This window comes from Pyrococcus sp. ST04, from assembly GCF_000263735.1.
Lineage (GTDB): Archaea > Methanobacteriota_B > Thermococci > Thermococcales > Thermococcaceae > Pyrococcus.
The window spans coordinates 1-113933 of record NC_017946.1; the positions used below are offsets into that span (position 1 = coordinate 1).

Consider the following 113933-nt stretch of genomic DNA (forward strand, 5'->3'; position numbering starts at 1 on the left):
AGGAAATATGGATTGGACATAATAAGCTTCGAAAAATTCTTAGAAGAAATAAACAGTCTCGCAAAAGAAGAGGCAAAGAAAGAGAGAATAATACTATAGACAATTCAACATGACAATGCCAGATTAGAAAATATTTTAAATTCTTCCAAAAACCTCCTAAGGGGTTTCACCATGAGGGGGGATCGACTTTGCTAAACTTCCTAGATCCGCAATTCTAGTTCTACAAGCACTAGACAGGCCTAAATCTTCTCGAGAATTGGCAAAAGCGACAAACCTTTCTGAAAGAACCGTTAGATACGCATTAAAAATCCTGAAAGAGAATGGTATTGTGAGGGAGATCTTTCTCCTCGAAGATGCCAGAAAGAGAGTGTACACCATAAACAATACAACGAACCTAGAGCAACTCAAGGAGTCCATCGAGGTCAGTGCGCTCTAGCTCCTCCTCAAACTTTATACCCAACTCCAATATCTCTTCGGGGGTTATAACGTCCTCTGCCCCCTCGGCATTTATCCCAGGACAGCTTTCATCATAATATAACCAAAACTTCTCCCCATTTACCTCAATTGGCTTCTCTCCTTCAATTCCAAGAGGCTTTCTGGATACCATAAACGGGTATATCCTGCATATTAGAGGCCTATACGGGTGAACTTTACACATTCCAGTTTCCGGATCATGAAATACACACCCCAAATCCCACTCCCTAATCGAAAGAACAAACCTAATCTTTCCATTCTCTATGGAAAACGTAAGAAAATCTTGAGGATCATAACCAGCATCGACTAACCTCTTTATATCCCCCAAAGTTAAGTAAACATGCCTTCCCCTGCAACAGTCTAAACAAAATAAACATTTAAACCGAACAGGCTCAACGAATGGTTTTGGTTTGAACCTCATCCTCCTTAACCTCGCTCACGATTCTCAAACCCTGGCCTAGAAGGAACATTGCATAACCAAACTCTGCTCTGTCCTTATATTCAGAGTCTATAGCTTCCATAATTCTACTCACACTATCAAGCTTTCCATCAACTAAAAGCATTATCTGCTTAGTAACAAACATTGCAATCTCCTTCGCCTTCCACTCTGGAATTCCAAGGGCTTCGTTTATTGTTTCACTATCGTGCCTAAACTCCATGCCCGACACCTAAGTATTTAGGTGAGCGTCAAATTTATCACTCTTTCCATAATCAGCGTATCTCCTGTCGAGCCTCTTACTGACATATGGACCATCCTTCCTGTACCCAAACTTCCTATAGTACTCCCTCACACCAACCCCACTTATGACGAGCATCTTCTTAGCATCAAACTCCTCCCTTGCAATTCTTTCTGCCTCAGCCAGTAACTCTCTTCCATATCCGCGATGTTGCCACTCATATTTGGGCTTCTCCCCTATTGGAACCAAAGGTCCATACACATGAAGCTCCCTAACTATAGCTGAGGGGCAACAATTTATCTCCTTCCTATGAGCTCTCTCACTGGGAATCCTCAGCCTTAGAAATCCTATCAGAATGTCATTCTTAACATCTTCAAAACTGAGGAATATTTCCATCCCGCCAGCGGCTTCATAATCTTCCCTAAGCAACTTTATGTGCTCAACCTCAGGCACTTTTCCAAACTTTTGCATCTGATGCCCAACTTCCCTAAAGCGAATTTCTCTTGGCCTGATCCCTCTCTTTATTAATTCTTCAAAGACTAGCTGACCCAGGTTTGAGTGCTTAACACCGGCAACTATCAGATGAGCAGGTATGTCTCTCTGAATCCTCATTACCCTAACCCACTTTGGAAATATTTTATATGCCTCAACCAGAAGCTCCAACGCCTCCTCAGTTGTATATGGCTTATAGAGACCGGCCTTGTACCAAGCATATAGGGGAGCATCCCTCGTAACGAGGGTGGGATATATCTTTAGCATGTCCGGTCTAAATCGTGGGTCTTCAAAAATAGTCTTAAATGTGTATAGATCCCTCTCAAAGTTGCTCCCAGGAAGACCAGGCATTATATGGTAGTTTATCTTAAGTCCAGCATCCCTAAGAAGTTGTGTGGCCTTCACGATTTCCTCAACGCCGTGACCCCTCTTGGTTCTCTCATGGATGAAATTGAATATAGTCTGAACTCCCAGCTCAACCCTTGTCGTTCCAAAGGAGAGCATCCTATCTATCTGCCTCTCAAAGGCCCAGTCAGGTCTTGTTTCGATTGTCAAACCCACCATTCTAACTTTAGCCTTCTCGTTCTTCCTCTGTTCGTCTTCAAGGTAGTAGTACTTTTTCCTGTGTGTCCTTTCCCAGGCTTTCTTAAACTCTGGGTCTTCTTCAAGAACAGACTCGTCTCCTTGAAGAATAAATCTAACTAACTTTTCTTCGAGGTTGTCTATATCTTTGAAGTAGGGGAAGTCATTCATAGCCTTGAATGCACACTTTATAAACCACTCTTGATAATCAAGGTCAACGGCTGGAAAAGTTCCCCCTTGAATTATAACTTCAACTTTATCTATTGGATGACCAATATCGTAGAGTTGCTTCAATCTCGCCATCATTATTATGTACGGATGATAGCCATATTGAGCAGCCCTAAGTGCAGAGGGCTCCTTTCCAGTATAGCTTTGAGGTGATCCAACGGAAGGACCCCCAGGACAGTAAATGCATCTCCCATGAGGGCATGGAAAAGGCTTTGTCATCATCGCAACTACAGCAACGCCACTAATAGTCCTCGTCGGCTTCTTCTTAAGGAGATCCCTAAACTCTTCCCTTCTTTCCTTAGGAAGAGCTCTCCAGATCTCAGAGTTCCTCGGAAGTCTAGAGAGATGATATTTCCTAGCAACCTCTATCTTTATCTTGTTAAGTTCCTCCCTATCTCTAATCCTCCCTTCAAGTAGAAGGTCAACAATTTCTTTAATTGCTTCCTCCTTCATTGCTGGCAACTCTGTCTAGGGGGCTCTTAAAGGTTGAGGAAAGATTTTAAAAATATAAAATTACTACTTTTGTATGGTGTTATTGATATGAAAGGCAAGTTAATCTTAATTATACTTATAATAGTGGCCACTCTTGGATGTATTTGGAGTAGTGAGAAAACTGCAACAATCAATGAAAATTTAAAAGCAACATTGTCAATAACCAACTCCCCCACCCCTTCAAAGGAGTCAGCAGAGGCTAGCTATCCAGGTTTGACATTAGAAGTTCCAAAAGAAATAGCTGACGACGTGGTAGGATACATCAAGAAACTTGATGTGCAAAGAGTAAGTATAAGAGTAGAGCTTAAAGAAAACAGAGAGCTCCTCGTAAGTGGAGGCTTCGACCTCTATGTAATAAAGCCAACTGTTCAACCAAAAAACTTTAGGATAAAAATTGAGGGAAGCCCCGGAATCGTGGTAACTCCCTCAGCTATACTTAATATCCTGGTAGAGCATGAAGGAAAGCTGTACTTTGGAGAACTCAGAGTGAAAAACGTCACCAATGAATCGACATTTGAATTTTCAGTGGATGTTAAAGAATTGCGGAGCATTCAAGACGAGAAACTTCTGGGAACCCTCAACATCAATGGCGTTATGATAGACGTTTACATAAAACCGCTAGAAAACAATACTGCCCAAGTATATGCCGTGTATAATGGAGAAGACGTTGGAAGAATGTTATTCAAGTATTCGAGCTGATAACATTAGTTACTCTCCAAGGAGATTTCTCAATTTATATGTCCACGCTTACAGTACCAGTACTTTCACTTCCTTAGAAGCAAGGTTAAGTAATGCTTGAATAAATCAATGATTAACAAAATCTTAGGGATTACAACCCCAAGTTTACTAGTTGTATCCCTAAGGAGCAATGTATTCATCAGCTTACTGTGTTACTTTCCTTTCTTTTGACTTGTTCTCTTCGCGAAACTTGATTCTGAAAAAATTTATACTCGAAAAAAAGAAAGAGAATTTACTCATAGTAAAAGGAAAAAGTTTATATAGTAAAATGTTCAAATTTGTTATGAAACTCACTGGGGGCAAGACATATGAGATGGAAGCCTCTGTTGGACGTTCTAAGTGCCAAGGTTGGATTTGATGTAACTAGAGGTTTTACCCAAGTAGCTGAATACCAAGCAATTGTTCAATATGATGGGCAATACGTCGAGATTTTCTATGCAAGTGTCTACGATAAATACAAGGTTATCCAACGACACTATGTTCACATTGATGGTAGGACTTATGCGGGAGAGACAGCCACAGTATATGCCTTAAAGTGGAAACGCTTTTATTTCCCAGTAATAAGAAGGGATGGTAATATACAATGAAAGGCAGAACTGTCATTGTGATAAGTGGAATACTTTTAACTGCGTTATTTATATATTACACCACAAATGCCCATGAATCCTGGGAACTCCAAAGAAAAGAGCTTTTTATATCCAACATCACCGGCTACGTCGCTGGATACTTAAACGAAACAATTAGCCTAAATGTTTACTGGATAAAGGTCGGAGATACAGACTTCAATGCCACAATTGGGGTTAGAGGGCTTCCCTCCTGTCTCGGCGCGGATGGAGTAAGTCTTACTGGAGATTATGATTACGCTAACTCGGAGATAAAGGAGATAGTCGTGAGCGTAAAGGTAACCCTCAAGGAGTCTGGCCACTGTATTATGAAAGATGCATATCTAGAGATAAAGGAGGGCAACCAGACCAAAAAAGTATCACTAGGAAATGTAGAGTTTGAGATATTGGAGCCTACAAATAAGAAAAGCCTAAAGATAAAGTCTTACATAGGCGGCTCTGTTGGCCCAGAACCCTCAATTCCAACTCTCATGTATACTCTCTTCAACCCGTTTAATGAGTCTGTTGAGATACTAAACGTGACGTTTGACATCCCAGGCCTTCAGATTTCCAATTTTAAACCCAGGGAGATCCCTCCTGGAAAGACAGTTAATCTCACGATAACCCTCGTGAACACGACAGAGCTGGGTAACTTGTATGTAATCAAGCCCCTCATCGTCTACAGGGTAGGAGAAGAAATCCAAGTAATACCAGCTGAAACTTACTACTATGCAACGATTCCAGGTGAGAATACGCTACTCAAGATGTTTAAAGACTAAAAAGGGCACATTATCTTTTATAATCTTTAGTCTTTTTCATTTCCCAAGTTTATTATCATTAGCAACGGTTTTTGACCTTCCAAAAATTAGAGCCAGCTCCTCTCCCCATCTTTGAGCGTCAATAATGGTTTTCTTGTTCTCATTAATTAGCCATCCTCTAAAAATCTTCTCATCAATTACATCTCCCTTTATTTTTTCCTTTAAGAGTCCAAGATACTTTCTCTCAGCGTACCTCCTTCCAACAACTCCAAAAATATCAGCCATACAAACAATAAACACGGCAACCACTTTATCCTTTAGCCCATTGTTTTCCTCTATGAACCTTAGAACTTCCGGGAGGGGTCTCTCGTAATATATCGGGGATCCGATAACTATGAAGTCGTCAAGCTCTTCAGGGAGTTTTCTTTTCAAGTTTACGATATTTTCCTCTCCCATCCCCCTAGCTATGGCAATTGCAATCTTTTCTGTAGATCCCCTTCTGGTTGAATAGATTATCATGTCTCCTCGGAAACCTTAAAGGTAAATCTCTTTATCAATGATGTGGTGGTGGCTAATGTTTTACATTGCCAGTGAGAAGGATATAAAAGAAGGTAGGACTACCGACGTTTACTTTATAAGAACCAAGAAAATCCTTGAAGCTAAAGGAATAAAAAAGAAGGTCTTCGCTGACGTTACAACGACATCTCTTCCAGAAAACTGGAAGTGGGGGGTTCTTGTTGGAGTTGAGGAAGTTGCAAAGCTCCTCGAGGGGCTGCCAGTAAATGTCTATGCAATGCCTGAAGGGACAATCTTCCACCCCTACGAGCCTGTTCTTCAAATTGAAGGAGACTATAGGGATTTTGGGATTTATGAGACGGCCCTGCTAGGAATGCTGAGTCAGGCAAGTGGAATAGCAACCGCCGCCCTTAGGATAAAAATAGCTGCAAAGTTTAAGCCCGTGTACTCCTTTGGTATAAGACATATGCACCCAGCTATAGCGCCAATGATAGATAGAGCTGCATTTATTGGAGGATGTGATGGTGTATCTGGAGTCCTCGGAGCAGAAATGATAGGGGAAAAGGCCGTTGGAACAATGCCTCATGCCTTGATAATAACTGTCGGAGATCAAGTCAAAGCCTGGAAGTATTTCGATGAAGTTATAGAGGAGGAAGTTCCACGAATAGCACTAGTTGATACATTCTATGATGAAAAGATCGAGGCTGTTATGGCCGCAGAAGCATTAGGGAAAAAACTATTTGCCGTTAGACTAGACACACCCAGCTCAAGAAGGGGGAACTTTAGGAAGATAATCGAGGAAGTTAAATGGGAGCTGAAGGTTAGAGGATACGATTGGGTCAAAATATTCATTTCAGGAGGGCTAGATGAAGAGAAAATTAAGGAAATCGTTGATGTTGCAGATGCGTTTGGAGTTGGAGGAGCTATTGCAAGCGCCAAACCAATAGACTTCGCTTTAGACATAGTAGAAGTTGAAGGAAAACCAATAGCGAAGAGAGGGAAGCTCAGTGGAAGAAAGCAGGTGTATAGATGTGAAAATGGCCACTACCATGTCGTTCCTGCAGATAAAAGGCTTGAGAGATGTCCAATATGCAACTCCAAGGTTGAGCCTCTCTTAAAGCCCATAATAAAGAACGGAGAAATCGTTACAGAATTTCCAAAGGCAAGAGAGATCAGAGAATACGTCCTTGAACAGGCAGAGAAATTTAACCTACAATTAGAATGAATGAAAAGGAAAAGAAATCAGGCCTCCTCGATGCTAATAGCGCTAACTGGACAGGCTTCCATTGCTTCCTTGGCACAGTTGTAGAGTTCCTCGTCCTCTATTACTTCTACCTTTGGCTGAGCCTTACCCTCGTCGTTCATCTCAAAGACGTCTGGACAGAGGCTTGCACAGATGGCATCTCCAATACAGGTGTCTTGGTCAACGGTTACCTTCCACGCCATCGGCCATCACCGTCTTTACCTAAGCCAGAGTAAATATAAACCTTTCGTATTGCTTTCGAATTTTGAATCCCCTTTTTCTCAAAAACAAAAAGTTTAAATCCCAAAGTTGAAAATTAGGGAAGCCTAAGTTGATTTTCTTGTTAGGTATTCGTGGATTGCTTTTGCTGCTTTTCTTCCGTCTCCCATTGCTAGGATTACTGTTGCTTCTCCCCTGATTGCGTCGCCACCAGCAAAAACCCCAGGAATAGAAGTCATCAAATTCTCATCAACAACTATCGTCCCTTTCTCAGTAACCTTGAGTCCTGGTGTAGTCTTCCATAAAATCTTATTAGGCACCTGGCCAATCGCTATTATTACTGTGTCTGCTTCTACGGTTATGTATTCTCCCGTGCCCACTATCTTTCTCTTCCCCCTAGCATCCCTCTCCTCAAGAGGCTTCATCTTCTCAAACTTCACAGCCTTGACCCTACCCTCCTCATCACCAATAAACTCCACAGGATTCACAAAAAACATGAACTTAACACCCTCTTCCTTCGCATGTTGAACTTCCTCAATCCTCGCAGTCATATCTTCTTCTCCACGACGATACGCTATCGTAACTTCTGCACCCAGTCTTAGAGCAGATCTGGCAGCGTCCATTGCCGTATTACCCGCTCCAATGACAACAACTTTCTTTCCAACTATTATGGGAGTGTCATATTCCGGGAACTTGTAAGCCTTCATGAGATTAATTCTAGTCAAAAACTCATTAGCCGAGTATATACCGTTAAGGTTTATTCCCGGAATATTGAGGAGCTTTGGAGTTCCTGCCCCAGTCCCAATAAAGACGGCATCATACTCCTGAAGAAGCTCGGGGATTGTGACAGTTCTACCAACTATATGGTCAGTCTTAATTTCCACACCAAGTATTTGAAGCTTTTTCAGCTCTTTTCTCAAAATCTCCTTTGGCAACCTAAACTCTGGAATGCCGTAAGCAAGAACTCCTCCAGGCTCGTGAAGGGCTTCGAAGATTGTTACTTCGTAGCCCATTTTTGCTAGTTCTGCTGCACAGGTTAAGCCTGCAGGCCCAGCACCAATAACAGCAACCTTCTTCCCATTTTTCTGGATTTTAGGAACCTCCTCCATCAACAACTCATCATCTATTCCCCTCTCCCTAGCGTAGTCTGCTACGAATCTTTCGAGTTTTCCAATGTTTACTGGATCCCCAACCTTACCCACAACACAAACACCCTCACACTGATCCTCCTGAGGACAAACCCTACCAGTAATTGCGGGTAAAGAATTACAAGCCCAAATAACTCTCAAGGCCTCCTTAACAGCCAGGTAAGGATTATCCTTATGCTCTCTGAGCTTCGCTATAAACCCGGGAATGTCAATATGAACTGGGCATCCTTTGATGCAGGGTGCGTATTCTTTGGGGCATTGTAAGCATCTCTCAGCCTCCTTCAAAGCCAACTCCCAAGTATAACCAAGATTAACCTCACCAAAATCCCTAACCCTCTCCTCAACAGGCCTCTCAGGAGTAGGAACCCTCTCCTTGATAAGCTTAGGCACTCACATCACCCCCTTAGTCTTGAGCTCTTCAAGATATTTCTCTAAGGCAATTCTCTCAAGTTTCGAGTAGAATCCAACTCTGTGAATTAGTTCATCCCAATCAACTTGATAGGCATCAAATTCTGGCCCATCAACACATGCAAACTTCACTTCCCCGTTAACTCTAACTCTACAAGCACCACACATTCCCGTTCCATCCACCATAATTGGGTGAAGATCGACTCTCATTGGAATTCCAAATTCCTTTACAACTTCGAAAACTGCTTTCTGATCTCCTGGAGGACCAACCATAAAGACTAAGTCCCAATCTTCCTTCTCCAGAAGTTCCCTAACTTTCTCAACAAGCCTTTTCGTTACGTACCTCATGTTAACCTTGAAGTCAAATCTTGGGTTTAATTTAACTGGCTCAACTATGTGCCTTGAGACAGCTTTCTCCAAGTATTCCTTTAGGAGAACCATCGGCTCAAATGTTACATGGAGTGTTGTTACGTCGTTGCCTATTTCTTGCCATGCCTTAGCTATTGGATAAACTTCCACTATTCCTGTATAGGCTCCAATTGCAAGAACTTTGCCAAATTTCTCCATTGGAGCAGGATTGCCTAAAGGACCCGCAACGTTCAATATATAATCCCCCTCGCTCAGCTCAAGGGCCATTTTCATCGTTGTTTTACCTCTAGTAAAGGCTATCAGTACTATCCAGCCCTCTTCCCTGTCCCACATTACTGGAGTCAAAGGAATTCTCTCACCGTTTGGAAACGCCCTAATGATGACAAACTGTCCTGGTTGCACCTTTCTGGCTACATGAGGTGCGTGAATCTTATACCAAGTGTTTCTCATAGCAATCTCTCTCTTTTCAAGGATCTTATACACTATGAACACCTCCGTTCAAATGAACATCTTTGAACATTACATAAGGTTTTGAACATTTTGTGCTTATAAAATTATTGTAAACTAAAGGTTGACATCTCTACTTAATGCTGGAGATACTCAAAACAAATTAATGAAAATTTAGGATAGATGTTAAGTTATTGTGTTTAACAAAAAGAGACTTAAAGCAAGACAATTTCCTTCGAGTGATGGTGAGAATTTACATAGAGAATTACGGATGTGCGAGAAATAGAGCAGATGGGGAGATGATGGCTGCCCTGCTTTACTTAGCGGGGCATGAACTTGTTAGTGACGAGAATGATGCTGAAGTAGTTGTCGTAAATAGTTGTGCTGTTAAAGACCCAACGGAGAGAAAAATTGCAAGGAGGATAAAGGAACTCCTAGATGAAGGAAAAAAAGTTATAGTCACGGGATGCCTACCTCACGTCAATCCAGACGTTATAGATGAGAGAGTTTCCGCGATTTTGGGCGTTAAAAGTATAGATAGAATTGTGCAAGCAGTTGAATATGCCTTAAGAGGGGAGAAATTAATAAGTGTACCCGACTGGAAAAAGAGGAATCTTGACAAGCTTGACTTACCTAGACTTTCACCCAGGGGAGTTCATTTCATTGTTCCAATAGCCGAAGGCTGTCTAAACGCATGCACATACTGTGCAACGAGACTCGCAAGAGGCGTTCTCAAGAGTTATTCTCCAGAAAAAGTCGTTGAGTGGGTGAAGTGGGCTATAAGACAAGGATACAAGGAGATATGGCTCTCCGCAGAAGATACTGGATGTTATGGGTTTGACATAGGGACTAACCTTGCAAAGCTTCTTGACGAAATAACCTCGATAGAAGGGGAGTTCAGAGTTAGGGTTGGCATGATGAATCCAAATCATGTAATGAAATTCCTTGACGAACTAATTGAAGCTTACAAGGACGAAAAGATATACAAGTTTCTCCATCTCCCAGTCCAGAGCGGAGATAATGAAATTCTAAGGAAGATGGGAAGGACTTACACAGTTGAAGAGTTTGAAGAAATTGTGAACGCATTCAGGAGAGAGTTTCCAGACCTTAATCTCCATACCGATATAATAGTGGGCTTTCCTGGGGAGAGCGAGGAGGCATTTCAAAAAAGCGTTGAGTTGATAAAGAGGATAAGACCCGATAAGGTCAATGTGTCACGTTATTCCCCAAGACCTGGAACCATAGCAGCAAAGTGGAAACAACTTCCAGGGTGGATTGTAAAGGAGAGATCTAGAATAATGCATAGAATAAGGCTACAGATAAGCTATGAGATTAATCAAAGATACATTGGAAAGAAGGTAGATGTCCTAGTTCATGGAGAGGGTAAGAAGGGAAACATAGATGCAGTAACAATGAACTACAAGCATATAATCCTTCCCCATGGAGAAAAAGGGGAGTTTGCAACTGCAAAAGTTAAAGGAGCTACATCAACATATCTTTTAGGTGAGATAGTTAGCTAAGGTTTTTAATAACTTATTCCAAAATTATTCTGGTGAGGTAAATGGGGAAAAGGTTGCAGGCTCACAATATCAGGATAAGAACGTTCATTCATGCTACAGAAGACCCTGAAAAAGTTTTGGAGGCCTTGGAAACATTATTCCCCGAAGATATTTCGGCAAAGGATGTCGAGTTTGAAGTCATAGAAACAGAGGGCTACTTTGGAAACCCAATTCTTGTCGTGGATGCTGAACTTAGGCACTCAAGAAATGTAAGAAAATTCCTTGAGAATCTCAGAAATCTCCTAAGTGAAGAAGATAGAAAATACCTCTGGGAGCATGCGGAGGAAAAAGTTGATGAAACAGGAACTTTTTACATAAGATTTGATAAGCAAAAGGCATATTTGGGAGAGGTAAAGGTGAGTGAAGGCGAGGATGTAATACACGTAAGGATAAAGGTAAAAGCATTCCCAATGAAAAAAGAGAGTGTAGTTAAAGCCGTAAGAGAGTGGTTGGAGGGTGAGGAGTGAAGTTCATTGAGATGGATATTAGGGGTGAGGATGCATATAATTTTGCTAGAGAATTCTTCGACGATGTTGTATTCTCGTATGAAGTCCCTCCCGGAAAGCTCGAGAAGGAAGAGCTAAAAAAAGTAAAGGATGTATATGGTAAAGTTGCAATAGTCCTTGTAAATCCTCAACCTTCAACAGTAAAAGAAGCCCTAAGGTTCAAGCAGAATTACCTGATTTACGTCGAATCTAAGGATCTTAGGGTTGTAAGGTATTCAATTGAAAGAGGCGTCGATGCAATAATATCCCCCTGGGTCGGAAGGAAGGATCCCGGACTTGATCACGTTCTGGCAAGGATGATGAGTAGAAAAAACATTGCCCTTGGGTTTTCTCTGAGACACCTGTTAGGAGTAAACTCATATGAAAGGGCAAACATGCTTAAGTTCATGATAAAGGCGTGGAAACTCGTGGAGAAATACAAAGTTCCAAGGTTTATAACGAGCTCGGCAAAAGAGAAATGGGAAGTGAGAGGGCCCAGGGACTTAGCAAGTTTGGGAATAGCACTTGGCATGGAGATCCAACAAGCAAAAGCATCACTTTCTACATATCCGGAGATCATCCTGAAAAGGCTTAAATAATATCATCTCACAATTTTAGTGATACAGTATCTGGACACAATTACCCAAAATGAGAACAGGCTAAAAGTTAGGGAGGGTGGAGGGTTGGACATAGATCTTCTCTTGTCAACTCCTGAAGAACTCGAAAGGGAGGGATACAAGAAAATAAAGGAAGGTAAAATTAAAGACGGTGTTAAAATGCTTGTGAGAGCAGCAAAACTCTACGAAGACAAAGGAGAGATCCAAAAAGCTGCAAGCTTGTATAAAGAGGCTGGGGTAATACTAAAGGAGAGGCTCAATCTTTATGAACAGGCGAAACCTCTAATGCTCAGAGCAGCTTATCTATACATAAGGATTATCGAGAGGGAGATAGACAAGAATGAAGTAAACCTAGAAAGACTAACATCTTCTTGTCTTAATGTAATTGAAGCGTTTACGTTTTTAGGAGACTCAAGAAATCTAAAGAAATATGCTAGAGAGTTCGCAAAGATGTATGAGGATCTGGGAGCTAATTATGAGGAGGCTGGTGAGATAGAATCTGCCATAGTCGCATATGAGTCAGCATATAGGTATTATGACCTATTAAACGACAAGGAAAGCCTTGAGAAGATAGCAGGTAGACTTGTTGAGATATTTGGAAACATAGCAGAGGAAGCAATAGCAGAAGAAAGATATGAGGACAGCGGAGAAGCTTTTGAGAAAGTTGCAAACTATATAAAGACTATCTTTGGCTACGAGGAGAGGTACAGAGAACTAATGGAAAATGCCGGGAAACATTATGAAAAGGCTAGCAAACTAGCATATGCAGAGGGAGATCTTGAAACAATGACAAGACTACTTCTAAAAGCTCAGTATGCATACCTCCTCGCTAGGAATTTTAACAGGGCAAACCTCATTGGTGTTAATCTAATAAAGATGCTCAATCAAGTTATTGAAAACTATAGGAGGTCTGGAAGGTTTGAAGTTGTCGGAGACAAGTTGCTTGAACTTGCAGAGGCCTTAATTGGTCTAGGAAAGTTTGAGAATGCTATGAAAGCCTACACAGAAGCTCTTGAGGAAACTGAAGGGAGAGTAGATTTGAGGGCCAGAATAAGAGTCGCAATAATTAAGTACCTTGCGGCAAAAGACATGAGTCTAGAGCTCTTAAGGGTGCTCGATGCTGTAGATTTCCTGATAAAGCATGCAAAATTCTTAGATGCAATTGAACTGGCAGAAAATGCTATTAGGGAGTACGAAGAAGGGGAGGAAATAATAAAGGCACTCTACAAAGCCGAGGGAATATCCCTCAAGTAAACCATCTCTCGATCAGATAACCCTTCTCCCTGAGAAATACTCTAGCCCTTTCCCTGATAAGCTTTTCAGCCTCCATCGTACTCATATCCATGGTTCTCATTACGAAGTCCGCAGTTTTTGCGAAGTATAATGGTATCAACGGTTCTGCATTTGATATCACACCATTCTTGTAAGCTACTGCACCATCAAAGAGAACATGAGCCCAGAGATCATCCGGGAACTCAAATGTCCTTATTGCCTCTTCCACATGCTTGAACGTTTCGTCGGATAGAACTCTCTTTAAAACTTCTTTCTCTTTCTCCCATAATTCCCTTGCCCTCTGCTTAAGCAACTCCAAGGTTACCTTAACTGCCTCAGGCTCTCCTTTAACTTCTTCTCCCCAGGTTTCAACTGGCTTTATATCTCTCACATCCTTCCAAGCATTCTCGTACCTTTTCATTAGCATGAAGAGGGTTCCTACGACCTGGTTGAACATTGGACCTAATGAAGCCGCTGGATCCTTCGGATTGTGAATCTTCATACCGAGACTAACTTGAATGACCTTCCTCCTGTTCGCTATTGCTGTAGTTGTGAGGAATATGTCCACACCAAACCTTGCAACATCCGTCTTCCAGACTTCCTCGTTTTCCAAGTATATATCAAGCATCTTTGAGCTTATCCCAAAGTCCCCTCCAATCGGTTGCCTAATGTCAACCCCGTAAAGAGAAGCTGTCATAGGGTAGGCTATGTTGTTTGTAATCGTCCCGTCCCACTTATGTCTTAAATACAGGGGAGCGACAAAGTCATAGCCATCTTCTATAGGCTTGGCAAACTTGTAAATCCATTCTGGGGTTATGCTTCTCAAGTCACTATCAACAAACACAACAGCATCAGCATCCCTCTCCCTGGCAAACTCCATGATCTCCTTCATAGCACTTCCTTTCCCCGGAATCGGCCACTTGTAGACAAAACTATGAACTTCAACTCCCTCTGGAACCTTGGTTGATAGTACTACATCCCTAGTACCATCAGTACTCCCACCGTCTGCATTGACTATAATCCCTCCCCCAAAATACTTCTTTAAGCCCTCAGCGGCTTGCTTCACTACATACCCTATAGTATCGGCATTGTTATAGCTAGGTATTCCGACTACTACTTTCATCTTCACCACCTCCACATATAGCCTCCCGAAATATCTTTTTAAAACTTTCAGTAACTAAATCCTCCGTTAAGGGAACCTAAAAGAGTTTGAACTTTTTATGATCAACGAAGTCATTTAGATGTCTATTTTTGACATTGAAAAGTGACCGTCACTTTTTTTAACCTTAACTAATTCTAAGTAGTAATAGGTGGGTCACCATGCCAGAGAGACTAAAGGTAGGCGTGGTAGGCTGTGGTAACATCTTCAATCTCGCACATAAACCCGCATTAAAGGCCATGAGGAAAACCGTGAAAGTAGTTGCCGTTATGGACATAGATGAGGAGGCAGCAAAAAAAGCTGGAAAGGAGCTGAATGCAAAAGTGTACACGAATCTTGACGAATTTTTAGAGGAGGATATGGACGTTGTAGAAGTGCTAACGCCAACATACACTCACAAGGATATCACAATAAAAGCTCTAAAGGCTGGAAAGCATGTGATCGTTGAAAAGCCAATTGCTCGGACTATAGAAGAGGCAAAAGAAATGATAAAAGAAGCCGAGCAACAGGGATTAAAGTTATTCGTAGGTCATGTAAGGAGGTTTGACAAGAGATGGATACAGATAAAGGACGTCATAAAATCAAGGAACATCCTGCCGATGCAGATCAGAAAAACTGAAGTACAACACCTTCCATTTCCAGCGGATTACTGGTATTGGGATGAGAGTAAGAGCGGAGGCGTCGCCGTCGATTTAGGAGTCCACGTGACAGATTTCCTCAGATGGTTCTTTGAAAGCGAGCCCATAGAAGTTTTTGCCGCTGGAAAGGCAATTAGAGGGGAGGCAAGAGTAAACAAGACGTATGACCACGTTATAATGTTCATAAAATTCGAAGGAGACAAAACTGGAATAGCCGAGGTTAGCTGGAGCTATCCACTCCCAGCTAAGTACGGAGTGTTCTACCACCACTTAGATATAATAGGTAAGAACGGAAGGATAAGGTACACTCCCCTTGATACTCCAGTAGTTGGAGTTGTAAAGAGCACCTTCGAAATGCCAAGGTTCTCTCCAATGCTATCAACCTTCCCAGAGGCATTTGAAGCTGAGCTCAGACACTTCTTCGAATGCATCAGGAGCGACTGTGAGCCAGTAGTTACAGCAAAAGACGCTTTGATAGCCCTTTACATAGCCGAAAAGGCCAGAGAGAGTATCAGGAAGGGAGAACCTGTAAAACTCGACATCAGCGAGGTGATGTGAAATGGTTAGGTTCGGTGTAATTAGCTATGCTCACCCCCATGCAATTAGATATGCATCCACAATAAGAGCGAGTAGGAGGGCAAAGCTTGTTGCAATTTCGGGAGATGGAGCAAACTCAAACGTTGCAAAAGTAGATGCAAGAAAATTCGGAGCAAAATTCTACCAAACTTATGAGGAGCTACTAAAGGACAAAACCGTAGAAGCAGTTTACATAGCAATCGAAACTTACAGGCACAAAGAAGTCGCAATTAGAGCTGCCGAGGAAGGAAAGCATATACTGTTAGAGAAACCAATAGCACTAACAATAGAAGATGCAAAGGAAATAATCAAAGCAGCAAAAAAGGCTGGGGTCAAGCTCATGGTACCCTTCAACCCAAGATTCACCCAGCCACTAAAGAAAGCCAAGGAAATGATAGTTAATGGGGAAATTGGAAAGCTAGAATACATCTATGCAATATCAGAGTACGTGAAACCACCGATGTTTCTGGAAGGGCTCGACACAAGCTGGTTCTTCGATGAAAGGAAGAGCGGTGGGGGAGGGTTCATGGACACAGCACCTCATGGGATTGACTCATTATTCTGGCTAACAGAGAGTGAACCAACAAGAGTATATGCAGACATAGGATCAAAGATATGGGGATTTAAGGTAGATGATATAGGAACGGCCCTCATAGAGTTCAAAAACAACGTTGTTGCACTGCTAACAGCAGGGTGGGCAAATCCCAAGGGCTATCCCTACGGACTTGAGATGAAGTACTACATCGTTGGAGATGACGGCTTCCTCGACATAAGAACTGCATACCCAGACTTTACAGTCTACCAAGAAAGAACAGAGAAAATCTACTGGGAGAGGCCAGATGTTGAAGGTATAATAAACGCATTCATTGATGCAATAATCCAAGACAAAGAGCCACCCATAACTGGAGAAGATGCTCTTAAGAATCTAGCAGTAGTTCTAGCCGCCTACGAGTCATCAAAAACAGGAAAAGCAGTAAAAATAAAGCTCTAATTCTAATCTTTCTTTATTATTCCAGAGACTAGATCCCAAATGGCCTTCTCTGGATCCTTAGCCTTAGTGACCCCACTTGCTAGCAAAACACCAACCGTTCCAAGTTCTATAGCCTTCTTAACATCCTCGCCAGTTGAAATACCTGCCCCACAGAGAACCTTAACGTCCGGGTTCACCTTCTTAACGAGCTCAACGGTATCAGTAATTACCTCCGGCTTCGCCTTGCTAACAGGTATCCCGGTTCCTATAAGCTCTGGAGGCTCAACAGCCACATAATCTGGATTTAAGGCAGCAACTGCCGCACTTACTGCTGGATTGTTAGAGCAGACCATTGTCATGAGGCCAACCTCTTCAGCCCTCCTTATTGCAGCTTCAAGATCAGCAAGAATCATCCTGTTCTCTGAGTGGTTTAAGAGCGTTCCGACGGCTCCGGCCTCTTTAACTGCCTCTGGGAGCACATGACCAGTATGGCTCCCAGGCTTTATCGGGTCAATGTGCTGAGCAAAAACTGGGATCTCAACGCTCTCTGCAATCATTCTAAGGTCAGCAAGCTGAGGAGCAACTACTATTGTTACCCCTGTTTCTTTGTATACTTTCTCAGCGGCTTTGGCTATTTCAAGAGCTCTCTTCCCAGTCGCTTCAATATATGTCTTAAAGTTTATAGCAATAATTGGCTCCTTAAGCTTAGCCATGGTTATCACCAAAGGTGAATAGCTAGTAATGTTATTAAATGTTTTTCACAACAGGACTAACAATGGGTAAAATACCTTCGAAGAAGTTGAATTACGTAGAGGTATTTTCAGAGTCCAATGCTGATAAGATTTCCTGAACCTCTCTGAGGTTTCTAGCCTTGAAGTCCGCATCAACTTTATCTCCTAAAGCTATTGATACGTCAGCTTCCCTAAACATTGAGATATCATTCTCCCAATCCCCTACTGCAACAGTTAAAGAGGGGTTAACTTCTCTCTTTATCCTCCCTAAAACCTCTCCCTTATTGTCAAAAGTTACCCTGACTATGACTTCTCCCGTTATTTCCCCCCTCTCATTGAACACGAGTTCATTGGCAACTACATAGTCAGCACCAAGAACTTGACCAATCTTCTTTGCCAAGCACATAAGTCCGCCACTTATTATGGCCGTCCTGTAATCATTCTTCTTAAGCCACTCAAAGAGCTCAACAGCATATGGCCTCAGCTCTATCTTAGAAAACGCCTCTTCAACCTCCTCCCTCTTCCTCCCCTTCCATAGAGATGCATCAAGCTTAGCCCATTCATAGTACGTTATCTCACCCGAAAAGAAGAGCTTCATATTTTTCTCAGCTTCTCTGCATGTTCCAAACTTCTTGTGCAGTATTTCCCAACTTATCATATCGGTTAATGTTCCCTCGAGGTCAAAAGCTATAAGCTTCATTCTTTCCACCCATATTCTCCTATTAGAGGGACAAAAGCTACTCCCCCTCTCTTTTTAATTTCAACACTCCCATCCTTACCCTTTACTACCTCGAGAAGCTCCTGCCACATATGATAGCTCCCCACGGGGATTATAAGCTTACCCCCGGGCTTAAGTTGCTCGACAAGTGGTTCCGGAACTTTAGGTGCTCCCGCGGTAACTATTATGACATCATAAGGTGCCTTTGGGGGAAATCCCTTGGTACCATCCCCAAGGATTACATGAACATTCTTTACTCCAGCCCTTTCAAGATTTTTCTTTGCGAATTCGACAAGTTCGGGGATTCTCTCAATTGTGTAAACATCGTTTTTAACGAGGTAAGAAATGAGAGCCGCATTCCATCCACTTCCAGTTCCGACTTCAAGAACGTTCATTCCAGGCTTTAACTTGGCGAGTTCAAGCATTATAGCAACCATATGGGGAGCAGATACAGTTTGACCAGCAGGAATTGGAAGAGGTTCATCGAGATGAGCATACCTCTTGAACCTATCCTCAACAAAAAGGTACCTCGGATACTTTAGAAAAGCTTCTTTAACCTCCTTACTTTTAATTATTCCCTCCCACTCAAGCATTTCGACAGTTCTCTTCCATTTTTCGTATAGCTCTTCCTCCCTCATCAAGCCCCCGTTGGTTGAACATTTTATTAAACCTTTGTTGTACAAAACCCGAAAATGTTATACAGAATGTACCTCTCTATTATTCTAGAACCCCTTCAGGAGGTACTAAAAATGAGAATAGCCCTTGTCCGAGTGAATCCTGGAAAAAGTGGGTATACATCAGCCTATGGATATATTGCGCCGCCTTTAGGTCTTTTATCTCTCGCGGGAGCAGTTAAAGACATTGCAAAGGTCAGAATAATTGATGGAGAAGGGAGAGGGTTATCAAACCAAGAAACCATTGAGGAAATTGAAGAATTTAATCCTGATATAGTCGGGTTTACCACAATCGCCTCAACCTATATAAACACATCCCTCAAGATTGCAAAAAGTCTAAGAAGAGAAAAGTTGGACAGTCTCATAGTATTTGGAGGTCATCATGCCACCTTCACTTATCCACTGATTTTAAAAGAAGGAATAGACGCCGTCGTTATTGGGGAAGGAGAAGCTACTTTTAGGGAGTTAGTAGAAAAGTTAGAAGAGGAAGGGGACATAAAGGAGGTTAGGGGAATAGCCTATGCGGAGGATGGGAGAATAAGAGTTTCATACAGAGAACCAATAGTCAATCTTGATGATTTGCCCATGCCAGCTTATGATCTTGTTGATCCAAAAACATATACGGCTACTATCCTTGGAGAGAACGTCAAGATAGCTTCAATAGAGACGTCTAGAGGATGTCCATACAATTGTGAATTTTGTAGTGCTTCTGCAATGTGGGGACATGCATGGAGGTGGAAAAGTAACGATCGTGTTATTAGAGAGCTAGAATACGTGAAAAATCTAGGCTACAACTGGGTCTTTTTTGTGGATGATAACTTTGTAGTTCCCCTCAAATATCAAGAAAGGCTAAAACTGCTAGATGCAATCATAGAAAACGGCCTCAACGACCTTAATTTTATAATACAAATTAGAGCGGATATAATAGCAAAACACCCTGAGCTTGCTAAAAAGCTGGCAAATGCAGGTGTTAAAATTGCGTTTATAGGGATAGAGTCAGGAAGTGAAGAAGTCCTTAGAGGCATGAGGAAAGGGCTTAAAAAAGAGGACACAGTAAATGCGGTTCAACTATTAAGCGAGCATGGAATCGTTGTCTATGGAGGAATAATAATTGGTGCACCTTATGAATCCAGGAAAGACAGAAAAGCTACATACAAATTTGTTCAAATGCTTGGAGACAATGGCCTTGATGCAATACAGATCTCGATATATACTCCACTTCCTGGAAGCGATTCCTTTTACAAGGCTCTCAAAGATAAAGCTCTTTTAACTCTTAATTGGGACTTTTACGATGCCCTCCATCCTGTAATGAGAGTGAAGGAGAAACTTTGGAGGCTATACTTTGAAAGCAGAGAAAAGACGTATATGTTTTACCTAAAGAAGTGGTGGCATGGCGTTACTAAAAAAGCTAAAAGGTACTCAAAGCCAATTTTAAGCAATGCAAAGCGTTATGTGATGCTCAGGCTCCCACGCTATATAAAGAACTTCCTCAAGCTTCCAATTGAGAGCATCCTAGTTCAAAGGGAAATTTTAAGATCAGGAAAAAATATCGATGAACTCACGGCCAAAATCCTCGAAGAAGTCTACATTGAGCATATAACGTCTTATTTAAAGCTGTTCCACGAAACAATATTAAAACAACAGAAGCAATTAAGGTATGCAAAAAGAAGCTAAAGCATTTACCTTTTGAAAGCCTCACCCTTTATAGGGAGAGTTAAAATACCTTGATTTCCGGGATCTTCATAAGCTTTAGTGTTCCATGGCAGGATTTTAAAGTTTTTAATCAGGCATCTTCAAGATTAGCCCTCTACATTTGCCTGGTTTTGGGTTTTAAATTATCTCATCGAATTTTTATCCTCAATCTACGAAAACTTTATAAATCTCATCCAAAAGCACACGAATGGGAGTGGCCGGGGTGGTGTAGCCTGGTTAGCACAGGGGACTGTGGATCCCCTAGCCCGGGTTCAAATCCCGGCCCCGGCCCCAGAAAAGAACTATTCTGAAGATAAATATTTAGAAGGGCCTCTTCAAGCAATTGAGACATGTTAATCCCGCTGTTCTTTGCAAACTCAACTAAATTAGCCTGACTGAAAGTGTTACATTTTCTTTTTTCAGGCCTCATCCCTTGGGGCGGGGAGTAGGTAACCTCACAATGTTGTTCAGTCGCATAAAGAAGTCGAGGAATTAAATGTTCGACAGGGAATATGAATTCAACAAAATTATCTCAGCAATAAACGATGGGGTGCCGCTTATAGTAGTTACGGGCATTCACCGTGTAGGTAAAACGACGCTCGTAAAAGTCCTGCTCAACGAAATAAACATACCCATTATTCATACAGATGCAAGAACTCAAGTAAGAAAATTTAGATGAAGTATCCTTAGCTCTATAAAGCAGTTTTAGGAAAGTTGGGAAAAGTTTACAGTACTAGTCTGCACAGCCTTAATGAGGCATTGTTTATAAGACCTCTCAACAAAATTGTAGAAGGTAGGGTGAAAATAGTATGAAAGCTAAGCGTGAGGCACTAATAAGCTTGTTCCAGGCAATAGAAAGAGGAGAAGTTGACAATGACATAATAGATCTTCTACTTCTCATTAATTCTATAAAGGGGATATACACAACGTCATCCTGCTCTGGAAGAATAGGGATTCTTGAGGAACCAGCTTTAGGAGCAAAACCGCTTTCCAGATGGCTAATTAAAGTTCACAGACCATTAAAGTTTGAAGAGGCGAAAGAAGCATTAAAAAGAGCAGAATCTGGGATAATCTTCCTTAAAAGCCAGCCACCGATTTTTCATGTTGTTGCAGAAGATCTTGAAAAGGCGATAGCAGTTCATGAAATAGGACTAGCGAGTGGGTTTAAATACACGACATTTAAGGCGATATCATCACGATATCTCGTGGAGATAAACGGAACAGAATACTTAACGACTCCACTCGGCAGAGATGGTAAGATTCTTGTTGATGATGAATACCTCGAGTTCGCTATAGATATAGGAAATAAAATGCTCGAGAGAGGCAAATCAAGACTCCCTAGACTCTACAAGAACTTTGAAAAATTAAAAGATGAGCTTGGGGAGGATCCCCTTTTCAAAAATCTGAGTAAGGCGAAGTTTTAGATATAAGAAGCTGCCAGTCCAGAAGGGCATTCTCTACAATGTACCTCCACTTCTCGTAACAGTCAGTGGGCAGGCTCTCTAGGTGTGAAATGTCCTGAGTTAAGGAAAATTTTCTTATTGCTCGGTCAAAGGGCTTATCATTTCCACAGTTGTGAGGGCCTCTGGGCGAACCCGCACCGACGGGATCTGAGAGAAATCTCTTCCCTGGAAACTTCCTCTTAGCCCATTTAAGAATTTCAACAACGCTCCACAGCCAGGGTGTCCTATACTCCCCTCTCTCCCATATTTTTTCATAAAGTGTCCCCTTCTGAATGTTGGTGATGTTTATCGAAAAGGTGTCTGTGTAAGGTTCTGCCTTTTCAATGCTATACTTGGCATCTTCTATTGCATCCCTCTCCGATAGGAAAATTGGCTTAAAGAGTAGGTAAGTTTTGACTCTTGCCCCTGCCTCGTGGATAATCTCACTAGCTCTAATAAACTGAGAGAAAGTGTTGCCCTTATTTATGGATACATCTGCTATGTCGTCATTTGCCGTCTCAAGTCCTAAGGCTACTTCAAACCACTTTCCTTCGATTATTTCAACAAGCTCCTTTACCCAATCTTTTCTGATTATCTCACTCCTGGTCTCAACGACAACCTCATAAACATTATCAAGCTTCGCAATTTCTTCAAATATCCTTCTCCTAGTTTCTCTTCTAACTTCAGCAGAATCAAAGAACGATCCAGATGTGAATATTCTTATTCCAAATCTACCCTCCTTCCCCTTTATCTTTTCTAGTGCCTTGAGAAAATAAGATAGAATCTCCTCCTGAGAAGTTTTCTTAGGTGATTGGGCAGGATATGAGCACATATAACAAGGATTTCCAATTCTATACCTATAACACCCGATTGTTGGGAGAATAACATAAAGCACTTTCCCAGGTTTTCCAGCAACGTTATCTTCACTAACCCAATACATGGATTTGTCATCAGCCCTATTACTTAAAAGCATTATTAACATGGAAAGGGCCAGCAAACGTTTTAAATAAAAAACAACAAAGAACTTTTTTGATGATTGACGGACAAGTAAGAACTTTTAGCAGGACAGTAAAAGCAACGATGCCTTTACATTTTTTGAGTAACCTACCTATACCTCCCGATGAAACGTTGAATTCAATAGATTACACTCTGAAAAATTTTCAGGAGGTGAACGGTGATGAGTGATTTTGGTGTGTTATCCCTGTTGCCACCTCTAGTTGCTATAGTACTTGCAATATGGACTAAAAGGGTTGTCTTTGCTCTATTTGCAGGTGTTTGGACTGGAGGAGTCATGGCAGCAGGATGGAACCCAATAACTGGAACTATCAAAACGTTCGAATGGGTTATAAACAACGTTACCGACAGTTGGAATGCAACAATACTCGTATTCGACTTCCTCATCGGTGCTGGCGTTGGGCTGATTTATAAGTCAGGAGGAGTTCACGCAGTTGCTAACGCAATAACAAAGAGAATAAAAACAAGTAGGGATGCTTCATTGCTAGGATGGCTTCTTGGAGTGCTCGTGTTCTTTGATGACTATACGAACACGATTATAGTGGGTAACACGATGAGGCCTATAACGGACAAGATGAGGGTTTCCAGAGAGATGCTCGCCTATATAGACGACTCAACAGCAGCCCCAGTAGCGGGTATAGCTATAGTATCAACGTGGATTGGATACGAGCTCGGTCTTATTAAGGAGGCCTTCTCAAAGCTCAACATTACGATGGGAGAGTACTATGCCTGGCTCCACAGTGTTCCCTATAGGTTCTACTCAATATTCGCAATAATTCTCGTGTTCATAGTAGCATACACACACAGGCACTATGGTGCAATGCTGAAGGCCGAGATGAGAGCAAGAACTACAGGAAAAGTCGTGAGAGATGGAGCAAAACCACTCATGGCAACGGAGAGCGATCTTGGAACTCCAAAAATCGAGAAAGGTAGCATTCACTTCTTCGTATGGCCAATACTCGCCCTAGTTTTCGTGACCCTATATGGTCTCTACTACACTGGTAAATCAGCATGTGAAGGAACATGTGGCATGATGGACATTTTGGGTAATGCAGATTCAGCTACATCTCTGCTCTGGGGTTCATTTGCAATGGTGATAGTTGCCCTGGCACTAGTACTCTTCACAAAGACAATGACAGTAGAAGAAGCCGAGAATGCAATAATTCAGGGAATGAAGCAGATGATGATGGCAACTGTTATTTTAGTTCTAGCATGGAGCATTAAGAGTGCAACCGAGGCAGTTGGAACTGCCGACTATGTTGTAAGGCTTGCGGAGAGTGCAAAGGTCCCAGCGGGGGTTATTCCAATAATAATATTCCTAACAGCAATGTTCATCTCATTCACGACGGGAACAAGCTGGGGAACCTTCGGAATTTTAATGCCGATAGCAATACCACTTGCCTATAAACTCGCTCCTCACGACCCACACGTTCTCTTCGCCAGCATAGGCGCTGTCTTCGCTGGAGGTATCTTCGGAGACCACTGCTCTCCAATTAGCGATACAACGATAATGAGTTCGATGTTCTCAGGTTCTGACCACATAGACCACGTCACAACCCAGATACCATACGCCGTAACGGCGGCAAGTGTTGGTATAGTTCTATACATCCTCTTCGCAGTCGGAATAAGAAGTCCAGTGGTGCTTCTCCCAATAGGCCTAGTTCTCTTAGTCTTAGCATGGTACTTCCTCAGCGAATGGTATGGGAAGAAGTACGGCATACCCCACGGAAGAGTTCCAATTTACCCAACTGAAATTTCTGAGTGAACTTTTAATTTTCCTTTTCTATTTATCTCTTAGGTGTGACTCATGGGATTGATAGAGGATAAAGCTCTAGTCGAAGCAGCACTTTTCGTGGCGGGAAGACCGCTTAGCGTCAAAGAGTTATCAAAAGCGTTGGGGATAAAATCCCTGGACTATCTAGAGAAGCTTATAGAACTGATAGCAAGTGAATACGCAGAAAGAAAAAGTGCAATAGAAGTGGTAAAAGTCGCCGGAGATAAGTGGGTAATGCAGGTAAAGCAGGAGTACTCACAGAGGGTCATTCATCTCATGCCAAAGCCCGAGCTAAGACCTGGAGAGCTGAAGACGCTTGCTCTGATAGCGTATCTTCAACCAGTTGAGCAGAGCAAGATAATAAAACTCAGAGGAAGCCAGGCGTATGAGCATATAAAGAGGCTCATAGAAATGGGCCTAATTTATGCTGAGCCCTATGAAAGAACTAAGCTTCTAGGAACAACCCAGAAGTTTGCAGAGCTTTACGGCTTTCCAGAGAACGATCCAAATATAATAAAAGAGGCCTTCAAGAAAGTTATACATGCGGAATACTCAGACCTTATGGAGAAAATAGAAAAGGGAGAAAAAAAGGGTAAGAGAGAGGAAGAAGGAGAAGAGAGTTAAAATAAGTCCTTTTAACCCCTTAACATTTTTCTACCAAAAAGAGAAAAGGTGTTTCTTGGAAATCTTAGTAGAAATCAGAGAGAAAGCCAAATACAGCCACCAAAGGCTTTTCTTCCAAAAGGTTTAAATACCAAAACCACAAGATTACTACTTAGGTGAGTGGTGTGGCGATGATCACGAAGGAAGAGATAGTCGAGAAAATTAGAAGAGAAACAGGGATGAGTATAGAAGAAATTGAAGATAGAATCCGAGAACTCATGAGGATACATGATATCTCAGAACATGCAGCAGCTCTATTGCTTGCAGAAGAACTTGGAGTTATAACAACAGAGGAAACCAGCGCCATGAAGATCTCCGATTTAAGGCCCGGAATGACAGATGTTAACATCGTAGGGAGAGTTCTCAAGAAATATCCGCCCAGGGAGTATACAAAGAAAGACGGCTCACTCGGCAGGGTGGCCAGCTTGATAATCTATGATGACACAGGAAGAGCGAGGGTTGTGCTTTGGGACTCAAAAGTTCTAGAGTACTATGACAAAATAGAAGTTGGGGACGTTGTGAAGGTTCTCGACGCTCAGGTTAGGGAAAGTCTTTCTGGACTACCAGAGTTGCATGTGAACTTTAGGGCGAGGATCGTTCTCAACCCAGAGGATCCAAGGGTTGAGGATATCCCCCCAATAGAAGAAGTCAGAATAACAACATACACTAGAAAGAAGATAAAGGACATTGAAGCTGGTGACAGGTTTGTTGAAGTTAGGGGTACAATAGCAAAAGTTTACAGAGTCCTCGTTTACGATGCTTGTCCAGAGTGTAAGAAGAAAGTTGACTACGACCCAGGAATGGGTGTGTGGATTTGCCCAGAGCATGGTGAAGTCGAACCGATCAAAATTACAATACTAGATTTTGGCCTCGATGACGGAACTGGCTACATAAGGGTCACGTTATTTGGAGACGACGCCGAGGAACTGCTCGGTGTTAGCCCGAACGAGATCTCGGAAAAGATACGAGAAATGGAAAGCATGGGAATGAGCATGAAAGAAGCTGCCAGGAAACTTGCAGAAGAGGACTTTTACAAGATAGTTGGGAAAGAGATAGTTGTGAGAGGAAACGTCATAGAGGACAGGTTCTTAGGGCTAATACTGAGGGCATCTTCCTGGGAGGAAGTCAATTACAGGGAAGAGATTGAGAGAATAAAGAGAGAACTTGAGGAAATGGGGGTGATGTGAAATGGAACAGCAAATTCGAAGAAGAAAACCAGCTATTGAGAGAAAAATAAGTGAGATTAGGGAAGATGACACGAGGATATCAATAATAGGTAAGGTAATCAAGGTCGACAAGATGGAGTACATGTTCTGGGTGGATGACAAGACTGGAGTAGCGATGGTAGAGGCGGAAAGCGACCTGCCAAGAGTCGGTCAGGTTGTTAGGGTAATAGGGAGAATCATAAGGAATGAAGAAGGAATGCACATATACGCTGAGGTTATTCAGGACTTCAGCGACGCAGATTTGGAGGCCCTTGAGGAAATTATGGAGCTTGAAAGAAAGATACTACCCCAGCTTGATAGAGAAGTTATGATGTGGTGGTCAGAATGAAGAAGAGGATGCCCGCGACTAGAGTTTATATTAAAGATATCCTCGAGGGGTACTTCGTCAAAAGTGAGGGAGATTTTGAGCCCAATTACCTGATAACGAGGTACGGGAGGAAGATATACAGGGCAAAGATAGTTGGAACAGTAGTTAGGGAACCCCTAATAGCTGAGGATGAAACTTACGGAAAGTTCCAGATAGATGATGGAACGGGTGTTATATGGGTTCTTGGATTTAGAGACGACACAAAGTTCGCAAAGCTAGTTAAAAAAGGAGACTTAGTTCAAGTTATAGGAAAGATAGCTGAATGGAGAGATGACAAGCAAATACTTGTCGAGGGTGTTGCAAGAGTTCATCCCAATATGTGGATACTGCACCGCTATGAGGCCTTAAAGGAGAAGATAGAGCACATAAGGAAGGCCAGGATAGCACTAGAGATATACAACCAGTACGGAATTACAGCAAAATCCAAGGTCATAGCCAAAAATAAGGGAATAGATGAGGAACTCCTCGAAACAATCGATGAGCTCTACGGGATAATGATGGAGCAGAGGGCCGTTGAAGAGCCTGTTGAAGAACTCTTAGAAGAGGAAATTGGAGAAGAGACTGAAAAAGAAGAGAACGAACTCTTAGAAAAGGCAAAGAAAGATATTCTGGAGATATTGAAGCAAAAGAAAGTTGCTGTTTCGAGGAAATACATAATAAAGAAGCTAGGGGACAAATATGACGAAGAGACAATTGAAGATGCCTTAGCAGAGCTACTAATCGATGGAGAAATCTATGAGCCAGAAACTGGGTACTATAAGTTGCTCTAGAAAATGTTAAGTATTTGAAGGAAGGAATCCTAGAAGGTGGGCATTAATGGAGGAGAGCTCGGGGATGCAACTTGTTAATAAGTTTGTAGTTTCACTGCCCGAAGGAAGGATCCTAGGATACGTTACCGACATTAATGTTGAAGTCTCTGGGGATCAGTATGTATTTATTTTCAAAATGAAGGCAATAGAAAACGTCTCAAGAGGAGAATTCCACTCAGGTATGTTTTCATCCGAAAAGAAAGTAAAAGTAAAGCCCTCGGATATTGTAAATGTAGGGCCTGACGTTATAGTTCTTGGAGATGGAAAAGTTCCCCCACTAAGGGAGATAGAGAGACTAGCCCAAATATCAGAGGAGTATAACAATCTTGTTAGGGAGCTAGAGAAAAAAGAAGAAGAGATAAAGAAGCTAAGGGAGGAAAAAGAAAAACTCGAAAGAGAACTAGAAGAGCTTAAGAGAAAATTAAGAAGACTTGAAGTTCTAGAAGATGACTTCGATCATCTGAAAGAACAACTTCTCAAACAAGAAGGTCAACTTGAGATGGCAAGGGAGTATATTAAACTATTAGAAGGCATAAGGCATGACATTGACTCAATTAAAGCAAATATAGAGAATCTGATTTCAGGATACATAGAAGACATTATGAGGAAGGTGGTTAATGACGAACTAAATGCCAGAGGACTAAAAAGAACACCTATTTAACCAAATATCTTTGGCCCGACAACATGGAGCAGTATTTCAACCATTATGAATATCAAAACTAATGCTATTGCTCCCTTTGGACTTATTTTTACTGCCCTTGTGTCTTCGTCAAAGAATCTCATCAAACCGGCTCCTGTAGGAGGTAGTGTTGTCTTCTCCTTTGCCATTTCACTCTCACCTTGCTACATTGATACAAAACTTATTTATAAAAATTCCCCCTAATTTAACAATGCCCCCGGGAAACCGCGGCGGGGGAGCGAGGCGGCGAGCTGTGATCCCGCTTCGCTCCCCGGGGGCACAGTTATTCATCCTCAATGTAAGGGGCTGTTATAACTTTTCTAATTTCTTTGGCTATTTTTTCACCAATTCCCTCAACTTTCATAAGTTCCGGAACACTAGCGGTGAATACCCTCTCAACGCTACCAAAATGCCTCAATAATCTCTTAGCTAAGGTTGCAGAGACATGCGGAAGACCCTCAACTATTAACCTCTGCCTTTCAGCTAGAGTTAATGCTTTTTTCTCGCTTCTTATCCTTACATCTTTCTCTTTCTCCTCCTGCTCTCTCTTGGCAATCAAATAAATATACTGGGCTGTCTCTTCAGGTGTTGAGGAGAATATTACGGGGACCCCAAAATCAACGGTAACGGCGGCTATCGCACCCCTTATTGCATTTGGATGAACGTTCCTAATTCCGTATAATTGCCCCTCTATTATGATTATTGGCCGAGAATACGCATCTTTAAGTCTCTTTACCTGATCAAATAACCTCCCATCGATTATAGATTGAATGAAGTCATTTGCAGATTTTCTTTCTATCGCGACATCCTCACTAACTATATAATCCCCCACGTCGAGAGTCTTGAATTCTAAAGACACACCAAGCATTTTCAACCTCTTCACAACTTCACTCCTTAACTCCCTCGTATCCACCACTATCCTAACTCCCCTCTTTTCTATCTTTTCTGTTATACTCTTCTCCTCGCTTCTCTTCTCAAGCCAAGCTTCCAATGTCCTCTTTTCTTCCTGCTTTTTAACAAAGCTCTCCAATGAAGTTTGCCTTTGCTTTTTGACCATCTGGCTTACTTTCCTTATTGTTTCTTGCATAACCTTCTCCTTCTGTCTTGAACTCCAGTAATAGGCCTCATCCCTAGTGCCCTTCGCCATTAATATTACAACCCTTCCTGGCCTATGCCTTCCAGTTCTTCCTCTCCTTTGAATACTCCTAATTGCAGAGGGCACGGGTTCGTAAAATACCACTAGATCCACCTCAGGGACATCCAAACCCTCTTCACCAACGCTAGTTGCCACCAAAACGTTGAATTCACCCCTAGAAAATTCATCCAAAACCAGCTTCTGTTCCCTCTGACTCATTCCTTTATCGTTCTCCTTAGTAGCCTGGCCAACAAATCTCTTAGATTTTATTCCTTCCCTGGAGAGCTCCTCAACTATCTTTTTCGACGTCTCCCTATAGTTAGTAAACACGATTATCTTCGAAGATGGCTTCTTTTTTAGCTGATCCTTTATTAAATCTTTCAGCTTGTCAAGCTTTGGATGATCCAAACCTATTTCTCTCGCCTGAACAAGGAGAGAAATAGCTTTTTTCATTCTCTTGTCAGCGAATAGTTCCTTACTCGCCTTTGTCGATCCAGATTTAGCCTCTTCATAAAGTTTCTTTAAATAGACCCTAAGAGCCGAAAGTCCCTGGGTCTCCAGAAGCTCTATGGCATGATGTAACTTAAGCGCCATTGCATGGAAGAGAAGTAACTTTCTTAGATCATGGTTTCCCTTGGCCATCTCCTCGTTTATTATCTGGCCAGCCTTCAGGACTTCTTTTTTTGGGATATCGGGGGATGCGGAATCTATGAGGCCGGCTTCAGCAAGAGGTCTTAGAGCGTCTTTAAGCATCTCCCTCAGAAGCTTCCTAACCTCCTTATATAGCTCGGGCAATTCAACTTTAATCCACTCAAATTTTATCCCTTGAACGTAAGGTTTGACGTCAGGAGAATTTTCAGATCTATATTCTATGTGCTCTATCCCTAAGTTGTCCAGAACCTCCATTATCTTCTCAGGGGTGCTACCAGGTGAAGCCGTTAAACCAATAACTAGGGGATTCTTAGCCTGAGTTCTATACTCTTTAGCTATATAAACATAGGCATAGTTACCAACCGCTCTGTGGGCCTCATCAAATATTAGGAGGACAACGTCCTCAAGGCTTATTCTTCCAACGAGAATGTCATTTTCTATTGTTTGAGGAGTAGCAATAATTACTTTAGCCTTGGCCCATGCCTTTGCCCTTTCATTTGGGCTTGTCTCTCCAGTCAAAGCAACTATCTTATCGGATGGAAGTGCAAAGAACTTTCTGAAAGTTTCTGCATGTTGTAGAACTAATGGCTTCGTGGGGGCGAGCATGAGAACTTTTCCTCCGTACTTTCTAAGCCTGTAATCAGCTATCATCATTGCAATTATAGTTTTTCCTAACCCCGTTGGCAGTACTATTAAGCAGTTCCTGTCCTTACACTTTGCATATATTACCTCCTGATACACCCTTGGCTGTAGCAGATCCCTTCGTAGATACATCCTAGTCTTGCCCTCCTAAAATTAACACAATTACATTTAAGCCTGTTTGGAATGGGAAAAGTGGAGGATATTATCTTTTTATTGAGGATAATATCGTCTGAAGGAGTTCTTGGCTATTGACGGCTATTATATCAAGCTTTTCAGTTGCACTAAACGAAACCACGATATCATTTCCATTTGAGTCTTTAACTAAAGCTCCAGCTTCCCTAGCTATTATCACCCCAGCTGCTATATCCGTTGGCCTTACGTATCTCCTAATGTCAACAACACCATCGAGAGCACCCATGGCTAGGTAAGCCAGCTCAAGTGCTATTGCACCTAAAGTTCTGGTTCTCTTAACGTGATTAAGTATCTCAATTCCTTCTCCTCGGGTGTAGAAGCTTATTGCTGGCTTTTCTATAGGTTCTCTAACCCTAATTTTTTCCCCATTTAGGTAAGCACCTTTTCCCGGTATACCCTCGAACAATCTGTCTGTTATGGGTTCATATATAAAGGCATAAATAGGCTGGTTTTCTTCAAATATCGCAACACTAATTGCAAAAAAGGGTATTCCGGATATGAAGTTATAAGAACCATCTAAAGGATCAACCAGGGCAGTATATTTGCTTCCTTGGTTTATTGATCCAATTTCTTCGCTTACTATATTTATCCCCAACTTTCTGAGCTTCGCTAATATTGAATCTTCTGCAATTTTATCAATTAATTTAGTCTCATCTCCACTCGGGCTTATTGCTATGGTTTTTGAAGCCCTTGGATCTCCAAATAGTGGCATCACATTACTCTCAACTTCGTGGACAATATCTAAAGCTACCCTTCTCCACCATTTCACACTCATGTTCATGCCCCCATAAGCATTCTGAGAAGGTTTCTAGTTCCCGGAGCAAAGCCTAATATGAATATTACCATCTTTATGAAATTTAAAAGTTCTTTTTCCTCTCCCTCCTCCTCAAGCTTTTTCATTATCCAAAGGGCTGCGTATAGGACTATGAATTTTAATAGGTACATTACACCAGCAGTTCCCGTCAATCCAATCAACAACCTCGGTAAAACGTGCTGTTCCCAGTACCCCATGAAATCAACGCCAACAAAAGTTGTCGTGGCATCGTAGAAGTGAACATAGAATAGGTAAGAATTCTCACGGACTATTGCTAATTTTTTTGTCATAAGAAAAACGGTAGCTTCGGCCAAGGCTACAAATGGGATGAAATACTTTAGTACCTCCAAGTTAAAGTGTATCTTATTAAGATTAGCTCCCATGGCGGCGAAATCTACCATAACAAGACCCCAGCCAAACCAGAGAAAGACACCACGCCAGTCTTTGAAGAATTTTTTACAGATTATCAAGGCTGGAAATGCTATTGAAAACACTAAAAAGTATATCCCTGGCGAAACCGTTATATATGTTCTCGGAAATACGCCAGCGTCAGTTAGTGCCCTGGTAAAAGCCCCAAAAACCATGTAAGGGATTAAAGCTCTAAAAAACGCATTGTCAATCTCTATTTTTAATTTCTTCAGAACCTTATAAACTACTAAAGTTGCCACGCCGAGAATTATCGCATACACAAGCGTATTTACAGGGTTGTATCCCGTGTTATATTTTATCGGGTTGATGAAGTACTTCTCAAAGAACTCCTTCAGCATTCAATCACCAAACTAGAGAAGGGGGATAGAAAATAAAAATATATTGTAGGAGATCAGAACATTGGACAAATATCCTTCTCAGTCGGTGGTTCTGGGTTGAGACCTTTCCTCTGTCTAATCTGCCTGATTATCTGCATTGCAAGCTCATTTGGAACTCTCTTGAATCCTGCATGTTCGGTGCTCCATAGTGCTCTACCGCTTGTTGCACTTCTTATGGCACCTGCGAATCCGAACATCTCAGCTACTGGGGCCTCAGCAATTATTGTCATGACCTCTCCTTCTTGCTTCATGTCAACAAGCTGTCCTCTCCTCTGGCTTATCTCTCTGCTAACGGCACCCATGTATTCGTAAGGTATGTTGATGATAACCTTCTGGTAGGGTTCATAGAGAACTGGGCCTGCCTTCATCATTGCACAGTGAATTGCAGTTCTAATTGCTGGATAAATTTGGGCTGGACCTCTGTGGACGTTGTCCTCGTGAACCTGAGCATCTAGGAGTCTAACTATAACCTTCATTACTGGTTCCCTTGCAAGTGGTCCCTCATCCATTGCTTGGTGGAATCCATCGATTAGCAAATCCATAACCTCGTTGAGGTACTGGATACCCTTGGTGTTGTCAAGGAACATGTTACCGTTGTAAACGTCCACTATACCTCTAGCGATGTCATAATCCATTCCAAGTTCTGCAAGCTTCTTTGCAACTTCCTTTGGATTCCTAACCCTACCCTCCGGAATTATTCCCTCTTTGATTGCATTGTAGATCTCATCTGGCATTGGCTCAACTACAATGTAGAACCTGTTGTGCCTGTTTGGTGACTTACCTTCAACCATTGGACTTGGCTTGGTTATGCTCTCTCTATAGACAACTATTGGCTCCGATACCTCTATGTCAATTCCCCAGTCTCTCTTCAGCTTGTGAAGCTTAACTTCTAGGTGGAGCTCTCCCATACCGCTCAAGAGGTGCTGGCCAGTCTCTTCATCTATCTTAACGTGAAGTGTTGGATCTTCCTTAGCCAACTGTCTGAGAGCCTCAATAAGCCTTGGAAGGTCTTTAACATTCTTTGCCTCAATGGCAACTGTAACTACTGGCTCGCTGACGTAGTGGAGAGCTTCGAATGGCTCAATTGGCTCCTGTGCAACAGTTTCACCAGCCATTGCATCCCTGAGACCAGTGACAGCAACTATATTTCCAGCTGGAACTGCATCCATGTTGATTCTCTCTGGACCCATGTAAATACCGACCTGCTGGATTCTAGCCTTCCTCTTGGTGTTGATGAGGTACACTTCCATACCGCTCTTTACAGTACCGCTCCAAACTCTTCCAGTTGCAACTTCTCCAGCGTGCTTGTCAATGATTATCTTGGTGACAACCATTACCATTTTACCCTTTGGATCACAGTTGAGCATTGCCTGTCCAATGTCGCTGTTTATGTCTCCCTGCCAGAGGTGTGGAATTCTGTATTTCTGGGCCTCAATTGGGTTTGGAAGGTGCCTAACTACCATATCAAGAACAACCACGTGGAGCGGAGCCTTCTGTCTTAGGGTCTTGTTGTCTCCCTTCAGGGTCAGGTCGATTATCTCATTGAACTTAACTCCCGTCCTCTGCATGAATGGAACGCTTAGAGCCCAGTTGTAGTAGGCTGAACCAAACGCAACGCTACCGTCTTCAACCCTCACCATCCACTTCTTCTTGTACTCTTCTGGGGCGTACCTCTGAATTAACCTGTTAACATCCATGATTATCTTGGAGAACCTTTCCATCATCTGCTGGGGTGTGAGCTTGAGCTCTCTGATTAATCTATCAACCTTGTTAATGAACAATACCGGCTTAACGTATTCCCTAAGAGCCTGCCTTACAACGGTCTCTGTCTGTGGCATTACTCCCTCTACAGCATCAACCACAATGATAACACCGTCAATTGCTCTCATAGCCCTCGTAACGTCACCACCAAAATCAACGTGTCCAGGAGTGTCAATGAGGTTAATCAGGTAATCCTTACCTTCGTAGTTGTGAACCATAGAAACGTTTGCTGCGTTAATTGTGATACCTCTTGCCTGCTCTTGTTCGTCGAAATCCAAGACAAGCTGCTTTCCAGCCAGCTCTTCGCTGATCATTCCAGCCCCAGCCAGCAGATTATCACTCAGTGTTGTTTTACCGTGGTCAATGTGAGCAGCTATTCCTATATTTCTTATTCTTTCAGGCTGGAGCATGAGTTCCTTAATCTTTGCAATCATTTCCTCTCTCCTACCCATTTCCACCACCCTTGATGAGCTTGCTCGGGTTTACTTAAAAGGTAGGGTTATAAAGCTTTTCCCAGCCACAAAAACCTTTGGAATCTTAACGATATAAACAGAGTTCTTTGAAAAATCAGAAGAAGAGCTCTGCCTTATAAGCAAATCATCTAAAATGAGATCACTCAACCTCAACTGCATCCATAGCAACTTTAATCCATCTTAGGTAAGAGTTAACAGTTCCCCTCATTGCAGATGAATCAGTTGCTTTTATTTCAAGAATTATCCTATTATCGTCCAATAAGAACTCAATTTCGCTCCTTCTATAAGGAACACTTAGGTGCTCGTATAAAACAGCCTTGTAAACGACCTCAGCAACTTCCTTAGAAGGAAACTCAATCACTATTCTCCCCATTACTCTCTTCGGTTTCACGTCTGCCCCTCCTCCGTACTTTAAGACCCAAAATAGCCTCCTTATAATCCCATCTTCTGCCGTCCTCCATTATCCATATCTTAACGTTAATTAGGGGACCAACTGGCCTATCTTTCGTGACATCAAGTCTGTAAAAGTTTATGGACATTCCTCTCGGATGTCTCTCTATTACTGCCAAAACATCAGTGTTATACCTATCAGCTATTGACATCAGACTTTTATCCCCTCTAGGAACGAACTTACCCGTGGTTAGTTCAGCAAAAACTTGTGCAAACGCTATGTGATCCCATCCAACTCTCTTTGCCGTAGTTACAATAAGAGGCATGTCCTCCCTAATGGGATTTAGACCCTTAAATCCAATCTCTCTCTGAAGCTTTATGCCGTGAAGGTAGAGATAGCCAAGGTAGCCCCAATCTTCAGGATCAACCTTTATGAATGTCATTTTCAGAGGGTTACCCTTCCAGACGTTAAGTATAAGCAACCTCTCGTAACCCCTATCATAGGCCTCCATGAGAAGCTCTTGGATTGTCTTTTTCCCCCTAGTTATGTAGAGAGAATTAGGGAACACCCTTTCTAAATCGTGTCCAAAACTTCTAGTCCTCCTAGTCGGTCTGTGGGAAGTTGTTATTAACATCATGACTATCCCTTCGAAGATTAAAGAGAAGGAGTTAAAAAGCTTAGCTAAATTGCCTTAACCCTTCTTGGAACTCTTGGCCTAGGTTTATAGAGAATCTTGCTTCCGCAGTAAGGGCAACGGAGATCCCTTGTGGTGGAAAGATCTAACCTTACCTCCCTTCCACACTTAGCACATCTATATATGGCTTCAACCATGACCCATCACTCTACAACTCTCTTGGCAACCTTACCAGCAGGGGTAACTGGAAGGTATGCTCCACCTGCAAATACAGCACCGCACTTCTGGCACTGCCATATTCCTGTACTTATCCTCTTAACTGCCCTCCTTCCACACACTGGACAAACGTGCTTCTGTCTCATCTTAGCCTCTACTGCTGCAACCCTTCTCCTAATCTTGAGACCATACCTAGGGCCAAATCTTCCAGCTGATCCTACCTTTTTAGTGCCGCTCATGAGCATCACCCCAATTATCGTGAGCTGAAGGGTTTAGGGGGGATATGCTTTATAAAGTTTAAGCTTCTCTTGTGGCTATTATCTTCACACCCTCGAACTCTGCAATTACATCTCCAATTTTTACCGGCGCCTTCACTTTTATTTTTGCCAACATACTCATGAGTTCTGGAATCTTATCCTTTGGTATTGGACGTTCGGTTTTTACGCTAACGGTTGGAAGCTTTCCTCCTTCCACCGGAACAACGCTCATAACAACCCTCTTTGGATTAATAACCTCTTCAATTGCCCATTCCTTGCCCCTGGGGCACGTATAGCCTTTAATGTCTTTAATCTTTCCTCCTTCCATTTCCACCTCAATTGTACAGCTAAGAGGACAGACTATACACGTAAAACGATAAACCTTAGTCATTTTCTATCACCCGTATCGTTATCTTATTTTCTGCTTCTCTGATTTCTTTGGCACGCAGTTTTATTCTCAACATTTCCGCTGGCTTGACAACCGGAAGTCTAATCCTCTTTCCTATTTCAGGGAACTCTAAGACTACATTTTCCATTGGCCTTCTAACTCTAGCGTACAGCCAGACATCTCTCTCACCACTTACATAATGAGGAGCCACCAATCTAATGTTCTCTCCTTTCTCAATCTTTATCCAATGCTTGCTCAATATACCCCCATTGTCTATGAACTCTTTAGCTCCCTCAGCAGCCAACTCTCCCTGTTCAGCAACGTAGTCAACGAGATCATTTATCAATAGAGCATTCCCCGCAACAAAGATCCCCGGAATAGACGTCTCAAGCCTATCATTAACTACAGGTCCTCCAGTTGAAGGATCAATGACGACACCTATGTCAGAAAGAAGTCTCACATTAGGGATTAAGCCGGCAGAAATTACTAAGGTATCTGCCTTTATCCAGAACTCACTCCCGGGGATTTCTCTTAGATTTTCATCAACCTTCACAACCTTAACCCTTTCAACTCTTCCCCTTCCTCTTACCTCCACGACCTTGTGACTGAGGTAAAGTGGTATATTGAAATCTCTTAGTATCATTATGTTCCTAGCCAGACCACCAGGGTATGGCATCAGTTCAATTACAGCCTTAACCCTCGCCCCCTCTAACGAAAATCTTCTTGCCATAATTAGTCCAACGTCTCCAGATCCAACTATAACTATCTCCTTTCCGGGCATTATTCCATAGATGTCCATCAAAGTTTGTGCTTCTCCAGCGGTATATATCCCAGAAACCCTATCTCCAACTATTCCAATTTCGAAAGCATGCCTTTCTCTGGCCCCAGCTGCGTAGATTATGGTTCTTGTTGGTACTTTCTTAACTCCCTCCGGGGATGTGTAAACAACGAATTTTTCGATGTCAGAGTAGTTTATTATCTCAAGAACTCTCGCTGAAGTCTTGACTTCTACCCCCTCTAAATTACTCATTAATTTATAAGCAAATTCTGGACCAGTCAGCTCTTCTTTGAAATAGTGAATTCCAAAGCCAGGGTGGATACACTGAGGAAGTATCCCACCTAAGTAATCGTTATCATCAAGTAGGAGAACTCTAAGGCCCAAATCTCTTGCCCTTATCGCTGCTGCCATCCCTGCAGGGCCACCACCAATGACAACAACATCGTACATTATCACTCACCCCTTATTAGGGATTTAACATCACCAACCCCAATCTCACTTCCTCTACCCTTCAATGTCACTTTCCATGGTGGAATTCCGTATTCTCTGGCAAGTATCTGGATTATTCTAGGCCTACAGAACGATCCCTGACATGTTCCTGTAGTAGCTTTTGTTCTGAACTTTACAGAATCAACACTGGGAGTTTTTACACCTATGAACTTCATCCGTTCGATTGCCTCAAGAATGTCCCCTTCGCTAACTCTGTTACATCTACAGATAATTTTTCCATAGGCGGGATTCTTCCTCACTAGCTTATTTATCTCATCGTATGTTAAGGCGAAGAAGTGTGTTATCTCCTTCCTATATGGATTCCACTTACTTTTTTCAACAAGCTTTATTCCAAGATCATTTTTTATAATCTCCACAACCTCATAGGCAATAGCCGGAGCACTTGTAAGGCCAGGGGATCTTATTCCTGCTACATTAATAAAGCCCCACACCTCTTTTTCTGCCCTTATTATGAAATCTCCACCAGTTGGTTCAGGTCTGAGTCCGGCAAACGTTCTTATGACCTTATTTCTCGGTGGCAAGTTTGGCCAAAGCCTCTTAGCCCCTTCCCAAACCTCTTCTAGGCCTTCTCTTGTAGTGGCAAGATTCTCCTTTTCTTCAGGGGGCAAATCCTGCGCATTTGGGCCTATCATAAGATGGCCGGAAATTTCCGTTGTAACAACGATTCCCTTACTGATTGGGGTAGGGGTTGGAAAGAGAACTCTCCGAGGTCCAGGAACCCCTTCATCAAATATCCAGTACTCTCCCTTTCTTGGGTGTATTTGGAAGTAATCTATACCAACCATCCGAGATATGTCATCTGCATATAGGCCGGCTGCATTTATCACAACATCCGCCTCTATGAACCCAGAATTTGTCTCGAGACCAACGATCTCTCCATTTCTAACTTTTATTCCCCTAACTTCAGTCTCTAGGTGAGTTTTGACCCCATTCGCAACTGCATTTTCAGTTATTGCAATTACAGCTGGGATTGGGGCTATCTGCCCAACTATTGGAACCCAAAGAGCCCCTAATGCGTCTTTCGTAAGACCAGGCTCAAGCTTAAAGAGCTCCTCCCTATCAACAATTCTCATTTCCGGGACTCCATTTTCAATCCCTCGTTTAAGGAGAGCCTCAAGTTCATCAAAGTCTTCTTCCTTTAATGCCACTATGAGCGCCCCATTCCAAATATGAGGAATTTCTAACTCCTTAACCCACTCATGCCACAGCCTATTCCCCTTTATACATAATTTTGCCCTCATTGGATACTTCTTGGGATCATCGTCATAGCCACCATGAATTATAGCGGTATTCGCTTTACTAACTCCCCAACCTACGTCGGGATTCTTATCTATCAGGTGAACCTCTAGGTTCTCATATCTGCTCAAAACCCTAGCTATACTTGCTCCAGTTATCCCAGCTCCAACGATAGCGACCTTAACTTTCTCCATCTATAATCACCACTCATTCCACAACTTTAGCCCAACCTAAAGCCCTCTTAACTGCCTCTTTCCATCCCCTATAGAGCTTATTCCGCATGGCTTCATCCATTCTAGGCTCAAATATTCTCTCAGACTTCCAGAGTGCCGTTATTTCTTCAAGATCTTTCCAAAAGTCAACCGCTAGACCAGCAAGGTATGCAGCACCTAAAGCCGTAGTCTCTCTAACCGCTGGCCTAATTACTCGCTTTCCAAGAATATCAGCTTGGAACTGCATGAGAAAGTTGTTTGCAGTTGCCCCTCCGTCAACTCTAAGCTCTTTTATTTCAATGAGCTTCTCCATCTCCTCAACAACATCCCTTGTTAGATATGCTATCGCCTCAAGTGTTGCCCTAGCAAGATGTTCTCTTCCGGTTCCCCTCGTGATCCCAATTATTAGCCCTCTTGCAAATTGATCCCAGTAAGGTGCTCCAAGACCAACAAAAGCTGGAACAAAGTAAACTCCTTCATTACTCTCAAGCTTCTGGGCTAGTTCTTCTGTTTCTGAAGCTGAAGATATTATCTTTATTCCATCCCTAAGCCATTGAACCGCGGCACCAGTTATGAATACGCTCCCTTCTAAAGCATAGGTTACCTTTCCATTTAACCCCCAAGCAATCGTTGTGAGCAGATTGTCAGAATACAATATCTTCTTTCCAGTATTGACAAGAATAAAATTACCAGTCCCATATGTTGCTTTCACCATGCCTTCTTCAAAGGCAGCTTGTCCGAATAGGGCAGCCTGCTGGTCACCGGCATCACCACTTACCGGAACCTCCTTTCCAAGGATCTTGGTATAACCGTAAATTTCACTTGAATTCTTGACCTCAGGAAGTATGCTCTCAGGGATCTTAAATATTTCAAGAAGCTCCTCATCCCATTCGAGCCTTTTTATGTTGAAGAGCATTGTCCTTGATGCATTTGAATAATCGGTAACATGTTCACCTGTAAGCCTGTAGATTAAGAACGTATCAACTGTTCCAAAATAAACCTCTCCCTTATTAGCCTTCTCTCTAAGTCCAGGAACATTGTCAAGCAACCATTTTATTTTGCTAGCAGAGAAATATGCATCTGGAACTAGACCAGTTTTCTCTTTTATTAATTCGCCATACTCCCTCTTTATTTCCTCAATCATCTCTGCAGTTCTTCTGCACTGCCAGACTATAGCATTGTACAGTGGCCTCCCATTTTTGTCCCAAATTATAGTAGTTTCTCTTTGGTTCGTTATTCCAATTGCCACAACTTCCTCTGGAGAAACTTTGGCGTTCTCCACTGCAACCTTTATCGCCTTGATCTGAGCCTCCCATATTTCTTCTGGATTATGTTCAACCCATCCCGGCCTTGGATAGTACTGGGGGAATTCAAATTGGCCAATTCCTCGAACATTTCCTTCCCTATCAAATACTATAGCCCTTGCAGATGTCGTCCCCTCGTCAAGTGCCAAAACAACCCCCATAAAACCACCTCAAGGCTATTGCCTCAGTCCTAACTCCTTGAGGTATCCTATCATTTTCTCAACGTCATTCGCTATGACAACCTCAAAAAGCCCACTCATCTTAGCTAGGTTATCGTTTTGATAGAAAAGATTATCGTCTTCGGTCCATAAAACAACTTTTAGGCCAAGTGAACGAGCCCATTTAATTGCACTAACAGTTTTTTCAAACCCTATTATTGGAATTGCCTCCATTGGAACATTTACAGACCATAAGTTTAACTCTTCTTTTAGTTGAGGAATTTTAGGAACTATCTCTTCATTATCGATCAAAAGACCAACTATAGTCTTGTCATCGAGCTCTCTAAACCTTCTGAGTGCCTCAACTTCAAATGAAGACACCATAAACCTCCTGTAGTTATCGCTTGCTATAACCTCCGCAACTCTCTCAGTTGCATCCACATCTTTTATCTCTATATTTATCAGGGCATCCTTAGGTAAAACCTCTAGAGCCTCTTCAAGAGTTGGTATTTTTTGTCCCATTCCAAGACTAGCCCTCTTAAGTTCTTCAAGACTCATTTCCTTTTGTCTGCCTTTAAGATTAGTCGTTCTGTCTATTGTCTCATCGTGCATTATTATTACGTTTCCGTCCTTTGTCAGCCAAACATCAAACTCAACGCCATCTGCCCCACTTTCTATTGCTTTTTTAAAGGCTAAAAGCGTGTTTTCTGGGTACTTCCCCACCCACCCTCTATGACCTAGGACTATAACACCTTCCCTTTCCCACATTCTTGCCTCCTCCAATATAACCACTTAATATCAAAGTTAAACACTTTGTCCTTGTTGCATACTCCTGGTTGTCGATGTTTCAAGTATTTTTCAGATAATTTTTATAAGCATGGGTGAACATATTTAGTCACCCTGACAAATAATAGGAGGTGCAATAATGGACAGATTTAGGTACTCAATGATATTTCTCCTAGGGTTTGGATTCTTTGGAATAAGCATAATCTGGGCACTATACAATGCATATGTGCCAATATTCCTCCAAGATACATTCAAGCTCAGTAAGACAGTGACAGGCTTTATCATGACTATAGACAATCTGTTCGCCGTTCTACTGCTGCCATTTCTTGGAGCACTAAGTGATATGACAAGAACTAGGTTAGGGAGAAGAAAACCATACATAATACTGGGAGCTCCATCAGCAGCACTCATGTTCGCTCTAATCCCCGTGGCAAGAAGATATGAAAATCTCGCCCTCTTCATGGGTACGATAATTTTCATGAACTTCTTCATGGCACTATTCAGGTCGCCAGTAATTGCATTTATGCCCGATATCACTCCAAGCGAAAAGAGAAGCCAAGCAAACGGTATAATAAACTTTATGGGCGGGCTCGGAGCATTACTAGCGTATTTTGGGGGTAAAGTCCTGTATGATATGAATTACGCATATCCCTTCTATTTCGGTGCACTGATAATGCTTATTGCAAATATGTTAGTTGTCCTCTTTGTCCCCGAGCCCGAACAGTATAGGGTACCAGGGGCTAAGCTTGAGATAAAGAAGGTCTTAAAAGAAACTACCAAAAAAAGCTTTGGAGAGTTGAAAGAAAACCTAAAGGACGTCTTCGCCAGTAGAGAAAAAAGCTTGTTGGCAATATTAACAGCAATATTCTTCTGGTTTATAGCCTTTAACTCCCTAGAAACGTTCTTCACAAGCTATGCAAAGTACCATCTTGGGATAGAAGAGAGCACAGGAGCATTCATGCTTGGAGTGTTCAGCCTAAGCTTCATGATATTCGCAATTCCTGCAGGCTTCATTGGAGCAAGACTAGGAAGGAGAAAAACCATAAGCCTAGGATTGATAATAACGACGCTAATAGTGGTATTGGCCTTCTACATAGGAGAAACATCAAAACCCCAGAGTAGTTCCCTAACCGATCCCGTTGTTATGAGCTTCATGGGGCTCTTCTTCATAGGAGGAATTGGATGGGCCATGATAAATGTAAACTCCCTGCCAATGGTAGTTGATATGACAACGGAAGAAAAGCTTGGGGGATACACAGGATTATACTATTTCTTTAGCCAGGCTGCAAACCTAGTGGCACCTCCTCTAGCCGGTGCATTTATAGATGTTGCAGGATACTCAACCCTACTCCCCTTTGCGGCAGTCTTCTTCGTGTTAGCGTTACTCGCGATGAAGTTCGTTAAGAGGGGAGATATCGTTAGAACAAAGCTTGAAGCCCACGAATATATTCCAGACATCGACTGAGGTGATAGTATGGTGAGAAAATTTGATTGGAAAGTAGTTATAGGACTCGCCTTCCTAGGATTTAGTAGGAGCGTCGGATGGGCACTAAACAAGGGACTTTCATTTCCCCTTTTAAGTAGCTACTCCAGATCAGCCTTCATAAAAGGAAGTATACTTGCTACTGAAGGGATAATAGGACTGATAATACCTCCCCTACTGGGATATTACAGTGACACTCTCAAGTCAAAGTATGGGAGAAGGAGACCCTTCATAATGGCAGGAGGAATGCTCGCCGGGATTGCAGTTTTGATAATTTATACAGCTTATTCATTTGGAGTTCCCCTTGCAGGGTTTGCCTTAGCATTGGCATTCTTCTACCTCTCTATGCATCTCTACACCGCACAGTTCAGAGCATTAATGCCCGACACAATAGAGAGTGGAGAAAGGGGAAAAGCTAGTGGAGTGATAACCCTATTTGAGTGGGCCGGAAATCTTTTCCTATTTGGACTATCTGGATACCTGATAGCTAAGGCAGTCGCAATGACAGGGGAGAAAGAAGGAATAAAGGCCCTCATCCAAACCCCCTATCTAAAAGTTCCCTTCATAATAACAGCTTTATTCCTGATAGGAGCTGCATTGTTTGTGTACTTAATTATCAAAGAACCAAAGGCCCCAGAAATAGAGGAGAACGAAAGTCTGATTGAGTACTTAAAGAGCATAGTTGATAATAGAGATTTCCTAAAGTTTTATGCTGCCCAAACCTTATGGTGGATGAGCTTCGAGTTCATAGCAATATTTCTGTATGGGATACTAGCCTACATCCTCTATGGTTCGGCCACAGAAGAGAACATTAAAGCGGTAACCTCCCTGGGTCTTCTTCTTATGGCCCTCTTCAACGTCACCGTGCTAATAGGAGCATTGCCAGGAGGAATAATATATGACAAACTTGGAAGAAGGCTAAGCATAATCCTTGGAGGAATAATCTTTGCACTTCCCCAGATCTGGGGCTGGTTTATATCATCCAGAATCGAGATAATCATGGCCTTGGCCATTGCAGGAATAGGATGGGGAATGTTAATGGCAGCTTCATACCCTGTTATAGGAGATCTGTTGACTAAATTCGAGAGAGAAGCATTCACTGGAAGGTACTATGGATTCTTTGAAGCAACGAGATCCCTCCCCGTCTTACTCGCAGGAATTATCGGAGGAGCAATCGTTGATTTAGCAGGAGAGAATTACAGAGTTTTATTCCCAATAGGAGCAATATTAGTTTTACTCGCAATGCCGATGATATGGATGATGAAAAACCTGGAGGTGGGAGAATGATAATAGGAATAATTCTCGGTATCGTATTAATCCTACTTATATTCTCGGCTATTGTAGGGTATAAGATGGTCACACCCCCAAGAAAGAAGGGAACTTGGACACCCAAAGACCTTGGCTTTGATTACGAGGACGTGGAAATAAAAACAAGAGACGGACTAAAGCTAAGAGGATGGTGGGTAAATAGAGGGAGTGACAAAACAATAGTTCTCCTCCATGGATACACTTCAAGCAGATGGGATGAAACATACATAAAGCCAGCCCTCAAGTTCCTAGCTGAAGCAGGCTACAATGTTCTCCTGTTTGATTTTAGAGCCCATGGAGAGAGCGAGGGAACAAAAACGACTGTTGGAGATAAGGAGTTAATCGACTTATTATCAGCAATTGATTGGCTTGAGAATAGAGGACTAAGGAGAATCGGAGTTGTAGGGTTCTCTATGGGAGCTATAGTAACAATAAGGGGTTTAGGAGAAGACGAGAGAATAGCATGTGGAGTCGCAGATAGCCCACCAATATACATGGAAAAAACTGCAGCTAGAGGCGTTAAATATTTCGCAAACCTTCCAGAATTCTTATACCCACTAATAAAACCGTTTACAATAATTTTTAGCGGAGGAAAAATAGTCAACGTTATCGAATATGCAGGGAAAATAAGAAAACCCCTTCTACTGATTGCAGGTAAAAAAGATCCACTAGTTAAGCCGGAGGAAGTTGAAGAATTCTACAGAAAGAACAGGGAGATAAACGAAAAGGTTCAAATCTGGATAACAGACTCTCCTCACGTTAGAACAATAGTCGACACACCTGAGGAATGGAAAAAGATGGTGATAGAATTCTTAGAATCTTCACTCTAGCCTTTTTATTCTCCATTTATATGACAACACGGCAATTATCAAGGCAATTATAGAGCCTATCCCCAATATTAACAAACTCCCACCAATATCCTCTATACTTCTATGATAAAGTTCCAGAGATCTCAAGGCTTTTAATCCAGCCCCAAGCGGAAAGTACTCACTAATGGGTCTAGCCCAGGAAGGTAAGAGAGACTCTGGAATTACGACCGCCGCAAAGAACATTAGAAACATAGAAACTATGTTAACGACAGCCGTAGTTGTTCTAATGCTCCCTGTGAGCATTGCTATGGTCAAACCGAGAGACATTGAAAATATCGAGCCAAGGATTATTATAAGCCACCCAATAGGGGAAGGGAAAAACCTGACCTTAAATACAATAAATGCAAAAGAAAGACCCACCACTATACTTGCAAGTATAACCAAAAAAGTTGCAAGCATTTTTCCAGTAAGAAAGTCCCAAGGACTCGTCGGAGATGACGCTATTCTCCTTAGAGTTCCCTTATCTATTTCCTCAAGAACGGAAGATGAGATAGTTAACATCGTTGCGAAAAGGAATTGGATCCCTATAAAGCTCGTTACGTAAAACTCCATCGGCGTGACCTTCTCTCCCTTCACCTCCTTCTCAACAACCACAATCGGCTCAACTAGACCAAGAAGATAAGGCTTCCATTTATCTTCAACGTACTTAAATGCAAACTTCAATCTTTCCTTACCTAACCTTTTCTCAAACTCCATAAAGAAACCCTGAAGAGTACCCCTCACAATCTGATAATTCTGAGGATCTACCTTGTTAAAATAAACGTACACATGCGCCGGAAATCCATGAGTTAAGTTGAAAGTAAATCCCTCTGGAAGGATTACTAAGGCATCAACCTTTCCCTCTTTCAAGAACTTTAGTCCCTCACTCTCGTTGAGCCTGACTATATCGAACACGTTCACACCATCAACTTTCACTTCCCTCATGGCCTCTAACAATATGGAGGAATTCTCATAACTGACAACCCCAACCTTAATTTTCACAGGACCTCCTTCCCCTCCCCAAATTCCACCAAGGATTACAAGCCATATTATAGGGAATATGAATATCCAGAACACGGCCATCTTTTCTCTAGACAGCTCCTTGATCTCCTTTACCAGTATGCCCTTTATAGCCCTCGCTCTCATTCAAGCCCCCTCCCCGTCAGCTTAAGAAATACATCCTCTAGTGTTGGCTCCTCAATTTTAACCATCCTAATCTCACTTCCAGCACTAAGAAGGACTTCAACTATTCTCGCAAGTACTTCCTTGGGATTGCTCGTAATTATTCTTACAGAATCTTCCTTTAGGACAATCTTCCCGAATTCACTTAGCCTTTCAAGACCCTTAAGGACACCAGAAACCTTAATTACACTACTCTCTCCCGCAAGCCTCTTAAGTTCCTCCACAGTCCCAACTGCTATTACTTTTCCCTCATTAATAATACCCACCCTATCCGCTAGGATCTCCGCCTCCTCCATATAGTGAGTCGCTATGAGAATTGTTTTACCCTCTTCCTTCAGATTCTCAATTAGGCTCCAAAGCTCTCTCCTTGTTGGGACGTCCAAACCTACGGATGGCTCATCAAGGATTAGGATTTTTGGATCATGCAACAACATCACGCCTATGCTCAATCTTTTCCTAAATCCCCCGCTCAGCTCCTTAACTTTCTTTTTCCTGGGAAGATCCAAGAGTTCTATTATCTCGTCGATTCTTTCGATAGGTGCATCAAATATGTCTGCATAGAACCTCAGGTTCTCCTCAACTGTTAAGAGGTTGTAAAGTATATCCTCTTGAGGAACATAACCTATCATCCTCAAACTTTCCCTGGAAATGGGCTTTCCGAATATCCTAACCTCTCCAGAATCGTAAGATAAGCCCTCAGCTATTATCCTCAGAAGAGTAGTTTTACCAGCCCCATTCGGCCCCAAAAGGGCAAATATCTCTCCTTCTTTAATCCTGAGGGTAATCCCATTGAGTACCCTATTCCCTCCATACCTCTTTATGAGGTTGATGATTTCTATAGCATACATAGTTGATAGTTAACTTCAAACATTAAAAAGTTACTAGAGAATCTATAACCCTAGGGGGAGAATAATGAAAAAGCGCAACCTCACCGTGTTATCCCTACTTCTGATTACAATTATATTTGCGGGACTTAGTTTTCAAACAACATCCCAGTGTAAAAAGGGAAAAGTTGGATTCATTATTCTTGTTCATGATGTAAGTCCGGTATATATAAGCTATCTCCAAAACATAACCAAGATTATACAAGAGTACGGTCTTCAGAGTGATACATACTTGCTGATAATCCCTAATCATGCTGGAAATAATGAGATAAGCAAGTACCCGATGTTTGTGGCGATGATAAAGAGGCTTGAGAGGGAGGGGTTTAAAGTTGGAATCCATGGATATACGCATATTGGAGACGAATTCAACTGTAATTCCTCAGTTGCAGAGGAAAAGATAAAACTTGCCACCATTGCACTTAAAAAGGCTAACATAAGCTTTGAAAGGATATTTGTGCCTCCAAGGTATTCAATTTCAAAAGAGGCGTTGAATGTTCTCTTAAAAGACAACTTTACGGTCATCTTGAGGGACAGGATTTACTATCCAAACGGAACATGTATCAAAGTTAAGAACAGAGAGTACACGTGGTATGCAAGTAACTTCACGCTTGGGATTAGACTTATAATAGCTAAATTTGAATTCAGAAAGAATAAAGAAAACTTTATCCTCTCCCTTCATCCAAAAGCAGCAAACTACGGTTGTGGATTGGAATTTCTAAGGAGATTTTTGGAGTTCGTTAAGAGCCTCGGCTAACCCTCTTTTCCTCACCGTTCAGCGTGGCTAACGGTCGTCATCGGCCATAGCTTTTAAAAAGAAAAGAGGTTAAAAGTTTTGAGGATGATGAGCGTTTACCGGTCTGAGCCGTGATGAAATCGGCACTGTCTGACATTTTCCTTTTGTAAGCCTCGTCCTTTAGGGGATGTCAGTTTAATAGTCCACTTCACCCTTTTCCTTTAGCTCCTTGTACATCTTCCAAGTTATTATCGGCTTCTTCGCCGCGAGAACGTCATCCACTCTTCTGACGGCCGTGTTATGAGGTGCCGACTTAACGACTTCGGGGTTAGTATAGGCCTCCTCGCTTATCTTCTTGAGGGCTTCAACATATGCATCAAGCTCTTCCTTAGTTGCAGTTTCTGTAGGCTCTATCATTAATGCCTCGTGGACTATCAATGGGAAGTATATTGTTGGAGCGTGCATTCCAAAATCTAAGAGTCTCTTTGCAACGTCAAGAGCTTTAACTCCCGTATCCCTTCTCATGGGCTCTGCAGAGAACACAACTTCGTGCTTTCTAAGTTCTTTATGAGGTAACTCGTAGCCTCTTGTTCCCTTCAGCTTCTGTGTGAGGTAGTTAGCGTTCAAAACGGCAACCTCGCTCACTTCCTTAAGACCATCCCTACCCATTATCTTAAGGTAAGTTAGAGCCCTTACCAATACTGAAAAGTTGCCAAAGAGTTCCTTAACTTTCCCTATGCTCTTAGGAACATTGTAGTCTAAATAATACCTGTCGTTCTCTTCATCATAGCTGACAAGAGGAACTGGTAGGTAATCTTTAAGAAAGTCTTTGACTCCAACGGGACCTGCACCTGGCCCTCCTCCTCCGTGAGGTGTTGAGAAAGTCTTGTGAAGGTTCAGGTGGACGATGTCAAATCCCATATCTCCGGGCCTTATCTTTCCAAGTACAGCATTTAGATTGGCCCCATCGTAGTAAAGAAGTCCCCCAGCTTTGTGAACTATCTTTGCTATTTCCAGAATTTCATCCTCAAAAATTCCCAGGGTGTTCGGATTCGTAAGCATTAGTCCTGCAGTTCTCTCACTTACCGCATTCTCAAGTGCCTCTAGATCTACTGTTCCATTTTCATTTGATGGAATTTCAATAACCTTAAATCCAGCCATTGCTGCAGAGGCAGGATTTGTTCCGTGTGCTGAATCTGGAACGAGCATTTCTGTTCTCTGGGTTTCTCCCTTATCAAGGTGGTAAGCCTTTATTATCATAACACCAGTAAACTCCCCATTAGCTCCAGCGGCCGGTTGCAATGTGAAGCGATCCATTCCTGTAATCTCCTTAAGCCACTGTTCAAGTTCCCACATTATCTTTAGAGCTCCCTGAACAGTTCTTTCATCTTGATATGGGTGGAGGAAAGCTACCTTCGGATGAGTTGCAAGTTCCTCGTTTATCTTAGGATTATATTTCATTGTACATGATCCTAGGGGATATATTCCCGAGTCAACACCATAGTTCATCTCACTGAGCCTTGTATAGTGCTTAACAACCTCCGGCTCGCTAACTTCAGGTAAGTTGAGAGGGCTCTTTCTCCTGAGCTTTTCAGGTATTTTAACATCCACATCCTCTATTGGCTTTGGTAATGTGTAGCCAACCCTTCCGGGATGTGAAAGTTCAAAAATTAGGGGCTCATCCCACTTTGCCTGCCTGAACATTTACAACACCTCCCTAAGAGCATCCATAAGGGCATCTACCCATTCCTTCCTAGTGGTTTCAGTTGCAGCAAAGAGGGCACTCTCTCCAAGCTCTGGGAAGTGGGGCTTGACATAGTAACCTCCGTGGATGTTTCTCTTCAGCAGTTCATTGTGTATCTCTGGGTAGGGCTTCTCAAACCGAACTAGAACATCTTTAAAGTTAACTCCATCAAATGGAAGTTCTGCTACCTCACTAAGTCTCTTCTTTAGATATGCAGTGTTCTTCAGAATAACCTCTCCGAGCTCTTTAATTCCCCTTGGCCCTAGGGTGGCTATGTGAATAGCCGCAGCTACGGCAACGAGGGCCTCATTTGAGCATATATTGGATGTTGCCTTGGCCCTCCTTATATGTTGCTCTCTAGTCTGCAAGGTCATTACGAATGCTCTTTTGCCTTCTGCATCCTTGGTCATTCCTATAAGTCTTCCAGGCATCTGTCTTATTAACTTAGGATCATTTCTCACCGCAAATATTCCAGCTCTCGGACCACCAAAGTTCATTGGGTTTCCAAAGTAAGACGCTTCACCCACAACTATATCTGCCCCAAGCTCTCCAGGAGCCTCGACTATTCCCAGTATCGTTGGATCCACACCGACAACAAAGTAAGCCCCTGCCTCATGAGCTATCTTTCCTATCTCCTCTATTTCTTCCTCCAAAAGCCCGAAGAAGTTGGGGATTTCGACATAAACTCCCGCAGCATCTTTAACCTTCTCTTTCAGATCCTCTATGTCAACCTGGCCTTTCTCATTCCATTTAACTGTAATCACTTCAACTCCTGGCCCCTTTGCATAGGTTTTAAGGACCTGCATTCTCTCTGGATGTGTATGCTTAGGAACGACGAATTTCTTCCTCTTTCCTCTATGGAGCCTGACGGTCATGAGGGCAGCTTCAGCCATTGCACTACCCCAGTCGTACATCGAAGCGTTAACAACTGGTAGTCCAACTAACTCTGCAATGAGGCTTTGGTATTCAAAGAGAGCCTGCAACATGCCCTGGCTGATTTCTGCCTGATAGGGGGTGTACGATGTTAAGAATTCACTCCTTTCTATTAGGTATTTTACATGGGCGGGTATATAGTGGAAGTATGTACCAGCTCCAAGGAATGATGGCATCTCAAGGACAGTTTTATTCTTACTGAGTATTTCATTCATCTCAAGGAAAACCTCATATTCACTCTTGCCCTCGGGTAGGTTGAATTCCTTGATGAAACCTTTTGGCACGTCGGCGAAGAGATCTTCGATTGACGAGAATCCTATCTCCTTTAACATTTCTTCTTTATGGGCAGAATTAGGTATGTAGTGCTTGGCCATTGTAAGTCCCCTTTAAGAGTTTCACATAGATTAAATATATACCTTTCTCAAAATTAGTTAACGGGATAACAAACTTTTTCTTTCGGCCTCTATCCTCTTAATAACGTCAAAAAGGCTCCAAAGATCCCTTATCACATGGAGGTGCTGAACCATTGCCAATATTTCATCACTAACGAACCTTGCAGTGTAAGGGAAGTACATCCACACATACTCCGTATTCTCATCTCCCCTACCAATGAACCTCCAGGGCTTATCATCGACCCATACAAATACATCATCTCCATACTTCTCTCTAACCATGAAGAATGCCTCACAAAGGCTGTATTTATGACCGAATATTATTACATCATCAAACAAATCATACAAACCACTCTCCCTTAGCCGAAACTCCTTAATTCCAGGAATGAAGTCCTCTGCCGAAAACGAAATGACTACATGACCTTCCTCCTTTAACCTCTCAAGAACTTCCCTAGCACCTTCTAAGGGCTTTGTAAGCTTAGCTCTCTCCTCGAACCATGCCCTTGCGAATTTTCCCTTGAAAATGTTTGGAGCCCTAATCTTCCGCCCTCGCTTTCCAAACTTTGGCCTCTCAAATTGCTCTTCAATTTTTGTGAGAAACTTAGCTATCCACCTCTTTCCTGGAAGCCAAGGGTAAGTCCGCTTTAGTGCCCTATAAAATGCCTCCTCAATACATGAATAGCTATCCACAAGTGTTCCGTCGAAATCAAAGGCTATTATCATTGAACTTCCCGCCGATTATGAGAGGGCTCTGTTTATAAGGATTAAGTAGGCATGATGATATTCAGTCAGTATTCGAACTCAAAACCTCCTACAACCTTTGTCTTTTTATAACGTTAGAGGAATTGAGTCTCCAAATGATGTAATTACTTTTTCTTTTGAAGGCCTCGTCCCTTGGGGCGGGGACGAATGAATGTTCGATGTGTCTCGGAAAACCGGAACCTTTTTAGACACTTGTATAGTGCCCGACTTTCTCGGGGGAATATACGTATTTCTCGCAATAATACTCACCAGTTTCGTATTATCTCGACATTATAAAAGAGTCGTGGGAGAAAGTTTTGCTTTTCATATGGCGGGCCCGCCGGGATTTGAACCCGGGACTACCGGCTCCGAAGGCCGGCGCCCTCTCCAGGCTAGGCCACGGGCCCCCGGAAGGCTTTAAAAATGATGAGGTAATAAAGCTTGCGGTGATAAAATGCTGTTGCCAGACTGGAAAATTAAAAAAGAAATTCTCATAGATCCCTTTTCCGAAGAATCCCTTCAACCAGCTGGTTATGACTTGAGGGTGGGAAAGGAAGCTTATGTTCAGGGAAAGTTAGTTGACGTAGAAAAGGAGGGCAGAGTAGTAATTCCCCCAAAGGAATACGCCCTAATTCTAACGCTCGAAAGAGTCAAGCTCCCAGATGATGTTATGGGAGATATGAGGATAAGGAGTAGCTTAGCTAGGGAAGGCGTTCTTGGGTCATTCGCATGGGTTGATCCAGGATGGGATGGGAACTTGACCTTAATGCTTTACAATTCCTCAAATGAGCCAGTAGAGCTTATGTATGGAGAAAGGTTTGTGCAGATAGCATTCATCAGGTTAGAAGGACCGGCTAAAAGCCCTTATAGGGGAAACTATCAGGGGAGCAGAAGGATAGTGTTTTCAAAGAGGAGACGTAAAAATTAATCTTCTTTTTTCCCAAAAAATTCCAAAACTTTGTTTATTGCATCATTGATGTTATCAGTGAAATAGTCTATGTAAATTGATGATGGGTGCCTTCTAAGTTCTTCATACTCATAGGGAGGCCCAGTAAAACAATACACTATTTTTACATCTTCCCCTATCAGCTTCCTATGAGTAAAGAATCCAACGTCGACTGATGTTCCAAACGATACCGTATGAGTTATCACGAGGAGAACCTTTGCTTTTTTCTCAATCTCAAACTCAAAGACACCTTTTTCTTTTGGTGGTAAAACTACCATCGCTGGATGATACACGGACAAACCTTTTGATTCAAGTTCCTTGGTTATTTGATAGAACATTCCAACGGTTTCAAAGTCTATATGACCAGTTAAATATATATCAAAGTTGTCAGCACTTCGAAGCTCTTCCACTATTTTTGAATTCTTTTCCTTAGCCCTTGGGAGAATTGTCTTCTCATATTCAGAAAGATACATACCCAGACTATCCTTCAGTAACGCAAGGAACTCTCCTATGTCTAGTCTCACCAATTTAATCCCACCTATATTAGGATGCTCTTAGAATACTTAAGAATTATGCCATTAAGGTTTCAAGCCATATTTTATGGGCAAAAAAGATTTTGCTTACTTTCATTCCCTAAAGTAAAAAATGTATAAGTGAAAAATATTGGGAAAAGAATTCATCCGAAGAGAGCGCTGAGACCTGCAAGGGCTTCTTCTTCGGAGACTTCTTCCTCTTTCTCTTCCTCTTCCTTCTTCTCTTCTTCCTTCTTCTCCTCAGCTGCCTCAGCTGGAGCTGCTGCTGGAGCTGCAGCAACTGCAACTGGCATTGCAGCCTTCTCAATAACTTCGTCTATGTTGACACCCTCAAGGGCAGCAACTAGGGCCTTTATCCTTGCCTCATCTGGCTCAACTCCGGCAGCCTGAAGGACAGCCTTAAGGTTCTCCTCATTTATCTCCTTTCCAACACTGTGGAGGAGCAGAGCAGCATACACATACTCCATTTCTTCACACCTCCGATTAGCTTTATATTTGAATCAAATCCGCGTAATCAACCAAACAGAGCGCTCAATCCAGCAAGAGCCTCCTCCTCAGAGGGCTCTTCTTCCTCCTCTTCCTTTTCCTCAACTTTCTCCTCTTCTTTCTTCTCCTCAACCTGGGTTGCAGCTGCAACTTGGGCCTGTGCACTTAAAAGCTCTTTGGTCTTCTCATCAAGCAAGTCCTCGGGCAACTGCTGTGCTATGAGTAGCATAGCCCTGAAAGCCCTGCCAAGTATCTCGTCGATTGTCTCCTTTGTAATATAGCCAGCCTCGACTGCAACTGCTTTTGCATTGAGGAATGCCTTTTGGAGTATTGCTTCGATTGTTTCTGGAGTTGGATATGCTATGTTAACTGCAAGGTTGAAGGCATGCATGTAGGCTTTCTGTATCATGTTTATGTATTCCTCTTCATCAATCGCCAGCACGTCTGGAGTGTAGACTATACCATCCTCATAAGCCGCTAGTAAGTCGAGTCCAACTTCTAAGGGCTGAATTCCAAGGGCATTTAAAATTGTTGCGAGCTCAGGAGTTATCTCCTCACCAGCCTTCAAAACGACGGTGTCTTTCTGGATAGTTACCTTACCCCTTTCAATTCTCGCGGGAATTCCCATTGCCTGCATTTGACCGACTAGTGGACCAGGGGTGAGTGGTGTTGGACCCGCGGGTATTACAACGTCTTTAGGAACCTTTGCTCCAGCCTTTGCTGGAGCAGGCTGTCTGTTTTGCTGAAGGAACTTGTAGAGCTTGAAGGGATTCATAGTTGTTACAAGAATTCCAGCTCCTCCCTGGATGTAGTCTATAAGCTTTTCAAGCTCGGGCTTTCCAAGTTCTTGGGCCGCTTTCTTTATTGCAAGTTCGATTAATGTGTTTCTTGAAACTCTAAGCAGGCCTCCATTTTCCTTTATTAGTCTTCTCATTTGTGAGAGTGGGTAAGCGGGCATGCTTGAGACGTCAACAAGTGCTATTACTGGATAGCTCTTGATTAGGTTAGCGAGCTCTTCAACTTCCTTCTTCTTCCACTCAGCTACGTGGGCCATTTACCTCACCCCTTAACCTTCACAGCTGGACCCATTGTCGTCTTAACGTACACTGACTTTATCTGGCTCTCTCCCCTCTCCAGCTTTCCTATTATTGCGTTTAGCACTGCTTCTATGTTTTCAGCGAGCTCCTCATCACTCATCTTTTCAGTTCCCACTGGAGCATGAACTACTGGATTGTTCTTTAGCTGTATTCTCACGGTTTTCTTAAGTTTATTTACTATTGGCTCGAGGTTCGTCATTGTTGGAGGAACAACAACTGGCATCTTGTTCCTTGGACCTAGGTATCTACCCAAGTATCTACCTATCTTTGGCATCAGAGGGGCTTCTGCAATGAAGAAGTCGTATTTCTTGGCTAACTTTCTCGCTTGCCTTGGGCTTTGGGCAATCTCCTCTAACTCAGCACTACTAATAACATCAAGCCCGAGCCTCCTCGCCGCTTCAGCAACGGCACCATCAGCGATGACCGCGATCTTTACGTCTTTTCCTCTCCCGTGGGGAAGGACAACCTCAAGCTTGAATCTATTTTCGGGACGTTTTAGGTCTATATCTTTAAGGTTCACTGCCACTTCGACACTCTGTGTGAAGTTACGCGGCTTGGCCCGGGCTTTAGCCTCCTTCACCGCTTCCGCGATTTTCTGCCTATCAAAGGGCATTGTAGCCCTCCCTCCTATTTGTTTTTTAAACAAAAATCAAGTGGGGGTAAAAAGAGATATTTTTAAATTTTTTTATCTTCACTCTTTCTCAGCCTTTTCAAAGAGCTCGTCATAAACACCCTCATCTATTTCCTTCTGAACTACTCTCGGATCTTTGCCCTCTACTGTCACTCCCATGCTTAAAGCTGTTCCAATAACTTCCTTGGCAGCAGCTTTTAGTGTTAAGGCTAACATCTGCTCTCTCTTCATCTTTGCTATCTTGATGACCTGCTCCATCGTGAGGTTACCCACTATGTTGTGCTTTGGCTCACCGCTTCCCTTCTCTAGGCCAAGCTCCTTCTTTATGAGCTGGCTCGTTGGAGGAATACCAACCTCGATTTCGAACTGCTTGGTTACTGGATCAACTATTATCTTCACTGGAACCTGCATTCCTGCAAACTCTTTTGTTGCCTCGTTGATCTTATCAACTACCTGCTTAACGTTTAATCCAAGTGGACCAATTGCTGGACCGAGTGGAGGACCAGGAGTTGCCTTCCCTCCCTCAACGAGGACTTCTACAACCTGCTTTGGCATTTCTTCTCACCTCATTCCTCCTTCTGACGCTTGCTTATAAGCCTAACGTATTCCCCTCTAACGGTCACTGGAATAGGGACTATGGCTCCTATAAGTTCAACGACAATTTCATCTTTGCTCTCATCAACCCTAACAACTTTCGCCTTTTCACCCTTGAAGGGTCCAGATATTAGCTCAACGATATCTCCAGGTTCAAGACCACTAACAGCTGGCTTTTCTTCGAGGAAGTGTTCAATCTCACTAAACGGTATCTCTCCAGGCAAAACTCCTCTAGCGTGTCTAATTCCTCTAATAGCTTCATCAACCGCGCTCTTATTGGGGGCTTCAATGAATATATACCCTTTAACCTTTGAGGGAGCAAGTATTGCATATATAGGAAGATTATACGTCCTAACTTTACTATATATCAGCCTAGCAGTATTCTCTTCTTGACCTTGGGTAACTCTCACTGCAAATATCTTTCCACCCATCTCCTCAGCCCCCAAGCACGAGGATACCAATGATCCTTATAAGCATCCCTATAAGACCGATTAGTATTATTCCAAGCCCAGTAATTTTTGCAGCTTTCTTATACTCATCCCATCTGGGCTTTTTCGTCACAAGAAAGACCCTTTTTGATTCCTTCCAGAAATCTCTGAGCCTCTCCTGGAACGTTGCCATCCTCTAACCCCCACCACTTGATTGGTATTCAATTTAAAAATTTAATTCTTCTAGAGAAGAAAAAGGAAAAACATTAAAGCTCAGGTATGTTAAGTGCGATCCTTTTGACTTCTTCCTCCTCAGCAGAAACCGGGGTTTCTTCCTGGAACGTTACATACCGTGATGTGACTCCAGTAACTATTATCATTACCCTTATCGTCTTCTCAAGCTCGGGCTCAAGCTGGATTCCCCAAATAACCTGAGCCTTTGGATCAACGTTTCTCGTCACGTATTCAATAATCTGTTGAGCCTCCTCAAGCTTTACATCAGCACCGCTGATGCTTATCAAGGCTCCCTTTGCTCCACTTATGTCAACATCGAGTAGTGGACTATTAAGTGCCTGTTCAGCTGCCTCCATAGCTCTCTTCTCACTATCGCTTTCTCCGATTCCAATCATCGCAACTCCACCATCTTTCATGACAGCCCTAACATCGTTGAAGTCTAAATTGACAAGTCCTGGCTTGGTTATTAGCTCAGTTATCCCTTTTACGGCCTGAACTAGAATTTCATCTGCAACCTTAAATGCCATCTGGATTGGGAGCTTTGGTGCAACTTCTAGCAACTTGTCATTCGGGATAACTATTACGGTATCAGAGCTCTTTGCTAGTCTCTTCAACCCATACTCAGCGTTCTTAGCTCTCCTTATTCCTTCCATAGTGAACGGTAGCGTAACAACAGAAACTGTTAAAGCTCCCATTTTCTTTGCCATTTCAGCTATAACTGGAGCGGCACCTGTTCCCGTTCCTCCACCAAGACCGCATGTTATGAAGACCATGTCAGCCCCTTCAAGAGCCTCTCTGATTTCTCTCTCGCTTTCCTTTGCGGCCTCTTCTCCTATTTTTGGATCATTTCCAGCACCTAGTCCTCTAGTAAGTTCCTTACCTATGAGGATTTTTTGATGAGCTTTAATCTTTAGAAGATCTTGAGCATCGGTGTTTACTGCAATTATCTTTGCACCAGTGACACCAACCTCCATCATCCTATTAACCGTATTTCCACCAGCACCACCAACACCAACAACATAAATCCTTGCTTTTATCTGCTCAACTATCTTTTTAAGCTCTTCATCAATGCTTGACTGAGGAACCTGAACTTCCTGAACTTTCTTCTCCCCACCTTCATTGGCAACCCTTTCAACAACGTTCTCTACAAGCTTCAGCATGTTCCAACCCCTCCTAGGAGATGCTAAAGTCTAAGGGAGGATTTAAAGTTAAGAAATATATAAACTTCACTCTCCTTTAACCATGACCCTAGGAAGTGGAATCGGATAAGGGATTCTCATTTCTTTAGCTAGGGTCATAAGCAGAGGCATTAGCTCGGATGTCGTGAAGTTAACTACCTCAGCAACCAAGTCTCCAGGGAGAACTTTTTTCTCCTCCCACTCGTCAAGAATCGAGTCTATAGCATCCTTATTTTTTGGAAGATAGAACAATCTTATTTTCACATTAACTTTGGCAACTTCCGGATTATACTTTACTTCATAATTTACATCAACTTCTATTCCCTTAACCCTGCCAGTAGGAAGATAAAGCTCCCCCAATCTAAGGTTCTCTATTCTTGGGTTCAATGATACCTCAACCTTGCCTCCAGGGGTAGGGGATTTAGTTACCTCTATCCCCAGTATGTTATGTCCAAGTATTGGCACTTCCTGTCACCGATGGTAGGAGAAAATAATCACTTATTAATGTTTGCATGGATTCTTAGCTTTACGTCCCTAATAACGTCCTCCTTTTTCATATCTGGATTTTTAGAATATAGGTAAGATATGTCCTCTAAGATGTAGAGGAGCTTTTCAAGGATATCTTTACCATGGTTCCAAGGTGTCGCATACCTAAATTGCAACAGCTCAGCTATCTCATCAACGTCAAATTCAGCTAAAACATTTTCAACTTCCCCTTTTGCTACTACAACCTTCTTGCCATTAATAATTAGCGTTATGTCAGACATTTCCATCATTTAATAGTTTGGAAGTTCAAGTAAATTAACTTTACGTTTTTCCTTAAACATCACCTCCCAGACAAAATATAACTCAGCATTCCTCCTAGAGAAGCAAGATTTGCAAAGAAGAGAAAATTTCTCACTTTCCTCATTTGAATGACAAGCATTGTCCGAAGGCCACTAAATTAAGGCAAAAGGACAAGAGATCAACATAGCACACTAAAAGTTAGTTAATCCTTGATAAACTCAAGGCCAAGCTCCTCTGCCAGAGATCTTGCCAATTGCCTAGTCTCGCCTCTGCTCCCCTTCCAGTCTACGTAAATCGCCTCAACTTTTTCAGCGAACCTATCTAGGGCCTTAAGAATAACCTCTTTAGGAACGGGCTGAGCATACTTTGGCAGGATATGCCCAAATGCAATCTCACTCTCCAAAGCAACTTTAGTCTGTTTAGGGGCATAATGGCCCCCACCAATCCCAAGGGCAACCTTAAACTTCTTTCCATAGTTTTTAAGGACATAAATTATTGTCTCGGCAATGATTTCCCCAGCCCTATCATTAACCCACTCTTCTTCACTAGAGCCAATCTCTATGAAAAAGCTAGGAACTTCCAGCTCACTCGGTCCATGGTGAGTTGCCTCATAACAAACTGTCCAACCAAGATCATTAAGCTCACTCATTTTTAGTAGTGCAAGTTTCATTGCACTTGGAAGGGCTATTGCAAAGCTTTCATCCCTGCCACCATACATAGCCTTTCCCCAGTTCCCAGTAACGTGAGTAGTTAAAGAAGGAAGCTTCTGCTTACTCGAGTGCCTAGAGGCGAAGGCTATTACCTCGGGCTTAAATCCAAGTTGCTTCTCAATTTCTCTGTCCAAATAATCGTAGTATATCATCTCATCATTGGTCGTTAGGATTAAGATATCACCCTTCTCATAAATCCTATTTCCATCAAAAACTCTCTCACTCTCCCTAAAGCCAAAGTGTTCAATTAGCTTTTCCTTTATATTCATTGAAGCCTTGTCAATCTTCGTTGTCATTATAACCTTCATGCAGGCCACCGAAGTAGAAGTAAGGCCAGAACTTATAAAGATTTCAAAATAAGCCCAACATATGAAGAGAGTATCAACTTCTAGGATAACGGTTTCAAAAGGACAACGAGGTTTTTCAAAGATGCACTTGAAAAGCCATTCTGGAATTTCTAAAAATTTTTGATATAAAATGTTCGAATTTGGACTTAACATTAAAAGATTAGGCATTATGTGAAATTAGCTTCAGAGCATTAATACGTGAATTTGAAAAACGTAAAGTATATAAGTGAAATGCTACATAAAATTAAGAACACACTAGTTCATCCATGTACGAGGTGGACACTATGAAGAAAATTGTGCTACCCCTACTTGCAATTCTTTTAATATTTGGGGTTGTTATTTCGGGTTGTATAGGAGGAACCACACAGACAACAACAACTCAAAAAGAAGTAGTAAAGGAAGTTACAATATACACCGGAGGTACCAGAGGAGTTTATTATCCACTGGGAACAAGATATGCAGAATTACTAAGAAACGCAGGGATAAACGCAAAGGCAGTAACTAGTGGAGCAAGTGTCTCCAATGCCAAAGCTATTGGGGAAGGAAATGCTCAAGCGGCCATAATGCAGAATGACGTGGCATATTATGCCTACCACGGCCTCTACATGTTTGAAGGCAATGCTATAAAGAACTTGAGAGGGGTTGCTGCATTATATCCAGAAACCATTCAGTTTGTAGTAAGAGCAGACAGCGATATAAAGAGTCTCCAAGATTTAGCTGGGAAGAAGGTAGCAATTGGAGCTCCTGGAAGTGGAACAGCAGTCGCTGCTGAACAAATTCTTAAAGCGGCTGGAGTATGGGATAAGATACAGAAAGTTAATCAGGACTTCTCCCAAGCAACACAAGCTTTAAAATTGGGACAAATCGACGCCGCTGTTATAGTAGCTGGAGCCCCAACACCAGCTGTCGTTGAGATAGCAGTTACAACTCCAGTAAGAATAATTCCCATCCCAGATGATATACTTAAGAAATTGAAAGAGGAAGGTTACATATTCTACGTTAGGCAGGTGCTACCCAAGGACACATATAAGGGCATGACAGAAGATACTCCAACATTAGCAGTGAAGGCAATCCTCGTGGTAAGTGCCGACCTTCCAGAGGATCTAGTGTATAAGATGACCAAGGTTCTATTTGACAATGTTGAAGAATTAAGGGCTGTCCACCAGAAGGCTAGATTCATAAGCCTGAAAACTGCCCTAGATGGAATGAGTGTTCCTCTTCACCCTGGAGCATATAAGTACTACGAGGAGAAGGGCATCCAGGTTCCAGACGAAATTAAGCCCCCAAGCGGGTGAAAAGTTTGAAGCATTTACTTATTTTTATTCCTTTTTTGTTTTTATCATTATTTTTAGTCAAAATTTATGTGCCAACGGAGGAGGTATGTTTAATTTCAGAAAGAGGATGTGTGTGCACTCCAACGCCTACTGTCATTAAGGTTGAATATATCCACAGCGTTCAAAGAATTCCAATAACAGAAATATTGATAGCAAACTCTTCGGGAATTTTCTTCACAGAAATGATATGGCACGATTTTGGAGCCGGGCTTCCGGAAGAGTTTGATGAGTTTGTAAACGGATCATATGTAATACGCGATAAAAAGTACTTGGGAACAGAGATGGAATATTGGTTTATTCCGGAAAATAATGCTACAATAATTCTTGGATCAAAGGTTGTAGATGTCAACGGACTAATAACTTTGAGGGTTGAAAAGGTTTCTTACTTAAAGCACAGACTTGGGAGGTGTTGATGGTGGAAGAAGCAAAAAAAGTTGAAGAAATCGTCACAAGAACGAGGAAGTTGCCAAAAAAATATGAAACGATAATAAAAGTAGCTGCAGTTTTAATTGGTATTTATGAGATAATATTTATTTTCAACTTTAATGGGGCACTATATAAGCTCCTCTCTAATATGGGAATAAAACTCGACTTCCTATTATACACCCTCCAGACTCAGCAGGGGGAAGCCTTTATTCTCGCAATGATTCTAGTTATGGCTTACCTCCTGTACCCGATGAGAAAAAAGAAAGAGTATTTCGAAAAAATACACCCTATAGACTACTTGTTCCTCGGGTTAAGTTTACTCACAATGGGATATCTGTTTTATAGATACCCAGAATATGCCCAAACTGCAACAACATATGGGAGGGACATTATATTTGCATTAATCGCAATTATCGTAGTCCTCGAGGCTACTAGAAGAGTAATAGGATGGGTGCTCCCTCTAATAGTTAGTATATTCCTCCTCTATGCCCTGCACAATATAGGATTCAATTTGAAAGTTTTCACTGAGCACATGTACCTTGCAAGTGAGGGAATTTTTGCAACCCCCTTATATGTTATGACAATTTACGTCTTTGCATTCATCTTTTTCGGAGCGTTCCTTCTCAAAATTGGAATTAGCGACTATATAACAGAGTTCATGATAAGTGTATTTGGATCAAGACCTGGAGGGCCTGCAAAGGCAGCGGTCATAGCTAGCGGGTTAATGGGAACCGTAAGCGGTTCAAGCGTTGCCAATGTCTTAACAACCGGTACATTTACAATACCATTAATGAAAAAGGCTGGGTATCCGCCAGAAATTGCTGGGGCTGTAGAACCCGTTGCATCTACGGGAGGACAGTTAATGCCTCCAATAATGGGAGCGGCAGCCTTCATAATGGCGGAGTTTATAGGAGTCCCATATAATAAGATAATAATAGCAGCAGTCTTACCAGCACTTGTATATTACTCAGGAGTGTACTTATTCATAGACAGAGAAACGAAAAGGCTCGGTCTAAAAGGGATGCCAAAAGAGGAATTCAAACCAATAAGATACTTTTTAAGGAAAAGTTACATACTCCTTCCAATAGTCGTCATAACGATAGCACTAGTATGGGGTATACCGGCCCATATCTCCGCGATATCCTCATTAGGGGTAGCTATATGGGTCGCCTGGATCTCAAAAGACAATATACAGGGAAACGAACTGCTATACGTTGCAAGTGTGATTGCAGGAACAATAGTTATGTTTTCTGGAAGAGGATATCAATTATTAGTCCTCTTGTCCATAATGTTAATTGTATTAGCAATACAAGGGAAATACGCAAAATTCAACGAGAAATTATACATAACACTTCTATTTTATGGGTTCATTGTTTTAAACCAAATTGTTGGGATGAATAAAGAGAACCTCTTGTTCTTAACGGGAATATTTGGAATAGTGTTCTCCCTAATAGTGGGCCTGCTCTCAAAAACAGAAGACGGAAAGATAATGTTGTCCGCCACATACACATCTATGATAGAAGCCGGTAAAACGAGTGTGGCAGTAATGCTGGCAGCAGCAAGTGCAGGTTTAATTCAAGGATCTTTAACAATCACAGGATTAGCGAATTCCCTCGGATACAAACTAGCATCTTTAACTGGGGGCAATCTATGGCTTCTCCTCATATTCACCATGGTATTCAGCCTTATACTTGGAATGGGAGTTCCTACAACGGCAAACTATATCATAACTTCACTAGTCATGGCACCCGCAATTTTTAATGTAGTTCATTCCCTACCCCCATATAATGAGCCAGTTCCAGGATTTTCAACCCCAATAGCTATGTTAGCAGCCCACTTCTTTGTATTCTACTTTGGAATTCTCGCAGATGTAACACCACCAGTAGCACTTGCAAGCTATGCAGGCTCCACACTAGCCGGAGGAGACTTCTGGAAAACCGCTATGAACGCAGTAAAATATGCTCTAGCCGGATATTTAGGCCCGTATATATACTTCACACATCCCCAAATGTTCCTAATCACAGTCAAACATTGGACCCTTACCACGGCCCTCCAGGTTATATACTACTTTGCAGGGACAATACTCTTAATGTACATGCTATCCATAGCAATCACCGGCTGGTACAACGGCCGCCTCAAAATGCCATGGAGGATCCTTATGATCGCAGTTGCCCTAGCCTCCACAACACTTCACTACTTACCAATCCTCCTCTCCCTAATGATAATAATGGTGACCAAGCTGTTCTGGAAGAAACTTACCGAATGAGTGGGATTAGTTTTATAATCTCCCCCTTTATTCTTTATTTCAGAATGCCAAGGGAGAAGGTTGTTAGAGTTTGGGACGAGAGGGAAGTAGTTTACACTCCAAAAAGGTGGAGGATTCTTTGGGAGAAAAGAGAAAAGGCCCTAAAAATTATGGAGCTCCTCAAAGAGTTTGACCCTCACGTTTATGGGAGCGTGGCCAGGGGGGACGTGAGGAAAGACAGCGACATCGACATAGTTATTCCATACAGGGTTCCAAGCTATCTTATAGAGCTCGCGTTAGGGGATCTAATTCAGAGAAGGAGAATAGTTATGGCAACTCCCTGGCACCTAATAAAGGGTCACATAGAAATAGACGAAGAAACAACAGTAACATTCTTCCTTGTCGATCCTACAGATAGAGAGCTTGAATTCTATAAGTGGGGAGGAATGCTTGACCTCTGGGGAGTTAAAACTAAGCAGAGAGTCCCAGGGGTGAATAAAAAGCTGATACTTATTATCCCAACGGAAAAAGGCCACATTGAAAGGGAAGTTGTTGGGAGAGAACCTGAAGTTGCAAAGATTCTGGGAGTCAGCATAGACATAGTTGAAGAGAGGGTTAAAGTCCTTACTAGGAGGGATAGAATAGGGAGAACGGGAATATACCTTGATGAAGAAGTTCCAGACTGGAAGAGCTTTGAAGAATTTCTGAAAGAAATTGCCGACAGAGATCCCAACATAAGGAGGAGAGTTAGGGAGAGCCTATGAAAAAGTTTATAATTTGGTTAAAAGTCAATCTCACCCGACGGGGCCGTAGGGTAGCTTGGCCTATCCTGCGGGCTTCGGGAGCCCGTGACCCGGGTTCAAATCCCGGCGGCCCCACCATCAGAACACTTCTTAAGAATTTGGGTTGAAATTTTATATAAAGAATCTTCTAACCAACTAGAGCGGTGATGCTCATGGGGTACAAGATCAAAGATGAATGGGGAGAGTTTTTGGTCAAGCTCGCAAGGAAGGCGATAGAAGAGTACCTCAGAACTGGGAGAGAAATTGAACCACCTCACAACACGCCACCAGAGTTGTGGGAAAAAATGGGAGTTTTCGTGACCCTGAATAGGCACAACGTACCTCCTCAGGCAGCATTGAGAGGGTGTATAGGATTTCCCCTACCAATATATCCCTTAGTCAAGGCCACGATAAAAGCCGCAATATACGCGGCAGTTGATGACCCAAGATTTCCTCCAGTACAACCCGAAGAAATGGACAACTTAACCGTTGAGGTTAGCATCTTAACCCCACCAGAACTCATAGAAGGGCCGCCCGAGGAAAGGCCCAAAAAAATAAAGGTTGGAAGGGATGGATTGATAGTAGAAAAAGGGATATATTCAGGGCTATTACTACCCCAAGTTCCCGTAGAATGGGGATGGGACGAGGAGGAGTTTTTAGCGGAGACATGCTGGAAGGCAGGACTTCCTCCAGACTGCTGGTTGGACGAGGATACAAAAGTTTACAAGTTTACTGCCGAAATATTTGAGGAAGAATATCCAAGAGGACCCGTGAAGAGGAAACCGCTCGTCTAATCTTCCAACCTCTCCACTATCTCTAAGCTGACATCAAAGTTTTTAACCGAATGGGTCAGGTATCCGAGGCTTATAACATCTATATCCAATCTCGCATATTCCTCAATGTTTTCGGGAGTTATTCCCCCAGATACCTCGATCTTAACTTTATCCCTCAAGCCAAGATCTCTAAGCTTCTTCAATGTTAATTCGATCTCCTCGGGTTTCATGTTATCGAGCATAACTATATCCGCCCCAGACTTTGCCGCTTTTATTGCATCTTCAACTGTTTCCACTTCAACTTCAACAACTTTGTAAACGCTGAACTCCTTCGCTTTCTTTACGGCCTCCTCCAAAGGAACTAATGCCAAATGATTGTCTTTTATTAGGATTGCATCGCTTAGAGAAAACCTGTGGGGCTCACCCCCACCTATCAATATTGCCCTTTTGTCAATTAACCTCAGAAGGCTCTTTCTTGTGCCGGCAACCTTAACTTTAGGATTAACTTTCCTTACCCTCTCAACGAGCTTCCTAACTTCAGTTGCAATCCCACTCATTCTTCCCATTATGTTAAGTGCTGTCCTTTCAACAAGGAGAATTGCTCTTGCATTTCCCTTGAGTTCAAGCACGATTTCTCCCCTTTTAACACTCTCCCCATCACTCTTCCTCAAGGTAACCTCAACGCCAAAGTGTTCAAAAAGAGCCTTCGCCTCTTCAACTCCCGCTATTATGCCGTCCTGCTTTGCTATTATAACGGCCCTCGCCTTCATATCTTTGGGAATTATGGCCTCGCTGGTTACATCACCATAAGGAGCATCCTCCTCAATGAACCTCAAAAGGTAGCGAAGGGGAACCATAGAACATCCCTCAGCTCATTTCTAGCATTCTCTCTATTGCTCTCCTAGCCTTCTCCGCAATATCCTCAGGAACTGTAACTTCAAACTTCATATCCCTCAGTGACTCGTAAACGTGTCTTAATGTTATAGCCTTCATTCCAACGCACACAGCATCCGCCCTCGCCGGATAAAACTTCTTCTCCGGATAAAGCTTCTTGAGCCTATATACCATCTCCCTCTCAGTAAAAACCACCCACTCATCCCATTCACACGCTCTCTTTATCATTCCTCCAGTAGAGACTATTATGTCAGCTTTTTCTTGAACTTCTGGAATGCACTCGGGATGAACCATTAACTTTGCATTTGGATGAAGCCTCTTAGCCCTCTCCACATCCCTAAGTGTGAACTTCTGGTGAACATAACAGTGGCCATTAGGAGGGACTGGAATAACTTTCTTCCCAGTTACCTTCGCAACGTAGTGGGCCAAATTCTTATCGGGGCCAAATATGACGACATCTGAATCCAACTTGCTAACGATGTCAACGGCGTTAGCCGAGGTTACGGTGACATCTGCGTATGCTTTAGTTTCAGCCGTGCTATTAACGTAAAGTACAACCGGAGCGTTTGGATACTTTTTCTTAGCCTCAAGAATATGTCTAACCTTAACCATGTTGGCCATCGCACACGTAGCCTTCCTTGTAGGAATGAGGACGGTCTTGTCCGGATTAAGGATCTTTGCAGTTTCAGCCATGAAGTCAACACCGGCAAAAACTATAACCTCTGCATCAACTTTCGTTGCCTTCCTCGCTAACTCAAGGCTATCCCCAACAAAATCCGCAACATCCTGCACTTCTGGCAGCTGATAATTGTGGGCGAGAATTACGGCATTCCTCTCTTTCTTAAGCCTTTTCACTTCTTCCATAAGCTCCTCAAGCCTCATCAACTCACCTGAAGATATTGTCATTAATTTACATTAAAACCTTGTTGGACATATATGACCAAGAACCTCAAAGCAGGCAAGTACCAAGGAAGAAGCTTGGCCTTCTAAACTCTTCCCTGGTATATGGGAAGTCCTCTCTATAATGAGCTCCCCTACTTTCCTCCCTTTTAAGAGCACATTCAAGAACGGCCCTTGCCAGAAGTTTTAACCTTGGATCAGCTTCTATGCTCTCAAGTTTTCTCAGTCCTTCTTTTAGAGATGTAGCACTTCTAACGATGCCAGCATGGTTCCACATCAAAGTCCTCAGCCCCTCAACATCTCCAAGCTCATATCCAGAATAGGGAGCATCATTAACTTCCCTACTCGGTTTCTCCCTTAGGATTGTCCTACTGACCTCAAGTCCAGAAACAATACATTCGAGGAGGGAATTACTAGCCAGCCTGTTGGCTCCATGGAAACCATTGCTCGCAGCTTCACCTACCGCATACAGACCCTTTACCCTGGTCCTATAGAAGTAATCAACACTTATTCCCCCTATTGTGTAGTGAGCTACGGGGGTAACTGGAATTGGGTCTTTATATGGATCTATCCCCTCCTTTCGCAGGAACGAGTATATATAGGGAAACCTAGACTTGAAGTCCTCTATTGATCTTGCATCGAGGAATATTCCCTTTCCCTCAAGCATTTTCAGGTAGATCGCTCTAGCAACTACATCCCTGGTCTCAAGCTCATTAACAAACCTTTCACCATCCCCGGTTATCAGCTTCGCACCAGCTCCTCTCACGGCCTCACTTATTAGGTACGTTCTCTTGCCAACGAACCCAGTAGGATGAAATTGAACGAACTCAATATCCCTCAGAGGAAGTCCCTTCATTGCAACATCCCCAATTAGAAGACCAATATTATTTTGATTTCCAGCGGTGAAGCGATAAAGTCCTGAAAATCCCCCAGTAGCTATGACAACAGCATCAAATCTGTTAAGCTCTCCCTCAACAAAAACCCCAGCAAGCTTTTTTCCCTTTATTCCGATCTCCTCAACAAGTTTTCTCTCAAAATTAACCCCAAGTTCCCTTGCGTGCTTTTCCAAAATTGGGATTATATGTTTCCCGGTCTCACTCCTTATGGTGAATATTCTTGGAAACGAATGACCCCCCTCAAGCTCGGTTCCCGTGAAGGTGATTCCCATCCTAAGTAAGAAGTCATAAGCCTCTGAAGCCTTCGATATTACATTCCATACAGCAACATCGTCGTTTAGATACTTCCCTCCCCTCAGGGTATCAAGAACATGTGATAGAATTGAGTCCCCCTCTAATACTGGGATCGCTATACCCGCTTGAGCCAGGTATGAATTTGACTCCTTGGACTTTGGGCCAAATATCGTGACGTTAACACCTCTCTCTGCCAATGAAATTGCCGATGTCAAGCCGGCAAGGCCCGTTCCTACTACAGCGACCTCCATTATAGCTCCCAAAAGTTAAAAAATTAGTTAGCTTATACGCTTTTCCCTCTAGCCCAGTGACAACTACTCCAGCAATAATCATTCCAGATTTTGAATGCCATGAGGGAGAGTGAGTAGAAAAAAGGCTTTAATTGACTTCTATCCTCTCGTCTTCATTTATCCAAGGAATCCCCTCATCTGAGCCAGCTTCATAACATCCCCTTCTCCCCTAAAGACGAGTTCCGCCTCCTCAACGTATTCCTGAATCTGATCAGGCTTGAATTCCCTCACCCTCTCGGCGAGCTTCTTTAAACCGACCTCTTCAGCAACTTTGAATGAGAAGAACTTCATAGCAAACTCGAGGTCGTCATAAACGTGAAGGTAATACTCTGACACCCTCTCAAGGTCTTTATCCGTTACTGAGTTCAAGGCCAGCAACTCCGGTGGGAGACCTATGGAATACAGAGATGCCGTGAACTTAATAGCTCTTGGAAGAGCAAGGCCATTAACGTTTCTTGCATAGCCGAACAACCCTATATGTAACTTTCTTCTTCTCCTATCTGGAATCCTTGAAGCTAGTCTCCTAATATGGGGAGCCAAGAGCTTTATCTGATTCTGATACTCCACTTCGTAGGCAGTTAAGAACTCTGGAATATCAACGGGCGTAGGAGCTCTCCTTTTCGTTGACTTTATCTTATCAACGGCCTTCACAACATCCCTGGCAGGATAATCAAATTTAAATGAGCTCTGAATTGTATATGTCTGAACGCTGGGATACTCCTCGAGAACAACATCAACATTGTCCGGCCTCATTCCTCCTCTAAATGGAGGACCCCCAACACCCACTATTGGATATAAGGAGATTGACATCTCCTCTTCAAGCTTTGCCAGCTCGTACAGAGCCTTTTTGACATAAGTTACAGCCGTTATGAGACCATAATTCATCGCGGGATCACTTCTGGCAAAGAAAACCCTCTGATGCTCAAAATCCTTATCTTTAAGGAATTCCTTCACTATTCTAGATGACTTCAATAGGGCAGATTTTGTTTCAAAAAGAGGAATTATCCTGATTTCCTCAGGGTAGAATTCTCCTATCCACTCACCAACCGTAACATCGTGTATTACCTCGCTACTTATCCCAACTATCTTTTTGTAAAGCTGGTACACCCTTTCAAGCTCAGCAGAGCTCGTCGTCATTGGAAGGATAACTTCGAATATCGGGGCTATTGAGTCATTGTAAAATATTCGAGCATAGTCAGCAGCCCTCGTTATACCCTGAAGCGTCTCAAGAAGTAATTTAGCCTCAGCCTTCTCAACCGAGGGGTTCGGAACTCTTGGGGTTAGCCTTAAGTCTTTGCCTAGGATTTTCTTCTTGAAAAACATTGGATAACGCTCAAGCAACTTCTTAACAACGAATTCATCGACTTCTTTTCCTTCAAAGTCCCACATCTGCTCATCGGCACCAAGAACACTATAAGCATAAAAAGCCTCTGTTATTTCATCCTCTCCCCCAAGTACTGGAGAGTGAGAAAAGAAGGGTATTGAATAATTGTCTGGATGCTGAGTACTCATAACCCTCGGTATCACTATGCCCACCCAATTGGCAAGGAATATGTCACTTTAAAGATTATCGGGAGATTTTATGAACAAATGACAACATTATAAAGGATTCATCAAAACTCAATATTGTTAGAAACAGCATAGAACAGTACTAACAACTAGAAAACATCAGAAGAAGAAAGAATAGTTAAAAGGCTTCAGAATTCAGTATCGGTCTCTGGGCCTGAGCTCTCTCCCTTCTCTCCTTCCTTCTCCTTCTCGAGTTTCTGGGCTGCAATGACGTCGTCGATTCTGAGTATCATTATTGCTGCCTCGCTTGCACTCTTGATTGCCTGCTTCTTGACCCTTACTGGCTCGATGACTCCTCTCTCCATCATGTCAGCTGGCTCGCCCTCGTAGACGTCAATTCCGATTGTTGGTCCCTTCTCCTTGTGGGCGGCGGTGACCTTCACTAGAGTCTCGATTGGATCAAGACCTGCGTTCTCTGCGAGTGTCCTTGGTATGACCTTGAGAGCGTCTGCGAAGGCCTCAATAGCGAGCTGCTCCTTACCTCCGACTTCCTTGGCGTACTCGTCAAGCCTGATGCTGAGCTCGATCTCTGCAGCTCCACCACCGGCTATTATCTTTCCGTCCTCGAGGATGTCCTTGACGACCTTAACTGCATCTTCGAGGGCCCTCTCGACCTCGTCAACTACGTGCTCGGTTCCACCCCTGATGAGTATTGTTACTGCCTTGGGGTTCTTGCAGCCCTCGACGAATATCATGTTCTCTCCAGCAACCTTCCTCTCCTCGACAAGCTCGGCCTCACCGAGGTCCTCGGGCGTGAGATCTCTTATGTTGGTGACGATCTTAGCACCTGTGGCCTTGGCGAGCTTCTCCATGTCGCTCTTCTTGACTCTCCTAACTGCAAGGATTCCGTACTTGGCCAGGTAGTGCTGTGCGAGGTCATCAATTCCCTTCTGGACGAACACTACGTTTGCACCGACTTCCTTGATCTTGTCGACCATCTCCTTGAGCATCCTCTCCTCCTGCTCGAGGAAGGCCTGGAGCTGCTCTGGGCTTGTAATCCTGATCTCTGCATCAGTCTCGGTCTCCTTAACCTCGAGAGCGTCATTTATGAGGGCAATCTTAGCCTTCTCAACTCTCTTTGGCATTCCTGGGTGAACAACTTCCTTGTCAATGACGACACCCCTGATGAGCTTGGTGTCGCTTACTGCTCCACCTTCCTTCTTCTCGAACTTGATGTTGTCAATATCAACCTTGTACTTTCCGTCCTTCTCCTCTGCAACGAGCTTAACTGCCTCAACTGCAAGCTTAGCTAGGTACTCCCTCTCCTCCTCTGCAGCCTTACCAGTTATTGCGGTCATTGCAGCCTTGAGGAGGATCTCTTCGTCATCGGGCTTGACATCCTTGGCTATGCTGTCAAGAATCTCCTGAGCCTTCTGGGCAGCGAGCATGTAACCCTTAATGATTATGCTTGGGTGGATGTTCTGGTCAAGCAACTCTTCTGCCTTCTTAAGGAGCTCACCAGCAATGACGACTGCCGTGGTTGTACCGTCACCAGCCTCCTTGTCCTGGGTCTTTGCAACCTCTACCATCATCTTTGCTGCTGGGTGCTGGATGTCCATCTCGTCGAGGATCGTTGCACCGTCGTTGGTAATGACGATGTCTCCAAGGCTGTCAACGAGCATCTTGTCCATACCCTTTGGACCAAGGGTAGTTCTAACTGTTTCGGCAATTATTCTAGCTGCGAGAATGTTCATTCTCTGGGCATCTCTTCCAACATATCTCTGAGTTCCTTCAGGCAGAATTAGTATGGGTTGACCTGCTAACTGGGCCATTTCCGCCCACCTCCCTTAATTTTTATTTTGGCCCCACAAGGGGTTTTAGTTACATGTTGTATCTTCCACCCATAGGTTCCTTAGTGTTGCTTATAAACTTTTCGGTTATCAAAAGCGTGGATTTCAGTTGACGTGAACGAGGACAATGTCACTGCCCTAATCGATTACACTCCAGATAATTTTCGAGACTGGAATAAAGAGCGTCACACTCAGTTATTATTATAGGAGAAGGAGGGTGCAGGGGAAGTGGGATGAAAAGCTCGGTTCGAGGAACCGCGTGAAGAAGAGGATTTTTCAGAAAGTTCCACGAGAAAGACAGGAAGAGGGATGTCAGGGAAAAGCTCGCGAGGATTATCGTGCTTGAGGCGAGGAGGAATGCTGGAATAGTCCTAGAGAAGCTCCCAAAAAACGCTCCAAGAAAAATGCTGGAGAAAATTAGGGACAGGTAACTTCGCCACAGGATTTACCAGTCCGCGTTCCTTGGAATTCAAAGGGCTATTGAGAGGAAGGCGAAAGAATATGGAGTTCCGGTAATAAAGGTAAACCCAAAGAATACTTCAAGAATTTGCCCCGTCCACAATGCTATCATGAAGTATGAGAACGGTTCCCGTTTTGGCGTTTGCAGTGCTGGTGGTGAAGTCTGGCATCGGGACGTTCTTGCCGTCTGGAATTTGCTTTTGAGAGCCCTCCAGAGTGATGGGGGCTCTGCCTCAAGCTCTGGAGGGCTTTGCGTGAATGGGAGGCCCGTGCCGTTGGCCTCGACCGCCACCAATGAAGCCATCTGGATTGAAAAGTCCAGATGGCTGAGGTGGAACTCCCTACCGCCGACACAAAGTGACACACTCCTATACAAAACGAAGAGGTAGGGAGAAACGGAAGACTCAAAAACAACAGACCGTTCACAACTTAACAAAAGATAATGAAAAAACTTTTAACGACAGCTTCAAGGTTACCAGGGGGCAATATATGATGATTTCAAAGAAAGCTCTCGGTTTTGCTACCATTATCCTACTGTCGGTTTTAATTGTGATTTCTAGCGGATGTATCGGGACAAAAACCCAGACAGAAACAAAGGTTCCAAAAGAAACCATCTCTAGGGAAGCACTGCTTAGCAACATTGATAATGAGACCCAGTTTGGGGCCATATGGGAAATGACACTCATGAACGCAACCTCCATTTTGGCAAAAGCAATCGGTAAGTCAGTGGTGACTAAAACGAAAGTGCTAACATACAGAAAGTCCGAAGGAGAAAAATGGGAGTCATACTCCATAATAAAGTGGGAAAACGGAACTGGAGAGCTCTACATGAAAATGGAAGTGGACAACAAAACTCAACCATATAGAGACAAAAGAATGTTCAACTTCACCGTTGCTAAAAGAATGGCATATCCATACGGGGAGCTTCTGCTGGCATTATCTGACAAAATAAAGTTCAACGAAACTACCGAGAATGTCAGATGTTCCCAAGAAAACTGCATCCTCCACATAGTTAGGAAACATGGGCAAGACGAATTCGGGGATATCACGGGAACCTGGAGGGTAGAGTACCTTGAAGCAAACATTACCTATAATCCTCAGACACTAGAAATCACAAAAGCTTCTATCTATATGGTAACAAACCTAGGATACAAGGAGACATTAAAATGTGAATTCATTAGGAAGGATCTACATAAGCTTGAAAAGGAGTTAGAAGAGAAGTATCATGAAATTAAGGAGGAGTAGACCTTTCCACATCCTTATTTTTCCCTTACGAATTTGTCTTTATATCACCAGTTGCACCCATCTTTTCTTTAATGCTAAAGAAATGATCGAAAGATTTAAGTTGTTGCTACCGTATAATAATAACATGGTCGGGTTGGATGTTATTCTACGCGACGCCGAGAAAGTTTCTGAAGAGGAGGCGTGGAGAAGATTAGAACTTCTCTATAAGACTAGGAAAATTAAATGGATTTATAAGGACGCTAACAACCTGAAGTATAGAACTTCTGCATATTATGCTCCCAATTTAGATAAATGGATGATAAGTCTCATTGAAAAAGCTCTAAATAGAGGTGTTCGATATCGTGCTCTTCCAGATATGTTGACGGCTGCTGTCTTCGAGTACTATCGAAGGAATCCTGAATATAAGAAGACTGTGGATTACATCTTAGATAAGATTCATCCGGAGGCGAGGGAGACCATCCTTAAGATCTGGGACGGTCTTGGAGAGAAGGTTTACAACCTCTTCTCAGAATTCTTCGGGAGAGACCTATCCGAACTAGACGCCTTCAAGGATTATGCCGACTACATCATGAACGAGTCCCTGAAATACATCGAGATGCATTTTAAGGAAGGAAAGGAGAAGATGGATGAAGTGAGTTATAAGCTTGCAACTGATACGGTAAGAAGAGATCCTGATCCAATACATCATGGATTTGGATTGAATTTGGTATACAAATGCGGTGGGAGTTACGGTAACATTACTAATGTTAAAGCGTTAGACCTTGAATCAATGTTCTCTCAGGCTGGATATAAAATAGAAGAATTTGGGAAGTGGATCGCTGAGGTTTCTAAGGTTTATATGGCAAAAGTAGATGAGGAGTTAGCCAGGAACGGATTCACCTTCTAATCCTTTTTGTCAAATTGTTTAATCTTTTTGCCATAGCTTCTCTCATTCTCTTTATCCTGCTAACATAAACTTCTACTTTTAGGGCCTCGTTTGATGCTTGGATAATCTCATAGTGAATCTTTGCCCTAATCATCTTTAACTGCTTGATATAATTAACGGTAAGGGTGTATAAGTCTCCGAGAATCTTCTCTACATCAGACTTCGTGTCATTTGCTTGCCACACAAGCTTATTTATATTTGTATCTTTGAGCTTCCTTAGAACCTTCTCTATCTCTTCTTCGATATCCCCGAAGCCTTCGGTTGCGTTTTCTATGGATTCTACGATTTTTCTTAGGGAATCTACGTGCTTTCTGACAGTTTCGAGCTCCTTGACGCTTCTCTTCTCCTTAATCTTGTGCTCAACCCTCTTAACCTTCTCCTCAAACTCCTCAAAGAGATCTTCTATAGGCCTCAATTCTTCTTTTAGTGAAAAGGTATGTCTAGCCACTCTATCCAAATAACTCTCCCACCTCTCTATCTTGTGCATCTCTTCTCCCAACTCTCTTAGAGCAGTGATAACTCCTTGGAGCTCTCCGGAGATGTTATCTCTGACTATCATGATCTCCTTGCTGAACTCGTTCAGCTCTCCTTCGATAACCTTCATGGAAAAGTCAACTCCCTCGCCAAACTTAGCGATAACATCCTTCGGACTCCTCGCTCTCTTAATGTCACTTATCCTAACGTTATCGAACTGAACCAGTTGATTCTCAACGTTTCCAAACTTCTTCTTTTCAGCCTCAGAAATCCTCCCACTAATATCATGGCTCTTCAAGGATTCCAAGTATTTCCTCAGGTTCTCAAGCTTCTTGTAATCTATCGAGAGAGCGTGAGAAATCTTGGCCATTTCATTACTCAAATTTTTGAATGCTAACGGTAAGTTTTTGTCCAATAAATCCTATATGTTATAATTGGTGCAAAGTAGTATGAGACAAGTTATTTTGGTAGTTATACTCATACATCTTTTGACCTTCGCTAGTGGTTGCATTGTCAGAACATACTCCTATTCCCATAAAGAAGGTACTAGTATAACTACCCCCACAACAACTTCTTTAGTCCCTTCTCAAACTACTCACACTCTCACAGATACAACACTCACAACCTCAACTCAGTCCTCAACGACGACTCCAGAGGAGCACATAACAACTAGATCCACCCCTACACATACTCCCCATTCCACTCTACCATCAGCAACAACGAGCACTCAACTTTTACCATCTCATACCTCCCAAAGAACTCAACAAGATCAGGAACCTTTTCAATCCTCACCAACTCAACGACCTCCCTCCTCAACTCCAACCATGCCCTCCACAAAAACCCCAACATTCTCTACTAGACCTACATCCTCAACTTCAACACACTCACCCTCAACAACATCATTCGTCACCTCCACAACCTCTCCACCCCTAACGACGGTTCGTACCACGGTAACTTCGACAACAACATCCCCCATAAGGATTTTCCCTCCAACAATTTCTGATGTCCATATACAGCCCTCGGAAACTCCTTCCGATAAAGTAGATAGCTTTACAGTAACGTTCCAAGTGTCTGGAAGTGGAAACATCGTTACGGAAGTCCGAGTGGTGCCCCTCACATATGAGGGTATTTTTGGATCTTATAGCAATAATATCTTCCCAGAAGAACGACCAAAGACGTTCCGCATAAAAGGTGAAGGAGAGAAAGCCGTTTCTGTTAGGATAAAAGGAGGGAGGGAGTATGAAGTTCAGATAAGATCATGCAATGAAGCGGGATGTAGTAGGCTAATTAAGATTAAAACACCGTATTACAGGGAATTCAAAAACAGGGCTAAGGAGCTTCAAAAGAAGGGTATAACCATAAGTGCTGTTTATATGATGTTTTCGACCTGGTATTTTATCCATAGCCCAGAATCAGAGAGATTTATTGATTACCCACTAATGGGTCCGTATGATACTGAAATTGACATAGTCCAGTGGAAGCATATCGACTGGGCTAATGGTTTTGGAATATCAGTATTTTGGATGGACTTAACCTGGAGTGCCCCACATACCATGGAACGAAACCTACGGATAATGCAGGGGTTCTTGGAAAAGAATATGAGCATAGGAATAATGATAGGGCCTATTGACACTATGAGAACCAACAAACTTGGTGCTTTTGATCTTTCACTACCTGAAAATAGCGATGCCTTGCTTAGTGTTATTAGACAGACACTTCCCATTATGAAGCATCCGAACTACTATCGGATTCAAGGTAGGCCGGCCATATTCATTTGGGCAGAGATATCCTTCGTAAACAGAGAAAGAGTCTACAGAGAGATTAGAGATTTAGTCGAAAGTCACACTGGAGTGCCTCCGTTCATTATTGCTGACATACTTCCACGGATATATGAGAACTGGATACTCCCTACCAATTCCAATTTCCAAGGCTGGAAGAACTGGGCCATAAAAAGAGATGGAGCTGATAGGTACATAGATGGATACACAGGATGGATAGGATTTTTTGGAGTTCATAACTCATCCGCCTCTATCCCCCTTAGCGAAGATGAATTTCGCAAAAACTTCTTAAAGTTCTACAAAGAGCACCTTGCGGCGTGGAGGGAATACTCGGAATCAAAAGGTCGGTGCTTTATTCCTACGGTCTCACCAGGATTCATACGAACGGGGGACAAAGGTTTCATTAAATATCCAATTGAGAGAGATGTAAAAAGATTTAGGGAGATGACTTATCTTGCCTTACAAAATATCGGCTCATGCGGTGAGATTAGAATAGACACGTGGAATGACTTCTATGAAGCAACATTCATCGAACCTTCTGTAAATGAGGGTTTTCGATACATAGAAACGCTTCTAAGCATTCTAACATCCTGAATATTATTCTTTTTATTTTGAAATGCAAAAAGAACCAAAAGAAAGATTATTTAATTCCTTAATCTCGTATCACCAGCCTGTATCTCAAAAGTTTGATTCAAGTAAACTCTGAGCCCCAAGAATTCAAGCCTTTTCTTCAGAAGTTTAACTTCCCTCTCCGGCCAGCAGTGTTGTTGGCACCACATCTCATCCCTAGGACTCGTTAGAGGCTTTCCTACGAGGGGGTTCAAGACCACGTAGAAGTCTGTTGTGATTCTACTAACTGCCTCTTCTATCCAGGGCCACTGCTCAAGACCTTTTGCCACTGGTATTCTAAGCTCAAGAGGAACCGAGTACTCAGAAACTAAGTCAAGTCCCCTGAGGAACAGCGACCAAAGCTTATCACTAGAATTTCGTGGAAGACCGTAAAGCTCCCAGGGAGGAGCCTTAACGTCGGTTGCTATATGGTCAATTAGATCTCCTTTCAGCAACCTCTCCAAAGGTCCAACTAGGGTCAGATTCGAATTGAGGCTTATTGGAACACTCCCATGGACTTCATGGAAAAGTTCTCCAAGTTCCCGCCACTGCATCAGTGGTTCTCCTCCAGTTACATGGAAATAGTCGACGAGGAAAGAGTTCGATATTAGTTCTTCTAGAAGCAACTCCCTGTCAAGGGGAAAGCATCCCTTTCCTTCAGCTATCCTCCAGTTGTGGCAGAAAGGACATCTGAGATTGCAACCGCAAAGCCAGAGAGTAAACGTGACCTTTCCATGAACATCAACCATGCTGACAGCTTTCCAACCACTAGTGAGCATAGAACCACCTCAAAAATAAGATTGAAATCAGGAGGAGTAATGTTTTCTAGTCCAGAACTCCTTCTTCCTAAATGGATTCCAGTTCTTGAGTGGTCTGTAGTACCCTATTATCCTGCTCCAGATTTCAACATTTTCACTACCACAGCGTGGACAGTGGGTGTATAAACCTGTTGCCGAGTATCCACACTCGTTGCAGACGGTAATTGCAGGAGTGTAGCTCCAATAAACGAGTTCAGTCCTCATGAGCCTTTTCGTGAGCTTGGCCAAGGCTTCTGGATCTGGCTCTTCTCCAAGGAATATGTGCATCATCACTCCACCTGTGAAGCTCTTCTGAACTTTCTCCTCTATTCTTATCCTATCACCAAGCTCCAGACTTCCATAGTAAGGAGCTATGCTCGTTGAGTATATTGGATTCTCGGGATCACTTAGGTACTCCCTGAGCTCTGGAAACTGTTTTAAGTCTTTTATCGCGAGCCTCGCGGCTGCACTTTCCCCAGGAACTTCTTCAACGTTCCAAGGTACTCCAGTTCTTCTCATCCATTCCCTTGCCTTTGACGTTGCAAATTCAACCATTTCTTTCATTATTTTTGCAGCTTCCATCCATTCCCTCCTGCTCCCTTCTTCCCAGAGTTTCGGGTTGTTTAAGTATATGGCCGCCGCCTCGGGCAAGCCAAGGATTCCTATTGTGTTGAAATGGCTCGTAGGAAATTCCTCGAGATATTCCCTTATCATGCTGTACATGTGGGGATAGTTCGTTATTAGGGAGATGTATCTACTCCTGAACCAATCCGTGGTAACCCTGACTATCTCGAGAACCTTCCCATACTCTTCCCAAAACTTCTCATCGTCACCCTTGGCCTTCAAAGCTATTCTCGGAAGGTTCACCGTCGTGACATTGACGGAACCGGTAACGTCTGGCATTGCCCATAGTCCACCAAAACGTTGCCTCTCAAGTTTTTCCAATGTTTCTTCCTCTGAACTTTTTCCATTTAAGCCAAAAGCATACATAAATTCATTTTTATCTATATTTAGCCTACAACACATCGCATAGCTTGCATCCGGGTCAACGACATTTGTATTTAGCCAGTAGAAGCTCCCCCTTTTTGCCGCGGTTGTGAATATTGCCTCAAAAACCTCTGGATCATCCCATATCATCTTGGCCGTGACCATTAAGGTTGGTATTGGAAACGTGAATGGTTGCCCCAATGCATCTCCCTCTCTAAGAACCTCCGTTAGGGCTATTATAAACTCCTTAGCCTCCCTCTCATACTCCCCCAGCGGCTCCACTTTCTTACCATCGTAGACAGCGTAGTCACCTTCTAGCATCTTCTTCGGAGCGTCAAGGGTTACGGTAAAGTTCGTGAAGGGTGTCTGAAGTCCTATCCTGGTCGGGTAATTCAAGTTGTACACTAGTCTCTGAATGTTTTGCCTTATCTTTCTTCTATCTAAGCCCTCCTTTCTTATAAATGGTCCAGCATACCACTCCACACTGCTAAAGGCCTGGGCACCCGAGAAGTAGTGCTGGAGGGTTATTAAATAGTTTGCAACGTGATCAACGAACGTGTCAAAGTGCCTTGCAGGTCTCGATACTATTGTTGGTGTTTTGAGACCCTTCTCAAGCAACCTTGCTATGCTGTGTCCAGTACAGTAGGGGATGTAAAGGCTGTAGGGGAGCTTGTGAATGTATATATCTCCGGAGAAGTGAGCCCTCCTCCCGATTTCGGGTATAATTCCAAGACTGTCCTTGAGTGCTTCCTCCATTACATAAGCGAAGAATCCGCTTGGGCCCGGATACCTGTTTGCATTCTCAAGGACATCAAGGCTACCCCACTTTGCATATTCATGGAGGTAATCCCTTGAAACATTTTCCATATTCTCCACCCCATTTTGGATATTTTATCCAGCAAGAGTTGTGAGAAACATGGGGTTATAGGCCTTTTGGATATTTTATCCAACAAAGTGAACACCAGAACCCACTTTATATGACAAAAAGCCAGAATCAACTGAAAATTATTGTTAAATTAACAATAACAGGAAAGATATAAAGGGAACCTCATAAGTAAATCAACACATGTATTGTCAATATGACAGCTATATTATAGCCTTTTCGGTATCTTTGTCAAACACGTGGACCTTGTCAACATCTATGACCACATTGACCTCACTCCCGACCTGGAGTGGGATGTGCCCTGGAAGCTTTACTTTTATCAGCTCGTCCCCAATGACGACATGGACTATCGTATCAGTACCCAAGGCTTCAACGAAGTCCACTCTTCCTCTAACTTTAGTCGTCCTTTTCATGTGGGCCATCTCTCCAACTCCTTCTATTATCATGTGCTCTGGCCTTATCCCAAAGAGAACGGTTTTGCCTATGTAATCCCTCAGGAGTTCCATAATGTCCTGTGGAAGCTCTATTTTAAACCCTCTTCCTTCCAGGTAACCCTCGGCCACTGACACTTCAAGGATATTCATTTCGGGGGCTCCGATAAAGGTCGCAACGAAGACTGAGTTTGGGTTAAGGTACACTTCGGTTGGAGGGCCAACTTGAAGTAGTCTCCCTTGATTCATTACGGCTATTCTGTCACCCATTGTCATGGCCTCCACTTGGTCGTGGGTTACGTATATCGTCGTAACCTTTAGTCTCTGCTGGAGCTTCTTTATTTCAGCCCTCATCGCTACTCTCAGCTTAGCATCCAAGTTACTTAGCGGCTCATCCATAAGGAGAACTTCGGGCTCAACAACTATTGCCCTGGCAACGGCAACCCTCTGCCTCTGCCCACCGGAAAGCTGGGCCGGATACCTATTGAGCAGGTTCTCTATCTGAAGCAGTTCAGCCGCCCATCTGACTTTTTTATCGATTTCCTCCTTTGGAACTTTCTTTATCTTAAGTGGAAAGGCTATGTTATCATAAACCGTCATGTGAGGCCACACAGCATAGCTCTGAAAGACCATGCTTATGTTTCTGTCCTTTGGTGGGAGGTACGTAACATCCCTGTCCCCAAAGTATATCTTCCCTCTCGTGGGCTCCTCAAGACCCGCTATCATCCTCAAGGTAGTTGTCTTTCCACACCCACTTGGTCCCAGGAGAACCAGAAACTCTCCATCCCTTATCGTAAGGGTCAAATCGTTCACGGCAGTAAAGTCACCAAACTTTTTAGTCAAGTTTTCAAGCCTAACTTCCACCATGATCATCACCTCAGCGTTATACCCCACATCGTTACAAGATACCTCCTAGCGAAGAATATGAACAGCATTGCTGGTAGTATCATTATGAAAGCCGCTGCAAACTTGTAATATGCTGGAGCAGCACCTCCAGCTGCCCCTGCGACTATAGAGAGTATCTGGGCTGGGAGAGTTCTGTTCTTGAGTGTAAGGATTGAGGCTACAAAAACTTCGTTCCAGCTCATGACGAAGGTGAACATAGCGGCCGCCGCCAGTCCAGGTAGTGCTAATGGCAGTGTTATGCTCTTAAAGGCCCCAAATCTAGTCAAACCAAATACCATGGCAGCCTCTTCCAACTCCTTATCGACTCCAGCAAAGATACTCGAGGTTATCAGCACAACGAAGGGGAGTGCCATTGCCGTGTGGGCAAGTGCAACACCGAAGAGGGTGTCAATAAGGTTCAACTTTATGTACAAAACCACTAGAGGGATTGCCATAACTGGAATTGGGAACATTCTAAGAGCTATTATCGAGAGTTTTATAGTATCCTTCCCCCTAAACGCATACCTAGCTATCGCATACCCCGCTGGAATACCAAGGGCAAAGCTTATCACTATTGTTAAAACGGCAACTATCACGCTGTTCTTTATTCCATCCCAAGCACCTAACGTGAAGAGGATAACCTTTACCCATTCGGTTGTGAAATGAGTTGGTATAACCTTGTGAGGGTTGTAGTAGTCGGCCTTTGTTGAGAATGCATAGAGGGCAGATACTATTATTGGTATCAATATCCAAGCAACCACTGTAAATATGAAAGCGTAGAAGGCTATTTTCTTCAGCATGAACTTTGTCCTATCGTTCATGTCCTCACCTCCAAGTATTCAGCCTTGAGGAACTTGACGTACAAGGCACCGAGGAGTAACGATAGTAAGGCTATCGTCAGGGCATAGATTGAAGCCACTCCATAGTCCTTTATTTCCGTGAGCTGGTAGAAACCCTCTCCCGCCAGAACTGGTATATCCCTTCCAGCGAGTATCCAGACGACACCGAAGACCTGCATTGCAAATAGAGTTCTAATTATCAGGGCACTCTGGATGCTCGGCTTTAGCATTGGAATGACTATCCTCCTAAGCCTAGTCCAATATCCCGCCCCAAACACTTCAGCCGCCTCAAGGTACTCCTTACTTATCATTTGAAGGCCCGCGAGTATAATCACGAAGACTATTGCCGTAGCCCTCCAAACCTCCGCAATGACTATCGCTAGAAACTCCATCATTCTGTACTCATAACCAAAGAAGTGTATTGGTTGACTGATCAGCCCTAGGTTCATGAGTAACTTGTTCATAAACCCATAATCAGAAAGCATCGTGTACCAGATCAAACCGGCAGCAACATCGCTTATTGTAAGAGGAATTATTAATGCATATATCGTGAAGTCCTTCCCCTTGAATGTCCTGTTTACGGCCAACGCTAGAACCAATGCAAGTATAAGCTGTATGGGCACTATGGCTACTGCTAAGAGAATCGTGTACTTAAGAGCCTGCCAAAACGTTGGATCGGAAGTTGCCCTCCTTATAGTATCTAAAGAAAACGCTCCATTCTTTGTGAATGCTAAGTAGAGTGCCTGAAGTAATGGATAGCCAATGAAAAATGCTAGATACGCAACGGCTGGTGCCAGAAGCAAGTAGGGGATGTGCCTCGTCTTCATAGGCAATTCCTCCTAATATTAAAACAAAAAATAGAAACCAGAGAGAAAAGATATCACGGCTCAGGTACTCCTTTCTCCTTGAATAAGTTGTGGAGCTTTGGTCCAAGTTCACTTAAGACCTTCTGTGGATCTTCTCCCTGGAGGACTATCCTCTTGAAGGCTTCTCTGTAAATTCCGCTGAACTCACCACCTTTCTCGCCAAGATTCGGAATCATTACCACAAGAGCATCCTTTGTGGATGACTGGGCAGTGACACCCTTTACTAAGATCTTGAGCGGCCCTTCTGGAACGGCATCAGCAGCCTCCTTCACTGTTGGGAAGAATCCAACTTTTTCGAGGATCTTAACTTGAGTTTCTGGCTTTGTCAAGTAGTCAATAAGCTTCCAAGCTTCATCTGGGTGTGGGGCATTCTTTGGAATTGCGAGCCCAGCTAGAACGACTATGAATCCTCTTCCCTTTGGTCCTCTTGGAACTGGAACAACTACAAACTGGTCAGGCTTAGTAGTTATTGCGTTCTTTATTCTAGCGGTGTGATCCCAAGCTATCAAGACCTCACCCTGAAGCAATGGGTCTGCCATGGCATCCCAGGTTGTTGAGGCTGGGTTTGTGTACTTCCAAAGCTCCTTGAAGTAGTTCCACATTTCAATTGCCTCTGGGCTGTCGAACTTCTTAGCCTCATATCCTGTAAAGCTCGGATATAGGTAACCGTGAATGAACCTGTGGAGAAGTCCCTTAGGTCCTGCTGGAAGTCCAAACGCCTTCTTTCCGGTCTTTTCATATATGTTCTTTACCCACTCCAAAAGGGCCTCATAAGTCCACTTTTCTGTTCCTTGAATAACATCCTGCTCTGTCAGTCCAGATGGGAGGTACTTGAAAGCCTCCTTGTTAACTACCATGACATAGGTTGCACTCATCCATGGAACGTAGAAGACCTTACCGTTCTTGTCAGTTGCATACTTCATGTAGCTCTCAATAAACGTCCTTCCTTGAAGCGTCTTTACCTTGTCGGTTAAGTCCGTGAGCCAGCCCTTTGCATTGAAGTAATCTAATCCACCGTGAAGATCTGCAACAACATCGATAGTTACCTTTCCAGAGCTCTCCTCACCCTCAAGTCTCGTGGCCAGATCGCTATAGCTTATTGGCACAAACTCTACATCAATTCCAGTCTCATCCTTGAATGGCGGAATTAGCTCATTAAGAACAAATGCCCTCTCTTCTGGTGGGTTCAGCTGGGTGGAGGCCCAGACAATCTTTGTGGGTCCTCCGCCCCCAATGCACCCGCTAACAAAAACGGCCGCGACTAAAAGAGCCGCGACTAGTACTCCCACGGCCCTCTTCATGCTTACTCACCAAAGTATATAAACTATATCCACCTTTATTTACTTTTCCCTTCTATGCCTCATTTCCCAAAAATGGGAATTGAACATCCTTATTTTAATTCAAGTAGGCACGGCTGAAAATTTTAACAAAATCCTAACATTTTTAACGAAAGTTAGGGATGCCTAAATTGGTGGTGACATGAAGGAAATAACAAGAATTTGGGAAGAGGCGATAAGCGAGAAGAATTGTGAAAAGTTGCTTGATATATTTGACGATTACCTAGACACAATAGAGGACGAAGACAAACTAAGAGAAGAACTTAAGAGGGCAGGAGAAGTCGCCGTTGAATGCGAAAACTTCGACCTTCTCCATGAGATAGCCCATACATATGAGCATCTAGGTGAAGTTGAAAAGGGGATAGAACTTTACAAAAAAGTGCTTGAAAAAAGGAAAAATGACAAAGAAAAGTACGCAGAAGCACTTTACTATCTGGCGGATGCCTATGAACACTTCGGAATGCCGGAAGAAGCATTGAAGACATACGAAGAACTGCTTAGAGTTGAAGAAGAGCTCGGAAATGAAAAGGAGAAGGCACTAACACTAGCCAATATAGCAATAGTGAAGGATGAACTCGAAAACGTCGAAGAAGCAATAAGGCTCATGGAAAAGGCCAGGGATATATTTGCAAAGCTCAAAGATGAGAAAAACTACCTGATAAGCCTAATAGACTTAGCCCACTTCAACTATGAGCTTGGAAAGTACGACGAAGCTATGGAGCTAATTCAAGAAGTCCTCAGGAATCCTATTGATAAGGAGGTTGAAGTTCACTCAAGGCTCGTCGAAAGTGAAATATACGCCGGAAAAGGGGAAAACAAGAAAGCCGCAATCAGCCTCAGAAAAGCCCTCCAGAGAGCTGAAGATGATGAAGAGCTGTTTGGGATTGCATTCGAATCGGTACTCGACTTTATAGAGGGGCTGTTTAATGAAGGGAATTACAATGCACTCAAGGAAGTCTCCCCAATATTCGCAGAGCTTTTCGAGGACGATACAAGAGAATTCTTCAAAGCGATAGAAAAACTAGCCGAATGGAGACTGGGAGATGAGAATGCTAAGGTTGAGTTTGAAGAGTTGTATAAGAGGATTGAGAATGAGGATCTGAAGGCAATGTTGGATGAGTGGAAAAGACCAAAGCTGAGCCTCGGTCTGGGGCTCAGCCTTTAAATCCTAGAGACAGTCTCAACTTCAGCGCTCTCTACGTTTTCTACCTTTCTGAACTTCTCTGCAACCTCATCGAAAGAATAACCCTCTTCGTCCTTGCCGAGGATGTGGAACTTCAGTGCCACTAAACCAAAGGCTATTGGCTCCCTCTCAACTTTAGCAAGCCCGTACTTCTCTGGAATTACTGCTTTAAGCTTCTCTTCGAGCTCATCAAGGTTCACATCTGGGCTCGTTGGCATAACCTTAATGACACCAACAAGGTTGAAATCGCTCATTCACGGTCCCTCCCATCCACACTTGGGGCATTTGTAGGGCTTTGCAAGAACCCTACAGGTTTCACATCTCCAGATTATTGCTTCCCCACAGTTGGGGCACACAAAGTGAGTGGCATGCTCCCTAGGCGTGATCTCCCTTCCACATGACGTACATACGGGTATCTCGAACTTCATCTCAACTGCCTGTGCCAATCCACTCACCTCCAGAAGCGAAGGTTTTTTCTTCAACTGTCATCGGGTTGAGGAGTTCACTTATAAACCTTTTCCCAAAGGAAGGTTGGGGAAGGGTGTGGAGGTTAAGGCACTTATAGAAATAATGAGACCCCACAACTGTATCCTCGCGGGCATAGTTGGAATACTTGGAGCATTAGTTGCATACGAGGGGATACCTCCCCTGGAAAAGCTACTCTTAATCTTTGCTGTGGTATATTTTGGCTGTTCAGCTGGAAATACTATAAATGATTACTTTGACTTCGAGATCGACAAAATCAATAGGCCAGAAAGACCAATCCCAAGGGGAGCCCTCAGTAGAAGGGCAGCTTTTTATTATGCAATTCTCCAATACGGACTTGGCCTGCTCCTTGCAGGCTTTCTAGGGGTAAAGGCCTTTGCATTTGCCCTAGGAGCATATGCATTAACCTTCGTATATGCATGGAAACTCAAGCCCCTCCCCTTCATAGGGAACATTGCAGTGGCAACACTAACGGGGGTAACCCCAATATACGGAGCCCTAGGAGTTGGAAGGATAGGACTTGCAGGATATCTAGCAGTCTGTGCCTTCTTGGTTAACGTGGCTAGGGAGATAATGAAAGATATAGAAGACGTTGAAGGAGATAGAGAAATCGGAGCGAGAACCCTACCAATAGTCCTTGGCAAGAAAAAGGCAGGCATTATAGCATCGATTTTTGGATTTAGTACTGTTATCGCATCTTTCCTCCCCGTAAAAGCTGGTATAGGGCTAGGTTATGCCCCAATGATAATAGTTGATGGAATGATAATAAAAGCGAGCATTGACGTCCTTATAAATCCAGAAAGAGCCAGCAAAGGACAGAAACTCCTGAAGGTGGCCACCTTCATAGCAGTTATAAGTTTCCTACTCGGAGCATTAACCAAGGGGGTGTGAAGTATGATAGAAGAGGTTGTAAAAGATAACATAGATAAAGATGGTCTTTGGCTTGTTTTAACATTCAGAACCCCTTATGGTCCCGGGGACACAATGGACAAGCTAGCGAGGGCTGTTGAGAGTGCCGGATGGAAAATAACATTCAAAGCAAACTGGTGGACGGCAGACATTCCTTATGGACTGGTCAGAATAGATGCAAAAAAAGAAAATAAGGAAAAAATAATCCTAGGGAAGTGGATATTAGGGAAGGAATGCAAGATAATTAAGGTGGAGAACCTAGACTTGGAAAAAGGAAAGGAAGAGTTTTTCAGGATAGTCGATAGCATAACCTCAACACTGATCCACGACCCAGTAATCAGGACTATGAGAGAGCAATACTAAGCTTCAGCCTCTTTCTAACTATCTCCAGAGCCCTCTCAGCATCTTCGGAAAATTCTGGGTATCCAAGCCTCTTCATCGTCTCCGGTAGAGGAACCCCAAGTTCTTCATGCCATCCCCTTAGTCTGTAGAACTCTTTCCTCGCCTCCAAAAAGTCCTCGTAGTCTATAAATGCCTTGTTCCCCTTGGCCGGACCCTCTGGTTCAGGCTCCCACCATCTTTGTGGGATTGAGTCATCTATTGGAGGAGTTACCCAATCTAGAGCCGCATGTATTCTTGAAATATTTTCAACGGCCCATGCAACTTTCCTCAACTTTTCAATGCTCCACTCCCTTCCACTCACTATTGAATAGAACTTTGCCAAATCCTCAAGCTTGTAGGGAACGAACTTACACACGCCAAGCATATCAAAGATGTAACTTTCATCCCTGGCCTCAATTAGGGAGGGAACAAGTTCCTTCGCCGGCCCCTGATTTGGTAGCTGGTGAGGTCTTGGCCATCCCCTCATATGAGATGCCCCAACATCGGCGGTAGCATAGCTTAAGGCATATGTTCTCCTTCCTCTAGGATCCCATGCAGGGGCTTCGAGACCCTTTACGTGAACAGCAAACTCACATCCCCTACCAAGGATCTCACAGGCTCTCTTAACGCCCTCTGCTAAGATTGCTCCTATCCCCCTCCTCTCAGCTATCATCAAAAGTAATTTTTCTTCAGCTTCCTCGTCTCCAAAACCAGAGACATCAAAACCAATTTCCTCTTTACTTATTAATCCCCTTTCGACTAGCTCAAACAGCCAACCTATAACGTTACCAGCGGCTATACTATCGAGACCTAGGTCATTTGCCAGATGATTAAAGTAGGCTACGGCAGGAAAGTTAAAAACTCCCGTCGCTGCTCCAAGCATCGCTATGCTCTCATACTCCGGCTTTACCCTGATCTTTCTCCCCTTGTATTCAACTTCAACGTATCTGGCACACTTTATCGGACAACTTTTCCCATGTATAAACCATTCTGGCTGTATTTCGTACTTCTTAACTTCATCTCCAGCCAGCTTACTAGCAAGTTCATCTGGAATGTAGGGCCTTGAGAAATTGTAAGCTGGACTCATTCCAAGAGAAGCGGAACTCCTTAACCCATCCGTAGTTCCATAGTTTCTCGTGTGTTCATACTTTGGATCCGTAGCATAGCTGTCGTAATACTCCTTCCAAAGCTTTTCATATTCTTCCTTATTGGCGACCTCAGGTTTTTCTCCAGGTTCAACGACTACAGCCTTCAAGTTCTTACTTCCCATTACAGCCCCAAGACCTCCCCTTCCACTAGCCCTTTCTGAATCATACACAATATTAGCTATCCGAACCTTATTTTCCCCAGCTCTCCCTATAGCAGCCACGCTAGAGCCTTCATGCTTTTTCCACAGCTTTAATGTAGTTTCATAAACTCCCTTACCCCATATTTCCGAAGCATCCCTAATTTCTGCTTGTCCCTCATAAATGTGAAGATACACGGGCTTCTCGGCTTTACCCTCTATTATCAAGCCGTCAAAATGTCCCTTTAGTTTAGGACCAAGGGCATCTCCCCCACTAGAATCGCTGATCAATCTAGTTTCAGGACTTTTGCTCACGGCTATTACTTTACTTGATCCCGGAATTAAACCAGTCAAAGCACCAGGAACAAAGAGAAGCTTGTTCCCAGGGCTTAAAGGTTCAGTACCAGGGGGCACTTCGGTGTACATAAGATAGTAACCGAGGCCCTTACCGCCCACGAACTTCTCAATGATGTTATCTTCCAATTTTTCTATTGAAATTTTCTCCTCAGTAAGGTTCACCCTAAGGATCTTACCATGGTAACCCTTCATTTATGACCACCTTTATTATAACGCTGAGACAACTATCTTAATAACATTTTTCAAACGCATAATCTTGCCCTTTCCCTATCCTCTTTACTAAGCCTCCACCCCATTGCTCCAGCATTTTCCTTAACGTGTTCCTTCCTTATAGCCTTCGGTATTGCAACAACGTTATCTTCCCATATGAGGTAGTTCAACGCCACCTGGGCGGCTGTTTTTCCATACTTCTTCCCTATTTCTTCAAGACACTTATTTCTAGCCAAAATACCCTTTTCCAATGGAGTGTAAGCCATTAAAGTCATCCCTTCCTTTTTCATATACTCAAGAAGTCCCGTTTCCTCTGGAGTTCTGTCCATAAGGGAATACTTAACCTGATTAACAACTATCTCATACCTCCTCATCACCTCCTGACTTCTCCTTAAAAGCTCGAGATCGAAGTTGCTAACTCCTATGTACCTTATTATCCCTTCATCGACAAGATCTTCAAGGGCATGAAGGGTCTGCTTTATCTTTTCGAAACTATCTCCCGGCCAGTGAAGGAGGTATAGATCTATGTAAGTACCCAGTCTTTTAGCACTTGCCTTTGCGGCTTTTATTGCAGAATCATAGCCAAAATGAGTTGGCCATATCTTACTCACAATAAATAGCTCATCTCTATCGAAGGGCTTTATTGCCTCCCCAACAAGCTCTTCGGAGTGACCGGCACCGTAAAATTCCGCCGTGTCAATTAAGTTTATCCCAAGTTCAATGCCGTATCTCAATGCCTCTATTGCCTCCCTATCGTGGGAATAATCGGGAAACTCCTTACCTCCTATACCCCACGTCCCCAAACCTATTGAGGTCACCCTATCATTCCCAATTCTTTTCATGTCCCTCATTCTTACCCACCAACTAAAAGTTCAGCTCCTTCATATTTACCATTTTAGTTCGAATTTTAACACTAAGAAGTTCGACATTGGAACAAACCGAAAGGTTTATAAACTCTGGCATGCATATGTAATATGAAACTTACATATGGAGGAGGTTGATGAACATGAGGAAGAAGTTGATAGGTGTTGGGGTGCTCCTACTGGCCCTCCTCGGGTTTGTAGTTGGTAGCGTTGCAGCGTACAGAGGTCAGCCCGGACCTTACGAATGGGCTCCGAAGCTCAACCTAGCAACATCAACAGCGGAACTAAGTGAGGAGGAAAAAGAAGCTCTCCTGTACATGGTCGAAGAAGAAAAGTTAGCCAGAGACGTGTATATGACGCTGTACGAGAAGTTCAACTTACCAATATTTCAAATGATAGCAGAGAGCGAGCAGAGACACGTAGATGCTGTCCTGGAACTAATAGAAAAGTACAACATCACCCCACCATCAACACTTGACGAAGTTGGGAAATTCGAAAATGAGGAACTTCAGGCCCTTTACGAGCAACTTATAGGAATGGCAACGGACGAAATTTCAGCTCTGAAGGTCGGAGCCCTCATAGAGGAAACCGATATAGAAGATCTAAAAGAGTGGATGGAGAAGGTCGACAACGCAGACATAATCCAAGTGTTCGAGAGCCTTATGAGAGGAAGCGAGAATCACCTGAGAGCATTCGTAAGGAATCTGGAGATCAGGGGAACGCAGTATGAAGCTCAAGTGCTAAGCCAGGAGGAAGTTGACAAGATACTAAGCTCTACAGGAACCATGGGACATGGATTTAGGGGAAGAGGAAAAGGAGGAGTCTTTGGTAGAGGCCATCCCTTTGGCCCCTTCCACTGAAATTTTTTCTTTTTTGGAGGTGAGATTATGAAAGCCTCAGCACTACTAAGAGGTTTAATCGACCTTTTACTCACGATCACCTTTATCATTATAGCAATATCCGGAATCGCCCTTTATCTTGCTCCGAGTGGTAGAATAGCAGAGACAATAAACTGGACATTCCTAGGACTCACAAAAGAAACATGGGAAAACGTGCATACGTACATAGGCTTTGTAATGATAGGCTTAGTAGCACTACACCTCCTAATAGGCTTCAAGAGCATGATAACCATGCTAAAGTCGGGAGTGAAGAAAGCAAAGGTCAAAGGAGTCATAGGAATAACACTCTCCCTGCTCTTACTCCCAGCGGGCTACCTTGCATTCGTTTCGGCCACTGGGGAAGAAGAGACAACTCATGAGGAGAATTATGAGTACGAAGAAAGCATAATAACCGGCCAGATGCTTAGGTACTACACCATCCAAGAGTTGGCAGACTACTTCAATGTTCCAGCAGAGGGCATAGTGGAAAAACTTAGGGAGAAAGGCATACAATGCGACCCAAATACTAAGCTGGTCGAAATTGAATACGAATATGACATAGACAGAGAGGAGCTAAAGGCACTACTCGAGGAGATAATAAATGAATTAAGAAGCTCCGAAAAATAAACGCCATGAGTGAATTAAAGTTCAAATCATAGCCGTACCGATTCTTCTCTCTTTTTCTCACCACAATTAGTCCTCAGATGAGAAACCTCTATATATCACACACTCCCTTCTTTCAATAGTGAGAAACAAGCAATGGAAGTGGGCACAATGGTCAAGAGTGCTGAAGAACTAGTAACAATCGCAGATGCGCTGGCAAATCCTGTTAGGATTAAGATACTCAAACTGCTCTGCGAAAAGGAGTGGTACGTTTATGAACTTGCAAAGGTTCTTGGGATATCAAGACAACTCCTGTACCTCCACCTCAGAAAGCTTGAAAAGGCAGGACTCGTCGAAAGTGAGCTCAGACTTGAGCCAGACGACCCAAGGGCTAAGAAATATTACAGGGCAAAGAAGTTTATGATTGTTATAGATAACGAGACGATAAAGAATCTGGAGGTGTAAAAATGCCTTGGGGCAGTTCAACCCCAAGCGGATGGATTTCAGTAGTTATAGAGCTGATAATACTCGTGATATTGATATTTGGCATATACCAAGTAAATAGGACATTAAACGAGCTAAAACTTGAGTTGAACAACCTGAAAAATACCTTGGAGGAAGTAAAAAAGAACACAGAAGAAACCAGGAGAAAGCTAGAGGAGGTTTAGCCTACCCAACCTATCAGCGACAATCAAGGCTATCGCAACCTTGATAACATCCGGAACCACAAAAGGAATGACACCTACTTTTAATGCCAGAGAGTAATTACCCCCCAGATATTTCGCCAGCCATAGAAATCCTAAGATATAGATCACGGCTAAGCCGAGATAAGAAAAAACTATCCTTACCTTTTTATTATCCCTTTTTAAGCCAGAAAGGAAAGCCGCAATGGGAAATGCTACTATGTAACCAGCAGTTGGGCCGAGCAAAACACCAAATCCGCCAGAAAAACCAGAAAATACGGGAACTCCAAGAATACCAATTGCATCATATAAAAGAATCGCCAAGAAGCCCAGTTTGGCACCAAGAACCAGGCCGGCCAAAATCACGAAGAGAACCTGAAGGGTGAAAGGAACCGGACCAATGCTTATTCTAATCTGAGCCCCTATTCCAGTTAAAGCCACGAAAAGACCTACTAAGGCCAAGTCTCTAGTTTTCATCACATCACCGCTTTCCCAATCACCCTTAACTATTTAAGAGCGTTAGGCCGTTGAATCAAATCACCTCAACTATACACTCAGGGGGAACATGCCTAACTATTCTAACCCTCCTACCCGCCTTGTACACTTGATATCCCTTCCTCCTTAAGCACTCTGCATCTATTAGAAGGACAACCACATCACTCCCATGCCTCCTACCCGTGAGGTAAGCATCGTCATACGTTGTGCTTAGGTGAACGAACTGCCGTTTCATCGGCTTTAGCCCCTCCCTTAGTATTGACTTTAGATTCCTCCTTAATGTCCCGTGATATAGAACCTTCGATTCCCTGTCCTCTTCGTGGTTAAGGAGAACCGGATAACTATGACCATAACGAGCCCTTATTTTACTACCCCTTATCTCATACCTACCTTTCTCGTCCTTCTGAACTATCTCCCTCACAAAATCCTCTGTAACCCAAGGATAGTGGGTTCTCAAGGCATTAACCAAATCCTTTATCTCAACGAAGCCTTCCTCATCCGGATTTAAGCCAAAGTCCCAAGGGCCATGCCTCAAAATGTAGGCCATTAACTTGCTAACTCTAACCCTATCCTTCATCACACTCTCTCAATTTTCTACGTTCCTTTTAGCTTTTATTGACAAAAGACTCTAGGGAAATGTTGAATAATAAAAAGCTAAAATGTGAAAACCGGCTCTCCATCAAAGAGCATAACATCTATTGGTTCTTTTAATCTGATGACTACCCCAGAGAATGCCAAAAATCTCCTATATACTGCCCTCCTGTGCTTTCCCCTGTAGACGAAAGCAACAGGTACTTCGTATTCCTTAGGAGCGAGTATTCTTTTTCTAAAGACATCTACACTCTCGACTTCAACGTTTGCTGGGAGAATACTTCTTAAGGTCTTCTCTTTTCCATGTTTTACCTCAACTAATTTAACATACCCTGGAGATGCCGGATAGAATAGGCTTTCGCTGTCCCCTAGATAGGGAACGAATTTTGGATCAAGCAATGCTTCATATGCCCTCTCTATAAACTCTTCTGGCCCAGTAAAGAACATCCTAAAGTGTGGCTTATATAGGCTGACTTTTGTGATTGGGTATAAGGGGGAATGAGGATTTTTGTATATTGCTGAAATTTCCTCAATTCTTTCCCCCTGATCCTCAATTATAACTCCATAATTTACCTCCCTTAGAAGGCGGAAGTAAGAATCTGGAGGATATCCCATAACCCCAGCAAGCATTCCGACTGCGGTTGTTTTTGGGGGAAAGGGATAAGTGTCGAGGAGTAAAGAAGTATGTGGAATCCTGAAGTGAGCTTGCAAAGGTCTAGCTTCAACTATTAGACCCAACAACTCACTCACCGATCTCTATTTTCTCAACGACCTCCTTTAGATCTTTCATACTTAGTATTTCAACGTTATCCCATTCGCTGAATGCTTCTCTGAGCTCGTCAACGTTTGCAAATCTGCTTTCAAACAGGCCTATGTACACTTTCTCTATGTTATCCCTGAATGCTTCAAGGGTCTCTTTGAGCCTTTCGACATCGAGTTGTAATTTTCCATCAACATATCCCTCTTTGACTCTCAATGCATCTCCAATGACTGGAATCTTTCGTTTTAATATTGCAATAACAGCTATCTCTGGATAAACCTTTGTGAAGAAGTTGCTGAGCTTTGCTCCTCCATGATATTCAAGTATTGCCTTTATTATTGCCCTAAGTCTCTTCTCCCTCTCCTCCTTTGGAAGAACATAGACAACAAGCTCTTTTCCTGTAGGATCCTTTACTTTCTTCTTTGTCAATCCATAGGCTGATGCTTCAAGCTCTAGTTTAGGAACTTCGAGTCCCTCTATGAATGAACCTAACCTGTCCACCTCTATGAAGAAGTTGGATCTCATTATGTTTGTCGTTATCTCTGTCTCGTATATGTTATGCTTGTCTCCAGTTGGGTCATACCTGACACCGAAGTCTCTATCCTCCTGATAGGGAAATATTGACATCATACCATTAGTTCTGACAACTGCAGTCCTTCTGAGAGTCGCATTCTTGTTTTCTACCTTCTTAGCTATCATGTACCCAAATAAATCGTCGTCAATGTATTTATGCGGCTCCCCTTGAGATACTATAACTTTCTCCCCCTTCTCCTTTCTTGGAACTATCTGACTTAGCTCCCAACCCTCCTCTTTCAAAATCTGTCTCAGGTGGTACTTGACACTTTGGCCAGAAACTCTAACATACTCCCTTCCGTCAACTGGATCCCTGACCTTCTTCAATACTGATATAACTCCCTCCGTCCCATTAGAGTTTAAGTTTGCCCCCTCAACCTTGGTCAAGGTAACTATTTCAATCGCCTTCATTTTCCTTTCCCTCCTCCTTGTAGAGAGCGTTAAGCATACCATTCAGGAGAATAGCCTTGAGAACTTTCCACTCCCTTTCATTTTCATAAAACGGTCTTAGATCCAAGGTAGTTTCAAGCTTTGCTTGGAGTTCAACAAGTTTGTTTACAAATTCCTCAAAGCCCCTAGCCCTGAATATCTCCCAGAGATATCTATCCAAGTTTGTGCCTCTAATCTTCATTCCCAAACTATAACCCATCCCGTTTACTTTTTCAAAAGTTTCCAAGTCCACACCACCACCCCCAAAAGCCTCATAGTAGGCCCTAACCCAAGTCAGATAATAAGCAGGGAAAGGCAACTCCTCCTTCCTTCTCTCCATTAATATTTTGTTGAGGGTTACAAAATCAAACTTTCCATTAAGGAGTTGAATTGTAAACTTTTCTCTCTCAATGAAATTCTTTTTCCTGTCTTTTCCCCTCGGAACTTCCAGTCTTTCATAGAAAAGTGCAACTGCAGAGTCCTCTTTTTGTATTGTTCTTTTCTTCATCTTGATTTCCTTTCCACTTTTTTGAAGTGTCACAAAGAATTTCGTTAGGCTTGCGAGCTTTGTACCCTCAATTATCGTTGATCCATAGAACTGGCCACTTCCATATACAAGAAATACCCTGACCATTTTTTCAACGTCTATTGCCTCTTGAATCATCCCTCTCCTTCTAAGGAATTTTACGAACTCATGTATCGTCAAGAAAAATGCCTCATGGGGATTATAGGGTTTAATAGAGAACCTAACATCAAAGTACTTACTCGATTCAATGGAGAGTCTCTCACGCCAGAAATTCTTGAATAAATGTGTTATCCTCTTGAAATACTTCTCCTCAGCATCAAAGAAGAACTTTAATTTTTCCTTCCCACCAAGTGGGACTATGTAGAGATATGCCATTGCGGAGTATAACTTAAAAGCATGCTCAAGACAAAATGCCAATCTGTTATTTTCTCTAACCAATGAGTCTATCTTCCTTTCAAATGGATATATAAACGCCCTGTTCTCTACAATCTCCCCTTCCTTCCCACATATTGAGCAAACTCCCTTACTTCTCTTCATAAAGGCATCTAAGATGCTCTTAGTTGTCGCAGAAACTTCAAAACCTGCAGCCTTCAAGACGTTTAGAGCATCCCCCTCCGTAGCGACCTCCTTAGATTCCGCCAGCATAGACATTATTGGTTCAAGATAGTACTCCTTAACAGTTTCTTCCGTGATCTCTCTTATGTTCAAGTTCTTAAGAAACATCTCCCCATTCCTTAGATAGGGATATAACATTTTTAATCACCTATTACTCAACTTTTAGGATTCTTCCGATGGCTGTTTCAACCCTCACCTTGCTTCCACCGTAGAAAACCTTCTCCTTCGTGTACCTAACCATTACATCGTCCTCAACTTTTACCTCCACTAGATTTGCCTCAAGTCCTGCGTGTGCAAGGAAATTCCTTGGGTTAACCTGAGGACTAGGATTCTTGAGGAATTTTGAGAGACTTGTCCAATCACTAGGTTTATTGTCCTTTAATCTCTCTATAATCCTATTTAGTTCGTTCTTCGTTGAATGAAGTATTCTGCCCCTGAAAACTGTCTCGGCTATCTCCATAAGTTCTCCTACCGAAAGTTCCTCCCTGGGGAGGGAGAATTTCTTTCTTAAGGGCTCGTCTAAAACCTTCAACTGTAATAGCAGGAGAGCTAATGTGCCAAAATTATCGCTCAATCTAAGCCTCCTTACGACTCTCCTATTTTCTTGATCAACAAAGATGTTCCTCTCGTACACTTCCACGGCTTCCTCTACAGCACCTTTAACTTCACTTAGACTAGGATAAAAGCTTGCCAGAACCAATGGAAGCCCATAAACTAGGGAGAATATCCACGAGTTTATTTTATTTAGACCCCTTTTAATTCTTTCAAAATTCTCTAAGCTCCTCTTTATCTTACCTAATTCTTCTCCAGAAATACTAAACCTGTCAACTGGCGGATTTCCAGATACACGCCTATTTAATGGAGCTGGGCTAATAACTTCATTCTCTATCGTATGTATTTCAAGTTCCTTTGTAACTCCTTTCACATAAGGCTCGGAGTTGTATGTGATTAATCTAACGTTATTCGTCAGTGCGACAACTCCTAAAATATCCCTTAATGCTTTGTATGTTAGGATTGTAATGTAGTTTAAACCATGCGTTATGTCAAAGTGAACTTCAACATCTTCCACGGCAGGTATAACCTCCTGCAAAAGATAAACCACGTAATGGTAAACATCTATGGGATCACCCAAGAACTCCCCATTCCTGAACTTTCCTACCCCTGGAACTATTAAGATTTCATGGTTTTTGATACCAAGCCCATCAAGGAATTCAGCAGCTTTTTTCTTTACTGTCTCCCTAAGAGATTTTAATGAAGAAAAATCCTTCGATAATGTGTCCGGGAGTATTATGACAACTTTATCTGGGTTAATTTCTTCAATGAGTGCCGAGATCGGCGATTTGCTTCTCACTTCTGTTCTTCCAAATTTGTAGGTAACTTCATCCCACGATTCAAAGTTTCCCCAGGAGGCAAGTAGAAGCTTCATAAGGCAACCCACCCCATTGGCATACCATTAGTGGTGAGTCTGTATGTCTTCGGAAATTTAGCTACTATATTCTTAGTTTTCGGGTTCTTTCCTAATCCCAGCTTTCTTCTTACTCTCTCCCACTTGTTTCCCCTACCCTTGAGAAGTAATCCAATTGTGGTAGATATCCACCCGCTTCCCCAACCAACTCTGAGAATTCTTTCGTATGAAGATAACTCCTTATAAAATTCCCTTGCCTTTCTCTCCTCCGCTTTTGCCAGTTCCTTATAGAAATCGTCAACGGCCTCCCAGATGAACTCCTCAAAGACATCCCAAGGATCCCCTTTTAAACTTAAACAATACCAGAATAGGCCGTTCATGTAATTCGCGTTTCTTTTTAGTAGCTCCCTATCCACCCTTATCTCAATGTCAACTACTGTTCCTGGGTCTAAGGCCTCAACGTATATTGGTATCAACTGAGGATTCCCATGAACCTTAACTTCGTAGAGACTCAGCTTGTCCAAACTTATTGGCTTAGAGTCTCTAACTATTAGCCCTCTCATTGGATCTCTCTTTGGTTCATGTCTTATCCTTCCCCTAGATACCTCAAAACCAAAGACAATAGCCTCCAAAGAATCGTCAGCAGACTTTGGATCAACATTCTCTCTTAAGAGGATAGTTAGGTGGTAATCTAGCAGATCCTCACTCTTATAGTAGATATCTTCAATGAGCTTGCTGATCACTTTATTAATTGTCCGATTTTTCTTGTTTTTATCCTTAATAATCTCACCACTCCAGCGAATGGCTTCTACAACAGTATTAACATCCCCACAATCTCTGAGAACCTTATACATCACTGCAGTTCTAATTGCTCCTTTAATGGAGCTGCCAGGAATGTAAGGTTTTCCATTAGTTTTTATGAACTCCCTTATTCCTGAACTTCTTTTTCCAAGCTCTCCCTTTATTTTTAATGAATATCTTGAGTAATGTGCTGGATTTAAGTGATATCTCTCAAGATAGTGTTTCCATATGTACCAACTTTCTCCCGGACTCTTCAAGAAATCAAGTAACTCATCATACTCAACTCCCAGCTTTACTAGATCACTGATTAACTTATCAACGTCAAGGACATATATCCTATCTTTAGCCGGGTAAAAGTCTACTGGAGTTAATTCATTTCCATTCCCTATATGAAGGGGAGATATCACCCTCATGCAACTCACCTAGAGAATCTTTGTTGGAATTAGAAAAGACAGCCCATAGACGTATATCTTCCTCCCAAGGTTGAGTTCTATCATCTTCCCTGGATCTTCATCGAGGATTGATCCCTCTACAACGAAAGGTATCTTGGGCTTTCTTTTTCCTAGTGTCCACCCTCCCACTTTCTCAATCTTCCAGTACTTTAAGGATGCAGGATTTGATGGGTAAGTGAGGGAGAGTGTTACAAATGAATCCCCACTTGGAGTTCTGATTTCCAATTCGTCTATCTCTGCCCTAAAGAGGCCGTATCCCCATGTTGCCTTTCCTCCAATCCCATGATCTCCAAGAAAGCTTATTGCAGGAACTATATATTTCTCGAAAAATTCTTTTGAGCCCTTGTAAAGGAAGTACAAACCCGAGTTCTCTTTGAATGCGATGCCATCCCAGAAATATATTGAAGAATTTGCAGTCACTCTATCTAATGAAACTTTTGGAACTTCAACTAGTCTGTAGGGTTCGGGATATTTTTTGATACTTACTTCCTCCCCATTTATCGTTTTCTCAAAGTATTCAAGGGGCACGAATTTCTTTCCTTTTATTTTCTTTAGTTCTATCAACGCCCTATTTCTTTCCCGATCCTTGAAGCACTTGCTTCCGCACTCACCCTTAAGGTATCGCCTTGCCAATTTAGCCAGGTTAATATCAAATGTTAGCGGTTTTGGAAGAAAATACGTTTCTTGGGAAAATGGAAAGAGTGAAGAAATTCTAGCCTCACTAAAGCCCTTTATAAAAGCCGATATCTCATCCTCTCCATATAAGTATGCTACTGCATTAGCTAAGGCTCCAAATAGTGTTGTTGAACGTGGAATGTTCCTAAAAGGTCCCTTAGGGTAGAGTTTAACTACTTTGAACTTCATTCCTAATCTCTCCCCCCTCAAGGACCTTTATAAAGTCTGACAATAGTTCATCAAATTTTTTGAGAATTTCTTCTACTCTGAATCTCTCCCCCTCTTTTTTGGTAACTCTAAGGAGATACTTAGAATCCCCAGTCTTATAGTACTCTGGTAACTTTAGGATTATGTCACTAATTTCAAATTTCACTTTTCCATATCCTCTTGATCCACTCCCACCAAGATAAGAATCCTCCACTAAATGCATCGCAGTTAAGACACTCCGTAAATCGTCTTTCCATTGAAGTAGATCCTCAATAGTATATATTATTTCAAATTCAAATTCCGCTCCTCTAACTACCCTCTCTACTGTTCTCAAATTTGTCTTTGATGTTATTCTATCAATTGAAATTTCCTGCTTAATTTCTGTAATTTCCTCCAAAGGTTTACGTCTCCAATTTTCAGTTAGCTGTAAATCTCTAACTATAATCCTTGCGGGAAAGTTTTCGGTTCCGCTACTTCCAAACACCCTGCAAATGGGACAATTATATGCCTTCTCGTAATTCTCACAAGCATGTATCTTTGTACCTCCTATGTCCTTATTGAAGAATTCATCAGGCGTATTTAATTTAGTTGCTATGTATACTTCAAAGAGAGATCTCATTCGTCCCTTTAGAGAAGATCCAGGGATATATGGATACCCTGTAGAGGGATCACGCATTACTGGAGAATCTACTCCTCCTATTTCCCCAACATTTCTTCCAGCCCCTATTCTAAGCCCAGTCTCTGCTCTCAATATTCCTGTGAGTATTATTTTTCCATAAAATCCCCTTTTTCTAGTTATCATTGTTCTTTCCCTCCAAAATATCTGTGATAAGCCACAATAGCTTCAAAAAACGTATATACCTTGCTAAAATTCTCAACAGTTGGATTACTAGACAACCATAATAGAATTGGCTCTAAAACTTCCTGAAGTGGCTGAACTGAACTATTCTTTCCAGCGTAATATGCCAATAACATATTCATGCGAACAGCTCCATTTAGTATCCTACGGCTGATTGTGTTATCATTTTGATTTAACTTGACTTCTGTGTTTAGGCCCTTCGACATTTCAATGATTTTCCTAATTTGGGTAGTTTTCAGCTCTTTAATAACAGCCATGGCTGCTACAACAGCGGCAGTCTTGACTATTCTGAAATCATCAAGTTTTGATAAATCCCCTCCCGTATTTCTGAAATCTTCCTTTATCTTTTGAAATTCGTCCTCAATGACTTTCTCAATGACTTCCTTCACACTCCCCTTCTTTCTGGTTTTAAGAGCTTCCCTAACAGCTTCCCTGACAATAGAAAACCATCCCTCCTGAATCGCTTTTTTAAGGCTATTTTCATCAACTTCTAATCTTTCTCTCCTTAAACCCCCACCTTCTCTACCTCTATTATACATTCTGTCACCCCCTAACTGCCATAAGAATAATTTTCAAAATTCCATCAATCCAGTAAACCGGCTGGGGCTTATCCTTGACAACAGCCTCAGCGTCTATTCCAACTAATTCTGGGAAAATATCAGCCAAGGTTCTATTTTTCTCAATTTCATGCCTACTTAAGTGGTATGCCAAAAGATAAGCCCATCTAACATCTTCCGGATTTTGAACATAAAGTTCTCTAAATTCCAATATTCTATATAGAATGCTCTTCTTCTCCCTTAGTGGCTTTATAAGATTCCCATTTCCAGAATAAATTTTCTCAGCATATTCCTTCCACAGCTTGATATAAAGATCCCAAGGATAGGATATCCTGAAGCCCTCTCCTCCAGGAGATGTCCTATCTATAACAAATACCGAGTTCTTTTCAAGGCTTTCCTCCTTTGCTTTAGAAAGCCTTTCTTTCATGACTTCAGCAACTCTATATATAGGCATCTTCGGATGGAAGTAGCCTAGGGCCATTGAAATTCCAAGACATCCACCCGTGTAAGATTTGAATGCATTCCTTATCCTAAAAGCGAGTTCAAAGATCTCATTCCAAGCCCCAACAATGAAGAAGTCATCGCCCCCCGCATACACCACTACTATATTCGGATTCTCTGGCCAGTCTGAAAGTGATGGAACGTAGCCTATGACGTCACCGAATTTCCCCAGTATCAAATGGTTCAAGTATACCTTGAAGAAATAGTCCAGGAACCTAGAGGCGGTAGCGTACTCTGATAGTGACTCCCTGCAAGAGAAGAATGCCCCCATATCATCTACATCTCCCTTTATGACCCCAATTCTCTTAATACCAATAGATGCATTCGAAAGTTCATCGAACGTTATCACTCTAGTCATAGCACCATCTTTGACTTCCTTTGCATAATCAGCCACTATGTAAGGAATGAACGTTGCATCTCCAGTTTCTCTCCGATACTTCAGGGTGTTCTTTACCATAAAGTAGTCTCCCTTCTCCAGGGCATATGTGCCCTTATGGGGGACAAAGACTCTGAAAGGCCCCTCTCCAATCTTCCCCTCTTCCCAACTAATTCTCTTAGTTAAAACGAATCCCTCAATCTTTGGTAAATCTTCACCTATCTGCCAAAGGTTGTAGCAGATGTCACAAACCCTTATTTCCTCTTCCTCTAGGATAAGCTTTTTCACGTCATTCTCTGGAATCTCCCGTCCACAGACTTGACATTCCACGAGTTTTTCGCCTCTAGGAATAGAGAATATACTAGGAATCTCCTCAAATCTTCTAACTTTCCTAATTGCCAACTTTTCACCTAGCTTTTCCCTCACCTCCCCAAAGTTTTTCATAAGTTGCTCCCCACTAACGGGAAGCCACTCTATAGCAAGATACAACTTCCCCTCAAACTTTTCCCACAACCACTTTGCAACCTCCTTCCTCAGAATTTCAAGCTTATTTGTAGCAGATGGAGTGTTTTGAGATATTATTAGGAAGTGACCACCAGCATTGAAAATCAAATTAGCCAAGCTCAGGTTCAATCTTTCCAAGATTTCTAGCACAATATCCCAACTCAACAATTCAAGGTAGGCGCTTCTAGCTCTCAGGTACTTCAGAGTACCCTTCCCACTCACTCCATATATGAAATCTTGTATACCAGAGAAGTCTCCTTCTATCAAAAGTATATTCTCCTTTTTACTGCACTCTTCAGCCTCTCTAAGGGTTCTTGGTCTACAACCAGAATTGTATAGTGCCAAAGCTATGGCGGCTGTTGTTCTCAGATGGTCATACAAAGACACGACGTTTCCTTTAGTGGTTGCAGAGCTAACGAAGGTGAAGAACATCTCGAGAGTCGGCAAGAGAGCATCAACCTTCAGCGGTATATCCTTCAATTCTCTTCTTAGATCCTCAACAATTTCCTTATAATGCTCGGGGCTAACTTTTTCAATTTCTTCGGGAATTGGTAATCTCAAGGGTTCTTTTATTTCAAACTTAGTGACGGGATATGATAAGTCTCTGTTGAAGACTGACCTTAATGGCCTCGTTATGTCATATCTGCCTCCTTCCTCTCTCTCCTTCGAGGATATGTTGTCAGCAATATATACTAGATAAAGGGCAACCTTCAAATCTTCTTCAGATAGACCTAAATCCTCCAGTATTCCCCTAATTTTTGAGATCTCTTTTTCCAAAGCAGATGAATCCCCCAAGTGACTTCTATGATGAAATCTAGAGAACAAAGAAAGAACCTTGAGAAGTCTAATTTTATCTTTTGCACCTTTCATATCCTCTGCTAAATCATTGAGGAACCTCCATCCCTGAATGCTATGGTCTCCCTCATACAACCTTGCCCTCTGAACTGGCTTTCCGATATCATGAAGGAGGGCACCTAAGGATATAAGCTCTTCAACTTTCAAAAAATCACCTCCTTATTGGGTTTAAAAATCCAAAACCTAGAGAATTCTTTTCTCCAAGTCCCGCTTCCATTATAAACTTGTAGAACTTTCTTTCTTCTGGCTTTATTCTCTCTTTCTCCAGAAGCTCCCAGTTACTCCCTATAACGGCAAAGGGAACTCCCCATTTTATGACCTTCACGTAGACATCGATCTTTCCATTTTTCCTGATCTTAGGAATGAGCCTATCAAATATTGGACCATCGAGGTAGAACTCATCCCCATAAAAGGCGTTGAACTTCTTTTCAGCATTTTCTTTGAGCCTATCAAGGAAGAACCTCAAGTCTCTATGCTCGTGAAGCTTAAAGTATTCATTTTTTCTTGAGTCTCTATAGAGAACCACAGGTGATCCAGTTTGGAACGCTTTTTTAAGCTTCAGGGAAAACTTCTTCACTTCGATAAGCCTAAGCTCATACTTCCCAATGTATATCTTTTCCTTTCCTTTTAACCTCTCATATAATGTTAAGATGAATTCTCTGTCCGGGGATGAGATAAGCAAGGTGTAAAAGCCTCTAGAATCCCTAAACACATCAGAGAACGTGAAAAACTTGAACTTTGGAACATCATGCATTGCTTCGTATTTGCTTCCTTTCAGTAAGCTATATATGAACCCCTGAACAGCGTGTTTATTTAATGAGACATTATCAATAATTATGTTACCATTAATTGGTACGAATGACAATTTCAATCTCATGGCAATACTTTGTGTAGGACTAATTGGTATTAAAATCTTTTGTTACCATCCGAAGTCAAAAACTTTTCCGAGTGTATTTCCCCGGACAAGTAAACAGAGAAAGTCCAATTTATTGTGGCCTAACTATATTTTCATGAGATTTTTAATTCCTCGGTCATTCTAAACGGAGATGATACAGTATAGATGACCAAGCTGTCATAAAATTCAAAGAAACTATAATAAAAGGATGATATAATCCACTGTTGGTGATAAAGGTGAAGAGAAAGGGAATACTCGTGATTATAGACGGACTCGGAGACAGACCAATAAAAGAGTTCAACGGAAAAACTCCCCTCGAATACGCAAACACTCCAAACATGGATAAGTTAGCTAAAATCGGAATCCTTGGACAGCAAGATCCTATAAAGCCCGGTCAGCCAGCGGGAAGTGATACTGCCCACCTAAGCATCTTCGGATACGACCCCTACAAGAGCTACAGAGGAAGAGGATATTTTGAAGCCCTAGGTGTTGGCCTAGACCTTGACGAGAATGATTTAGCATTTAGGGTCAATTTCGCGACCTTAGAAAATGGAATAATCACGGACAGGAGAGCGGGAAGGATAAGCACAGAAGAAGCCCACGAGCTAGCGAAGGCAATTCAAGAAGAAGTCAATATAGGAGTAGACTTCATTTTTAAGGGAGCAACGGGACATAGAGCAGTTTTAGTGCTTAAGGGGATGGCCTCCGGATATAGAGTTGGGGAAAACGATCCCCACGAAGCAGGGAAACCCCCTCACAAATTCTCGTGGCAAGATGAGGAAAGTAAGAAAGTTGCAGAGATACTTGAGGAGTTCGTTAGGAAAGCACATGAAGTCTTAGAAAAGCATCCAATAAATGAGAAGAGGAGAAAAGAAGGGAAACCCGTTGCAAACTACCTCCTCATAAGGGGTGCAGGAACATATCCTAACATTCCAATGAAGTTTACCGAGCAGTGGAAGGTAAAAGCCGCGGCAGTTGTTGCAGTTGCCCTAGTTAAGGGAGTCGCGAGGGCAATAGGCTTCGACGTTTACACTCCAGAGGGAGCTACAGGAGAGTACAACACTGACGAGATGGCAAAAGCAAGGGCTGTTGTCGACTTGATAAAGAAGTACGACTTCGTATTCCTTCACTTCAAGCCAACTGATGCAGCTGGCCACGATAACAATCCAAAGCTCAAAGCAGAGATGATAGAGAAGGCTGATAGGATGATCGGGTACATAGTTGATAACGTTGACCTAGAAGAGGTTGTCATTGCAATAACGGGAGACCACTCAACCCCATGTGAAGTCATGAACCACAGTGGCGATCCAGTCCCGCTCCTCATAGCTGGTGGAGGAGTTAGAACAGACTACACCGAGAGCTTCGGTGAGAGAGAAGCTATGAGAGGAGGGCTTGGAAGAATAAGGGGGCACGACATAGTCCCGATAATGATGGATCTAATGAACAGAACAGAAAAGTTTGGAGCATGAGCCTCGGTTTTAGAATATTATCTCTTTTTCCTTTCCCTCAAGCAAGCCCTCCTCTGAATTATAATCAAGGTCTACACCAAATACACCAAACCTTGAATACACGTTTTCATCGTAAATCTTATGTTCATTGAACACCCAGATTGGAACATTTACGGTATTTTCTATTACATAAACCATTCCCCTCACCCTCTCTTCTTCACTTAGCTTCCCCCAGTTCTCAGCAAGCTCGACAACACTTTCCCAGAAATTCTTTGGAATTGCGGGAACCGTTATGAAAGTGTCCCTAGATGATAGCAGCCTATCCGAGATCCCGAACCTATGAATCGTTATTAGATACTCCCTTTCCAAGATGTTTCTCTTTATTTCACCCTCATATCTGTCCCATATTTCCTCATAAAATCTGTCATTCAGTCTCAAATATTCCAACTCACTCTCTGCACTCTCGAGCTCTTTAACTAAGCCCATAGAAACTTCAACGGATTTCTTATCATATGGGAGATAGAATCTTTTCCCTTCTGGGATGAAAATGTAAGCCCTACCATCTTTCCTTCCTCTCCTATTAACCCTGCCAAACCTTTGAATAAGAGAATCCAAGGGTGAAACCTCAGTGTATAAGACATCATAGTCTATATCCAACGAAACCTCAACAACTTGAGTAGCAACGAGAATTCCAGAATCCAAGGACTCCACCAACTTGGTTTTCTTTTCCCTATCTGACGTCGTGAACCTTGAATGGAATAAGTAGACATCATCTCTCTTCTCTTTCAACTCTCTAAATACTTCCCTGGCTCTGCTAACTGTGTTGACAACAACCAAGACCAGTCCTCTTTCATCTGCTATTTCCTCAATATAGTCAAGTACTGGACAATCAAACACCTTAACCCTCACTCTTCTCTTCCTCTCATACCTCTCTCTCACTTTTTCAAAGGGAATTATCTCTCTCAGCCCAAGATCCTTAAGTTTCTCCCTTAATGGAGAAGGTAAAGTTGCGGACATGACGGTGACCTTTGCCCCAAGATACTCAACGGCATACCTTATCCCACTTAGTATTAAGGCGAGAGTAAATGGTGGATAAGAGTGAATCTCATCAATTATCCAGTGGGAATTCCTTAAAGCGAACTCTTTAACCGAGAATTTATGATGATTAAGGAAGGCCAGAAGAAACTGATCTATCGTCGAGACATGAATCCCTTTCATTGCGTACTTGTTTACTATCTTCTCTTCAAGCCTCCCCTCCTTATAGAGAGAATAGAATATCAGACTGTGACCAAAGGAAACGTTATCCCTTCCAAAAATCGCCTCGAACCTCTTTCTCATCGCTTCAACCGTAGTTATCGTTGGGAGAGTGTAGATAATTTTCCTAACCCCAGGAGGAGTAGCCAGGAGGCTTGTCTCAGTTTTACCATCCCCCGTAGGTAGAAGGAAATACCCATGCCCTTTTCCAATAACAAATTCTTGATACTCTCTGAGCCTAAATCCCCTCCCTATAAGATAATCCTCCACTCTCCCCCTCACAAAACCCTCGTCTGTAAAGTAAATTGAGGGAGAAAGAGATGAACTCTCCATCCAATCAGAAAGCCTAAGAACACCATTAAAAAGGGTATAGAGATTTCTCAAGTCTAACGTGCTGTAGTTTCCAATCCTATCATTCCATCCAAAAATTTCACCAGCCCACTCTCTGAGCTCCATAACAAAATTCGCTGGCTCGGAAATAACTTTACCGTCGACTATCAGTACCTCCTCCTCGTCGATCTCATTCTGAAACAACCCCTCATGAAAGTCCGAATGATGGGTTAAAATTGAGAGAAGTGCAATCTTTTTCAGAAGTTCCTCGCACTCGAGAAACCTAGAAGCAAGCTCAACTCCCAAAAATGCATGTGAAGGAGAGGACTTTCTCTTTCCAACCAACTTCTCTTGAAACCTATCATCAAGCTTTCCAACATCATGCAGAAAGACGTGCTTGAGTAGGCAGGACCTAACCTCATCCCTTATCTCCAGTCCATCTAGAAGTTTTTCAGCTATAATCTCGGCGTTCTTACTGTGTTCATATAGGGACTTATCCGGCTTTCCCAACTTGGACTTCATAAGACTTACAAGCTCCCCCCACTCCATCCCTCACACCCAGCAAAAATCTCTATATGAACATTTCTTACAGTATGGCTTCTTTTCTGGTCTAGGAGGAGTTGGAGATGAGACTATCTTTTCAATATCCTTTAAGGCGTCCTCCAGAGTTTTAATATCTTCTTCGGTTAGCTTAACAACTTCCCTCTTTCCCTCCTTGGGATAAGTAATAACACCAACAGCCTCCACACCAGCCTTTCTCAGATAGTACAGATAATACTTTAATTGCCATTTTGCAGGCTCCTCAAGCTTAGAACTCTTCTTTATTTCTATAACTTTAAGCCCCTTCTTTGTGCTTAAGGCATCTATCTTTATATCCTCTAGGAGGATTTCCTTCCATTCCCTATCATAATACTCCTCGTGGATAATCTTTCCAATCAGCATATCCTCGTTTTCAAAATCAAAATTTATCCCCCTAGAAAAGAACCAAAGCTCCCTCTTACATGTGAAGTAATACTGAACCATAAGCCCCGTAATCCTCATAGAATCATCTCCACCGGAGATCTGTCAACTCCTATAACGTGAAGATCAAAGCTTTTATAAGGAAGGACATAAATCAGCACAGAATCTTCATCAGGATTTATTATCCTCCTAAGCCTCCTCTCAAGATCATAAAGCTGAGCCCTGCTAAGTTCACCCTCAAAAACACTATTCTGCCTCCAATAAAGATACGTCTTTAGTAACTTGTTGACCTTTACAACCCTCTCAACATTAACATCATAGACGACTATAACGTACATCACCACCACGCTCTTAAGGAGTTGTACTTCCTATCCCCAAGAAAATGCTTAACAAGAGAATACACTTCAAGTCTCATCAGATACCTAACAGAGACCTTCCTCTTTAGCCTCGGATGAAGTACCTTCCTTTCTAGTTCAGAATTTAGCTCCTTAAGGAAAATCTTAAGCCCCTCATTGCTAAGCAGAACACCAACATCCCTTCTAAAGTGTTCCTCCCTTATCATCCTCCTGTTCACAAGCCTTAACACTACCCTGAAGACTGTTATAGGCTTGAAAATATCAGCTATATCTAAGGCCAGAGAATACCTCCGCTCCAAAGGCTCATGAAGGAAACTTATGGCTGGATGGGCATATGTTTTCCTAATCTCACTCAACGCCACAGTGTACAAGACAGAGTTCCCATAACTTATCATAGCATTTACCTCGTCCCTCGGAGGTCTTCTATTTCTCCCATCAAAAGAAAAATACTTCAGCATCCCAGAAAAGTCCTTATAGAATTCCTGCCAGAGCTTGCTTTCAATCCCCATAAGCTCTTGAGCAGAAGAACCCTCAACCTCAATTTCCTCTATGAACATTGGATCAACACTCTGAGATTTCAGAAGAGCTATCGTAGAGGCCTTAATCCCCTCAACAAACTGCCTTGCTATGTATACTCTCTTTTCATCATCGAGATAATGCTCGGCCTGAGCTATCACTATTGCCCCGCTAACCTGGGACTCAGTTGGCATAAAGGAACCTCTATAGTAGCCGTATTTATTGTAAAAATGTACAGGAACATCATTATCTGCTAACAACTTTATTGCTCCACTTGTCAAAGTCACTGGCCTAAAGCAATGAATTTCACTTATAGTGTTTATTGGCAATGCTTTCTTTCCATTCTCATTAACAAAAAACAGAGTATTAGACTTACGTTCCAATATACCAGGCTGGGTTATGTATATAGGTGTTTTCATATAAACACCCCTACTACATAATAATCTTTGTGACTTTTTTGTATATAAAATATACGAATCTGAGCCAAAATTCACATTTTCATATTGTGTTATTTTTTTGTTTGGTTGGTGTTATTTTGTGTTATGCTGGTTTTTTCATTTGTAGAGTTGGGGTTAATGCATTGAGTACTCGAGGATTGAAGCACTGCTCGGGGTCGAGATTCAAAAAACAAGCAATAATGAGAAAGTAAAACAAGAATAAGACCATAAAAACTGATTTAGTTTTCAGATTACCCCGCCAGTAGTAATTCCCTGCCAATTGAATACATTTGAAAACTGGGGGTTCTCATAAGTCTAATTAGGGAGTGAAGGCGGGAGACCCCAAAATTGGATAGTCTAGGAGGTCTAGTTAAGCATTGTTTTTGGATTCTCTTGGTTTTAGGTAATTTTTTCATTTTCAACATGCTTCGATTTCTTGAATTCTCGTTTTAACTATTCACAATCCTCCACTCGTTAGTGAGAGAGTTTTCGTGAGTTCTTCATTTTAGGGTTGGGTTTATAAAGGGAGTGCAGTAGCACGGGTTTCCTGAAGGGGTAAATTATTTAAGCCTTGGGGAGGGAGTAATGAAGGAAAACAACCAAAAAAAACCCAAAGTTTCCGAAGAACTAAATAGTATGGAAAGTTTCCCTTATCTCATACATTGCCGATCACCAATTGTATGGTTTCCGAAGAACTAAATAGTATGGAAAGCTGGTAAATGGTGGGTCGGTCGGTAATACTAGCGAGCAGCAAAGTTTCCGAAGAACTAAATAGTATGGAAAGAGATTACCGTCAATTCTATATGTAACTACTGCGAACCACCAGTTTCCGAAGAACTAAATAGTATGGAAAGACGTTGCCTGCTCGACTGATATAATGCCATCTCTAACCGGTTTCCGAAGAACTAAATAGTATGGAAAGTGTCCAATTCTCTTTTATGTCTTTTGAAAACAAATCAGTTTCCGAAGAACTAAATAGTATGGAAAGCCCTCTTCAAAAACGCTAACAACCTCAGATATCCAAGTTTCCGAAGAACTAAATAGTATGGAAAGTTGTCCATCGGGTGCAGCACCCATGTACATTTTTGTGGTTTCCGAAGAACTAAATAGTATGGAAAGGACTTCAAGGATAACAAAATCGCCGAGGTTGGTTTTCTGGGCAGTTTCCGAAGAACTAAATAGTATAGAAAGAGTTCCCTTTAGCCCGCGAGAACGACCTCGAGGGCGCCGAAAGGTTCCTCGAAGGGTTTTTGATTCTTACCCCTTTTGTCCGATTTTATGAAACTTCCACTTTCACAGATGGTGTGATTTGTGAAAGTCCGTTTTCATAAAATCGGCCCTTTGTGAAAGTAGGCTTTCACAAATCTTATAAATTATGAAAGCGGACTTTCACATATGGCGATAAAGATAGTTAGGCTCGTGAAGCACAACCCCTGGTGGAAGAGCGAAGGCTGGGAGAAAGAGGACAGGGACCTGTCGAGGACCAGGGAGATAATTCCGAGGAAGCGCGTTGAGGTGAAGGAGGGTTCCGTAACACTTCTCAGGGGAATCCGACGGGCGGGCAAGAGCTTCTACATCAAGACGCTGATAAAGGCCCTCATCGAGAACGGCACGGACCCGAGAAGGATAGCCTACATTCCCTGCGACAGGTTCACGGGGGGAGAGGTAAGGGCCTTCATAGACGAGTTGAGGCTCAGACACGGTGAGCTCTACGTCTTCCTCGACGAGATAACCTACCTGAGGGGCTGGAGGCTTCTTCTCAAGGAGCTCGGCGAGGAGGGCGTAACCACCGTCGCCACTGGCTCGAACCCGGTGGAGCTGAAGCGCGAGAGCGAGCTCCTTCCCGGGAGGGGGATAGAGGGCAACGAGTACTACTTCAACCCCCTGAGCTTCCGCGAGTTCGCGCGCTTCATGAGGCCCAAACTACCCGATGTGTCCTTCACCTACAGGGAGCCCGATGTCGATGAGCTCTTCCCTTGGTATGAAGAGCTTGAAGGCCTCTTCTACGCCTACCTCCAGACAGGTGGCTTTCCAGAGGCGGTTCTGGAGTTCAGGCGCGATGGGAAGGTGAAGCCAGAGCGGTACGAGGAGCTGATCCGCCTCATCCTCGGGGAAATCGCAAAGTCCGGAAAGAGTGAGGAGACGGCAAGGGAACTCCTTGAGGCCATATTCCGGCTGAGGGGCAACAGGGTTGATTACGTTAGCCTGGCCCGGGAAATCGGGGTCTCCCACCCGACAGTGCGGGAGTATCTCTCAACGCTGGAGAGGGCGAGGGTGTTATACACGCTGGAGGCATGGGACGTAACCAGAAAGCGCCACGCTCACAGGAAGGAGAAAAAGATAATCTTCCAGAGCCCACTCATAGCGACGGCCCTCGCCGTCTACCTCGGGGAGGAGCCGGTGGAGTTCGTCGAGGGCAACATTGAGTGGCTCGTGGAGCACACCGTCGCGTCTCACGTTATCTGGCACCTTGAAGAGCCGGTTCTCAGGGAGAAGCACGCCTTTGCAGGATTCTATTACAACGGCTCGAAGGAGTGCGACATTGTCATAAGGGATGGGGGTTTCTTCGGCATCGAGGTCAAGTACGGCCGGGTGAAGCGAAAGGGCTACCCATTTCCGGTGCTCTACCTCTCGAAGGACGAGCTCGGTCAGGATGTTATCCCAACATCGCTCTACCTCTATGGCCTGGAGAAGAGCAGAAGGTCAATATAATTTTAAACCCCCAGGTTCCAGTTTAGGCACGTCCCTGGGCGAGGGAGGGTTTCTGCCTGACGAGGGAGCCGTTCTCGATAACCTCAACCCCTAAATACCTAAGCGGACTTCTCCACATTCAAGAGGTCAGCTCGATGTACCCGCCCGTTGCCCTTGAACCCGGACTCGGTGAAACCATCGCAAACATGGCCGCCGCCCCCAGTGGGAAGACGAGCCACATGGCACAGCTGATGGAGAACGAATCCTACTCGATGCTCCCTGTACCGGCTCGGGGACAATACACAAAAGAGCATAACAGTTGTGCTTCTTGTTCCAAGTTTCCGAAGAACTAAATAGCGCAGAAAAAGCAGGCTTTCGGTATTTAATTTAAAGCCTAAAGCCGTTGGTGCACTATTCAAAAGGACTAGAGGAATTTGCTTTTAATGGCCTCTCCAATTGCCCTAGCCAGAGGGGGAGGAACAGCTTCACCAACACTATCAAATTGCACATTTCTTCCACCTAGGAAGACGAAATTGTCTGGAAATCCCATAAGCCTTGCTTGTTCCCTTACAGTCAAGGGTCTGTCTTCGAATGGATGAACGAACCTACTACTACCCCTAACCGTAGGAGAGGGCCTATAGGGGTGTAATCTGATCCAGTTCTTGAACCTTCCAAAGCCCTGAGCCCCTTCTCCCCACTTTAGGTAAGGGATCCTCCTAGCTATCTTAGAGGGGGGATTCCAGAACTCGTGGTTTGGAAGGTTGGGAGGAATATCACTAAGAACGTCCCAGACTTTTTTCGGTCCTTTAACTTTTCTTGGTCTTATCTTAATGTTCGAAATAAAAACCCTCCTCCTTATCTGAGGGACACCATAGTCTAAGGCATTCAAAATGTTGAACTCTACTGAATATCCCGCCCTGTCGAATTCTTTTACAAGATAATCCTCCAGCTCCATTATCTGTGGAACGTTCTCCATGATGAATATCTCTGGTTTCAATTCCCTAACAAATCTTATGAACTCCAGAACAAGTCTGCCTATTGGATCTTTGTACAACCTGTCTCTGGGATTTTCCTTCCTCTTCTGATTTATAGCGGTAAAAGGCTCACATGGAGGCCCTCCAATTATGATGTCAACGCTCGGGAACTCTCTTGGGTTTAAGGATTTTATATCACTAACATGAACCTTAACGTCAGGAAAGTTCAGGGTGTACGTTTTGGCTTTAGGCTTGAAGTTCTCAACAGCCGCTACTATCTTAAATCCTGCAAGCTTGAATCCCAGGGAAAAGCCCCCAGCTCCCG

The 113933-nt window shown here is 42.8% G+C and carries 120 protein-coding genes, 3 tRNA genes, 1 other RNA gene, 1 pseudogene and 1 CRISPR repeat array (1 of these 126 running past the window's edge); of the genes and pseudogenes, 47 read left to right on the top strand and 78 right to left on the bottom strand.

The features are described from left to right. The first annotated feature begins 256 nt into the window (after positions 1-256). Positions 257-436: an HTH domain-containing protein gene (locus PY04_RS09410; protein ID WP_237710124.1), complete on the top strand. Its 180-nt coding sequence runs from the start codon at positions 257-259 to the stop codon at positions 434-436. Here the strand turns inward: PY04_RS09410 and PY04_RS00010 are convergent. From PY04_RS00010 to PY04_RS00020, 3 genes are read right to left on the bottom strand one after another with little or no spacing between them, the layout of a single operon-like run. Beyond that, positions 395-895 (bottom strand): YkgJ family cysteine cluster protein, encoded by a 501-nt coding sequence (locus PY04_RS00010; RefSeq protein ID WP_014733135.1) that lies wholly within the window; start codon positions 893-895, stop codon positions 395-397. The two genes, PY04_RS09410 and PY04_RS00010, sit on opposite strands and share 42 nt — an antisense overlap. Next, the gene (locus PY04_RS00015; RefSeq protein WP_048055828.1) at positions 867-1133 is read right to left on the bottom strand and encodes a hypothetical protein; all 267 of its coding nucleotides are present in this window, start codon (positions 1131-1133) and stop codon (positions 867-869) included. The genes PY04_RS00010 and PY04_RS00015 overlap by 29 nt, the downstream gene beginning before the upstream one ends. 9 nt (positions 1134-1142) lie before the next feature. Then, on the bottom strand, positions 1143-2906 hold the full coding sequence (locus tag PY04_RS00020) for a tRNA uridine(34) 5-carboxymethylaminomethyl modification radical SAM/GNAT enzyme Elp3 (RefSeq protein ID WP_014733136.1): 1764 nt from the start codon (positions 2904-2906) through the stop codon (positions 1143-1145). Between the two features lie 87 nt (positions 2907-2993). On the opposite strand from PY04_RS00020, the gene PY04_RS00025 reads away from it, so the two are divergent. The 3 genes from PY04_RS00025 to PY04_RS00035 all read left to right on the top strand — a co-directional run bounded on the left by PY04_RS00025 (position 2994) and on the right by PY04_RS00035 (position 5064). Continuing rightward, positions 2994-3644 carry a hypothetical protein gene (locus PY04_RS00025; RefSeq protein WP_014733137.1) on the top strand — a complete coding sequence of 217 codons (651 nt, stop codon included), beginning with the start codon at positions 2994-2996 and terminating at the stop codon, positions 3642-3644. 347 nt (positions 3645-3991) lie between these two features. Continuing rightward, entirely contained in the window at positions 3992-4270 is a 279-nt protein-coding gene (locus PY04_RS00030) for a hypothetical protein (protein ID WP_048055829.1), read from the top strand. Further along, positions 4267-5064 carry a hypothetical protein gene (locus PY04_RS00035; protein WP_014733138.1) on the top strand — a complete coding sequence of 266 codons (798 nt, stop codon included), beginning with the start codon at positions 4267-4269 and terminating at the stop codon, positions 5062-5064. The genes PY04_RS00030 and PY04_RS00035 overlap by 4 nt, the downstream gene beginning before the upstream one ends. Before the next feature lie 36 nt (positions 5065-5100). Here the strand turns inward: PY04_RS00035 and PY04_RS00040 are convergent, their stop codons facing one another. Further along, entirely contained in the window at positions 5101-5562 is a 462-nt protein-coding gene (locus PY04_RS00040; RefSeq protein WP_014733139.1) for a flavodoxin domain-containing protein, read from the bottom strand. Positions 5563-5617: 55 nt separating this feature from the next. On the opposite strand from PY04_RS00040, the gene PY04_RS00045 reads away from it, so the two are divergent. Next, positions 5618-6784, top strand: a complete 1167-nt coding sequence (locus tag PY04_RS00045) for a nicotinate phosphoribosyltransferase (protein ID WP_014733140.1) — start codon at positions 5618-5620, stop codon at positions 6782-6784. Positions 6785-6801: 17 nt separating this feature from the next. On the opposite strand, the gene PY04_RS00050 is transcribed toward PY04_RS00045, so the two are convergent. The 3 genes from PY04_RS00050 to PY04_RS00060 all read right to left on the bottom strand — a co-directional run bounded on the left by PY04_RS00050 (position 6802) and on the right by PY04_RS00060 (position 9429). Then, positions 6802-7005 (bottom strand): ferredoxin, encoded by a 204-nt coding sequence (locus tag PY04_RS00050; RefSeq protein WP_014733141.1) that lies wholly within the window; start codon positions 7003-7005, stop codon positions 6802-6804. 123 nt (positions 7006-7128) lie between these two features. Then, a complete protein-coding gene (gene gltA / locus PY04_RS00055) occupies positions 7129-8559 on the bottom strand; it encodes an NADPH-dependent glutamate synthase (protein ID WP_014733142.1) in 1431 nt (476 codons plus the stop codon). Beyond that, entirely contained in the window at positions 8560-9429 is an 870-nt protein-coding gene (locus PY04_RS00060) for a sulfide/dihydroorotate dehydrogenase-like FAD/NAD-binding protein (RefSeq protein WP_048055830.1), read from the bottom strand. It lies immediately after the preceding gene. Between the two features lie 206 nt (positions 9430-9635). Here PY04_RS00060 and PY04_RS00065 point away from each other — a divergent pair, with 206 nt between their 5' ends. The 4 genes from PY04_RS00065 to PY04_RS00080 all read left to right on the top strand — a co-directional run bounded on the left by PY04_RS00065 (position 9636) and on the right by PY04_RS00080 (position 13308). Beyond that, entirely contained in the window at positions 9636-10913 is a 1278-nt protein-coding gene (locus PY04_RS00065; RefSeq protein WP_048055831.1) for a tRNA (N(6)-L-threonylcarbamoyladenosine(37)-C(2))-methylthiotransferase, read from the top strand. Between the two features lie 41 nt (positions 10914-10954). After that, positions 10955-11419, top strand: a complete 465-nt coding sequence (locus tag PY04_RS00070) for an RNA-binding protein (RefSeq protein ID WP_014733145.1) — start codon at positions 10955-10957, stop codon at positions 11417-11419. Between the two features lie 11 nt (positions 11420-11430). Beyond that, on the top strand, positions 11431-12036 hold the full coding sequence (locus PY04_RS00075; protein ID WP_014733146.1) for a Ribonuclease P protein component 3: 606 nt from the start codon (positions 11431-11433) through the stop codon (positions 12034-12036). Between the two features lie 177 nt (positions 12037-12213). Then, positions 12214-13308: a hypothetical protein gene (locus tag PY04_RS00080; RefSeq protein ID WP_014733147.1), complete on the top strand. Its 1095-nt coding sequence runs from the start codon at positions 12214-12216 to the stop codon at positions 13306-13308. Here the strand turns inward: PY04_RS00080 and PY04_RS00085 are convergent. Then, positions 13301-14449, bottom strand: a complete 1149-nt coding sequence (locus PY04_RS00085; RefSeq protein ID WP_014733148.1) for a glycosyltransferase — start codon at positions 14447-14449, stop codon at positions 13301-13303. The two genes, PY04_RS00080 and PY04_RS00085, sit on opposite strands and share 8 nt — an antisense overlap. A 197-nt stretch (positions 14450-14646) precedes the next feature. Between PY04_RS00085 and PY04_RS00090 the strand changes: the two genes are divergently transcribed. Next, positions 14647-15681, top strand: a complete 1035-nt coding sequence (locus PY04_RS00090; protein ID WP_014733149.1) for a Gfo/Idh/MocA family protein — start codon at positions 14647-14649, stop codon at positions 15679-15681. A 1-nt stretch (position 15682) separates the two neighbouring features. Beyond that, a complete protein-coding gene (locus PY04_RS00095) occupies positions 15683-16690 on the top strand; it encodes a Gfo/Idh/MocA family protein (RefSeq protein ID WP_014733150.1) in 1008 nt (335 codons plus the stop codon). 2 nt (positions 16691-16692) lie between these two features. Here the strand turns inward: PY04_RS00095 and tpiA are convergent, their stop codons facing one another. The 3 genes from tpiA to PY04_RS00110 form a co-directional block, all read right to left on the bottom strand. Beyond that, positions 16693-17382 carry a triose-phosphate isomerase gene (gene tpiA, locus PY04_RS00100; protein WP_014733151.1) on the bottom strand — a complete coding sequence of 230 codons (690 nt, stop codon included), beginning with the start codon at positions 17380-17382 and terminating at the stop codon, positions 16693-16695. Positions 17383-17473: 91 nt separating this feature from the next. Further along, positions 17474-18100: an HAD-IB family phosphatase gene (locus PY04_RS00105; protein WP_014733152.1), complete on the bottom strand. Its 627-nt coding sequence runs from the start codon at positions 18098-18100 to the stop codon at positions 17474-17476. Further along, positions 18097-18756 carry a protein-L-isoaspartate(D-aspartate) O-methyltransferase gene (locus PY04_RS00110; protein ID WP_014733153.1) on the bottom strand — a complete coding sequence of 220 codons (660 nt, stop codon included), beginning with the start codon at positions 18754-18756 and terminating at the stop codon, positions 18097-18099. Before PY04_RS00110 ends, PY04_RS00105 begins: the two co-directional genes overlap by 4 nt. Before the next feature lie 111 nt (positions 18757-18867). Between PY04_RS00110 and PY04_RS00115 the strand changes: the two genes are divergently transcribed. The 4 genes from PY04_RS00115 (at position 18868) to PY04_RS00130 (ending at position 21908) form a co-directional block, all read left to right on the top strand. After that, the gene (locus tag PY04_RS00115) at positions 18868-20466 is read left to right on the top strand and encodes a B12-binding domain-containing radical SAM protein (protein WP_014733154.1); all 1599 of its coding nucleotides are present in this window, start codon (positions 18868-18870) and stop codon (positions 20464-20466) included. Positions 20467-20701: 235 nt separating this feature from the next. Then, positions 20702-20778, top strand: a tRNA-His gene (locus tag PY04_RS00120). Positions 20779-20980: 202 nt separating this feature from the next. Beyond that, on the top strand, positions 20981-21163 hold the full coding sequence (locus tag PY04_RS09600) for an ATP-binding protein (protein WP_048055833.1): 183 nt from the start codon (positions 20981-20983) through the stop codon (positions 21161-21163). A 130-nt stretch (positions 21164-21293) separates the two neighbouring features. Further along, positions 21294-21908, top strand: a complete 615-nt coding sequence (locus PY04_RS00130; RefSeq protein ID WP_014733155.1) for a hypothetical protein — start codon at positions 21294-21296, stop codon at positions 21906-21908. Here PY04_RS00130 and PY04_RS00135 read toward each other — a convergent pair. Then, positions 21880-22866 carry an archaeosine biosynthesis radical SAM protein RaSEA gene (locus PY04_RS00135; protein ID WP_014733156.1) on the bottom strand — a complete coding sequence of 329 codons (987 nt, stop codon included), beginning with the start codon at positions 22864-22866 and terminating at the stop codon, positions 21880-21882. The two genes, PY04_RS00130 and PY04_RS00135, sit on opposite strands and share 29 nt — an antisense overlap. A gap of 237 nt (positions 22867-23103) precedes the next feature. Here PY04_RS00135 and PY04_RS00140 point away from each other — a divergent pair, with 237 nt between their 5' ends. The 6 genes from PY04_RS00140 to PY04_RS00165 all read left to right on the top strand — a co-directional run bounded on the left by PY04_RS00140 (position 23104) and on the right by PY04_RS00165 (position 28440). Continuing rightward, a complete protein-coding gene (locus PY04_RS00140; protein ID WP_014733157.1) occupies positions 23104-24705 on the top strand; it encodes a Na+/H+ antiporter NhaC family protein in 1602 nt (533 codons plus the stop codon). Positions 24706-24747: 42 nt separating this feature from the next. Continuing rightward, positions 24748-25338, top strand: coding sequence for an SMC-Scp complex subunit ScpB (scpB, locus tag PY04_RS00145; RefSeq protein ID WP_014733158.1), 591 nt, complete (start codon positions 24748-24750; stop codon positions 25336-25338). Between the two features lie 164 nt (positions 25339-25502). Continuing rightward, complete coding sequence (locus PY04_RS00150; protein ID WP_048055834.1) at positions 25503-26564, top strand: OB-fold nucleic acid binding domain-containing protein; 1062 nt, start codon at positions 25503-25505, stop codon at positions 26562-26564. Between the two features lies 1 nt (position 26565). Next, positions 26566-26931, top strand: coding sequence for a hypothetical protein (locus PY04_RS00155; protein WP_014733160.1), 366 nt, complete (start codon positions 26566-26568; stop codon positions 26929-26931). Then, a complete protein-coding gene (locus PY04_RS00160; protein ID WP_014733161.1) occupies positions 26928-27740 on the top strand; it encodes an OB-fold nucleic acid binding domain-containing protein in 813 nt (270 codons plus the stop codon). Before PY04_RS00155 ends, PY04_RS00160 begins: the two co-directional genes overlap by 4 nt. Before the next feature lie 46 nt (positions 27741-27786). Further along, positions 27787-28440, top strand: a complete 654-nt coding sequence (locus PY04_RS00165) for a hypothetical protein (RefSeq protein ID WP_048055835.1) — start codon at positions 27787-27789, stop codon at positions 28438-28440. Here PY04_RS00165 and PY04_RS00170 read toward each other — a convergent pair. From PY04_RS00170 to PY04_RS00235, 14 genes are all read right to left on the bottom strand, one after another. Beyond that, a complete protein-coding gene (locus tag PY04_RS00170; protein WP_014733163.1) occupies positions 28437-28607 on the bottom strand; it encodes a preprotein translocase subunit Sec61beta in 171 nt (56 codons plus the stop codon). The two genes, PY04_RS00165 and PY04_RS00170, sit on opposite strands and share 4 nt — an antisense overlap. Positions 28608-28741: 134 nt before the next feature. After that, complete coding sequence (locus PY04_RS00175) at positions 28742-31018, bottom strand: DEAD/DEAH box helicase (RefSeq protein WP_014733164.1); 2277 nt, start codon at positions 31016-31018, stop codon at positions 28742-28744. 70 nt (positions 31019-31088) lie between these two features. Continuing rightward, positions 31089-31853: a bifunctional fructose-bisphosphatase/inositol-phosphate phosphatase gene (locus tag PY04_RS00180; RefSeq protein ID WP_014733165.1), complete on the bottom strand. Its 765-nt coding sequence runs from the start codon at positions 31851-31853 to the stop codon at positions 31089-31091. Between the two features lie 2 nt (positions 31854-31855). Next, on the bottom strand, positions 31856-32659 hold the full coding sequence (locus tag PY04_RS00185; RefSeq protein WP_014733166.1) for a DUF63 family protein: 804 nt from the start codon (positions 32657-32659) through the stop codon (positions 31856-31858). Between the two features lie 53 nt (positions 32660-32712). Continuing rightward, on the bottom strand, positions 32713-34911 hold the full coding sequence (locus PY04_RS00190; protein ID WP_048055836.1) for an elongation factor EF-2: 2199 nt from the start codon (positions 34909-34911) through the stop codon (positions 32713-32715). A gap of 160 nt (positions 34912-35071) precedes the next feature. Further along, positions 35072-35305 (bottom strand): KEOPS complex subunit Pcc1, encoded by a 234-nt coding sequence (pcc1, locus tag PY04_RS00195; RefSeq protein WP_014733168.1) that lies wholly within the window; start codon positions 35303-35305, stop codon positions 35072-35074. Continuing rightward, positions 35286-35960, bottom strand: a complete 675-nt coding sequence (locus tag PY04_RS00200) for a ribosomal biogenesis protein (RefSeq protein ID WP_014733169.1) — start codon at positions 35958-35960, stop codon at positions 35286-35288. The genes pcc1 and PY04_RS00200 overlap by 20 nt, the downstream gene beginning before the upstream one ends. 44 nt (positions 35961-36004) lie before the next feature. Continuing rightward, on the bottom strand, positions 36005-36154 hold the full coding sequence (locus PY04_RS00205; protein ID WP_014733170.1) for a DNA-directed RNA polymerase subunit P: 150 nt from the start codon (positions 36152-36154) through the stop codon (positions 36005-36007). A 6-nt stretch (positions 36155-36160) separates the two neighbouring features. Next, positions 36161-36412, bottom strand: a complete 252-nt coding sequence (gene rpl37A, locus PY04_RS00210) for a 50S ribosomal protein L37Ae (protein WP_014733171.1) — start codon at positions 36410-36412, stop codon at positions 36161-36163. A 58-nt stretch (positions 36413-36470) separates the two neighbouring features. Further along, the gene (locus PY04_RS00215; RefSeq protein ID WP_014733172.1) at positions 36471-36821 is read right to left on the bottom strand and encodes a DUF1667 domain-containing protein; all 351 of its coding nucleotides are present in this window, start codon (positions 36819-36821) and stop codon (positions 36471-36473) included. Next, the gene (locus tag PY04_RS00220; RefSeq protein ID WP_014733173.1) at positions 36814-38046 is read right to left on the bottom strand and encodes an NAD(P)/FAD-dependent oxidoreductase; all 1233 of its coding nucleotides are present in this window, start codon (positions 38044-38046) and stop codon (positions 36814-36816) included. Before PY04_RS00220 ends, PY04_RS00215 begins: the two co-directional genes overlap by 8 nt. Positions 38047-38048: 2 nt before the next feature. Then, the gene (locus tag PY04_RS00225) at positions 38049-39536 is read right to left on the bottom strand and encodes an NAD(P)/FAD-dependent oxidoreductase (protein ID WP_014733174.1); all 1488 of its coding nucleotides are present in this window, start codon (positions 39534-39536) and stop codon (positions 38049-38051) included. A 13-nt stretch (positions 39537-39549) separates the two neighbouring features. After that, entirely contained in the window at positions 39550-41019 is a 1470-nt protein-coding gene (gene glpK, locus PY04_RS00230) for a glycerol kinase GlpK (RefSeq protein ID WP_014733175.1), read from the bottom strand. A gap of 15 nt (positions 41020-41034) precedes the next feature. Continuing rightward, positions 41035-41784, bottom strand: coding sequence for a glycerophosphodiester phosphodiesterase family protein (locus tag PY04_RS00235; protein WP_014733176.1), 750 nt, complete (start codon positions 41782-41784; stop codon positions 41035-41037). A gap of 157 nt (positions 41785-41941) precedes the next feature. On the opposite strand from PY04_RS00235, the gene PY04_RS00240 reads away from it, so the two are divergent. From PY04_RS00240 to PY04_RS00250, 3 genes are read left to right on the top strand one after another with little or no spacing between them, the layout of a single operon-like run. Next, positions 41942-43267 (top strand): SLC45 family MFS transporter, encoded by a 1326-nt coding sequence (locus tag PY04_RS00240; protein WP_014733177.1) that lies wholly within the window; start codon positions 41942-41944, stop codon positions 43265-43267. A 9-nt stretch (positions 43268-43276) separates the two neighbouring features. Next, entirely contained in the window at positions 43277-44572 is a 1296-nt protein-coding gene (locus tag PY04_RS00245; RefSeq protein WP_048055838.1) for an MFS transporter, read from the top strand. Further along, the gene (locus PY04_RS00250; RefSeq protein ID WP_014733179.1) at positions 44569-45423 is read left to right on the top strand and encodes an alpha/beta hydrolase; all 855 of its coding nucleotides are present in this window, start codon (positions 44569-44571) and stop codon (positions 45421-45423) included. The genes PY04_RS00245 and PY04_RS00250 overlap by 4 nt, the downstream gene beginning before the upstream one ends. On the opposite strand, the gene PY04_RS00255 is transcribed toward PY04_RS00250, so the two are convergent. Both PY04_RS00255 and PY04_RS00260 read right to left on the bottom strand, forming a co-directional pair. Continuing rightward, positions 45415-46587, bottom strand: coding sequence for an ABC transporter permease (locus PY04_RS00255; protein WP_014733180.1), 1173 nt, complete (start codon positions 46585-46587; stop codon positions 45415-45417). The genes PY04_RS00250 and PY04_RS00255 overlap by 9 nt on opposite strands. Then, on the bottom strand, positions 46584-47471 hold the full coding sequence (locus tag PY04_RS00260) for an ABC transporter ATP-binding protein (RefSeq protein WP_048055839.1): 888 nt from the start codon (positions 47469-47471) through the stop codon (positions 46584-46586). The genes PY04_RS00255 and PY04_RS00260 overlap by 4 nt, the downstream gene beginning before the upstream one ends. Before the next feature lie 64 nt (positions 47472-47535). Here PY04_RS00260 and PY04_RS00265 point away from each other — a divergent pair, with 64 nt between their 5' ends. Together PY04_RS00265 and PY04_RS09415 are read left to right on the top strand one after the other, a co-directional pair. Then, positions 47536-48261, top strand: a complete 726-nt coding sequence (locus PY04_RS00265) for a DUF2334 domain-containing protein (RefSeq protein WP_014733182.1) — start codon at positions 47536-47538, stop codon at positions 48259-48261. 80 nt (positions 48262-48341) lie between these two features. Next, an RNA gene (locus tag PY04_RS09415) (C/D box small nucleolar RNA) lies at positions 48342-48397 on the top strand. A 38-nt stretch (positions 48398-48435) separates the two neighbouring features. On the opposite strand, the gene gcvPB is transcribed toward PY04_RS09415, so the two are convergent. From gcvPB to PY04_RS00285, 4 genes are all read right to left on the bottom strand, one after another. Then, the gene (gene gcvPB, locus PY04_RS00270) at positions 48436-49944 is read right to left on the bottom strand and encodes an aminomethyl-transferring glycine dehydrogenase subunit GcvPB (protein ID WP_014733183.1); all 1509 of its coding nucleotides are present in this window, start codon (positions 49942-49944) and stop codon (positions 48436-48438) included. Then, the gene (gene gcvPA / locus PY04_RS00275) at positions 49945-51291 is read right to left on the bottom strand and encodes an aminomethyl-transferring glycine dehydrogenase subunit GcvPA (RefSeq protein ID WP_014733184.1); all 1347 of its coding nucleotides are present in this window, start codon (positions 51289-51291) and stop codon (positions 49945-49947) included. Between the two features lie 57 nt (positions 51292-51348). Then, positions 51349-52032 (bottom strand): HAD family hydrolase, encoded by a 684-nt coding sequence (locus PY04_RS00280; RefSeq protein ID WP_014733185.1) that lies wholly within the window; start codon positions 52030-52032, stop codon positions 51349-51351. Between the two features lie 347 nt (positions 52033-52379). After that, positions 52380-52457, bottom strand: a tRNA-Arg gene (locus PY04_RS00285). 47 nt (positions 52458-52504) lie between these two features. Here PY04_RS00285 and dcd point away from each other — a divergent pair. Next, positions 52505-52978 carry a dCTP deaminase gene (gene dcd, locus PY04_RS00290; RefSeq protein ID WP_014733186.1) on the top strand — a complete coding sequence of 158 codons (474 nt, stop codon included), beginning with the start codon at positions 52505-52507 and terminating at the stop codon, positions 52976-52978. Here dcd and PY04_RS00295 read toward each other — a convergent pair. The 11 genes from PY04_RS00295 to PY04_RS00345 all read right to left on the bottom strand — a co-directional run bounded on the left by PY04_RS00295 (position 52975) and on the right by PY04_RS00345 (position 59981). Next, positions 52975-53520 carry a hypothetical protein gene (locus tag PY04_RS00295; protein WP_237710125.1) on the bottom strand — a complete coding sequence of 182 codons (546 nt, stop codon included), beginning with the start codon at positions 53518-53520 and terminating at the stop codon, positions 52975-52977. The genes dcd and PY04_RS00295 overlap by 4 nt on opposite strands. Before the next feature lie 152 nt (positions 53521-53672). Next, positions 53673-53996, bottom strand: coding sequence for a 50S ribosomal protein P1 (gene rpl12p, locus PY04_RS00300; RefSeq protein WP_014733188.1), 324 nt, complete (start codon positions 53994-53996; stop codon positions 53673-53675). Between the two features lie 47 nt (positions 53997-54043). Then, positions 54044-55069: a 50S ribosomal protein L10 gene (locus PY04_RS00305; RefSeq protein WP_014733189.1), complete on the bottom strand. Its 1026-nt coding sequence runs from the start codon at positions 55067-55069 to the stop codon at positions 54044-54046. Positions 55070-55074: 5 nt separating this feature from the next. Continuing rightward, on the bottom strand, positions 55075-55725 hold the full coding sequence (locus PY04_RS00310) for a 50S ribosomal protein L1 (protein WP_014733190.1): 651 nt from the start codon (positions 55723-55725) through the stop codon (positions 55075-55077). A gap of 78 nt (positions 55726-55803) precedes the next feature. Beyond that, entirely contained in the window at positions 55804-56298 is a 495-nt protein-coding gene (locus PY04_RS00315) for a 50S ribosomal protein L11 (RefSeq protein ID WP_014733191.1), read from the bottom strand. Between the two features lie 11 nt (positions 56299-56309). Continuing rightward, complete coding sequence (locus PY04_RS00320; protein ID WP_014733192.1) at positions 56310-56768, bottom strand: transcription elongation factor Spt5; 459 nt, start codon at positions 56766-56768, stop codon at positions 56310-56312. A 4-nt stretch (positions 56769-56772) separates the two neighbouring features. Further along, positions 56773-56958, bottom strand: a complete 186-nt coding sequence (locus PY04_RS00325) for a protein translocase SEC61 complex subunit gamma (protein ID WP_014733193.1) — start codon at positions 56956-56958, stop codon at positions 56773-56775. Positions 56959-57031: 73 nt separating this feature from the next. After that, complete coding sequence (gene ftsZ, locus PY04_RS00330) at positions 57032-58159, bottom strand: cell division protein FtsZ (protein ID WP_014733194.1); 1128 nt, start codon at positions 58157-58159, stop codon at positions 57032-57034. A 66-nt stretch (positions 58160-58225) separates the two neighbouring features. After that, positions 58226-58642 carry a hypothetical protein gene (locus tag PY04_RS00335; RefSeq protein ID WP_014733195.1) on the bottom strand — a complete coding sequence of 139 codons (417 nt, stop codon included), beginning with the start codon at positions 58640-58642 and terminating at the stop codon, positions 58226-58228. A 29-nt stretch (positions 58643-58671) separates the two neighbouring features. Next, a complete protein-coding gene (locus PY04_RS00340) occupies positions 58672-58944 on the bottom strand; it encodes a hypothetical protein (protein WP_237710126.1) in 273 nt (90 codons plus the stop codon). A 221-nt stretch (positions 58945-59165) separates the two neighbouring features. Then, positions 59166-59981: a D-aminoacyl-tRNA deacylase gene (locus tag PY04_RS00345; RefSeq protein WP_014733197.1), complete on the bottom strand. Its 816-nt coding sequence runs from the start codon at positions 59979-59981 to the stop codon at positions 59166-59168. 323 nt (positions 59982-60304) lie between these two features. Between PY04_RS00345 and PY04_RS00350 the strand changes: the two genes are divergently transcribed. The 6 genes from PY04_RS00350 to PY04_RS00375 all read left to right on the top strand — a co-directional run bounded on the left by PY04_RS00350 (position 60305) and on the right by PY04_RS00375 (position 65601). After that, a complete protein-coding gene (locus PY04_RS00350; RefSeq protein ID WP_014733198.1) occupies positions 60305-61315 on the top strand; it encodes a TAXI family TRAP transporter solute-binding subunit in 1011 nt (336 codons plus the stop codon). 68 nt (positions 61316-61383) lie between these two features. Continuing rightward, a complete protein-coding gene (locus tag PY04_RS00355; protein ID WP_167884972.1) occupies positions 61384-61767 on the top strand; it encodes a DUF1850 domain-containing protein in 384 nt (127 codons plus the stop codon). After that, entirely contained in the window at positions 61767-64046 is a 2280-nt protein-coding gene (locus tag PY04_RS00360) for a TRAP transporter fused permease subunit (RefSeq protein ID WP_014733200.1), read from the top strand. The genes PY04_RS00355 and PY04_RS00360 overlap by 1 nt, the downstream gene beginning before the upstream one ends. 44 nt (positions 64047-64090) lie before the next feature. Next, complete coding sequence (locus PY04_RS00365) at positions 64091-64789, top strand: nucleotidyltransferase domain-containing protein (RefSeq protein WP_048056164.1); 699 nt, start codon at positions 64091-64093, stop codon at positions 64787-64789. A gap of 39 nt (positions 64790-64828) precedes the next feature. Next, a tRNA-Pro gene (locus PY04_RS00370) sits at positions 64829-64906 on the top strand. 74 nt (positions 64907-64980) lie between these two features. Continuing rightward, positions 64981-65601, top strand: a complete 621-nt coding sequence (locus PY04_RS00375; RefSeq protein WP_014733202.1) for a TIGR00296 family protein — start codon at positions 64981-64983, stop codon at positions 65599-65601. Here the strand turns inward: PY04_RS00375 and nadC are convergent. From nadC to thsB, 5 genes are all read right to left on the bottom strand, one after another. After that, positions 65598-66437 (bottom strand): carboxylating nicotinate-nucleotide diphosphorylase, encoded by an 840-nt coding sequence (gene nadC / locus PY04_RS00380; protein ID WP_014733203.1) that lies wholly within the window; start codon positions 66435-66437, stop codon positions 65598-65600. The two genes, PY04_RS00375 and nadC, sit on opposite strands and share 4 nt — an antisense overlap. 10 nt (positions 66438-66447) lie before the next feature. After that, the gene (gene nadA, locus PY04_RS00385) at positions 66448-67356 is read right to left on the bottom strand and encodes a quinolinate synthase NadA (protein ID WP_014733204.1); all 909 of its coding nucleotides are present in this window, start codon (positions 67354-67356) and stop codon (positions 66448-66450) included. Positions 67357-67423: 67 nt separating this feature from the next. Next, entirely contained in the window at positions 67424-68815 is a 1392-nt protein-coding gene (locus tag PY04_RS00390) for an L-aspartate oxidase (protein WP_014733205.1), read from the bottom strand. 156 nt (positions 68816-68971) lie between these two features. Beyond that, positions 68972-70381, bottom strand: coding sequence for a phosphoenolpyruvate carboxylase (gene ppcA / locus PY04_RS00395; protein ID WP_048055841.1), 1410 nt, complete (start codon positions 70379-70381; stop codon positions 68972-68974). 170 nt (positions 70382-70551) lie between these two features. Continuing rightward, positions 70552-72195, bottom strand: a complete 1644-nt coding sequence (thsB, locus tag PY04_RS00400; protein WP_014733207.1) for a thermosome subunit beta — start codon at positions 72193-72195, stop codon at positions 70552-70554. A 497-nt stretch (positions 72196-72692) separates the two neighbouring features. Between thsB and PY04_RS09715 the strand changes: the two genes are divergently transcribed. The 3 genes from PY04_RS09715 to PY04_RS00415 all read left to right on the top strand — a co-directional run bounded on the left by PY04_RS09715 (position 72693) and on the right by PY04_RS00415 (position 74803). After that, the gene (locus PY04_RS09715) at positions 72693-73061 is read left to right on the top strand and encodes a transposase (protein WP_237710145.1); all 369 of its coding nucleotides are present in this window, start codon (positions 72693-72695) and stop codon (positions 73059-73061) included. 100 nt (positions 73062-73161) lie between these two features. Further along, positions 73162-73917, top strand: coding sequence for a hypothetical protein (locus tag PY04_RS00410; RefSeq protein ID WP_014733208.1), 756 nt, complete (start codon positions 73162-73164; stop codon positions 73915-73917). Positions 73918-74041: 124 nt separating this feature from the next. Beyond that, complete coding sequence (locus PY04_RS00415) at positions 74042-74803, top strand: hypothetical protein (RefSeq protein WP_014733209.1); 762 nt, start codon at positions 74042-74044, stop codon at positions 74801-74803. Here PY04_RS00415 and PY04_RS00420 read toward each other — a convergent pair. The 3 genes from PY04_RS00420 to PY04_RS00425 all read right to left on the bottom strand — a co-directional run bounded on the left by PY04_RS00420 (position 74793) and on the right by PY04_RS00425 (position 76433). Further along, on the bottom strand, positions 74793-75686 hold the full coding sequence (locus tag PY04_RS00420; protein ID WP_014733210.1) for a hypothetical protein: 894 nt from the start codon (positions 75684-75686) through the stop codon (positions 74793-74795). The genes PY04_RS00415 and PY04_RS00420 overlap by 11 nt on opposite strands. A 311-nt stretch (positions 75687-75997) precedes the next feature. Next, complete coding sequence (locus PY04_RS09605) at positions 75998-76138, bottom strand: hypothetical protein (RefSeq protein ID WP_167884973.1); 141 nt, start codon at positions 76136-76138, stop codon at positions 75998-76000. Beyond that, positions 76113-76433: a hypothetical protein gene (locus PY04_RS00425; protein WP_148265992.1), complete on the bottom strand. Its 321-nt coding sequence runs from the start codon at positions 76431-76433 to the stop codon at positions 76113-76115. Before PY04_RS00425 ends, PY04_RS09605 begins: the two co-directional genes overlap by 26 nt. On the opposite strand from PY04_RS00425, the gene PY04_RS00430 reads away from it, so the two are divergent. After that, positions 76423-77688 (top strand): hypothetical protein, encoded by a 1266-nt coding sequence (locus tag PY04_RS00430; RefSeq protein WP_014733211.1) that lies wholly within the window; start codon positions 76423-76425, stop codon positions 77686-77688. The two genes, PY04_RS00425 and PY04_RS00430, sit on opposite strands and share 11 nt — an antisense overlap. A gap of 50 nt (positions 77689-77738) precedes the next feature. On the opposite strand, the gene PY04_RS00435 is transcribed toward PY04_RS00430, so the two are convergent. The 6 genes from PY04_RS00435 to PY04_RS00460 form a co-directional block, all read right to left on the bottom strand. Continuing rightward, the gene (locus tag PY04_RS00435) at positions 77739-78482 is read right to left on the bottom strand and encodes an anaerobic ribonucleoside-triphosphate reductase activating protein (RefSeq protein WP_048055844.1); all 744 of its coding nucleotides are present in this window, start codon (positions 78480-78482) and stop codon (positions 77739-77741) included. A gap of 27 nt (positions 78483-78509) precedes the next feature. Continuing rightward, a complete protein-coding gene (locus PY04_RS00440; RefSeq protein WP_014733213.1) occupies positions 78510-80354 on the bottom strand; it encodes an anaerobic ribonucleoside triphosphate reductase in 1845 nt (614 codons plus the stop codon). A 219-nt stretch (positions 80355-80573) separates the two neighbouring features. Beyond that, complete coding sequence (locus PY04_RS00445; RefSeq protein WP_014733214.1) at positions 80574-81668, bottom strand: ABC transporter ATP-binding protein; 1095 nt, start codon at positions 81666-81668, stop codon at positions 80574-80576. Between the two features lie 5 nt (positions 81669-81673). Beyond that, on the bottom strand, positions 81674-82507 hold the full coding sequence (locus PY04_RS00450; protein ID WP_014733215.1) for a carbohydrate ABC transporter permease: 834 nt from the start codon (positions 82505-82507) through the stop codon (positions 81674-81676). Further along, positions 82504-83352, bottom strand: coding sequence for a carbohydrate ABC transporter permease (locus PY04_RS00455; RefSeq protein ID WP_014733216.1), 849 nt, complete (start codon positions 83350-83352; stop codon positions 82504-82506). The genes PY04_RS00450 and PY04_RS00455 overlap by 4 nt, the downstream gene beginning before the upstream one ends. Before the next feature lie 53 nt (positions 83353-83405). Next, entirely contained in the window at positions 83406-84692 is a 1287-nt protein-coding gene (locus PY04_RS00460) for an ABC transporter substrate-binding protein (RefSeq protein WP_014733217.1), read from the bottom strand. A gap of 178 nt (positions 84693-84870) precedes the next feature. Here PY04_RS00460 and PY04_RS00465 point away from each other — a divergent pair, with 178 nt between their 5' ends. Next, positions 84871-85893 (top strand): lipopolysaccharide assembly protein LapB, encoded by a 1023-nt coding sequence (locus PY04_RS00465; RefSeq protein ID WP_014733218.1) that lies wholly within the window; start codon positions 84871-84873, stop codon positions 85891-85893. Here the strand turns inward: PY04_RS00465 and PY04_RS00470 are convergent. After that, positions 85890-86165, bottom strand: a complete 276-nt coding sequence (locus PY04_RS00470; protein WP_014733219.1) for an elongation factor 1-beta — start codon at positions 86163-86165, stop codon at positions 85890-85892. The two genes, PY04_RS00465 and PY04_RS00470, sit on opposite strands and share 4 nt — an antisense overlap. Continuing rightward, entirely contained in the window at positions 86166-86339 is a 174-nt protein-coding gene (locus PY04_RS00475) for a zinc finger domain-containing protein (protein WP_048056166.1), read from the bottom strand. A 115-nt stretch (positions 86340-86454) separates the two neighbouring features. Between PY04_RS00475 and PY04_RS00480 the strand changes: the two genes are divergently transcribed. Together PY04_RS00480 and PY04_RS00485 are read left to right on the top strand one after the other, a co-directional pair. Next, complete coding sequence (locus tag PY04_RS00480; RefSeq protein WP_048055846.1) at positions 86455-87288, top strand: geranylgeranylglycerol-phosphate geranylgeranyltransferase; 834 nt, start codon at positions 86455-86457, stop codon at positions 87286-87288. Positions 87289-87291: 3 nt separating this feature from the next. Further along, positions 87292-87669: a hypothetical protein gene (locus PY04_RS00485; protein ID WP_014733222.1), complete on the top strand. Its 378-nt coding sequence runs from the start codon at positions 87292-87294 to the stop codon at positions 87667-87669. Here PY04_RS00485 and PY04_RS00490 read toward each other — a convergent pair. Beyond that, on the bottom strand, positions 87650-89521 hold the full coding sequence (locus PY04_RS00490) for an aldehyde ferredoxin oxidoreductase family protein (RefSeq protein WP_014733223.1): 1872 nt from the start codon (positions 89519-89521) through the stop codon (positions 87650-87652). The genes PY04_RS00485 and PY04_RS00490 overlap by 20 nt on opposite strands. Positions 89522-89571: 50 nt before the next feature. After that, positions 89572-90390 (bottom strand): aldo/keto reductase, encoded by an 819-nt coding sequence (locus PY04_RS00495; RefSeq protein ID WP_048055847.1) that lies wholly within the window; start codon positions 90388-90390, stop codon positions 89572-89574. 155 nt (positions 90391-90545) lie between these two features. On the opposite strand from PY04_RS00495, the gene PY04_RS00500 reads away from it, so the two are divergent. The 4 genes from PY04_RS00500 (at position 90546) to PY04_RS00515 (ending at position 92551) form a co-directional block, all read left to right on the top strand. Continuing rightward, positions 90546-91262: a DUF2202 domain-containing protein gene (locus tag PY04_RS00500; RefSeq protein ID WP_014733225.1), complete on the top strand. Its 717-nt coding sequence runs from the start codon at positions 90546-90548 to the stop codon at positions 91260-91262. 27 nt (positions 91263-91289) lie between these two features. Next, positions 91290-91907: a DUF4405 domain-containing protein gene (locus PY04_RS00505; RefSeq protein WP_014733226.1), complete on the top strand. Its 618-nt coding sequence runs from the start codon at positions 91290-91292 to the stop codon at positions 91905-91907. Between the two features lie 147 nt (positions 91908-92054). Beyond that, positions 92055-92348, top strand: a complete 294-nt coding sequence (locus tag PY04_RS00510; protein ID WP_048055848.1) for a winged helix-turn-helix domain-containing protein — start codon at positions 92055-92057, stop codon at positions 92346-92348. A gap of 2 nt (positions 92349-92350) precedes the next feature. Further along, on the top strand, positions 92351-92551 hold the full coding sequence (locus tag PY04_RS00515; protein ID WP_048055849.1) for a hypothetical protein: 201 nt from the start codon (positions 92351-92353) through the stop codon (positions 92549-92551). On the opposite strand, the gene PY04_RS00520 is transcribed toward PY04_RS00515, so the two are convergent. The 12 genes from PY04_RS00520 to cas6 all read right to left on the bottom strand — a co-directional run bounded on the left by PY04_RS00520 (position 92537) and on the right by cas6 (position 104624). Beyond that, the gene (locus PY04_RS00520; protein ID WP_014733228.1) at positions 92537-93043 is read right to left on the bottom strand and encodes a biotin transporter BioY; all 507 of its coding nucleotides are present in this window, start codon (positions 93041-93043) and stop codon (positions 92537-92539) included. The two genes, PY04_RS00515 and PY04_RS00520, sit on opposite strands and share 15 nt — an antisense overlap. 55 nt (positions 93044-93098) lie before the next feature. After that, on the bottom strand, positions 93099-93638 hold the full coding sequence (locus PY04_RS00525) for an RNA 2'-phosphotransferase (protein WP_014733229.1): 540 nt from the start codon (positions 93636-93638) through the stop codon (positions 93099-93101). 77 nt (positions 93639-93715) lie between these two features. Further along, the gene (gene cas5 / locus PY04_RS00530; RefSeq protein WP_237710127.1) at positions 93716-94402 is read right to left on the bottom strand and encodes a CRISPR-associated protein Cas5; all 687 of its coding nucleotides are present in this window, start codon (positions 94400-94402) and stop codon (positions 93716-93718) included. Continuing rightward, on the bottom strand, positions 94395-95396 hold the full coding sequence (gene cas7i / locus PY04_RS00535; RefSeq protein ID WP_014733231.1) for a type I-B CRISPR-associated protein Cas7/Cst2/DevR: 1002 nt from the start codon (positions 95394-95396) through the stop codon (positions 94395-94397). The genes cas5 and cas7i overlap by 8 nt, the downstream gene beginning before the upstream one ends. Next, positions 95383-96693: a hypothetical protein gene (locus PY04_RS00540; protein ID WP_014733232.1), complete on the bottom strand. Its 1311-nt coding sequence runs from the start codon at positions 96691-96693 to the stop codon at positions 95383-95385. Before PY04_RS00540 ends, cas7i begins: the two co-directional genes overlap by 14 nt. 13 nt (positions 96694-96706) lie before the next feature. Continuing rightward, complete coding sequence (csx1, locus tag PY04_RS00545) at positions 96707-97981, bottom strand: CRISPR-associated CARF protein Csx1 (protein ID WP_014733233.1); 1275 nt, start codon at positions 97979-97981, stop codon at positions 96707-96709. Next, complete coding sequence (gene csm5, locus PY04_RS00550) at positions 97978-99174, bottom strand: type III-A CRISPR-associated RAMP protein Csm5 (protein WP_014733234.1); 1197 nt, start codon at positions 99172-99174, stop codon at positions 97978-97980. Before csm5 ends, csx1 begins: the two co-directional genes overlap by 4 nt. 9 nt (positions 99175-99183) lie before the next feature. Beyond that, complete coding sequence (csm4, locus tag PY04_RS00555; RefSeq protein WP_014733235.1) at positions 99184-100077, bottom strand: type III-A CRISPR-associated RAMP protein Csm4; 894 nt, start codon at positions 100075-100077, stop codon at positions 99184-99186. After that, positions 100058-100897 carry a type III-A CRISPR-associated RAMP protein Csm3 gene (csm3, locus tag PY04_RS00560; protein WP_014733236.1) on the bottom strand — a complete coding sequence of 280 codons (840 nt, stop codon included), beginning with the start codon at positions 100895-100897 and terminating at the stop codon, positions 100058-100060. Before csm3 ends, csm4 begins: the two co-directional genes overlap by 20 nt. After that, positions 100894-101493 carry a type III-A CRISPR-associated protein Csm2 gene (gene csm2, locus PY04_RS09350; RefSeq protein ID WP_014733237.1) on the bottom strand — a complete coding sequence of 200 codons (600 nt, stop codon included), beginning with the start codon at positions 101491-101493 and terminating at the stop codon, positions 100894-100896. The genes csm3 and csm2 overlap by 4 nt, the downstream gene beginning before the upstream one ends. A gap of 4 nt (positions 101494-101497) precedes the next feature. Next, positions 101498-103894, bottom strand: coding sequence for a type III-A CRISPR-associated protein Cas10/Csm1 (cas10, locus tag PY04_RS00570; RefSeq protein WP_014733238.1), 2397 nt, complete (start codon positions 103892-103894; stop codon positions 101498-101500). Between the two features lie 4 nt (positions 103895-103898). Further along, positions 103899-104624 carry a CRISPR-associated endoribonuclease Cas6 gene (gene cas6, locus PY04_RS00575; RefSeq protein WP_048055851.1) on the bottom strand — a complete coding sequence of 242 codons (726 nt, stop codon included), beginning with the start codon at positions 104622-104624 and terminating at the stop codon, positions 103899-103901. 254 nt (positions 104625-104878) lie between these two features. On the opposite strand from cas6, the gene PY04_RS00580 reads away from it, so the two are divergent. Next, the gene (locus PY04_RS00580) at positions 104879-106111 is read left to right on the top strand and encodes a 2,3-bisphosphoglycerate-independent phosphoglycerate mutase (RefSeq protein ID WP_014733240.1); all 1233 of its coding nucleotides are present in this window, start codon (positions 104879-104881) and stop codon (positions 106109-106111) included. 9 nt (positions 106112-106120) lie between these two features. On the opposite strand, the gene PY04_RS00585 is transcribed toward PY04_RS00580, so the two are convergent. Genes PY04_RS00585 through cas1b form a run of 4 tightly spaced genes read right to left on the bottom strand, consistent with a single transcriptional unit; the run spans position 106121 to position 109925 of the window. Next, complete coding sequence (locus PY04_RS00585) at positions 106121-108223, bottom strand: CRISPR-associated helicase/endonuclease Cas3 (protein WP_014733241.1); 2103 nt, start codon at positions 108221-108223, stop codon at positions 106121-106123. Positions 108224-108226: 3 nt separating this feature from the next. Then, positions 108227-108715 (bottom strand): CRISPR-associated protein Cas4, encoded by a 489-nt coding sequence (cas4, locus tag PY04_RS00590; RefSeq protein ID WP_014733242.1) that lies wholly within the window; start codon positions 108713-108715, stop codon positions 108227-108229. Further along, complete coding sequence (cas2, locus tag PY04_RS00595; RefSeq protein WP_014733243.1) at positions 108712-108972, bottom strand: CRISPR-associated endonuclease Cas2; 261 nt, start codon at positions 108970-108972, stop codon at positions 108712-108714. Before cas2 ends, cas4 begins: the two co-directional genes overlap by 4 nt. Beyond that, a complete protein-coding gene (gene cas1b, locus PY04_RS00600) occupies positions 108972-109925 on the bottom strand; it encodes a type I-B CRISPR-associated endonuclease Cas1b (RefSeq protein WP_014733244.1) in 954 nt (317 codons plus the stop codon). The genes cas2 and cas1b overlap by 1 nt, the downstream gene beginning before the upstream one ends. A 633-nt stretch (positions 109926-110558) precedes the next feature. Further along, a CRISPR array of direct repeats spans positions 110559-111134; the repeat unit is 29 nt; unit sequence GTTTCCGAAGAACTAAATAGTATGGAAAG. A 204-nt stretch (positions 111135-111338) separates the two neighbouring features. Between cas1b and PY04_RS00605 the strand changes: the two genes are divergently transcribed. Together PY04_RS00605 and PY04_RS09420 are read left to right on the top strand one after the other, a co-directional pair. Next, on the top strand, positions 111339-112655 hold the full coding sequence (locus tag PY04_RS00605; RefSeq protein ID WP_014733245.1) for an ATP-binding protein: 1317 nt from the start codon (positions 111339-111341) through the stop codon (positions 112653-112655). Between the two features lie 32 nt (positions 112656-112687). Continuing rightward, a pseudogene (locus tag PY04_RS09420) lies at positions 112688-112897 on the top strand (SAM-dependent tRNA/rRNA cytosine-C5 methylase); the annotation flags it as partial. Positions 112898-113058: 161 nt separating this feature from the next. On the opposite strand, the gene PY04_RS00615 reads toward PY04_RS09420, so the two are convergent. Further along, a protein-coding gene (locus PY04_RS00615; RefSeq protein ID WP_014733246.1) for a DNA cytosine methyltransferase crosses the window boundary here: on the bottom strand, positions 113059-113933 show its 3' portion. The gene runs 22 nt beyond the window's last position; only the last 875 of its 897 coding nucleotides appear in the window; its start codon lies off the right edge, out of view; it ends in the stop codon at positions 113059-113061.

Bases quoted from the DNA above. Each gene is read 5' to 3' on its own strand.
- PY04_RS00160 (WP_014733161.1), top strand. From the start codon at position 26,928: ATGAAGAAGAGGATGCCCGCGACTAGAGTTTATATTAAAGATATCCTC.
- tpiA (WP_014733151.1), bottom strand. From the start codon at position 17,382: ATGGCTAAGCTTAAGGAGCCAATTATTGCTATAAACTTTAAGACATAT.
- dcd (WP_014733186.1), top strand. From the start codon at position 52,505: ATGCTGTTGCCAGACTGGAAAATTAAAAAAGAAATTCTCATAGATCCC.
- PY04_RS00460 (WP_014733217.1), bottom strand. From the start codon at position 84,692: ATGAAGAGGGCCGTGGGAGTACTAGTCGCGGCTCTTTTAGTCGCGGCC.
- PY04_RS00360 (WP_014733200.1), top strand. From the start codon at position 61,767: ATGGTGGAAGAAGCAAAAAAAGTTGAAGAAATCGTCACAAGAACGAGG.
- PY04_RS00540 (WP_014733232.1), bottom strand. From the start codon at position 96,693: ATGTTATATCCCTATCTAAGGAATGGGGAGATGTTTCTTAAGAACTTG.
- PY04_RS00035 (WP_014733138.1), top strand. From the start codon at position 4,267: ATGAAAGGCAGAACTGTCATTGTGATAAGTGGAATACTTTTAACTGCG.
- PY04_RS00450 (WP_014733215.1), bottom strand. From the start codon at position 82,507: ATGAACGATAGGACAAAGTTCATGCTGAAGAAAATAGCCTTCTACGCT.
- cas7i (WP_014733231.1), bottom strand. From the start codon at position 95,396: ATGAAGGCGATTGAAATAGTTACCTTGACCAAGGTTGAGGGGGCAAAC.
- PY04_RS00510 (WP_048055848.1), top strand. From the start codon at position 92,055: ATGGTCAAGAGTGCTGAAGAACTAGTAACAATCGCAGATGCGCTGGCA.
- PY04_RS00585 (WP_014733241.1), bottom strand. From the start codon at position 108,223: ATGGAGTGGGGGGAGCTTGTAAGTCTTATGAAGTCCAAGTTGGGAAAG.
- rpl12p (WP_014733188.1), bottom strand. From the start codon at position 53,996: ATGGAGTATGTGTATGCTGCTCTGCTCCTCCACAGTGTTGGAAAGGAG.
- PY04_RS00135 (WP_014733156.1), bottom strand. From the start codon at position 22,866: ATGTATTGGGTTAGTGAAGATAACGTTGCTGGAAAACCTGGGAAAGTG.
- PY04_RS00420 (WP_014733210.1), bottom strand. From the start codon at position 75,686: ATGGCCAAGATTTCTCACGCTCTCTCGATAGATTACAAGAAGCTTGAG.
- PY04_RS00605 (WP_014733245.1), top strand. From the start codon at position 111,339: ATGGCGATAAAGATAGTTAGGCTCGTGAAGCACAACCCCTGGTGGAAG.
- PY04_RS00185 (WP_014733166.1), bottom strand. From the start codon at position 32,659: ATGCTGAAGGAGTTCTTTGAGAAGTACTTCATCAACCCGATAAAATAT.
- PY04_RS00095 (WP_014733150.1), top strand. From the start codon at position 15,683: ATGGTTAGGTTCGGTGTAATTAGCTATGCTCACCCCCATGCAATTAGA.
- PY04_RS00225 (WP_014733174.1), bottom strand. From the start codon at position 39,536: ATGGAGAAAGTTAAGGTCGCTATCGTTGGAGCTGGGATAACTGGAGCA.
- pcc1 (WP_014733168.1), bottom strand. From the start codon at position 35,305: ATGGGGAGAATAGTGATTGAGTTTCCTTCTAAGGAAGTTGCTGAGGTC.
- PY04_RS00180 (WP_014733165.1), bottom strand. From the start codon at position 31,853: ATGAGTGTGAAATGGTGGAGAAGGGTAGCTTTAGATATTGTCCACGAA.
- PY04_RS00320 (WP_014733192.1), bottom strand. From the start codon at position 56,768: ATGGGTGGAAAGATATTTGCAGTGAGAGTTACCCAAGGTCAAGAAGAG.
- PY04_RS00435 (WP_048055844.1), bottom strand. From the start codon at position 78,482: ATGCTCACTAGTGGTTGGAAAGCTGTCAGCATGGTTGATGTTCATGGA.
- cas4 (WP_014733242.1), bottom strand. From the start codon at position 108,715: ATGAGGATTACGGGGCTTATGGTTCAGTATTACTTCACATGTAAGAGG.
- PY04_RS00200 (WP_014733169.1), bottom strand. From the start codon at position 35,960: ATGATGTTAATAACAACTTCCCACAGACCGACTAGGAGGACTAGAAGT.
- PY04_RS00455 (WP_014733216.1), bottom strand. From the start codon at position 83,352: ATGAAGACGAGGCACATCCCCTACTTGCTTCTGGCACCAGCCGTTGCG.
- csm2 (WP_014733237.1), bottom strand. From the start codon at position 101,493: ATGTATAATAGAGGTAGAGAAGGTGGGGGTTTAAGGAGAGAAAGATTA.
- PY04_RS00515 (WP_048055849.1), top strand. From the start codon at position 92,351: ATGCCTTGGGGCAGTTCAACCCCAAGCGGATGGATTTCAGTAGTTATA.
- PY04_RS00485 (WP_014733222.1), top strand. From the start codon at position 87,292: ATGATAGAAGAGGTTGTAAAAGATAACATAGATAAAGATGGTCTTTGG.
- PY04_RS00475 (WP_048056166.1), bottom strand. From the start codon at position 86,339: ATGAAGTTCGAGATACCCGTATGTACGTCATGTGGAAGGGAGATCACG.
- PY04_RS00310 (WP_014733190.1), bottom strand. From the start codon at position 55,725: ATGCCCTTTGATAGGCAGAAAATCGCGGAAGCGGTGAAGGAGGCTAAA.
- scpB (WP_014733158.1), top strand. From the start codon at position 24,748: ATGGGATTGATAGAGGATAAAGCTCTAGTCGAAGCAGCACTTTTCGTG.
- csm4 (WP_014733235.1), bottom strand. From the start codon at position 100,077: ATGAAGTTCAAAGTAGTTAAACTCTACCCTAAGGGACCTTTTAGGAAC.
- PY04_RS00115 (WP_014733154.1), top strand. From the start codon at position 18,868: ATGAGAATAGCCCTTGTCCGAGTGAATCCTGGAAAAAGTGGGTATACA.
- PY04_RS00265 (WP_014733182.1), top strand. From the start codon at position 47,536: ATGAAAAAGCGCAACCTCACCGTGTTATCCCTACTTCTGATTACAATT.
- thsB (WP_014733207.1), bottom strand. From the start codon at position 72,195: ATGGCCCAGTTAGCAGGTCAACCCATACTAATTCTGCCTGAAGGAACT.
- PY04_RS00110 (WP_014733153.1), bottom strand. From the start codon at position 18,756: ATGAGGGAGGAAGAGCTATACGAAAAATGGAAGAGAACTGTCGAAATG.
- cas6 (WP_048055851.1), bottom strand. From the start codon at position 104,624: ATGAGATTGAAATTGTCATTCGTACCAATTAATGGTAACATAATTATT.
- PY04_RS00220 (WP_014733173.1), bottom strand. From the start codon at position 38,046: ATGTACGATGTTGTTGTCATTGGTGGTGGCCCTGCAGGGATGGCAGCA.
- PY04_RS00365 (WP_048056164.1), top strand. From the start codon at position 64,091: ATGCCAAGGGAGAAGGTTGTTAGAGTTTGGGACGAGAGGGAAGTAGTT.
- PY04_RS00495 (WP_048055847.1), bottom strand. From the start codon at position 90,390: ATGAGGGACATGAAAAGAATTGGGAATGATAGGGTGACCTCAATAGGT.
- PY04_RS00465 (WP_014733218.1), top strand. From the start codon at position 84,871: ATGAAGGAAATAACAAGAATTTGGGAAGAGGCGATAAGCGAGAAGAAT.
- csx1 (WP_014733233.1), bottom strand. From the start codon at position 97,981: ATGAAGCTTCTACTTGCCTCCTGGGGAAACTTTGAATCGTGGGATGAA.
- PY04_RS00505 (WP_014733226.1), top strand. From the start codon at position 91,290: ATGAAAGCCTCAGCACTACTAAGAGGTTTAATCGACCTTTTACTCACG.
- PY04_RS00090 (WP_014733149.1), top strand. From the start codon at position 14,647: ATGCCAGAGAGACTAAAGGTAGGCGTGGTAGGCTGTGGTAACATCTTC.
- PY04_RS00215 (WP_014733172.1), bottom strand. From the start codon at position 36,821: ATGACTAAGGTTTATCGTTTTACGTGTATAGTCTGTCCTCTTAGCTGT.
- PY04_RS00470 (WP_014733219.1), bottom strand. From the start codon at position 86,165: ATGAGCGATTTCAACCTTGTTGGTGTCATTAAGGTTATGCCAACGAGC.
- PY04_RS00520 (WP_014733228.1), bottom strand. From the start codon at position 93,043: ATGAAAACTAGAGACTTGGCCTTAGTAGGTCTTTTCGTGGCTTTAACT.
- PY04_RS00390 (WP_014733205.1), bottom strand. From the start codon at position 68,815: ATGGAGGTCGCTGTAGTAGGAACGGGCCTTGCCGGCTTGACATCGGCA.
- PY04_RS00500 (WP_014733225.1), top strand. From the start codon at position 90,546: ATGAGGAAGAAGTTGATAGGTGTTGGGGTGCTCCTACTGGCCCTCCTC.
- PY04_RS00045 (WP_014733140.1), top strand. From the start codon at position 5,618: ATGTTTTACATTGCCAGTGAGAAGGATATAAAAGAAGGTAGGACTACC.
- PY04_RS00140 (WP_014733157.1), top strand. From the start codon at position 23,104: ATGAGTGATTTTGGTGTGTTATCCCTGTTGCCACCTCTAGTTGCTATA.
- PY04_RS00410 (WP_014733208.1), top strand. From the start codon at position 73,162: ATGATGATTTCAAAGAAAGCTCTCGGTTTTGCTACCATTATCCTACTG.
- PY04_RS00010 (WP_014733135.1), bottom strand. From the start codon at position 895: ATGAGGTTCAAACCAAAACCATTCGTTGAGCCTGTTCGGTTTAAATGT.
- PY04_RS00190 (WP_048055836.1), bottom strand. From the start codon at position 34,911: ATGGGTAGGAGAGAGGAAATGATTGCAAAGATTAAGGAACTCATGCTC.
- PY04_RS00170 (WP_014733163.1), bottom strand. From the start codon at position 28,607: ATGGCAAAGGAGAAGACAACACTACCTCCTACAGGAGCCGGTTTGATG.
- PY04_RS00445 (WP_014733214.1), bottom strand. From the start codon at position 81,668: ATGGTGGAAGTTAGGCTTGAAAACTTGACTAAAAAGTTTGGTGACTTT.
- PY04_RS00250 (WP_014733179.1), top strand. From the start codon at position 44,569: ATGATAATAGGAATAATTCTCGGTATCGTATTAATCCTACTTATATTC.
- PY04_RS00050 (WP_014733141.1), bottom strand. From the start codon at position 7,005: ATGGCGTGGAAGGTAACCGTTGACCAAGACACCTGTATTGGAGATGCC.
- PY04_RS00065 (WP_048055831.1), top strand. From the start codon at position 9,636: ATGGTGAGAATTTACATAGAGAATTACGGATGTGCGAGAAATAGAGCA.
- PY04_RS00070 (WP_014733145.1), top strand. From the start codon at position 10,955: ATGGGGAAAAGGTTGCAGGCTCACAATATCAGGATAAGAACGTTCATT.
- PY04_RS00350 (WP_014733198.1), top strand. From the start codon at position 60,305: ATGAAGAAAATTGTGCTACCCCTACTTGCAATTCTTTTAATATTTGGG.
- csm3 (WP_014733236.1), bottom strand. From the start codon at position 100,897: ATGATAACTAGAAAAAGGGGATTTTATGGAAAAATAATACTCACAGGA.
- PY04_RS00025 (WP_014733137.1), top strand. From the start codon at position 2,994: ATGAAAGGCAAGTTAATCTTAATTATACTTATAATAGTGGCCACTCTT.
- PY04_RS00305 (WP_014733189.1), bottom strand. From the start codon at position 55,069: ATGGCCCACGTAGCTGAGTGGAAGAAGAAGGAAGTTGAAGAGCTCGCT.
- glpK (WP_014733175.1), bottom strand. From the start codon at position 41,019: ATGGGGGTTGTTTTGGCACTTGACGAGGGGACGACATCTGCAAGGGCT.
- PY04_RS00165 (WP_048055835.1), top strand. From the start codon at position 27,787: ATGGAGGAGAGCTCGGGGATGCAACTTGTTAATAAGTTTGTAGTTTCA.
- PY04_RS00315 (WP_014733191.1), bottom strand. From the start codon at position 56,298: ATGCCAAAGCAGGTTGTAGAAGTCCTCGTTGAGGGAGGGAAGGCAACT.
- PY04_RS00260 (WP_048055839.1), bottom strand. From the start codon at position 47,471: ATGTATGCTATAGAAATCATCAACCTCATAAAGAGGTATGGAGGGAAT.
- PY04_RS00525 (WP_014733229.1), bottom strand. From the start codon at position 93,638: ATGAAGGATAGGGTTAGAGTTAGCAAGTTAATGGCCTACATTTTGAGG.
- PY04_RS00155 (WP_014733160.1), top strand. From the start codon at position 26,566: ATGGAACAGCAAATTCGAAGAAGAAAACCAGCTATTGAGAGAAAAATA.
- PY04_RS00020 (WP_014733136.1), bottom strand. From the start codon at position 2,906: ATGAAGGAGGAAGCAATTAAAGAAATTGTTGACCTTCTACTTGAAGGG.
- PY04_RS00080 (WP_014733147.1), top strand. From the start codon at position 12,214: ATGCTTGTGAGAGCAGCAAAACTCTACGAAGACAAAGGAGAGATCCAA.
- PY04_RS00040 (WP_014733139.1), bottom strand. From the start codon at position 5,562: ATGATAATCTATTCAACCAGAAGGGGATCTACAGAAAAGATTGCAATT.
- nadA (WP_014733204.1), bottom strand. From the start codon at position 67,356: ATGAGGCTTGAGGAGCTTATGGAAGAAGTGAAAAGGCTTAAGAAAGAG.
- gcvPB (WP_014733183.1), bottom strand. From the start codon at position 49,944: ATGTTCAGGCAGGCAAAGTGGGATGAGCCCCTAATTTTTGAACTTTCA.
- PY04_RS00490 (WP_014733223.1), bottom strand. From the start codon at position 89,521: ATGAAGGGTTACCATGGTAAGATCCTTAGGGTGAACCTTACTGAGGAG.
- PY04_RS00235 (WP_014733176.1), bottom strand. From the start codon at position 41,784: ATGTGGGAAAGGGAAGGTGTTATAGTCCTAGGTCATAGAGGGTGGGTG.
- PY04_RS00245 (WP_048055838.1), top strand. From the start codon at position 43,277: ATGGTGAGAAAATTTGATTGGAAAGTAGTTATAGGACTCGCCTTCCTA.
- PY04_RS00240 (WP_014733177.1), top strand. From the start codon at position 41,942: ATGGACAGATTTAGGTACTCAATGATATTTCTCCTAGGGTTTGGATTC.
- csm5 (WP_014733234.1), bottom strand. From the start codon at position 99,174: ATGAGGGTGATATCTCCCCTTCATATAGGGAATGGAAATGAATTAACT.
- PY04_RS00175 (WP_014733164.1), bottom strand. From the start codon at position 31,018: ATGTATCTACGAAGGGATCTGCTACAGCCAAGGGTGTATCAGGAGGTA.
- gcvPA (WP_014733184.1), bottom strand. From the start codon at position 51,291: ATGGCCAAGCACTACATACCTAATTCTGCCCATAAAGAAGAAATGTTA.
- PY04_RS00015 (WP_048055828.1), bottom strand. From the start codon at position 1,133: ATGGAGTTTAGGCACGATAGTGAAACAATAAACGAAGCCCTTGGAATT.
- rpl37A (WP_014733171.1), bottom strand. From the start codon at position 36,412: ATGAGCGGCACTAAAAAGGTAGGATCAGCTGGAAGATTTGGCCCTAGG.
- PY04_RS00075 (WP_014733146.1), top strand. From the start codon at position 11,431: ATGGATATTAGGGGTGAGGATGCATATAATTTTGCTAGAGAATTCTTC.
- PY04_RS09600 (WP_048055833.1), top strand. From the start codon at position 20,981: ATGTTCGACAGGGAATATGAATTCAACAAAATTATCTCAGCAATAAAC.
- PY04_RS00255 (WP_014733180.1), bottom strand. From the start codon at position 46,587: ATGAGAGCGAGGGCTATAAAGGGCATACTGGTAAAGGAGATCAAGGAG.
- PY04_RS00415 (WP_014733209.1), top strand. From the start codon at position 74,042: ATGGTCGGGTTGGATGTTATTCTACGCGACGCCGAGAAAGTTTCTGAA.
- PY04_RS00205 (WP_014733170.1), bottom strand. From the start codon at position 36,154: ATGGTTGAAGCCATATATAGATGTGCTAAGTGTGGAAGGGAGGTAAGG.
- PY04_RS00325 (WP_014733193.1), bottom strand. From the start codon at position 56,958: ATGGCAACGTTCCAGGAGAGGCTCAGAGATTTCTGGAAGGAATCAAAA.
- PY04_RS00440 (WP_014733213.1), bottom strand. From the start codon at position 80,354: ATGGAAAATGTTTCAAGGGATTACCTCCATGAATATGCAAAGTGGGGT.
- cas2 (WP_014733243.1), bottom strand. From the start codon at position 108,972: ATGTACGTTATAGTCGTCTATGATGTTAATGTTGAGAGGGTTGTAAAG.
- nadC (WP_014733203.1), bottom strand. From the start codon at position 66,437: ATGGTTCCCCTTCGCTACCTTTTGAGGTTCATTGAGGAGGATGCTCCT.
- PY04_RS00030 (WP_048055829.1), top strand. From the start codon at position 3,992: ATGAGATGGAAGCCTCTGTTGGACGTTCTAAGTGCCAAGGTTGGATTT.
- PY04_RS00085 (WP_014733148.1), bottom strand. From the start codon at position 14,449: ATGAAAGTAGTAGTCGGAATACCTAGCTATAACAATGCCGATACTATA.
- PY04_RS00345 (WP_014733197.1), bottom strand. From the start codon at position 59,981: ATGAAGGTTATAATGACAACGAAGATTGACAAGGCTTCAATGAATATA.
- ftsZ (WP_014733194.1), bottom strand. From the start codon at position 58,159: ATGCTGAAGCTTGTAGAGAACGTTGTTGAAAGGGTTGCCAATGAAGGT.
- PY04_RS00280 (WP_014733185.1), bottom strand. From the start codon at position 52,032: ATGATAATAGCCTTTGATTTCGACGGAACACTTGTGGATAGCTATTCA.
- cas1b (WP_014733244.1), bottom strand. From the start codon at position 109,925: ATGAAAACACCTATATACATAACCCAGCCTGGTATATTGGAACGTAAG.
- PY04_RS00130 (WP_014733155.1), top strand. From the start codon at position 21,294: ATGAAAGCTAAGCGTGAGGCACTAATAAGCTTGTTCCAGGCAATAGAA.
- PY04_RS00105 (WP_014733152.1), bottom strand. From the start codon at position 18,100: ATGAAGCTTATAGCTTTTGACCTCGAGGGAACATTAACCGATATGATA.
- PY04_RS00340 (WP_237710126.1), bottom strand. From the start codon at position 58,944: ATGTCTGACATAACGCTAATTATTAATGGCAAGAAGGTTGTAGTAGCA.
- PY04_RS00375 (WP_014733202.1), top strand. From the start codon at position 64,981: ATGGGGTACAAGATCAAAGATGAATGGGGAGAGTTTTTGGTCAAGCTC.